Annotated in this window: 114 protein-coding genes (1 of these 114 cut by a window edge); 66 read left to right on the forward strand and 48 right to left on the reverse strand. The window is 54.7% G+C overall.

Translation table 11 applies throughout. From position 1 onward, the window contains the following. Positions 1-60: 60 nt before the first annotated feature. The gene (locus ACMTNU_RS07630; RefSeq protein ID WP_413934636.1) at positions 61-765 is read right to left on the reverse strand and encodes a site-2 protease family protein; all 705 of its coding nucleotides are present in this window, start codon (positions 763-765) and stop codon (positions 61-63) included. A 10-nt stretch (positions 766-775) separates the two neighbouring features. Then, on the reverse strand, positions 776-1,633 hold the full coding sequence (locus ACMTNU_RS07635) for a DUF2167 domain-containing protein (protein WP_413934637.1): 858 nt from the start codon (positions 1,631-1,633) through the stop codon (positions 776-778). 928 nt (positions 1,634-2,561) lie between these two features. Here ACMTNU_RS07635 and ACMTNU_RS07640 point away from each other — a divergent pair. Together ACMTNU_RS07640 and ACMTNU_RS07645 are read left to right on the forward strand one after the other, a co-directional pair. Next, on the forward strand, positions 2,562-3,848 hold the full coding sequence (locus tag ACMTNU_RS07640; RefSeq protein ID WP_413934638.1) for an OmpA family protein: 1,287 nt from the start codon (positions 2,562-2,564) through the stop codon (positions 3,846-3,848). A gap of 324 nt (positions 3,849-4,172) precedes the next feature. Next, positions 4,173-4,655 (forward strand): hypothetical protein, encoded by a 483-nt coding sequence (locus ACMTNU_RS07645; protein WP_413934639.1) that lies wholly within the window; start codon positions 4,173-4,175, stop codon positions 4,653-4,655. A gap of 72 nt (positions 4,656-4,727) precedes the next feature. Here the strand turns inward: ACMTNU_RS07645 and ACMTNU_RS07650 are convergent, their stop codons facing one another. Beyond that, positions 4,728-5,333, reverse strand: a complete 606-nt coding sequence (locus ACMTNU_RS07650) for a 2,3-bisphosphoglycerate-dependent phosphoglycerate mutase (RefSeq protein ID WP_413934640.1) — start codon at positions 5,331-5,333, stop codon at positions 4,728-4,730. Positions 5,334-5,387: 54 nt separating this feature from the next. After that, positions 5,388-6,044 (reverse strand): zinc-ribbon domain-containing protein, encoded by a 657-nt coding sequence (locus tag ACMTNU_RS07655; RefSeq protein ID WP_413934641.1) that lies wholly within the window; start codon positions 6,042-6,044, stop codon positions 5,388-5,390. A gap of 177 nt (positions 6,045-6,221) precedes the next feature. Here ACMTNU_RS07655 and ACMTNU_RS07660 point away from each other — a divergent pair, with 177 nt between their 5' ends. The 8 genes from ACMTNU_RS07660 (at position 6,222) to fsa (ending at position 16,513) form a co-directional block, all read left to right on the forward strand. Further along, entirely contained in the window at positions 6,222-7,439 is a 1,218-nt protein-coding gene (locus tag ACMTNU_RS07660; RefSeq protein ID WP_413934642.1) for an acetylornithine transaminase, read from the forward strand. Continuing rightward, positions 7,439-8,416, forward strand: a complete 978-nt coding sequence (argF, locus tag ACMTNU_RS07665) for an ornithine carbamoyltransferase (protein WP_413934643.1) — start codon at positions 7,439-7,441, stop codon at positions 8,414-8,416. Before ACMTNU_RS07660 ends, argF begins: the two co-directional genes overlap by 1 nt. Before the next feature lie 9 nt (positions 8,417-8,425). Further along, the gene (locus ACMTNU_RS07670) at positions 8,426-9,640 is read left to right on the forward strand and encodes an argininosuccinate synthase (RefSeq protein WP_413934644.1); all 1,215 of its coding nucleotides are present in this window, start codon (positions 8,426-8,428) and stop codon (positions 9,638-9,640) included. Then, positions 9,640-11,052, forward strand: coding sequence for an argininosuccinate lyase (gene argH / locus ACMTNU_RS07675; RefSeq protein ID WP_413934645.1), 1,413 nt, complete (start codon positions 9,640-9,642; stop codon positions 11,050-11,052). The genes ACMTNU_RS07670 and argH overlap by 1 nt, the downstream gene beginning before the upstream one ends. A 265-nt stretch (positions 11,053-11,317) precedes the next feature. Continuing rightward, a complete protein-coding gene (gene lysA / locus ACMTNU_RS07680; protein ID WP_413934646.1) occupies positions 11,318-12,589 on the forward strand; it encodes a diaminopimelate decarboxylase in 1,272 nt (423 codons plus the stop codon). A gap of 2 nt (positions 12,590-12,591) precedes the next feature. Further along, the gene (gene dapA / locus ACMTNU_RS07685) at positions 12,592-13,470 is read left to right on the forward strand and encodes a 4-hydroxy-tetrahydrodipicolinate synthase (RefSeq protein ID WP_413934647.1); all 879 of its coding nucleotides are present in this window, start codon (positions 12,592-12,594) and stop codon (positions 13,468-13,470) included. Positions 13,471-13,492: 22 nt separating this feature from the next. Beyond that, positions 13,493-14,296 carry a 4-hydroxy-tetrahydrodipicolinate reductase gene (dapB, locus tag ACMTNU_RS07690; protein WP_413934648.1) on the forward strand — a complete coding sequence of 268 codons (804 nt, stop codon included), beginning with the start codon at positions 13,493-13,495 and terminating at the stop codon, positions 14,294-14,296. 1,569 nt (positions 14,297-15,865) lie between these two features. Beyond that, positions 15,866-16,513, forward strand: a complete 648-nt coding sequence (gene fsa, locus ACMTNU_RS07695; RefSeq protein ID WP_413934649.1) for a fructose-6-phosphate aldolase — start codon at positions 15,866-15,868, stop codon at positions 16,511-16,513. A gap of 134 nt (positions 16,514-16,647) precedes the next feature. Here the strand turns inward: fsa and ACMTNU_RS07700 are convergent, their stop codons facing one another. Further along, positions 16,648-17,334, reverse strand: a complete 687-nt coding sequence (locus ACMTNU_RS07700) for a uracil-DNA glycosylase (RefSeq protein ID WP_413934650.1) — start codon at positions 17,332-17,334, stop codon at positions 16,648-16,650. Positions 17,335-17,456: 122 nt separating this feature from the next. On the opposite strand from ACMTNU_RS07700, the gene ACMTNU_RS07705 reads away from it, so the two are divergent. The 7 genes from ACMTNU_RS07705 (at position 17,457) to ACMTNU_RS07735 (ending at position 27,376) form a co-directional block, all read left to right on the forward strand. Continuing rightward, positions 17,457-18,506 (forward strand): lytic transglycosylase domain-containing protein, encoded by a 1,050-nt coding sequence (locus tag ACMTNU_RS07705; protein ID WP_413934651.1) that lies wholly within the window; start codon positions 17,457-17,459, stop codon positions 18,504-18,506. Next, positions 18,467-19,855, forward strand: a complete 1,389-nt coding sequence (locus ACMTNU_RS07710; protein WP_413934652.1) for a glycerate kinase — start codon at positions 18,467-18,469, stop codon at positions 19,853-19,855. The genes ACMTNU_RS07705 and ACMTNU_RS07710 overlap by 40 nt, the downstream gene beginning before the upstream one ends. A 15-nt stretch (positions 19,856-19,870) precedes the next feature. Continuing rightward, on the forward strand, positions 19,871-22,510 hold the full coding sequence (locus ACMTNU_RS07715; RefSeq protein ID WP_413934653.1) for a PEP/pyruvate-binding domain-containing protein: 2,640 nt from the start codon (positions 19,871-19,873) through the stop codon (positions 22,508-22,510). Between the two features lie 126 nt (positions 22,511-22,636). Further along, on the forward strand, positions 22,637-24,010 hold the full coding sequence (gene rmuC / locus ACMTNU_RS07720) for a DNA recombination protein RmuC (RefSeq protein ID WP_413934654.1): 1,374 nt from the start codon (positions 22,637-22,639) through the stop codon (positions 24,008-24,010). 9 nt (positions 24,011-24,019) lie between these two features. Further along, positions 24,020-24,454: a MazG nucleotide pyrophosphohydrolase domain-containing protein gene (locus tag ACMTNU_RS07725; protein ID WP_413934655.1), complete on the forward strand. Its 435-nt coding sequence runs from the start codon at positions 24,020-24,022 to the stop codon at positions 24,452-24,454. Beyond that, positions 24,451-24,963: a PilZ domain-containing protein gene (locus ACMTNU_RS07730; RefSeq protein ID WP_413934656.1), complete on the forward strand. Its 513-nt coding sequence runs from the start codon at positions 24,451-24,453 to the stop codon at positions 24,961-24,963. Before ACMTNU_RS07725 ends, ACMTNU_RS07730 begins: the two co-directional genes overlap by 4 nt. A gap of 532 nt (positions 24,964-25,495) precedes the next feature. Then, positions 25,496-27,376, forward strand: coding sequence for a TonB-dependent receptor plug domain-containing protein (locus ACMTNU_RS07735; RefSeq protein WP_413934657.1), 1,881 nt, complete (start codon positions 25,496-25,498; stop codon positions 27,374-27,376). Positions 27,377-27,460: 84 nt separating this feature from the next. Here the strand turns inward: ACMTNU_RS07735 and panC are convergent, their stop codons facing one another. The 4 genes from panC to ACMTNU_RS07755 all read right to left on the reverse strand — a co-directional run bounded on the left by panC (position 27,461) and on the right by ACMTNU_RS07755 (position 30,963). Further along, a complete protein-coding gene (panC, locus tag ACMTNU_RS07740) occupies positions 27,461-28,327 on the reverse strand; it encodes a pantoate--beta-alanine ligase (protein ID WP_413934658.1) in 867 nt (288 codons plus the stop codon). Then, positions 28,324-28,875, reverse strand: coding sequence for a 2-amino-4-hydroxy-6-hydroxymethyldihydropteridine diphosphokinase (gene folK / locus ACMTNU_RS07745; RefSeq protein ID WP_413934659.1), 552 nt, complete (start codon positions 28,873-28,875; stop codon positions 28,324-28,326). The genes panC and folK overlap by 4 nt, the downstream gene beginning before the upstream one ends. A 101-nt stretch (positions 28,876-28,976) precedes the next feature. After that, on the reverse strand, positions 28,977-30,152 hold the full coding sequence (locus ACMTNU_RS07750; protein ID WP_413934660.1) for an LL-diaminopimelate aminotransferase: 1,176 nt from the start codon (positions 30,150-30,152) through the stop codon (positions 28,977-28,979). Positions 30,153-30,279: 127 nt separating this feature from the next. Beyond that, entirely contained in the window at positions 30,280-30,963 is a 684-nt protein-coding gene (locus ACMTNU_RS07755) for a type 1 glutamine amidotransferase (protein ID WP_413934661.1), read from the reverse strand. Between the two features lie 196 nt (positions 30,964-31,159). On the opposite strand from ACMTNU_RS07755, the gene ACMTNU_RS07760 reads away from it, so the two are divergent. The 3 genes from ACMTNU_RS07760 to ACMTNU_RS07770 all read left to right on the forward strand — a co-directional run bounded on the left by ACMTNU_RS07760 (position 31,160) and on the right by ACMTNU_RS07770 (position 34,011). Further along, positions 31,160-32,095, forward strand: coding sequence for a hypothetical protein (locus ACMTNU_RS07760; RefSeq protein ID WP_413934662.1), 936 nt, complete (start codon positions 31,160-31,162; stop codon positions 32,093-32,095). Between the two features lie 207 nt (positions 32,096-32,302). Continuing rightward, on the forward strand, positions 32,303-33,160 hold the full coding sequence (locus ACMTNU_RS07765) for a hypothetical protein (protein WP_413934663.1): 858 nt from the start codon (positions 32,303-32,305) through the stop codon (positions 33,158-33,160). A 32-nt stretch (positions 33,161-33,192) separates the two neighbouring features. Further along, the gene (locus ACMTNU_RS07770; protein WP_413934664.1) at positions 33,193-34,011 is read left to right on the forward strand and encodes a hypothetical protein; all 819 of its coding nucleotides are present in this window, start codon (positions 33,193-33,195) and stop codon (positions 34,009-34,011) included. Between the two features lie 17 nt (positions 34,012-34,028). On the opposite strand, the gene ACMTNU_RS07775 is transcribed toward ACMTNU_RS07770, so the two are convergent. Then, entirely contained in the window at positions 34,029-34,760 is a 732-nt protein-coding gene (locus ACMTNU_RS07775; protein ID WP_413934665.1) for a class I SAM-dependent methyltransferase, read from the reverse strand. 290 nt (positions 34,761-35,050) lie between these two features. On the opposite strand from ACMTNU_RS07775, the gene ACMTNU_RS07780 reads away from it, so the two are divergent. Then, entirely contained in the window at positions 35,051-35,668 is a 618-nt protein-coding gene (locus ACMTNU_RS07780) for a hypothetical protein (RefSeq protein ID WP_413934666.1), read from the forward strand. A 20-nt stretch (positions 35,669-35,688) separates the two neighbouring features. Here ACMTNU_RS07780 and ACMTNU_RS07785 read toward each other — a convergent pair whose 3' ends face one another. Continuing rightward, positions 35,689-36,033, reverse strand: coding sequence for a hypothetical protein (locus ACMTNU_RS07785; protein ID WP_413934667.1), 345 nt, complete (start codon positions 36,031-36,033; stop codon positions 35,689-35,691). Between the two features lie 61 nt (positions 36,034-36,094). On the opposite strand from ACMTNU_RS07785, the gene ACMTNU_RS07790 reads away from it, so the two are divergent. After that, positions 36,095-36,580: a hypothetical protein gene (locus ACMTNU_RS07790; protein ID WP_413934668.1), complete on the forward strand. Its 486-nt coding sequence runs from the start codon at positions 36,095-36,097 to the stop codon at positions 36,578-36,580. 57 nt (positions 36,581-36,637) lie between these two features. Here the strand turns inward: ACMTNU_RS07790 and ACMTNU_RS07795 are convergent, their stop codons facing one another. Then, complete coding sequence (locus tag ACMTNU_RS07795; RefSeq protein WP_413934669.1) at positions 36,638-37,672, reverse strand: WD40/YVTN/BNR-like repeat-containing protein; 1,035 nt, start codon at positions 37,670-37,672, stop codon at positions 36,638-36,640. Positions 37,673-37,756: 84 nt separating this feature from the next. Continuing rightward, positions 37,757-38,116, reverse strand: coding sequence for a helix-turn-helix domain-containing protein (locus tag ACMTNU_RS07800; RefSeq protein WP_413934670.1), 360 nt, complete (start codon positions 38,114-38,116; stop codon positions 37,757-37,759). Positions 38,117-38,350: 234 nt separating this feature from the next. On the opposite strand from ACMTNU_RS07800, the gene ACMTNU_RS07805 reads away from it, so the two are divergent. From ACMTNU_RS07805 to ACMTNU_RS07820, 4 genes are all read left to right on the forward strand, one after another. Continuing rightward, the gene (locus tag ACMTNU_RS07805) at positions 38,351-38,647 is read left to right on the forward strand and encodes a DUF6516 family protein (protein WP_413934671.1); all 297 of its coding nucleotides are present in this window, start codon (positions 38,351-38,353) and stop codon (positions 38,645-38,647) included. Then, positions 38,628-38,975 (forward strand): DNA-binding protein, encoded by a 348-nt coding sequence (locus ACMTNU_RS07810; RefSeq protein ID WP_413934672.1) that lies wholly within the window; start codon positions 38,628-38,630, stop codon positions 38,973-38,975. The genes ACMTNU_RS07805 and ACMTNU_RS07810 overlap by 20 nt, the downstream gene beginning before the upstream one ends. 19 nt (positions 38,976-38,994) lie before the next feature. After that, positions 38,995-39,729 carry an AbiV family abortive infection protein gene (locus tag ACMTNU_RS07815; protein WP_413934673.1) on the forward strand — a complete coding sequence of 245 codons (735 nt, stop codon included), beginning with the start codon at positions 38,995-38,997 and terminating at the stop codon, positions 39,727-39,729. A gap of 134 nt (positions 39,730-39,863) precedes the next feature. Further along, a complete protein-coding gene (locus ACMTNU_RS07820) occupies positions 39,864-40,727 on the forward strand; it encodes a DNA alkylation repair protein (RefSeq protein WP_413934674.1) in 864 nt (287 codons plus the stop codon). A gap of 180 nt (positions 40,728-40,907) precedes the next feature. On the opposite strand, the gene ACMTNU_RS07825 is transcribed toward ACMTNU_RS07820, so the two are convergent. From ACMTNU_RS07825 to ACMTNU_RS07835, 3 genes are all read right to left on the reverse strand, one after another. Continuing rightward, complete coding sequence (locus tag ACMTNU_RS07825; RefSeq protein ID WP_413934675.1) at positions 40,908-41,222, reverse strand: type II toxin-antitoxin system RelE/ParE family toxin; 315 nt, start codon at positions 41,220-41,222, stop codon at positions 40,908-40,910. Further along, positions 41,209-41,481 (reverse strand): type II toxin-antitoxin system Phd/YefM family antitoxin, encoded by a 273-nt coding sequence (locus tag ACMTNU_RS07830; protein WP_413934676.1) that lies wholly within the window; start codon positions 41,479-41,481, stop codon positions 41,209-41,211. The genes ACMTNU_RS07825 and ACMTNU_RS07830 overlap by 14 nt, the downstream gene beginning before the upstream one ends. Positions 41,482-41,603: 122 nt before the next feature. Continuing rightward, entirely contained in the window at positions 41,604-42,725 is a 1,122-nt protein-coding gene (locus ACMTNU_RS07835; protein WP_413934677.1) for a lipocalin-like domain-containing protein, read from the reverse strand. A gap of 189 nt (positions 42,726-42,914) precedes the next feature. On the opposite strand from ACMTNU_RS07835, the gene ACMTNU_RS07840 reads away from it, so the two are divergent. The 4 genes from ACMTNU_RS07840 to ACMTNU_RS07855 all read left to right on the forward strand — a co-directional run bounded on the left by ACMTNU_RS07840 (position 42,915) and on the right by ACMTNU_RS07855 (position 46,710). Then, positions 42,915-43,604, forward strand: a complete 690-nt coding sequence (locus ACMTNU_RS07840) for an LON peptidase substrate-binding domain-containing protein (RefSeq protein WP_413934678.1) — start codon at positions 42,915-42,917, stop codon at positions 43,602-43,604. Positions 43,605-43,782: 178 nt separating this feature from the next. Then, positions 43,783-44,754: an ATP-binding cassette domain-containing protein gene (locus tag ACMTNU_RS07845; protein WP_413934679.1), complete on the forward strand. Its 972-nt coding sequence runs from the start codon at positions 43,783-43,785 to the stop codon at positions 44,752-44,754. A gap of 213 nt (positions 44,755-44,967) precedes the next feature. Then, positions 44,968-45,747, forward strand: coding sequence for an ABC transporter permease (locus ACMTNU_RS07850; RefSeq protein WP_413934680.1), 780 nt, complete (start codon positions 44,968-44,970; stop codon positions 45,745-45,747). 102 nt (positions 45,748-45,849) lie between these two features. Continuing rightward, complete coding sequence (locus ACMTNU_RS07855; protein ID WP_413934681.1) at positions 45,850-46,710, forward strand: SirB1 family protein; 861 nt, start codon at positions 45,850-45,852, stop codon at positions 46,708-46,710. 115 nt (positions 46,711-46,825) lie between these two features. Here the strand turns inward: ACMTNU_RS07855 and ACMTNU_RS07860 are convergent, their stop codons facing one another. Together ACMTNU_RS07860 and ACMTNU_RS07865 are read right to left on the reverse strand one after the other, a co-directional pair. After that, positions 46,826-47,581 carry an MBL fold metallo-hydrolase gene (locus tag ACMTNU_RS07860; protein WP_413934682.1) on the reverse strand — a complete coding sequence of 252 codons (756 nt, stop codon included), beginning with the start codon at positions 47,579-47,581 and terminating at the stop codon, positions 46,826-46,828. Between the two features lie 16 nt (positions 47,582-47,597). Further along, positions 47,598-50,993, reverse strand: coding sequence for an adenylate/guanylate cyclase domain-containing protein (locus ACMTNU_RS07865; RefSeq protein WP_413934683.1), 3,396 nt, complete (start codon positions 50,991-50,993; stop codon positions 47,598-47,600). Positions 50,994-51,468: 475 nt separating this feature from the next. On the opposite strand from ACMTNU_RS07865, the gene ACMTNU_RS07870 reads away from it, so the two are divergent. Further along, positions 51,469-52,104 carry a HEAT repeat domain-containing protein gene (locus ACMTNU_RS07870; protein WP_413934684.1) on the forward strand — a complete coding sequence of 212 codons (636 nt, stop codon included), beginning with the start codon at positions 51,469-51,471 and terminating at the stop codon, positions 52,102-52,104. A 62-nt stretch (positions 52,105-52,166) separates the two neighbouring features. Here ACMTNU_RS07870 and ACMTNU_RS07875 read toward each other — a convergent pair whose 3' ends face one another. After that, a complete protein-coding gene (locus tag ACMTNU_RS07875; RefSeq protein WP_413934685.1) occupies positions 52,167-53,000 on the reverse strand; it encodes a metallophosphoesterase in 834 nt (277 codons plus the stop codon). An 82-nt stretch (positions 53,001-53,082) separates the two neighbouring features. On the opposite strand from ACMTNU_RS07875, the gene truD reads away from it, so the two are divergent. From truD to ACMTNU_RS07890, 3 genes are all read left to right on the forward strand, one after another. After that, positions 53,083-54,135: a tRNA pseudouridine(13) synthase TruD gene (truD, locus tag ACMTNU_RS07880; protein ID WP_413934686.1), complete on the forward strand. Its 1,053-nt coding sequence runs from the start codon at positions 53,083-53,085 to the stop codon at positions 54,133-54,135. A gap of 65 nt (positions 54,136-54,200) precedes the next feature. After that, entirely contained in the window at positions 54,201-55,445 is a 1,245-nt protein-coding gene (locus ACMTNU_RS07885; RefSeq protein WP_413934687.1) for a TIGR00300 family protein, read from the forward strand. After that, a complete protein-coding gene (locus ACMTNU_RS07890; protein ID WP_413934688.1) occupies positions 55,442-56,242 on the forward strand; it encodes a dimethylarginine dimethylaminohydrolase family protein in 801 nt (266 codons plus the stop codon). Before ACMTNU_RS07885 ends, ACMTNU_RS07890 begins: the two co-directional genes overlap by 4 nt. 77 nt (positions 56,243-56,319) lie before the next feature. Here ACMTNU_RS07890 and ACMTNU_RS07895 read toward each other — a convergent pair whose 3' ends face one another. Beyond that, positions 56,320-56,676 (reverse strand): hypothetical protein, encoded by a 357-nt coding sequence (locus ACMTNU_RS07895; protein WP_413934689.1) that lies wholly within the window; start codon positions 56,674-56,676, stop codon positions 56,320-56,322. Between the two features lie 68 nt (positions 56,677-56,744). Next, positions 56,745-57,512, reverse strand: coding sequence for an outer membrane beta-barrel protein (locus tag ACMTNU_RS07900; RefSeq protein ID WP_413934690.1), 768 nt, complete (start codon positions 57,510-57,512; stop codon positions 56,745-56,747). Positions 57,513-57,774: 262 nt separating this feature from the next. On the opposite strand from ACMTNU_RS07900, the gene ACMTNU_RS07905 reads away from it, so the two are divergent. Both ACMTNU_RS07905 and larB read left to right on the forward strand, forming a co-directional pair. Then, a complete protein-coding gene (locus ACMTNU_RS07905) occupies positions 57,775-58,791 on the forward strand; it encodes an NAD(P)H-dependent glycerol-3-phosphate dehydrogenase (RefSeq protein WP_413934691.1) in 1,017 nt (338 codons plus the stop codon). Positions 58,792-58,793: 2 nt separating this feature from the next. Then, positions 58,794-59,558 carry a nickel pincer cofactor biosynthesis protein LarB gene (gene larB, locus ACMTNU_RS07910; protein WP_413934838.1) on the forward strand — a complete coding sequence of 255 codons (765 nt, stop codon included), beginning with the start codon at positions 58,794-58,796 and terminating at the stop codon, positions 59,556-59,558. A 14-nt stretch (positions 59,559-59,572) separates the two neighbouring features. Here the strand turns inward: larB and ACMTNU_RS07915 are convergent, their stop codons facing one another. Then, positions 59,573-60,019, reverse strand: a complete 447-nt coding sequence (locus ACMTNU_RS07915; RefSeq protein WP_413934692.1) for a hypothetical protein — start codon at positions 60,017-60,019, stop codon at positions 59,573-59,575. A 281-nt stretch (positions 60,020-60,300) separates the two neighbouring features. On the opposite strand from ACMTNU_RS07915, the gene larC reads away from it, so the two are divergent. Genes larC through rsmA form a run of 5 tightly spaced genes read left to right on the forward strand, consistent with a single transcriptional unit; the run spans position 60,301 to position 64,674 of the window. After that, entirely contained in the window at positions 60,301-61,506 is a 1,206-nt protein-coding gene (gene larC, locus ACMTNU_RS07920) for a nickel pincer cofactor biosynthesis protein LarC (RefSeq protein ID WP_413934693.1), read from the forward strand. Beyond that, entirely contained in the window at positions 61,503-62,504 is a 1,002-nt protein-coding gene (locus ACMTNU_RS07925) for a sodium:calcium antiporter (protein ID WP_413934694.1), read from the forward strand. Before larC ends, ACMTNU_RS07925 begins: the two co-directional genes overlap by 4 nt. Positions 62,505-62,562: 58 nt before the next feature. Continuing rightward, positions 62,563-63,561, forward strand: a complete 999-nt coding sequence (gene pdxA / locus ACMTNU_RS07930; RefSeq protein ID WP_413934695.1) for a 4-hydroxythreonine-4-phosphate dehydrogenase PdxA — start codon at positions 62,563-62,565, stop codon at positions 63,559-63,561. Continuing rightward, a complete protein-coding gene (locus ACMTNU_RS07935) occupies positions 63,551-63,868 on the forward strand; it encodes a hypothetical protein (protein WP_413934696.1) in 318 nt (105 codons plus the stop codon). Before pdxA ends, ACMTNU_RS07935 begins: the two co-directional genes overlap by 11 nt. 2 nt (positions 63,869-63,870) lie before the next feature. Beyond that, entirely contained in the window at positions 63,871-64,674 is an 804-nt protein-coding gene (gene rsmA / locus ACMTNU_RS07940) for a 16S rRNA (adenine(1518)-N(6)/adenine(1519)-N(6))-dimethyltransferase RsmA (protein WP_413934697.1), read from the forward strand. Between the two features lie 184 nt (positions 64,675-64,858). Here rsmA and ACMTNU_RS07945 read toward each other — a convergent pair whose 3' ends face one another. Both ACMTNU_RS07945 and ACMTNU_RS07950 read right to left on the reverse strand, forming a co-directional pair. Continuing rightward, on the reverse strand, positions 64,859-65,500 hold the full coding sequence (locus ACMTNU_RS07945; RefSeq protein WP_413934698.1) for an OmpA family protein: 642 nt from the start codon (positions 65,498-65,500) through the stop codon (positions 64,859-64,861). A gap of 15 nt (positions 65,501-65,515) precedes the next feature. Then, the gene (locus ACMTNU_RS07950; RefSeq protein ID WP_413934699.1) at positions 65,516-66,733 is read right to left on the reverse strand and encodes a hypothetical protein; all 1,218 of its coding nucleotides are present in this window, start codon (positions 66,731-66,733) and stop codon (positions 65,516-65,518) included. Between the two features lie 266 nt (positions 66,734-66,999). Between ACMTNU_RS07950 and ACMTNU_RS07955 the strand changes: the two genes are divergently transcribed. The 3 genes from ACMTNU_RS07955 (at position 67,000) to ybgF (ending at position 69,985) form a co-directional block, all read left to right on the forward strand. After that, complete coding sequence (locus ACMTNU_RS07955) at positions 67,000-67,197, forward strand: hypothetical protein (protein ID WP_413934700.1); 198 nt, start codon at positions 67,000-67,002, stop codon at positions 67,195-67,197. A gap of 892 nt (positions 67,198-68,089) precedes the next feature. After that, the gene (locus ACMTNU_RS07960) at positions 68,090-69,013 is read left to right on the forward strand and encodes a diguanylate cyclase domain-containing protein (RefSeq protein ID WP_413934701.1); all 924 of its coding nucleotides are present in this window, start codon (positions 68,090-68,092) and stop codon (positions 69,011-69,013) included. Between the two features lie 450 nt (positions 69,014-69,463). Then, positions 69,464-69,985: a tol-pal system protein YbgF gene (gene ybgF, locus ACMTNU_RS07965; RefSeq protein ID WP_413934702.1), complete on the forward strand. Its 522-nt coding sequence runs from the start codon at positions 69,464-69,466 to the stop codon at positions 69,983-69,985. 121 nt (positions 69,986-70,106) lie between these two features. Here the strand turns inward: ybgF and ACMTNU_RS07970 are convergent, their stop codons facing one another. Together ACMTNU_RS07970 and ACMTNU_RS07975 are read right to left on the reverse strand one after the other, a co-directional pair. Next, positions 70,107-70,616, reverse strand: a complete 510-nt coding sequence (locus ACMTNU_RS07970; RefSeq protein WP_413934703.1) for a DUF2726 domain-containing protein — start codon at positions 70,614-70,616, stop codon at positions 70,107-70,109. Positions 70,617-70,622: 6 nt separating this feature from the next. Continuing rightward, positions 70,623-71,813 (reverse strand): anhydro-N-acetylmuramic acid kinase, encoded by a 1,191-nt coding sequence (locus ACMTNU_RS07975; RefSeq protein WP_413934704.1) that lies wholly within the window; start codon positions 71,811-71,813, stop codon positions 70,623-70,625. A gap of 262 nt (positions 71,814-72,075) precedes the next feature. Between ACMTNU_RS07975 and ACMTNU_RS07980 the strand changes: the two genes are divergently transcribed. From ACMTNU_RS07980 to ACMTNU_RS08000, 5 genes are all read left to right on the forward strand, one after another. Then, on the forward strand, positions 72,076-73,017 hold the full coding sequence (locus ACMTNU_RS07980) for a metal ABC transporter substrate-binding protein (protein WP_413934705.1): 942 nt from the start codon (positions 72,076-72,078) through the stop codon (positions 73,015-73,017). Between the two features lie 22 nt (positions 73,018-73,039). Beyond that, positions 73,040-73,858 carry a metal ABC transporter ATP-binding protein gene (locus ACMTNU_RS07985; protein WP_413934706.1) on the forward strand — a complete coding sequence of 273 codons (819 nt, stop codon included), beginning with the start codon at positions 73,040-73,042 and terminating at the stop codon, positions 73,856-73,858. A 103-nt stretch (positions 73,859-73,961) separates the two neighbouring features. Next, positions 73,962-76,562 (forward strand): Ig-like domain-containing protein, encoded by a 2,601-nt coding sequence (locus ACMTNU_RS07990; RefSeq protein WP_413934707.1) that lies wholly within the window; start codon positions 73,962-73,964, stop codon positions 76,560-76,562. 32 nt (positions 76,563-76,594) lie between these two features. Next, entirely contained in the window at positions 76,595-77,398 is an 804-nt protein-coding gene (locus ACMTNU_RS07995) for a metal ABC transporter permease (RefSeq protein ID WP_413934708.1), read from the forward strand. A 171-nt stretch (positions 77,399-77,569) separates the two neighbouring features. Beyond that, on the forward strand, positions 77,570-78,199 hold the full coding sequence (locus tag ACMTNU_RS08000; RefSeq protein WP_413934709.1) for an outer membrane beta-barrel protein: 630 nt from the start codon (positions 77,570-77,572) through the stop codon (positions 78,197-78,199). A gap of 79 nt (positions 78,200-78,278) precedes the next feature. On the opposite strand, the gene ACMTNU_RS08005 is transcribed toward ACMTNU_RS08000, so the two are convergent. Then, positions 78,279-78,710: a GNAT family N-acetyltransferase gene (locus ACMTNU_RS08005; RefSeq protein ID WP_413934710.1), complete on the reverse strand. Its 432-nt coding sequence runs from the start codon at positions 78,708-78,710 to the stop codon at positions 78,279-78,281. Positions 78,711-78,759: 49 nt separating this feature from the next. On the opposite strand from ACMTNU_RS08005, the gene ACMTNU_RS08010 reads away from it, so the two are divergent. Then, positions 78,760-78,939, forward strand: coding sequence for a hypothetical protein (locus ACMTNU_RS08010; protein ID WP_413934711.1), 180 nt, complete (start codon positions 78,760-78,762; stop codon positions 78,937-78,939). 94 nt (positions 78,940-79,033) lie between these two features. Here the strand turns inward: ACMTNU_RS08010 and ACMTNU_RS08015 are convergent, their stop codons facing one another. The 7 genes from ACMTNU_RS08015 to atpH all read right to left on the reverse strand — a co-directional run bounded on the left by ACMTNU_RS08015 (position 79,034) and on the right by atpH (position 85,684). Next, entirely contained in the window at positions 79,034-79,456 is a 423-nt protein-coding gene (locus tag ACMTNU_RS08015) for a hypothetical protein (protein ID WP_413934712.1), read from the reverse strand. After that, positions 79,450-80,454 (reverse strand): RluA family pseudouridine synthase, encoded by a 1,005-nt coding sequence (locus ACMTNU_RS08020; protein WP_413934713.1) that lies wholly within the window; start codon positions 80,452-80,454, stop codon positions 79,450-79,452. Before ACMTNU_RS08020 ends, ACMTNU_RS08015 begins: the two co-directional genes overlap by 7 nt. Before the next feature lie 135 nt (positions 80,455-80,589). Then, on the reverse strand, positions 80,590-81,012 hold the full coding sequence (locus tag ACMTNU_RS08025; protein WP_413934714.1) for a F0F1 ATP synthase subunit epsilon: 423 nt from the start codon (positions 81,010-81,012) through the stop codon (positions 80,590-80,592). A 95-nt stretch (positions 81,013-81,107) separates the two neighbouring features. After that, positions 81,108-82,550: a F0F1 ATP synthase subunit beta gene (gene atpD / locus ACMTNU_RS08030; RefSeq protein WP_413934715.1), complete on the reverse strand. Its 1,443-nt coding sequence runs from the start codon at positions 82,548-82,550 to the stop codon at positions 81,108-81,110. A gap of 104 nt (positions 82,551-82,654) precedes the next feature. After that, entirely contained in the window at positions 82,655-83,533 is an 879-nt protein-coding gene (gene atpG, locus ACMTNU_RS08035; protein WP_413934716.1) for an ATP synthase F1 subunit gamma, read from the reverse strand. 82 nt (positions 83,534-83,615) lie between these two features. After that, positions 83,616-85,133: a F0F1 ATP synthase subunit alpha gene (gene atpA, locus ACMTNU_RS08040; protein WP_413934717.1), complete on the reverse strand. Its 1,518-nt coding sequence runs from the start codon at positions 85,131-85,133 to the stop codon at positions 83,616-83,618. Positions 85,134-85,144: 11 nt separating this feature from the next. Further along, positions 85,145-85,684, reverse strand: coding sequence for an ATP synthase F1 subunit delta (atpH, locus tag ACMTNU_RS08045; protein ID WP_413934718.1), 540 nt, complete (start codon positions 85,682-85,684; stop codon positions 85,145-85,147). 250 nt (positions 85,685-85,934) lie between these two features. Between atpH and ACMTNU_RS08050 the strand changes: the two genes are divergently transcribed. From ACMTNU_RS08050 to ACMTNU_RS08115, 14 genes are all read left to right on the forward strand, one after another. Beyond that, positions 85,935-87,026 carry a HEAT repeat domain-containing protein gene (locus ACMTNU_RS08050; protein ID WP_413934719.1) on the forward strand — a complete coding sequence of 364 codons (1,092 nt, stop codon included), beginning with the start codon at positions 85,935-85,937 and terminating at the stop codon, positions 87,024-87,026. Positions 87,027-87,135: 109 nt separating this feature from the next. Next, positions 87,136-87,351 (forward strand): DUF2442 domain-containing protein, encoded by a 216-nt coding sequence (locus tag ACMTNU_RS08055; protein ID WP_413934720.1) that lies wholly within the window; start codon positions 87,136-87,138, stop codon positions 87,349-87,351. Positions 87,352-88,041: 690 nt separating this feature from the next. Further along, positions 88,042-89,328 carry a DUF2130 domain-containing protein gene (locus ACMTNU_RS08060; RefSeq protein WP_413934721.1) on the forward strand — a complete coding sequence of 429 codons (1,287 nt, stop codon included), beginning with the start codon at positions 88,042-88,044 and terminating at the stop codon, positions 89,326-89,328. 69 nt (positions 89,329-89,397) lie between these two features. Then, positions 89,398-89,583, forward strand: coding sequence for a hypothetical protein (locus ACMTNU_RS08065; protein WP_413934722.1), 186 nt, complete (start codon positions 89,398-89,400; stop codon positions 89,581-89,583). A 168-nt stretch (positions 89,584-89,751) separates the two neighbouring features. Then, on the forward strand, positions 89,752-90,063 hold the full coding sequence (locus tag ACMTNU_RS08070; RefSeq protein WP_413934723.1) for a DUF2442 domain-containing protein: 312 nt from the start codon (positions 89,752-89,754) through the stop codon (positions 90,061-90,063). A 308-nt stretch (positions 90,064-90,371) separates the two neighbouring features. Beyond that, on the forward strand, positions 90,372-92,696 hold the full coding sequence (locus tag ACMTNU_RS08075; protein ID WP_413934724.1) for a P-loop ATPase, Sll1717 family: 2,325 nt from the start codon (positions 90,372-90,374) through the stop codon (positions 92,694-92,696). A gap of 112 nt (positions 92,697-92,808) precedes the next feature. Then, entirely contained in the window at positions 92,809-93,204 is a 396-nt protein-coding gene (locus ACMTNU_RS08080) for a DUF1810 domain-containing protein (protein WP_413934725.1), read from the forward strand. Positions 93,205-93,304: 100 nt separating this feature from the next. After that, on the forward strand, positions 93,305-93,526 hold the full coding sequence (locus tag ACMTNU_RS08085) for a type II toxin-antitoxin system HicB family antitoxin (RefSeq protein ID WP_413934726.1): 222 nt from the start codon (positions 93,305-93,307) through the stop codon (positions 93,524-93,526). Next, positions 93,523-93,735, forward strand: coding sequence for a type II toxin-antitoxin system HicA family toxin (locus ACMTNU_RS08090; RefSeq protein WP_413934727.1), 213 nt, complete (start codon positions 93,523-93,525; stop codon positions 93,733-93,735). Before ACMTNU_RS08085 ends, ACMTNU_RS08090 begins: the two co-directional genes overlap by 4 nt. A 144-nt stretch (positions 93,736-93,879) precedes the next feature. Next, positions 93,880-95,457, forward strand: coding sequence for a sigma 54-interacting transcriptional regulator (locus ACMTNU_RS08095; protein ID WP_413934728.1), 1,578 nt, complete (start codon positions 93,880-93,882; stop codon positions 95,455-95,457). Positions 95,458-95,711: 254 nt separating this feature from the next. After that, the gene (locus ACMTNU_RS08100; RefSeq protein WP_413934729.1) at positions 95,712-96,086 is read left to right on the forward strand and encodes a DsrE family protein; all 375 of its coding nucleotides are present in this window, start codon (positions 95,712-95,714) and stop codon (positions 96,084-96,086) included. 73 nt (positions 96,087-96,159) lie between these two features. Beyond that, positions 96,160-96,759, forward strand: a complete 600-nt coding sequence (locus ACMTNU_RS08105; RefSeq protein ID WP_413934730.1) for a pyridoxamine 5'-phosphate oxidase family protein — start codon at positions 96,160-96,162, stop codon at positions 96,757-96,759. 61 nt (positions 96,760-96,820) lie between these two features. Beyond that, positions 96,821-97,180, forward strand: coding sequence for a hypothetical protein (locus ACMTNU_RS08110; RefSeq protein ID WP_413934731.1), 360 nt, complete (start codon positions 96,821-96,823; stop codon positions 97,178-97,180). Positions 97,181-97,260: 80 nt separating this feature from the next. After that, positions 97,261-97,740, forward strand: a complete 480-nt coding sequence (locus ACMTNU_RS08115) for a DUF1348 family protein (protein WP_413934732.1) — start codon at positions 97,261-97,263, stop codon at positions 97,738-97,740. Between the two features lie 126 nt (positions 97,741-97,866). On the opposite strand, the gene ACMTNU_RS08120 is transcribed toward ACMTNU_RS08115, so the two are convergent. The 14 genes from ACMTNU_RS08120 to ACMTNU_RS08185 all read right to left on the reverse strand — a co-directional run bounded on the left by ACMTNU_RS08120 (position 97,867) and on the right by ACMTNU_RS08185 (position 111,946). Then, positions 97,867-98,124 carry a hypothetical protein gene (locus tag ACMTNU_RS08120; protein WP_413934733.1) on the reverse strand — a complete coding sequence of 86 codons (258 nt, stop codon included), beginning with the start codon at positions 98,122-98,124 and terminating at the stop codon, positions 97,867-97,869. 74 nt (positions 98,125-98,198) lie between these two features. Next, positions 98,199-99,200, reverse strand: coding sequence for an OmpA family protein (locus ACMTNU_RS08125; RefSeq protein ID WP_413934734.1), 1,002 nt, complete (start codon positions 99,198-99,200; stop codon positions 98,199-98,201). 71 nt (positions 99,201-99,271) lie between these two features. Then, the gene (gene mscL / locus ACMTNU_RS08130; protein ID WP_413934735.1) at positions 99,272-99,694 is read right to left on the reverse strand and encodes a large-conductance mechanosensitive channel protein MscL; all 423 of its coding nucleotides are present in this window, start codon (positions 99,692-99,694) and stop codon (positions 99,272-99,274) included. 49 nt (positions 99,695-99,743) lie between these two features. Further along, entirely contained in the window at positions 99,744-100,862 is a 1,119-nt protein-coding gene (locus tag ACMTNU_RS08135) for a YdiY family protein (protein ID WP_413934736.1), read from the reverse strand. 231 nt (positions 100,863-101,093) lie between these two features. Further along, on the reverse strand, positions 101,094-101,798 hold the full coding sequence (locus tag ACMTNU_RS08140) for a response regulator (RefSeq protein ID WP_413934737.1): 705 nt from the start codon (positions 101,796-101,798) through the stop codon (positions 101,094-101,096). A gap of 45 nt (positions 101,799-101,843) precedes the next feature. Then, positions 101,844-102,152: a hypothetical protein gene (locus ACMTNU_RS08145; RefSeq protein ID WP_413934738.1), complete on the reverse strand. Its 309-nt coding sequence runs from the start codon at positions 102,150-102,152 to the stop codon at positions 101,844-101,846. A gap of 356 nt (positions 102,153-102,508) precedes the next feature. Then, positions 102,509-104,302: a sigma-54 interaction domain-containing protein gene (locus ACMTNU_RS08150; protein ID WP_413934739.1), complete on the reverse strand. Its 1,794-nt coding sequence runs from the start codon at positions 104,300-104,302 to the stop codon at positions 102,509-102,511. Beyond that, positions 104,299-104,820 carry a Rab family GTPase gene (locus ACMTNU_RS08155; protein WP_413934740.1) on the reverse strand — a complete coding sequence of 174 codons (522 nt, stop codon included), beginning with the start codon at positions 104,818-104,820 and terminating at the stop codon, positions 104,299-104,301. Before ACMTNU_RS08155 ends, ACMTNU_RS08150 begins: the two co-directional genes overlap by 4 nt. Beyond that, positions 104,817-106,589, reverse strand: coding sequence for a hypothetical protein (locus ACMTNU_RS08160; RefSeq protein WP_413934741.1), 1,773 nt, complete (start codon positions 106,587-106,589; stop codon positions 104,817-104,819). The genes ACMTNU_RS08155 and ACMTNU_RS08160 overlap by 4 nt, the downstream gene beginning before the upstream one ends. Positions 106,590-106,699: 110 nt before the next feature. Continuing rightward, positions 106,700-107,317, reverse strand: a complete 618-nt coding sequence (locus ACMTNU_RS08165) for a hypothetical protein (RefSeq protein WP_413934742.1) — start codon at positions 107,315-107,317, stop codon at positions 106,700-106,702. A 225-nt stretch (positions 107,318-107,542) separates the two neighbouring features. Beyond that, positions 107,543-108,340 (reverse strand): mechanosensitive ion channel family protein, encoded by a 798-nt coding sequence (locus ACMTNU_RS08170; RefSeq protein WP_413934743.1) that lies wholly within the window; start codon positions 108,338-108,340, stop codon positions 107,543-107,545. 13 nt (positions 108,341-108,353) lie between these two features. Next, on the reverse strand, positions 108,354-110,003 hold the full coding sequence (locus tag ACMTNU_RS08175) for an AsmA family protein (RefSeq protein ID WP_413934744.1): 1,650 nt from the start codon (positions 110,001-110,003) through the stop codon (positions 108,354-108,356). Between the two features lie 222 nt (positions 110,004-110,225). Next, positions 110,226-110,432 (reverse strand): hypothetical protein, encoded by a 207-nt coding sequence (locus tag ACMTNU_RS08180; protein ID WP_413934745.1) that lies wholly within the window; start codon positions 110,430-110,432, stop codon positions 110,226-110,228. Between the two features lie 77 nt (positions 110,433-110,509). Further along, a complete protein-coding gene (locus ACMTNU_RS08185) occupies positions 110,510-111,946 on the reverse strand; it encodes an SAM-dependent methyltransferase (RefSeq protein ID WP_413934746.1) in 1,437 nt (478 codons plus the stop codon). A gap of 144 nt (positions 111,947-112,090) precedes the next feature. Between ACMTNU_RS08185 and ACMTNU_RS08190 the strand changes: the two genes are divergently transcribed. Beyond that, positions 112,091-112,663 carry a hypothetical protein gene (locus tag ACMTNU_RS08190; RefSeq protein ID WP_413934747.1) on the forward strand — a complete coding sequence of 191 codons (573 nt, stop codon included), beginning with the start codon at positions 112,091-112,093 and terminating at the stop codon, positions 112,661-112,663. Between the two features lie 111 nt (positions 112,664-112,774). Next, on the forward strand, positions 112,775-113,380 hold the 5' portion of the coding sequence (locus ACMTNU_RS08195) for a glycosyltransferase family 2 protein (RefSeq protein ID WP_413934748.1). 207 nt of this gene lie beyond the right edge of the window; the window shows 606 of its 813 coding nt (coding positions 1-606); its start codon is at positions 112,775-112,777; its stop codon lies beyond the right edge, outside the window.

The following is a 113,380-nucleotide window of genomic DNA, read 5'->3' on the forward strand; positions in this document are numbered from 1 at the left end:
ATTCTGGCCAGCGTCGCCCGATTTTGTCAGCGAACTTCAGAGACAGGACACTAGTTTCTGCTAGAGACCCACAGCACGATGCGTTTCGTACGTCATCACGCCTAGAAATCCTGCAAGCAAGAGATAATAGGTGGCGTAACTCCAGCGCGTGGACGGCGACACGTCGTAATACCGTTCTGACATCACCGAACCGGTCTGCCTGAATGTGGAAAGGAGGTGAGGAATCGACAGGAGTGCGAGAAGCAACAGCATCGGACTGTGGTTCCAAAGAAAGAGCACCACAATCAAGGGGGCTCCGATCCACCAGGTTTTCGGTGAAATAATCGACGTAATACGTCCGCCATCAAGTGGAGCCAGCGGGATCAGATTAAAGAGGTTCAGCATGAACCCTGCATAGGCCAACGCCCGAAGCAACGGACTCTGAAGGAAGTCGGCGGCGTAGAAGCAGCCCATAGCAGCGATGGTCCCGACAACCGGTCCAGCCATGGCCACATAGGCTTCCGTTTCCACATCCATCGGTTGTTCTTTCAACTGAATCCAAGCCCCGACGAACGGAATGAACGTCGGCGCCCCGACATCCAATCCACGCTGTCGAGCCGCCACAAAGTGCCCCATCTCATGGCAGAAAATCAGACCGACGAAACCCGCCGCATATCGCCACCCATAGATAAAACTATAGGTGATGACCGATAACAGCATTGTGCCGGAGGTCAGCAGCACCTTGCCAAATTTTGCTCCGGCGAGCAGGGTAAGTAGCGTTTTCATCTCATCCTCATCAGGCTGACGGCGGCGGCGTGGAGCGCCCCTTGACGATCTTCCACACCCAACCCACTACAGCCACTCCCGCGAGAAGAATGACCTTCTTGAAGGCAATGATCAATAGGAGCAGCTTCGCGAAGAGTCCTGACTTAAAGGCCGCGCCCGCAACCAGTGCTGCCAGCCCGACTGCTGCGACCTTGTCGGTCGTACTATCGAAATCCACATACCGTTTGCCCTGCACAAAGTTCAGATTCGATAACAGGCTCGCCGCATGGGGTTTCAGCGTAGGCAACTGAGCCAGGTCGGCTACGAGATTCATACTCATATATCCATGTCGACCAAGTGCGAGGGTATTGTAATTGACCGTCGTCCCATGGCTGGTCTCGGCGGAAATTGCCCAGACCACCTTGTTCGTGGCCTTATCGTAATGTGGCTTCTCCTCCCACCCTTTGATATTGAGCGCCTCCATCCCCATCTCACGCCGCTTGGCATTGGCTTCTTCCGTTCCTTCTTTAATAGAGTCCAGCATTTCATCCGCGTTCCAGGCAGACGCATCATCATCCTCCACATAGCCGGCATCGATGAACCGAATCACTACAAACCAATCACTGTCCCCTGAGCCACTCGTGACCAACCCAAGTTCCGCTCCGGAAGGGAAATTGCCCATCTCCCGCAAGAGACGTTCAGTGTCCTTTGGCCCCAAAAATCGATACCCTGAGGACAACGTTAGCGTGGCTTGATCCCCAAGTGGCGCGTCTAACGGCCCCTGTTGCCAGGCATAGGTCGGTTCGGTCGACTGCGCGTGGACCTCCCCCCACATGCTCAGGACGGCAACCACACCGACGAAATAGATACGAAAACTCATGGATGTCATAAGTCCTCCCAGATACGAGGTTGTAACACGAGACGCGGGAATACCCATCCTAAATCCTGTACGGGACAGAACTAGTCCGGTTAGTTCATGAAAGCTGCGCGTTCGTTCAGGACCATCAGCCAGCAGGCTCGTTGCCCGCTGGCTGACTTCGACACGGTGCTTCACACCTGCTCAGGGCTACCCCTGAGCGGAGGCCTGCTCTGACGGGGCTGACGTCGAAGCCAGAAGGGTGCCTTGTTCAGGACTCGTGAATAATGCGGGCTAGCAATTCGCCACGCCATCTCCCAGCAAAGGACGAATCGTAAGGACTCCGCACCGCTGACTCATCGCGCCACGCTACTCTATCCAATTGTATCCTGTGAGCCTATTCATTGATTCAATGCGAAGAGGGGATGCGCGCAATCTTGAACTGATGTTCCCGCCAAACAGGCCATTGAAATCGCCCTGTAGAACGCCGACGTATCAAGACGTCATTGAAACAGTATGTTGAGCGCGCGAGGGACGAGCCTACCACTTTCCACCTTGTTACCCTCTTCCCAATCCCCTACATGTAGTGTGATTGACCATAGATATGTACTATTACTTTTTAGGTACTGCTCCTACCGTATGCCTCACGCCCTCCATTCCCCCCGTCACCCCTGCAATCCTTTCTGAAAGCGCACTCAACGCACATACACCAGTTGCAAACGGACGCAAGAGAGCGTATAGGACATAGTAGCGTTTTCTCGTACCACCCAAATTTCAAGAGCCTGTATCCGTAGCAGATCCTGTGCTGTGGCTGGATCGCTTTCTTCTGTTTCGGTGTCGGCATGAGGCCGTGAGAACAGGACAAGGGGATGCCTCAGCCATTGGGTGTTCATATATTGAAACTGAGTTTTGTCGGAGTACCGACTTTTACCATTTTGTGAGGTGGGTCATGATTAGAACGATGAAACTTCTCGCTTGTGCCTTTCTCGTCACCCTCGTGGTGAATGGGTCTGAATCGAGCCTGGCTGCCGCTGCTCAGTCAGGGGCCTCTGAGGACGCTGCGCTGGTTTCGGCCATTACTCCCATGACGTCGATCACTATTGATGTACCCCAGAGCCAGGCGGGGGAAACCGAGGCAGCAGAGGGAGCAAAAGAGAAAGAAAAGGCGGATGCAGACATTGAGCAGGAAAAGGCACGACTCGAACTGCTCCTGCAACAGCTGACGGCCAAGGAAAAGGAACTGGCGCTCTTGCGAGAAAAGACTACTGCGGCTGCCACTCAGTTGAACGCAGAAAAAACTCGTGCTGAAGCATTGGAAGCACAACTCAATCAAAAAGAGCAAGAACTCGCGGGGATCTGCACAGCGCGGGACAACCACCAACAAATGTCGCAGGAGCTGAACCGGACCAAGAGCAGTCTCGAGTTGGCGAAGCAGCAGGTCTCTGACATTGAGCGGCAATATACGATCAGCAGTGACCAGCTCGATGTCGCCATGCAGCGGATCGCGGATCTGGACCTGCAGCTGGTGGCGAAAGATCAAGAGTTAACGATGGAACTCGCCAGCCGAGACTCACAGCTTGCACAGGCAAAGCGTATCCTGGCGAGTGTGGGGAAGACATTGCCAAAGCCGGTCAAGCTGACGCCCTCTATGAAGAATGCGTTTCCGCAACAGGCTGTTGCGCGTGTCTCCCCTGATATAACCAAGGTCAATGAGAAGTTGATGGCTGCACTCAAGGATGATCTAAAACGAGGCACCGTGGTGATGGAGCAACGCGGTGACAAGCTCACACTTGCATTGGCATCAGGCGAACTGTTCGGTGCAGGACGAGTGACCATGACACCGGTAGGGGCCGCCTTGGTCAAACGAATTGGCGTCGCCTTACGGAAATTCCGTCCTGAGAGCATCGAAGTCGCCGGCCATACCGACAGCATCCCGGTGAAGTACAATCCCAAGCGGCCGTTTAAGGACAATGCAGAGCTATCTCAGGCTCGTGCCGAGAACGCAAGCAAGGCATTAATCAAGGGAGGACTGGGCGCCGATCGAGTCCGAGCCGTCGGCTATGCAGACTCTCGACCCGTCGCGACTAACGATACGGAAGAAGGCCGGACCAAGAACCGGCGCGTTGAGATTATTGTGACCCAATCGACCCAACCGATCGCCTTCTCAGGTGAAAAGGACGGGCAGACCTCTGGGACCCGCACCGCTGCTCCATACGGAGCCGTGGTTCAAAAAGTCGCCACTCGCTGATTCTGCTGGATATCGCCCCTCCCGTCCTAGAACAAGCCGGGAGGGGCGATTTATCCTCCCTACATCTCGCTTCATTGCCCCTCATATCCCTCGAGACCGGTGATCGGATCACATGGCCACTTCTTCATTTCGTAAAGCGTCGAGCGGGAAATGTATTGCGTAACCGGGATCCTGAAGCTTCACGCTTCACAAACGACGAGCGACGACTCTTGTTGCAGCGACATCTCGATGGTGGCACTAGACATGTTCCGGAATGCTACGAAACGGCGCCGCAAGCCACCGCTTGAGGGGGAAACAGCCAGTGCAGTATGCTAGCACATAACCATGACACCAGCCGAAGCCGCGACAGCACTGTTCAGAACGATGCCTCATCCCATTACTTCTTCGCAGCTTGGGGAATACGGCATCGAGGCCGCTGAAGCTCAGGTCCCTGCCATCGCGCGAGAGATTCTCTCGCTGAACCTCTACTGGGCCCTTGCGGCCATCGACGCGCATATCCCTTCCAAGTACAGAGCCCTCATCAAGGAAGACCTGTTCGAGTCCGTACAAACCGAGTGGTGGCCTTCTGGGCAACTGGGGACAAGCACGTGGGTGGAGTATCAACCGGAGTTGAGTGAACGGCGTGAACACTATGCCCACCTGGTGGATCAGGAAGGGCTTAATCCCACAGGCATCTGTGCCGAAACAGCAGGCCGCATGGAAGACCTGGGCCTGATTGAACCAGGCAACCGCGAGAAGCTGCTCGTGCTGTTAATCGACTATGCGCCTGCTGCGGAATATGGTCGGCTGCTGGAGAATATCGGGTGAGCACCTTCCAACCCGCCGCAGCTCCGAGACAGCGCTGAGATCCGAGAAACACTCAACATTTCCATGAAGCAATCACAGATACCGATGCGACAAGACCTTCCCGCGCTCATCGAATTCGTAGAGTAGCGGCACTCCAGTCGGAATATTCAGCTCCAAGACCGCTTCTTTTGAGAGCTGATCCAACTCCATCACCAACGCGCGCAGACTATTGCCATGGGCGGCAATGATGATAGTTTCGCCCTTCAGCAGATGGGGCTTGATCATCTTCTCATAGTAGGGAAGCGTCCGCTCTGCCGTATCTTTTAAGCTCTCTCCACCCGGCGGCCTGACGTCATAACTGCGCCGCCAGATTTTCACCTGTGCATCACCGTACTTTTGGGCAGTTTCTGCCTTATTCAATCCCTGCAATTCCCCATACATCCGTTCGTTCAGAGCCTTGTCCTTTTCGATGGGGATCCCTGTCTGACCGATCACTTCCAAGACAATCCTCAGCGTCTCATTCGCTCTCATGAGCACCGAGGAAAAGGCGCGATGAAATTTCACCTCACGCAGTTTCTCCCCCGCACTTTTTGCCTCCTCAATCCCTTTGGGTGAGAGCGGCACATCCACCCAACCCGTAAAACGATTTTCCAAATTCCATTGCGATTCCCCATGCCGAAGTAAGACTAATCGAGCCATCCTCATTCCTCTCTTCCATCAAGATGATCACTGGGTGCCCACTGTCGCGACAGATCACGCCTGAGGCAGCATCGCTGCCTGCTTGGCCGGCCGACCTGGCTGCTGATCAACATCCGGCGGACCTTCCTGGACCATTTTGACCAATGTCGCCAGGAAAATGAGATAGAACACGACACCAACCCAAATGACGTACGGTTGCACACCACCGGACTCTTTCAGCACGGTATCTTGAGCAGCTGGGTCCATCCGATTGCTTCGCTTCATTTCTCCGATATGCTCCCAGCAATGCCAATAATAGAGATAATTAGCTGTCGCCCCCGCCATGACACTCCAGATGATCCCGGCAGACACATCTCCCGTAAGATAGGTGGAGACCATCGGACCAACGGCATAGACGAACGCATGGAGATACATCTTCCGGTATAGGAACCAGAGAAATGAGATATAGAGAAAGGCCGGCCAGTTCCATGAGAGGGCAAACCGCGGTTGCCCGTTCGCTGAAAACTTCTTGAACACCCGCAAATAATAGTCTGCATTCGGCCCGATAAATTGACGCCAGCGTGTCTCTTCGTCCTGAATCGGTTGGGCTGTCGTGTTCCCGGCGGTGGGCTCATCGGTAGATGCCTTCACTTCCATCAACTTTGCCCCACACTGATGGCAGAAGTTGGCATCCTCGGGATTCTGCTGCTGACACTGCCCACACATCGTCATGGCGAGGCAGCTTACCACACTCCGAAATGGAAGAGAGGATCATTTAAAACGATGATGGGCTTCCGGTTTGAGCACCGATCCGACCTCTCTTTTTGAGCTTGACACTCCCCTCCGCACTTGTTGCTCTTCCTACTGTCCCTGTGCTAGCGTTCCTTTCTTTCTAAGGGGATACGTCATATGCCGACTGAAGAATTGAAGGACGACGCGGCCAAGTACCTGATGCAGACTTACACCCGCCAACCGCTCTCGATCGTGCGGGGGCGGGGTGCGAAAGTCTACGATCTGGAGGGTCGCGAGTACCTGGATTTTGTGGCGGGGATCGCGGTAAATATTTTAGGGTATGGGCATCCGGACCTTGTCCAGGCGATCCAACGCCAAGCGGCTCAACTCATCCATACCTCCAATCTGTATTACACCGAACCCCAGGTGAAGCTGGCCCGTTTGCTGGTCAACCATTCGTTCGCCGACCGAGCGTTCTTTTGTAACAGCGGCGCCGAAGCAAACGAAGCCGCGATCAAGCTGGCACGACGCTACGGGCATGAGCGCTATGGAGCGACTCGTTTTGAAATTATCACGATGAAGAATTCGTTCCATGGCCGAACCCTGGCCATGGTCACGGCGACCGGTCAAGAAAAGGTTCAAAAGGGCTTCGAGCCGCTGATGCCCGGATTCGTCTATGCTCCGTTTAATGACTTCACAGCCATCGAGTCGCTCGTGACTGAGCGGACCGCAGCCATCATGCTGGAGCCGATCCAGGCGGAAGGTGGGGTGCATGTCGCTGATCGGGAGTATCTAAAGAACCTCAGGCAGCTCTGTACACAAAAAGACATCCTCCTGATTTTTGATGAGATTCAAACCGGCATGGGCCGAACCGGGACCCTCTTCGCCTATGAACAGCTGGGGGTTCAGCCCGACATCATGACCTTGGCGAAAGGCCTGGCCGGAGGCGTCCCAATCGGCGCCTGCCTCGCCAAAGAATCAGTGGCAGCGGCATTTACCCCTGGCTCCCATGCCTCAACATTCGGCGGAAATCCGCTCGCCTGTGCGGCTGCCCTGGCAGTCTGCCACGTCCTGCTTGAGGGGCCTGTGCTGGAGAACGCGAAGCGCATGGGGGAGTATTTGGCGAAAGGCTTAACTGACTGCAAGAGCCGCTATCGCGTTGTCCAGGAGGTCCGCGGGCTTGGTCTGTTACAGGGAATGGAATTGACGATCGATGCCAGAACGATGGTTGCCGATGCGCTGGCGCGCGGGGTGCTGTTGAATGCCGCGAACGAGCATGTGCTGCGCATGGTGCCACCCTTGATCATTACACAGCCGGAGATCGATCGACTCATGGATCTCCTCGGAGCACTCTTTACTCAACGCCAGGGGTCGGAAAAAGAATCTCACCACTGATGACCGCACGACCCAGACATCCACGAGGCACCGAGCGATACGCCAAGGACCTACTTGACGTGGCCACCATGCCAGGGACCCAAGTCCTTGCGCTCCTACGGCTGGCAAGGACTCTCAAGAAGAAGCAGCAACGGGGTGTCTCTCACCGGTTGCTTCGCGGAAAGACACTGGGACTTCTCTTTCAAAAGCCGTCGACGAGAACTCGCGTGTCCTTTGAGGCAGGCATGAACCAACTCGGTGGCCACGCCCTGGTGCTGCCGATGAGTGATATTCAACTCTCTCGCGGTGAGACCGTTGCGGACACAGCCCGCGTCTTATCCCGGTATCTCGACGGCATTGTCATCCGTACCTATGACCATGCGATCGTTGAGGAGTGGTCTGCAGAAGCCACCATGCCGGTCATCAATGGGCTTACTGATCACAGTCACCCCTGTCAGGCCTTGTCCGATCTTCTGACGATTCAGGAATTGAAAGGCCGGCTCAAGGGACTCAGTCTGGCCTACATCGGAGACGGGAATAACGTCGCCAACTCACTCATTGAAGCTGGCGCAAAGGTGGGGATGCGCGTGGTCATCGGGTGTCCTTCCGGCTATCAACCGGATCAACGAGTCATCGACCGCGCCAGAATCGATGGACACGCCAGTGGTGCTTCGATTGAGGTGGTGGAGAATCCCCTGGTGGCCGTGAAGGAAGCGGATGTCGTCTATACCGACGTGTGGATCAGTATGGGCCGTGAGCGGGAACAAGCCAGACGGTTACGCATCCTGTCCCCCTACCAACTCAATCACCGGCTCCTGCAACGAGCAAAGCCCGACGCGATCGTCATGCACTGCTTGCCGGCCCATCGGGGAGAAGAAATTAGCGCCGATGTGTTGGATGGCTCGCAGTCTGTCGTGATCCATCAGGCGGAGAATCGGCTTCATATGCAAAAGGCCATTTTGACTCAACTTCTTAGCCTCAAGAAAGGTGCGCGATAGGATTTGACTATGAAACCCACATCACTCAAGAAAATCGTCCTGGCTTACTCCGGAGGGCTCGATACCTCGGTCATCCTTAAGTGGCTGCAGGAAACCTATCACGCTGAAATTATTGCCTTTTGTGCTGATCTTGGGCAGGGGGAAGATCTGAAAGCGGTCAAGGCCAAGGCCCAAGCGCTCGGCGTCAAGAAAGTCTACGTGGAAGATCTGCGAGAGACCTTCGTCAAAGATTATGTGTTCCCGATGTTGCGTGGAAATGCGCTGTATGAAGGATGCTACCTCCTCGGGACATCAATCGCTCGTCCGTTAATTGCCCGCCGACAAGCCGAAATCGCGTTGAAGGAAGGTGCCGAAGCGGTGTCGCACGGAGCCACAGGAAAAGGCAATGACCAGGTACGCTTTGAGCTCACCTACATGGCCCTTGCCCCGCAGCTCAAAATCATCGCCCCTTGGCGAGAATGGACCATGCGGTCTCGCCGTGAACTCATTGAGTATGCCGAGCGGCACGGTATCCCTGTGACCGCGACCAAGGCCAAGCCGTACAGTACAGACCCCAATTTGTTCCACATCAGCTACGAAGGCGGTATTCTCGAAGACCCTTGGGAATCGCCGCCCGATGAAATCTTCCAGTTGACCGTCTCTCCGGAGAAAGCACCGAATAAGGCGCAGGAAGTCGAGATCGAATACCAGGCAGGCAACCCGGTCGCCGTTGACGGAAAGAAGATGCGTCCGGCCGCTTTACTGGCTCATCTCAACGAAATAGGCGGTGCACATGGGGTCGGACGGGTTGATCTGGTAGAGAACCGTTATGTCGGGATGAAATCGCGCGGGGTGTACGAAACACCCGGAGGCACGATTCTCCATGTGGCGCATCGGGGGATTGAGTCCTTGACCATGGACCGTGAGGTCCTACATTTCCGTGACAGCTTGATCCCACGGTTTGCCGGCTTGATCTACAACGGCTATTGGTTCAGCCCGGAACGTGACATGCTGCAGGCCGCGATCGATGACGCTCAGAAAGACGTCAGCGGCATTGCTCGCGTCAAACTGTATAAGGGGAGTTGTACGCTGGCGGGGCGCAAATCGAAGCGATCACTGTATCGGTTGGACATCGCCACCTTCGAAGAAGATGAAGTCTATAACCAGAAAGATGCGGAAGGGTTCATCCGGTTGAACGCATTGCGGCTCAAGATCCGCGCGCAACGAAAGAAAGCTTCGTCCTGATGGCCAAACGCAAACAGCACCAGAAGACCGCCGACCATGTACGAAAGGCATGGGATGGCCGGTTTCGGGAGAAGACTCATCGATTAGTGGAAACGTTTACGCGCTCCGTGATGGTCGATGGCCGGCTGTATGCCGAAGATATCGCCGGGAGCATCGCCCACTGTAAGACCCTTGCAAAGGCAAAGATCCTGACGGAAACAGAAACTCGGACCATCATTCATGGGTTGGACACAGTGAAAAGAGAGCTGGATCGCGGTCAGTTCACCTTTACGCCGCAAGACGAAGATATCCACATGGCGATCGAGCGGCGATTAACAGAGATCATCGGCCCTTTGGGCGGGAAGTTACACACCGGTCGAAGCCGAAATGATCAGGTTGCGTTGGATATTCGGCTGTATGTACGCTCCTATTTAGACAACCTCCATGCGCGCATACTCGATCTGCAACGTGCGTTGGTTACAAAGGCCGCTGAGAACCGCACAGTGATGATGCCGGGTTATACCCATCTCCAGCGAGCTCAACCGGTTTTGTTCGCTCATCACCTGTTAGCCTATGTCGAGATGCTCGAACGGGACAAGGGTCGACTGCGTGACGCAAGAAACCGACTCAACGTCATGCCGCTGGGATCCGGTGCCCTCGCCGGTACAAACTATCCGATCAATCGGCGATATACAGCTGAGTTGTTGGATTTTCCTGCCGTCACCGCCAATAGTATGGATGCGGTGTCTGATCGTGATTTCATGATTGAAGTGGCCTCGGCCCTTTCGGTTGTGATGATGCACTTGTCACGGCTCAGTGAAGAGTTGATCCTGTGGGCCACGCAGGAGTTCCAATTCGTCGACTTGCCCGATGCCTTCTGTACGGGAAGCAGTATGATGCCGCAGAAAAAGAACCCCGATATCCCGGAGTTGGTACGGGGGAAAACAGGTCGCGTATATGGGCACCTATTCAACCTGTTGGCACTGCTAAAAGCTCTGCCCCTCACTTATAATCGCGATTTGCAGGAAGACAAACCGGCACTCTTCGATGCGCTTGATACCGTGGACTCCTCGCTTGAGGTGATGACCGAACTGATGCGCCACGTACAAGTCAACCGAGAGAGACTCACGAGCGCACTGCAAGGAGGTGGGCTGTTGGCCACCGAGCTGGCCGACTACTTGGTTATGAAGGGTGTGCCGTTTCGTGAGGCGCACGGTATTACTGGACGGATCGTTCGAGCAGCCCTTGATCGTGGCTGTGAAGTGACCGATCTTTCGCTCGAAGAGTTGCGTAGGTTTTCTGGGCGGATTACACAGGACGTGCTCACACGATTGACTACCGTGGCTGCCATTGATCACAAAGGACAAGTCGGTGGTACCGCTCGAGCTCGAGTAGAGCAGCGAATCAAGGAACTGGAGAAACACCTCTCATGAGAACACTACCGGTTCTGATCTCGACAGGGTTACTGGTTGCTTGTGGCGTCGTGGGATCTCCTGTTCCCCCTGAGTATGTAGGCGTCGCCCCTATCGTTGAAAAGCAAAAGAAACAGCATGCACTCCAGACAGAGCGCGAGGCAGTAGACCCAGGAGCTTCTGACCTGTCTCTGGACGGACATGATATAGGTCTTCCACCTTCACAGCCGGTGGGGACTCGGTGACCCTCAGCGGACGAATCTACTTTTGATTAAGGATTGAGACGATGCATAGCTTTGAGTACCAACAGGGCGAATTATACTGCGAGCAAGTCCCCGTCAGCCGGATCGCGAAAGAACTAGGCACTCCTTGTTATATCTACAGCCACGAGACTCTCATCCGTCACTTTCATGCCTATGACAACGCGTTCAAGGATATCCCGCATGTCATCGCTTTTGCGATGAAGGCCAACTCCAATCTCGCCATTCTGCGGCTGATGGCACGAGAAGGGAGCGGAGTGGATATTGTGTCAGGTGGTGAACTGTTCAGGGCCATGAAGGCCGGCGTACCTGCATCAAAAATCGTCTTTGCCGGTGTCGGCAAGTCACCGGACGAAATTCGTGACGCGCTCAAGGCGAATATTCTTATGTTCAATGTCGAGTCTGCCGCCGAAATTCGCGCGATCAATGATGTCGCCGCTTCGGTCGGCATGAAGGCTCGGATTGCCTTGCGAATCAATCCCGATGTGGACCCCAAAACACATCCGTACATTTCGACAGGGATGAAGAAAAGTAAGTTCGGGATTGCAGCCGATCGTGCATTGGAAGAATACAAAATGGCATCCTCGATGAGCCACATCGACGTTGTAGGAGTTCATGCCCATATCGGCTCACAGTTGACGGATGTGACGCCGTTCGTAGATTCGTTAAAGAAAGTCGTGGCTCTGATTGACACGCTAAAAACCCATGGCATCAACATTCGCTATCTGAATATCGGCGGTGGACTCGGTATCACCTATTCCGATGAGAAGCCGCCGTTGCCTCAGGATCTGGCTCATGCGATTTCACCTCTCGTCAAGGGGCTGGGGCTGACACTGGTCATGGAACCAGGCCGTGTCATCGTCGGGAACGCCGGCATCCTCGTAACTAAGGCGTTGTACGAGAAAGCTGGTGAGACAAAGCACTTCGTCATTGTCGACGCGGCCATGAACGACCTCATTCGCCCCAGTTTGTACGGGGCGTACCATGAGATTCGACCAGTGAACGAAGCGGCAGTCCATCGCCCTAAACAAATGGTGGATATCGTTGGGCCCGTGTGCGAATCAGGAGATTTTCTAGCCAAAGAGCGCTCGTTGCCGAACATACAACCTGATGACTTGCTGGCGGTCATGAGTGCCGGAGCCTACGGTTTTGTGATGGCGTCAAACTACAACTCTCGACCACGGGTTCCAGAAGTCCTCGTGAAGGGTGGTGAATTTCATGTCATTCGTGAACGAGAAACGTATGATGACCTCATCAAAGGAGAGACGATCCCGTCGTTCCTGAACAAAACGGAGTGAGCATGTTTACTGGATCTCTTGTCGCAATCGTCACACCATTTCGCAAGGGCAAGGTTGATGAACGGGCCCTGGCTGACCTGATTGAATGGCAAATTGCAAATGGGACAAACGGCATCGTCCCATGCGGAACGACCGGGGAGTCAGCCACTCTTTCTCACGATGAGCATAATCGGGTCATCGAACTGACGGTGGAAGTCGTCCGTCGTCGCGTTCCAGTGGTTGCCGGAACCGGCTCAAATAGCACGGACGAAGCGATTGCCCTTACCAAACATGCGAAGCAGGCCGGCGCCGATGCGGCATTATTGATCACACCCTATTACAACAAACCCACACAAGAAGGCCTGTACCGCCACTACCGAGCCGTTGCCGAGGCTGTCGACCTTCCCTTGGTTCTGTATAATATTCCTGGTCGTACCGGAGTGAACATGCTCCCGGCCACGATTGCCCGTCTCACCACCCTTCCGACGATTGTTGGAGTCAAGGAAGGGAGTGGATCCGTCCAACAAGCCTCGGACCTCGTCCTGATGTGCGGCAACCGCCTCACTGTGTTGGCCGGTGATGATGCTCTGACTCTTCCAATGATGGCGGTTGGCGGGAAAGGGGTCATTACGGTGACGGCAAATATTGTGCCGGCAGAAATGGCCAGGCTTGTCGCATCGTTTGCCGAAGGAAAGATCGAGGAAGCTCGACGTATCCATTTCAAACTCTCTCCTCTCTTTGCTGCACTGTTCTTTGAAACGAATCCAATTCCGGTGAAGGAAGCCTTGAGCTTGATGGGCAAGATCGACTCTGAGCTGCGCCTACCCCTCTGCTCAATGGCACAAGACACACGCGAGAAGTTGGTTCAGGCCCTTAAGGATGCCTCATTGATCACACGTTAATGATGCCGATGGTGAGAAGAAGATGATCAAGGTCGTTGTAGCCGGCGCTGCCGGACGAATGGGATGCAGGTTGGTGTCACTGGTCAGGGATTCCACCGCGTTGATGCTGGTAGGAGCGCTGGAGGGGAAAGGCCACCCGGTATTGGGAGAAGATGCGGGTGAATTCGCCGGGTCAGGACGAGCCGGTGTCCCGATCACGGAGGATCTATCGGCCTTGATGGAGCGAGGGGAGGTCGTGATTGATTTTTCTTCTCCCGAGGCAACCCTTGATCACATGCGAACAGTCGTTTGCTCACGACGTGCAGCGGTCATTGGGACGACCGGATTTTCAACCGCCCAGCTCGATGAACTTAAGACGCTCACCCAACACATTCCTTGTGTGTTTTCTCCCAACATGAGCGTCGGCATCAATCTTCTCTACAAAGTCATCAGCGAGATGGCCAAAACCCTTGGGGACGACTACGATATCGAAGTGATTGAGGCCCACCATCGGTTGAAGAAGGACGCTCCAAGCGGCACAGCCCTCAAGATTGCTGAAGTTCTCGCACGATCCGTAAGCCGTGATTTGAATCAAGTGGGTGTCTATGCTCGTAAGGGATTGATCGGGGAACGGACCAAAGGTGAAATTGGGATCCAAACCATTCGTGCCGGTGATATCGTCGGTGACCATACCGTTCTGTTCGGTGGCATGGGCGAACGCATAGAGGTGACGCACCGAGCCAGTAGCCGCGATACCTTTGCCCGCGGAGCTCTCCGTGCTGCACGATGGGTCGTCCGCCAACCGCCAGGTCTGTACGATATGATGGATGTCTTGAGTCTTCGCTAGCAAGTTGTTACACGGGGTATTGCTCTTGACCGAGTTCTGGCGAGGATCCTTTTTCTGATCTCACAAGATGCCCAAAGGTCTCTCACTTTCCGCATTGGACAAGCCAGATCACGCTACCCCCCACCAGACCGCGTCGACAAATCACGTGCGCGCTCGAAGCTCGCTCCTGATTAGCCAAGAGATACACCTTCCCTATTGCTTCTTGATCTTGAGGCCGTTTTCTTGCCACCAGCTGTGTGAACTGGCAGCAAGTTGACCTCAGATTAGAGGAGTCGCTGAGCGTGAACGGGGAAAACACTCGGGCCGACCCATTGCCTCCCGATATGTTCCCCCATCAACGTGTAGTAGTTTGGAGACAGGAAGGATTAGTGTCGCGCCGTGATCGGCCGAGGTTCCTGATCCGCTGCTTTCCGACGGCCACAGTTTAAACACGCAAATACTGTGATCGCCAGCCCAGCATCCAAATCCACTGCTCGTTCTGGAAGCATCGCTCCATGGCATTTATCGCAGGTCTTCATAGGTGCGCACTCTAGCATCATGAGATAGGGAAAACCAGTCCTCCTGAAGTACTGTATGACACCGAGAGATGAGTCCCAATAAGACCTATTCAAATGGGCCAAATGAACTTGCTCGACGAACAGTGGTATACAATCGACGGACGGCAGCGATCAACTTGACAGGTACCGATAGCTCTCATAGGATTGTGGACAAGCTAGCAGTAGACCACTATGTATAGACTCATTCTTGTCAGTTTGCTCCTCACCATCCTGTACTACCTACTCCGACACATGTTTCACGGCTTCAAAACTCCACTTCAAAATAGCCAGGGAGATTCTTCCGCACAGAGTCCGGGTGACGAACTGGATCAGATGATCCAGGACCCAGTCTGTCACATATTCGTCCCGAGGCGAATAGCCCTAATCGAATTGATCGGAGGACGGGAATATTGCTTCTGCAGCAAGGAGTGCGCAGGAAAGTTCCGAGATGAGCACCCTATCTAGACGTCGAGTCTGGCCCTAGATCATTCCAACTCTGTGCAGATTCAGGACAGGGCATCCTACATAGAATTCTGGCTAGCAGCCTGAGGAGTAACTATAGTCGGAAAGTTTTTCATTTTTATCGAACTTGAGAGTAATTTGACATTCATTGGGCTTAAAGTTGAATAGTGGCGGACCTGATTTTCCTCCGGCAATACTGTAATAGGTCCAAGTCTCTCCTCCAAAAAACCGGGACGCTTTGCCGGTTGGGGCCCCCCAATTTTTCTCAAACCAGGCTTTCTCCTTCCCCTGAAGCTCAGCAGGCTTAAGCGACGCTTCCAGGTAAGGATTACTCCCTCCGCAGGCGGTGACCACGCTACAGATACACAACAGATACACCATTCGTCGTATCACATTTTCTCCGTTATGAAATGGAGTGAATCTAAATTCAAAAAATTCTAACGTTCAGCGTACCGTCTGTCAAACTTTTGAACTGATTAAGTTGCACTACGATCGAGTTCCTCATAGAATGACCAATGAGTAAGTAGAATCGATATCCGTCCACTGTTTCTTGGTGAGGAAAGGGACAATCATGAAGATTTATCTCGATACCGCCAACGTGAAGGAAATCCAGGAAGCCGCCAGCTTCGGACTGCTCGACGGCGTGACAACCAATCCCTCCTTGGTCGTGAAGGAAGGTCGAAGTTTTCGAGAAATGCTGCAAGAGGTGTGCAAGATCGTCGACGGGCCAATCAGTGCCGAGGTCGTAAGCATCGAAGCAGACGCCATGGTCAAGGAAGGCAAAGAGCTGGCCAAGATTCATCAGAATATTGTAGTGAAATGTCCCTTGATCCCAGAAGGGTTGAAGGCTACAAAGCGGTTAGCCGCCGAAGGCATCAAGGTAAACGTCACCCTCTGCTTTTCTCCGACTCAGGCCATGTTGGCCGCCAAAGCCGGGGCCTGGTGCGTGTCACCTTTCATCGGACGCCTCGATGACATCAGTTCGAACGGGATGGAGCTTATCCGACAGATCCTGACGATCTATAAGAACTATGATTATAAGACGCTGGTATTGGTGGCAAGCGTCCGTCATCCACAGCACGTCGTAGAAGCAGCCTTAGCAGGTGGCCATATCTGCACAATGCCCTACAGTATATTCCAGGCCCTCTTTAAACACCCACTCACTGATTCAGGCCTCAAAAAGTTCCTCGACGACTGGAAAGCAAAAGGGCAGCAATAGGGCCCCTGTGGTAACTGCCTGGGTACGGGCACAAGACATGAGTGGGTGAAATTATGTGGTACTGAGGCTGAACGGTTGAAACGGGCTCTAGCAGTCTGCTGAAAAACTTGCACGAATGGTTTTTCAGCAGACTGCTAGAGCCCGTCTATTTCTTTCCTAGCCCGCTGAAAAACTGCGTGGAACATCGGTCTGGTCAATTTTCCTGTAAACGTGTTTTGTTGGCTGGGGTGATAGGAGCCTACCAGAGTTACCCCCCGGGAAAGTCGGTAGACAGCTCCGTGTCCAAACTTAGGAGCTGGTACGGCAATCGTATGGCCTTGTGAACGATAAGTCTTGAGATAGTGATCGAATGCAATTTTCCCTAACGCAACCACGACACGATGATTCTTCAGCAGACGAATTTCTTCCTCCAAGTACCGGCTACAACACTCAAACTCATCCGGCGTAGGCTTATTCCCTGGTGGCGCACACCGCACGGTTGCTCCAATATAACAGTCCCTCAGAGCCAGACCATCTCCTATGGACCGCGATTCGGCTTGATTGGCGAATCCATGGCGATACAACGCCTCATACAGCCAATCTCCACTCCGATCACCGGTAAAGACTCGTCCCGTCCGATTTCCACCATGGGCCGCAGGCGCCAACCCCAGGATATAGAGTCGAGCTTGAGGATCTCCAAATCCGGGAACCGGTCGTCCCCAGTAGACCCAATCTCGATATTGCTTCCGTTTCTGTTCTGCAATCGCCTGTCGATACACGACTAAACGAGGACAGGCTGTGCAATCGGTGATAGTCTTGTTCAGACCGGTCAGAGTTCGCATGGAAGACGGCAGTGTAGCATGAATGAGAAACCCATTCTGCTTGCCGGCAATTTAGGGAGCTGATAGCTTCACTGCCTGCGCACTTTTAACCTATTCGCAATATGATTTAGAGGAGTCTGTGAATGATGATCCATTGGGTACGGTCCTTCATGTGGGCGACTTATGTCATACTTCCTCTTATCTCGCTACCTATCCCTTTGTTGGCCTCGACAGATCCAGGGGCAAATAGCGGGCAAAAACTGGAGACGGAGAAGGATCTGCTTACGCCCGACTTGTTGGATGGACAACCAGAACCGGAAGACCGTCTGGTCATTCTGCCGGAAATTAAGCGCGAGGGAGAGCGATTCTTTCTGAGCTCGTTCAAGCTGCCGGACAAGATCACCTTTGCCGGGGTGCAGGTTCCCCTGGATAACTGGCAAGTGAGAGAACGGATCGAGTATGAGTTCTATCAATTCTTAGAAGATCAAGGAGAGAGCATCATCCTTGCCAAACGTACCGGGCGCTGTTTCCCTCCAGCTGAAAGGCAGTTGGCGGAAAACGGTTTACCGGACGATCTCAAGTATATGTTGCTGGTCGAGAGTAAATGCATTTCTGCCGCCTACTCGAAAGCGAAAGCTTCAGGGCCCTGGCAATTCATCCCCTCTACGGGGCGACGCTACCGACTCAAGAGTGATGCCGTCCGAGATGAACGTCGCAATCTCGAAATGTCGACTGAAGCGGCGGTAAAGTACCTCAAGTACCTCAAAGACTTTCAGGACAATGATTGGTTCTTGGCGATGGCATCCTACAACGCCGGCGAAGAACGGATTCGTAAGCTGCTTAAGGAACAAAAAATTACCGACTATTGGAAGATGCACGGGCCTCGTGAGACTATGCGCTACGTCCCTCGCATCATCGCGGCGAAGGAAATCTACTCCCAGCCGGAAAAGTATCTCGGACTGACCAAGAAAGATCTCTACATGCCATTGGAGACGGAAACTATCACCGTGCACGTGAAGGAATCTCAACGAGCGTTGGCATCCGTTGCTGAGGAGTTCGGTACGTACCTCCTTGAGATCAAAATGCTGAATCCGGAGTTCAAGAAAGATATGCTCCCTCGGGGATCGTACCAAATCCGAGTTCCTCGCCAGACATGTCCCAATCGCTGTTTCAAACAGGATCCTACCCCCTGACATTCGTCTCCATGCTGCTTCGTCTTCCCCCCTCTCCCATACGACCGTTTCTTCACAAGCTACTGACCGCAGGACTTGCGGCCGCAGATCCCCATCAGGCCCTGCTCAAGACAGTCGTCCTCAACGGAGCATCCCTGCGAATAGGACGACGATCATTTGACCTGTCCCATACCAAACGGGTCATCGCCGTCGGGGCCGGCAAGGCATCAGCAAGAATGGCGCAGGCCTTAGAGATCGTGCTTGGAGAACGGCTGGATGACGGACTTGTCATCGTGAAGACGGGACATTCACTTCCCACAAGACGAACGGCTGTCCTCGAGGCCGGCCATCCAATCCCTGATCGCGCAGGACTTGTGGCGACTCAACGCCTACTGCGCTTGACACAGACCCTATCACCGAGAGATCTGCTGATCGTTCTCTTGTCCGGAGGGGCATCCAGCCTGTTACCGGCTCCGGTCTCAGACGTGACCCTTGCCGACAAACAGCGTACGACGCAGCTCCTGCTTCGATGCGGCGCCACAATTAATGAGGTCAATGTCGTCCGAAAACATCTCTCCCTGATCAAGGGAGGCGGACTAGCCGCCTCTACAAGTGCGAGGATCATCACCCTTGTCCTATCCGATGTTATCGGTGATGATCTTGGCTCAATCGGATCCGGCCCCACAGCTGCTGATCCTTCTACGTTTACCGAGGCTGTCGAGGTCTTGCAGCGTTACCAGATCTGGTCTGCAGTCCCATCAGCAGTCCGTCGCTACTTGCAGCGGGGACAAAAAGGAGCGGTACCAGAAACCTTAAAGCCTGGTACGCCTCGTGGACGATCAGTCCACCACCACATTGTCGGCAGTAATCACATCATGCTGGAAGCTGTGGAACGTGTCGCACGGGACGCCGGCCTCTTCACCAAGCTTTTATCCTCACCGCTCACAGGGGAGGCACGTGTCGCAGCCAAGCAGCTGGTCGAACTGGGGAAAGCACTCAGAACCAGGCGTAGCCGCGTAAGACGCCCCTACTGTGTGGTGGCAGGAGGGGAAACTACGGTAACGGTCACAGGTCATGGAAAAGGAGGACGTGCCCAGGAATTTGCAGCGGCAGCCGCATTCGAACTCTCAGGTCTTTCCAATGCATGGATCGTCGCGCTAGGGAGCGATGGCACCGACGGACCAACCAAGGCAGCAGGAGCTCTCGTGAGTAGCGAAACCGTCTCACGTGCAAAACGACTCAAGGTTGACCTCCAGAGTGCATTGAACAGGCACAACACCTACCCAGCCTTGAAGAAGCTTGGATGCCATATTCACACCGGCCCGACCGGTACCAACGTGAATGACCTTTACCTCTTCCTCCAACTCTAGATACTATGCGGCCGTATGGTGTCTTCCTTCATCATCCCACTCTCGCACTGTCATGATCTGAGTCTCGTGGGTGGGAAAGCCCTTGGACTTTGCCGACTGATTGAGGCTGGATTCCCAGTCCCGCCCGGACTCTGTGTGACAACCGACGCCTATACCCACCATCTCCACGGTTCGGGTTTCCGAGACCAGGACGAGTGGCACCGGATCATTGGATTGTCGGAATCTGACCGACCTTCGGCATTGGCTGGTTATCAGTCCCAAATCACCCGAACCGAGATTTCCCATCTCATCACGGACTGCCTGACCGCGTTACAAGCTCTGGGACACCCCCCTGCCATTTGCTGGGCGGTCCGCTCTTCGTCCACGACCGAGGACACCGCTCATGCGAGTGCTGCCGGTCTCTATCGCACTCACCTTGGCCGCACACTTGCGGAAGTGGAGTGCGCAATCAAAGATCTCTGGGCCTCGCTGTGGGAGCTCCGGGTTATCAGCTACCTAGCCAGGCAAGGCCGAAAAACGGCGCCGAGGATGGCCGTCGTCATCCAACCAATGGTCGATGCGCAGGCAGCAGGCGTCGCGTACTCCGTTCACCCTGTCACGAGACGACGCTCGCAGGTCATGATCAATGCCATCCCTGGTCTCGCTGCGCCGCTGGTCGACGGGACGGTTACCCCAGACGAATATGTGGTGGAGGTACCCGCTGAAACAGGGAAACCATTCCAGATTCTTACCCGTCTCTTAGCCAGAAAGACTGACTGTTTGCGCGTCTCGAATACAGGCTTGCAACAAGCTTCACTCGAAGAAGACGCACAAACCCGATCGTCTCTCACGGATAATCAGCTTGTTGTTCTCGCCCAGATTGCCAAGGAGATTGAGCGGACCTTTGGACAACCCGCCGATATCGAATGGGCCTTTGATACGGAGCAACTCTGGATCCTACAGGCTCGCCCGATCACCACCATTCGACCAACTCCCGACCTGACAAACGACGACTGCGAATGGTCACGAACCAACTTTAAGGAAACGCTCCCTGAACTTCCCAGTCCATTGAGCCTTTCATTCCTAGAGCAGTTTATGGACCGCTACATCCTCGAGCATTACCGCCGGCTCGGGTGCCGAATTCCCGAAGGACTTACCTCGGTCCGACTCTTACAGGGACGCCCATACCTGAACGTCACCCTCTTTCACCTGTTGGTTGCGCAGCTCGGCGGCGATCCTGCATTGAATGCGGAACAGATGGGTGGTGAACCGCTGCAAAGGCCGCCGCAGGTTCAAGCGCTCGGGAAAATGACGTCCCTTCGTGCCGCATGGCTGATGCTGAAGGAAATGCGCCGCGTCGAGCGAGTGGGGCCACGTGTTTTTGCCGAGATGAAGGGGCTGGCCCGTACCTATCAACGCGAATCTGTGCTGAACCTCTCCCCTAACGAGCTCATGTCGGAGCTCGACAAGCTTGGTCCGTGGCTTGAGAGCCGGGAAGTCACATTCGGCATTGCGGGGGGAGTCGGACAGTGCCTTCAAATTTTAAGCAAGGTACTGCCCGGATGGTTGGGCCCTGACTGGCGAATGCTGCTGAACGCCGCGCTGCAAGGACAGGGGACCGTCATCAGCGCGCAACAGATTCTTCGTCTGGCAGGACTCACCGATATCGCCAAAAGAGACCGCCATACCCATACGATCCTTACATCAGCATCATGGAATCCAATAACATTCCGAACGACTCTGGCCGGCACAGAATTTCTGCACGCCTTCAACAAATACCTTGACGATTATGGGCATCGCGGCGTTGGCGAATCGGACGTGATGTCGCCACGCCTCGCTGACAACCCTACGGCAATCCTGTCGATTCTACGCGCTCAAGTGATCTCCGATGCTCCCTCACAGGACACCGTTCTATTGCGTCAAGGCAACAAGCAGGTCTCCTCGCTCGCTGAGATCAGGCAACGCCTAGGCTGGCGGTTGGACCGGTGGGCCATCTTCCTCTGGTGTTATCGACGCTTGTGCCGATTCTTTTCGTTGCGAGAAGCCAATCGGCACCATTTGATGTATTACTCAGCAGCTATCCGAGCCCTCCTGATCCGGCTTGGAGAACGCCTCGTCGAACAGGGGTTACTCCGGCAGAAAGATGACATTTTTTTCTTAACCATTGCCGATCGGACGGACTTGATGAACGGAAACACCCAAGACTGGAATGCGGTAATCGCCGCCCGGAGAGCCGAACGCGAGCAGCGTATCGCGATCAATGTACCAGACACCGTTCACGACTGGACAGCTGTGAGGCACCGAACCGTAACACAAGATCACGCTGGGGAAGACGGCGCCTTATCAGGCATACCAATCAGCATTGGAACCGTAACTGGTTCAGTTCGCCTCATTCGATCAGCAGCAGACTGGAGTAAGGTGATACCAGGAGAAATCCTGGTGGTCCCGGTGATCGACCCAGGCTTGGCCCCCCTCTTCGGCCTCGCAGGAGGGTTGATCGCAGAAATGGGCGGCACCCTTTCTCATGGAGCGATCATTGCTCGAGAATATGGATTGCCGGCGATCGCAAACGTGGAGTCAGCCATGGTACGACTTTCCGATGGGGTGCCGGTCACCCTCGATGCCGGATCCGGGACCATTCGTATAGGGCCGTCTCAATCGGCAAAGTCTATCTAGGGCTAATTGATCCCGAGCCGTCTGCGCCTTGACCTTTCCCAATACCTTGCGTAATCTTCGAACGATTCTCTATTGAATACGCTATATGTAGCGGCTCAGTCTTATGGACAAATTGGCATGTGAGATATGGATCAATTTCTAATCAGTCTGGCGCCGAGTAGCCTGGTAGGGTTTGTGGCTGGGCTGTTGCTTGGCGGTGTGTTGGTAGGACTATGGGTCACGAGTCGCCTACGACCTCACGCGCAACGTGCTGAAGCGACCGCGGACGAGCTACGAAAACAGGTGGACCAAGAACGAACAGTGACCGGCTCGCTCCGTAACGAGTTGGCAGCAGTTCAACAGGCTCGGGTCGCCGCTGAAACCAGAATGGAAGACGCCGCGCGACAGCTGGAGGAACAGAAAGCCCTGATCGACCATACACGTCATGAACTCATCGGATCATTTCAAGCACTGTCCGGTGAGGCGTTGAAGCAAAACAACGAAGCGTTCTTGAAACTCGCCGCCGTGTCCTTCGAAAGCCTGCATGTCAAAGCCGAGGGCGATCTTGCTCAACGACAACAGGCCATTGATGGCTTGGTTCGCCCCCTGCAGGATTCTCTTCACCGCTACAATGAAGAGCTGCGGCTGCTTGAACAATCTCGCCAATCGGCTTACGGTGGATTGGATCAGCACCTGAAATCACTGGCTGACTCCCAGCACCGGTTGCAACAAGAGACGGGCAACTTGGTCAAGGCCTTGCGGGCTCCGGCGATCCGAGGCCAGTGGGGTGAGCTCACATTGAAGCGTGTCGCCGAACTCGCCGGCATGGTGGACCATTGCGATTTTGTGGAACAACTCTCCGTCACCGGCGACGAGGGGCGCCTCCGTCCGGACATGGTGGTCCAGCTGCCGGGAGGACGGCAAATCATCGTTGATGCAAAAGCAGTTCTTTCAGCCTATCTCGACGCCCATGAGGCGCAAAATGAGGCGCAACAGGCCGACGCCTTGCGCCGCCACGCCGCCCAGGTCAAGAGCCGCATGGATGAATTGTCGTTGAAGGCCTATTGGACACAGTTTGACCGCACCCCTGAATTCGTCGTGCTCTTCCTGCCCGGCGAACAATTTCTCGGCGCCGCGTTGGATCAGAACCCCAGACTGATTGAAGAAGGATTCGCCAATGGGATCGTCTTGGCTACCCCCTCGACCCTCATTGCCTTGCTCCGTGCGGTTGCCTACGGCTGGCGACAAGAACGAATGACCGCCCATGCTGAAGAAGCAGGTCGCCTGGGGAAGGAGCTGTACGAACGAATGGCGGTCTTAGCCGGGCATATGAACGATGTCGGCCAATCACTCGGGAAAAGCGTCTCGTCTTACAATCGTGCCATTGGCTCCTTGGAGACGCGCATTCTCCCGGCAGCACGCAGATTTAAAGAGTTGGGTATCTCCTCCGATCGCGAGATTCCCGTCCTTGAACCGACGGAGATGGTGCCACGGAAAACGTTACCGCTAGAGATGGAATGAAGGAGCACAATGACCAGCGAACAAGCCATGGTGGAAGCCTTTCACAACAAATTTGAGATTTTGATACAGACCGCCCCGACGGATATGAATGAGGACACGAAGCGCCTTCGAGTCCGACTGATTCAGGAAGAATTCGACGAATTGAAAGAGGCCATGGCGACCGGAGATTTGACTGCCGTTGCGAAAGAAATGGCGGACCTGCTCTATGTGACCTACGGCACCGCTGTTTCATATGGAATTGACATGGAACCGATTTTCCAGGAAGTGCATCGGTCGAATCTGAGTAAAGTCGGTGGATACAAGCGGGCGGATGGGAAATGGGTGAAGCCCCCTACCTACTCGCCCGCTGATATCGGCTCAATTCTGGAGGCACAGCAGGAGCACGCGTTGGCGGAGCAGCCATGTGATCATGCAGCTGCCGCCGGTGTTCCTCGGAGTTCATGAAAGATCTACACTGTCCGAGTTGCGGTACACCCTTCGTTCGAGTGATCCCCGACGAAGGTGCCATAGGGCGGGTCCTCACTCGCTTGAAATACTTTCCATTCCGATGCCAGCTGTGCACGACACGCTTTCGCGTCTTCAGAAATCAGATCAAGCCTGCCACCTCCCCCACCGATCGCCGTCAATATGAACGCCTCCCGGTGTCGCTTCGTGCCAATCTAGTAGCGGACAACGCCGTCCGGATTGACAATCGGGTAACGGATATTTCCATGGGTGGCTGTACCCTCGAAACTACAAAAACCCTCCCGCAGGGTACATTGGTTGAGCTGGTGATCAAACCGGCCTCCGACGAGGAACCGATTAAGATCGGGACAGCCGTGGTCTGCTCATCCCGGCCAGAATCGATGGGCATTCGATTCATGGAGATGGTGACGGACGATAAGAACCGCCTCAGCCAAGTGATCCTCAGCCTGCTGGTAGGACAGAGCCTGCACTCAAATCTCTTCTCCTAAAGTAGCCCAATGTCACTCCTTCCACACCACCCGCTTCTAAAGATCATCAGATAATGTTGCTGGCGCTGCTTTAACTCCTTCAGCCATACTACGAGATACTCGCGTGTTGACTCGTCGCTATATCAGTCCACTCTTTTGTGAGAGCCCCAACAATGGACCGCTTTGCCGCTCAATCTGATCCCGTCGTGGAATCAGAGGGTGACTCAGCGCCCCTATAGTCAGCTGTGGGGAGTAACGTGCATCACGCCTTGATTCTTCCCTCGATGAAGACCAATCTTTTCTGAAGCAATGGATTTTCAGTTCATTTTGACTATTCCAGACCATATCTGCTCGTCGATATAATGGCCACCCAATCATCTGGGCGAGCGGACTTTCTGAAATGTTTGGTCACCACTGCACGGTTTCACTGGTGTTGGCTACGATTCTCGTATCTCTTCTTATTTGGAGTGGCCTTTGCCGGGCATCGGACTCTCCACCAATTCCTCGTACGTCGTCCTTAGCGGATGCGGCCTTGCAAGAAGAAGCGCTCTATATGCGTGAGGAGACTGTGGTAACGGCCATTCGACGGGAACAGCCGATTTCTCAGTCGCCCTCCAATCTCTTCGTTATCACAGAGGAGGACATCCGCTTGTCAGGGGCCACCGATATTCCGACACTGTTGCGGTGGGTGCCGGGCATGGAAGTCATGCAAATGACGGCGGGAGAGTTCAATGTGAGCGTGCGAGGCGACAATCAGCAACGGGCGAATAAGCTTCTCGTGCTGGTCGATGGTCGATCCATTTATATTGATCGCCAAGGCCTTGCCCCTTGGACAGAATTGCCCATTACCCTTCCAGAGATCAAGCGTGTCGAAGTGCTGAAGGGCCCGGCTTCGGCCATCTACGGATTCAACGCGTTTGACGGAGTGGTGAATATTATCACGAAATCAGGCGCTGATATGGCTGGCACTACCATCCAGACTGGATATGGGGAATTCGGGACTCTTCGAAGTGCGGGAGTGCAGGCTGGGGCCGTCGGAAAATTTGATTATCGGATTTCGATCGGGCGCGACCAACAGCAGCAGTGGAGGGATCGAGCCGCGCTCGGGTCTCGCTCCCACCGATTCAATGGGCAAACCACCTATGCCATGACCGATGACTCTTTTCTCAAGCTTGCCGGTGGGATCGTCGATACAAACCGGTTCGACTTTGCATCAGCTGATTTTCTCTATCTCAATACACCATCTACCTATGCGTACAGCGAGATCCTGTACGAGCGGCCCAATTTCTTTTTGCGATTCAATTGGCAAGGAGATGAGACCACGACGGACAGCGAACCAGTGGCACCGCTAACAGGACTTATTGCCATCACCGACAAATTCGGCCGCTCCCGTGGCATGCTTTACAAAGGACAGACCTACAATGCTGAATCGCAATATACCATCGAACTCAACCCCACTCACCGGCTGATCGTCGGAGGAAATTATAGACGCAATACGATTTCTGGAACCCAACTTATGGAAAACGGCCACGAGGACCGGTTTGGCCTTTACCTGCAGGATGACTGGCGCTTCACCGCAAATCTGACGCTGGATGCAGGGATTCGTATGGACTTGCACAATCAGCTGAACCCCACCTACAGCCCGCGCGTCGCCCTGATCTATTCGCCGATCCCAAATCACACTTTCCGGCTTTCCGGGTCTGTCGCCTACCGCAGTCCCACCCTTGTGGAGACCTTCCAAGAAATTCCAACGACGATTACCCTGTTTGGCGTCAGCAATACGGCGACATTGTTTGGCAACAAGAATCTGGGGCCTGAGCAGATCGTGTCCTATGAGGCGGGCTATCAGGGATGGTATTTCGCCCATCGAGTACGGCTCCGGGCGGATGTGTTTTACAATCGTCTGTCTGATCTCATCGCGCCAACGCGAGTTGACCCCAACGGCACCGGCCTCTATTTAAATCAGGGCCAGGCGGATATCTACGGGGGCGAAACCGGTATCGAGGTACTGGCCACTGGCTGGTTGCGCGGGTTTGCCAACTTTGGCTATCAGGAGGTAATCGATCAAACGGCTCTCGAACCTCGGGGGCGACGTGGGGCCCCGCGTATCAAAATCAACGCAGGGCTGCAAGGCAATTGGGCCAACGGCCTCAATGCCGAAGTAGCGCTTCACCATGTGGGATCAACGATTTATCCGGTGGATCCGAGTTTTCAGACCTTCGCCGGCCTCGGTCTGATTCCCGCTAGTGCTGTCCCCACTAGCAGAGTACATCACTACACACTACTCAACCTGCGTTGTGGTTACCGATTCTGGCGCGACCACGTCGAGGTGGCGATCTCGGTCTTCAATGCCTTGAACAATCGTCACCGAGAGCATCCGTTAGCCGACGTGCTCGGCAGCAGAGTGATGGGGTGGCTCACGCTCAAGCTCTGAGCATGAAGAATCACCGTAGTACTATGCCCTTGGTGCTCGATACGGACTGGGGGAAAAGTGACCTCCGAGCGAGAAACAACTTGCTCAAAAGTTGCGCCGCGCCTGTTTGGCAGAGACCACAATATTATCGATGAGTCGAACAGATCCGATACGGGCGGCCCCGAGCAACACCGCCTTCCCTGTAATGGTTGGGAGTGATTCGAGAGTGGTCAGATCGCAGACTGCCAGGTAGTCAATCGCCATAGCTGGTTCTCCCTTAATCACCTGCGCCATCGCCGACCGGATAATTCTTGCATCTGTCTCCCCTGTCCTGATCATTTTGGCACCGGTTTGGAGGCCCTTGTACAGCACCACCGCTCGCCCTCGCTCATCCGGAGAAAGATAGACGTTGCGTGAGCTCATGGCCAACCCATCCTGCTCACGCACGGTCGGACGGACCACAATATCAACACCGAGATTGAGATCCTTCACCAGCTGTTGAACCAACACCGATTGCTGAAAGTCCTTCTGCCCAAACAGTGCCCGATGTGGGCGGACCATGCCAAAGAGTTTGGTCACCACGGTCGCCACCCCGGCGAAGTGATGTGGGCGGACCTCACCCTCCCACCGCCGTGCAACGGCTGGGACCGTCACAGTCGTTTGAAACCCCTCCGGATACATAGCCTCCGCAGTCGGCTCGAAACAGACATCGACGCCTTCCTGTCGACAGATCGCTCGATCGTGCGAAAGAGGACGGGGATACTTGGTCAGATCCTCCCGAGGACCGAATTGGGTCGGATTCACGAAGATACTCACCACGAGCGCATCACACTGTAACCGGGCTTCACGAATCAGCGATCGATGCCCCTCGTGCAGCGCACCCATCGTCGGGACAAACCCGATCGTGACGCCTTCGCGCCTCAATCGCTCACTCCAAGCGGTCATAGCTGCCGGTGAACGAATGATCTTCATGACTCAGGCTGCGCACGGCAGGCCGGTCGAGAACCATATTTTGTAGAAGGTTGCGGAAAGAGCAAATTCACTTGGGATTGATCTTTGGTGTCGGCCAGCAACTGATCCACCGATTGCTTGAACGTCGGATGGACCCAGAGCGGATCGAGTTCGTTCAAAGGCATGAGAACAAACCGTCGTTGATGCAGTCGAGGATGCGGAACGGTCAGTCCCGGTTCATCGATCCGCCGAGCTCCGTAGAAGAGGATATCCAGGTCCATGGTGCGAGGACCAGACCGCTGATCGTCATCACGCCCAAGTGCCCGTTCAATTTCTTGGAGCATCGCGACGAGGCTATGTGGGGCAATGTCTGTTTCCAGCTGCACCACCCCGTTGAGAAACCATCCCGCACCCGGATCAGTCCGGTCACGAACTGGTTCGGTTTCGTAGAGCAGCGACACGCCCTGGAGCCGAGAATGGGGAAGGAGGCTGAGCAGCGTTACGGCACGATCGCAATAGTCTACCCGATCTCCGACATTCGATCCGAATCCGATGAAAACAGTCTCCATAGCAGCCGGTTAATAGTGAGAAGTGAAACGTGAAAGGTGGTAACGAGATTTCTTCTCTCTCACATTTCACTCCTTACCTTTTACCTTTCACTGTTCACCATTCAGAATCCCACCTTTTTGATCCGCTCGACGGCTTCCGCTAACCGCTCCTTGGTAGTGCAGACTGTCATGCGGACATAGCCTTCGCCCGGTGCACCGAAGCCGTTGCCAGGAGTCGTGACAATCCCTGCCTTTTCCAATAGATGCGCCGTAAAAGAGGTAGAGGTATACCCTTTGGGTACCGTCACCCAGACATAGAACGCAGCAGGAGGAGGATCCACCTCCAGGCCCAGTTGCTTCAGACCAGGGACCAACGTGTCTCGACGTTCCTGATACGTCTTTCTCAGGTCGTCCGTCACGGCATCGTCCAGCCCGAGTGCCGTGATCCCAGCCGCTTGAACAGCCTCAAAACAACCAGAATCCAAATTACTCTTCACCTTGCCAAGTCCGGCCAGAACATCCTTGTTGCCCACCACAAAGCCGAGGCGCCATCCAGTCATGTTATAGGTCTTCGAGAGGGAGTGGAACTCCACGCCGACATCCTTGGCGCCATCGACCTCCATAAAACTCGTCGGCCGTTGGCCGTCATAGTAGATCTCGGAATAGGCTGCATCGTGACACACAATCACCTGATGTTCCTGCGCAAAGTCCACGACCCGCTTGAAATAGTCCTTCGTCATGATGACGGAGGTTGGGTTGTTCGGTGAATTCAGCCACATCAGCTTCGCCTTCTTCGCCACGTCCTTTGGAATCGCCGTGAGATCGGGCAGGAAGCCGTTGGCTTTCGTCAGCGGCATGATGTGCGACTGGCCACCACAAAAACTCGTCCCGACCGGATAGACCGGATACCCTGGGCTAGGCACCAGCACGATATCTCCAGGATCGACAAAGGCGAGGTGGATGTGGCCGATGCCTTCCTTCGAACCGATCAGGGTCAGGACTTCATTAGCTGGATCCAACGTGACATTGAAGCGGCGCTTGTACCACTCGGCAACGGCCTTTCTAAACGAGAGCATGCCCTCATACGAAGGATATTGATGATGCCTGGGATCTTTGGCAGCCTTCGCCAGGCTCTCAATGATGGGCATCGGCGTCGGCAAGTCGGGATCGCCGATCCCGAGGTTGATAATATTGACCCCGCGGGCAATCGCCTCTTGCTTCATCTTATCGATGGCCGCAAAGAGATACGGCGGCAATGTCTTGATACGTGTCGCAACTTCGATCGGAAAACCACCCATGGTCGATCCAGCTCCTTTCATGAATATCGATCAGTCAACAGCAACTGTCCCAGACCTGAATACTGAGAGCTGATTGCTGAGAGCTTACTGTAAGGTTGTGTAGAGTACTTCAGAGCCGCAGCCGCAATCAATGTGTACGAGCCAGTAGATGGCCAATCAACCGATCAGCCAAGTGATGGAGTCGCGGTAGCTGCTGCAAGGCGGTGGTCTTGACCTGTTGCGCGGTGAGCCCCGCTTTCGTCACATCCGATGCACACTCGCGGCATAGAGAATCGATTCCACTTTCTTCCATCTCGAGATGGAAGAGCAGCCCATAGGCTCGCTCACCGTACCGAAATGCTTGTAGCGGAGCGATGTCCGATCCAGCCAATGGCACACACGCTTCCGGCAATTCAAAGATCTCTCCATGCCATTCGAACACATCAAAGGGGTCAGAGCCTGCGTCAAAAACTTGGTCCTTTCTCCCCTCATCGGTCAAACGTATCTGGGTCATGCCGATTTCGAGCGCCTTGCCCGATCGCACCGTGGCGCCAAGCGCTCTAGCCATGAATTGACTCCCGAGACAGACGCCGATGACCGGCTTGTTTGCCTGAAGTACAGATCGGATAAAGGCGGTCTCTTCCGCAATCCATGGATCGGGATCGTTGACCGACATCGGCCCACCCATGACGATCAGGAGATCACCTGCATCTTGAGGGAGTCCATCTTTAGGTACGAGATACGAGTCGAGGCTCACCCCGCGCGTGGCAAGCGCCTTCGCAAAGGCGCCAGGACCTTCAAAGGGAACATGTTGAAGACACACGGCACGCATGAGCCATTTACTGGCACAGCGATCGGACTCACGTCAAGATCTAGAAATAGGCTCATCGCACAGTTGAGATACGATGGCCTCATCATCCATACAGATACCCATCCTGCGAAAGAGATAGATTGATTGGACTCCTCTCTGTCGCATAAAGAGCACAGCTTCCCTTTCTTCTCCTTCTCTCGTAGAGTAACTGACCCATATGACCCTTATGGACCCGCTGATTCGTGGGATTGATCGCATCCTGATCCATACGCAGGATGTGGAGCGGGTGTTTGCGCGATTTCGTCATGAGTTTGGCCTACCCGTTGCCTGGCCGCTCGCCGACTGTGGGCTGCTCGTGTCAGGTGGACTGTACACAGGCAACATGACGATCGAAGTCGGTCGGTTCACTGGCCTTGGACTCCCCGGGACATGGCTCTACGGCCTTGGCTTTGCACCCTGGGAACCGACCTTAAAGATGGTTGAAGGGTTACGGTCGCGGAAAGTACCGCACGCACCGCCGCTGACACTCCACTACGAATCGCCTCTTGTGATGCAGTCCACCCTCACCGCTTTGCGCAACCTCTTGGACGGGCAGCCGAACGCTGCGTTTTGGCTCGGTCGACCAGGGGGAGGCAATACTCGAGTCGGTCGAGCGCTGTCGAGCCTCCGCACCTGGATGGCTGGGACGGAAGTTGGCTCCATGACATTTTCCATGCTGTTGGGTAGCTCCTTGGTCTTTATCTGCGACAACCACAGCAATCCGCATCAAGCACGAATCAACGAGTTACGGGCCACCTGGCGAGAGACGCGCCGGCATGGAGCCTATGGAATCACCGGTGTTGCAGGAATTGATCTTGAGGTCTCGACCAACCTCGCCGGTTGGAAACGACTGCTGGATCGGCCGGACTTGAGCGCAGACTCAGTCCATTCATTCGGCAAGGCGCCATTGCTGCGATTTCATCCCGGCGAAGGGAACCGACTCCTCGGAATCGAGTTTGCCTGCAACGACTTGCTGTCGGTTACGCAGCGGCTTCGCGAACAGCGCTCGCTGATGTCAGTAGATGAGAAGCAAGTCACCCTCCCCCCAGATCGAATGGACGGGTTGACGATTGGATTCAGCCAGTCTCCGACCACGAGCTTGGATAAAACGTAGTCTGACCTGCCGACTGAAGTCCTGCCGGTCAACGCAGTTCCGTCTGGACGACCGTGTTTCAGCCCTTCCACGAGGTAATCGTTTGTTCTCCCTCCCCCACTGACCTGGGCGATACGAACAGTACCTCACCGGATCTGTCGATCAAGCCTCCCACGTTCGTTATTTCTACCTTTAGGCTTAGGCCCAATCGACCGACAAGTACATGTCATGGTTATTCCCGCAACTGACATGGAACAGTCCACACGCTCCGCGCCTCCGACCCGCCAGGGAACAAACGCCCCTCCGCCTTGTTCGTTTCAGGAGAAAGTCCGCTCCGGCTATCACGCCTTCTGGTACCACCTTGGAGAACGAGTCGCCTGGTCACGTGGAATCTATCGGGAACGGCCCGCACAGGAACTCCGTGATCTGAGCGGAGTGCAGTATGAGCGGGTCACATCACTTCAACGCCGATTTCGCGTACGGTTCGAGCAACGCGCGAACCAGATGACGGCACTGCGCCAATACGACTACCTGGACCTGCTCGATCAAGGGTGGTCGACGCTCAGATTGCCCCGTCCAGCCGGTGGTACCGTACAGGATATCGGATCGAGTAACTTTTGGTATGCCCCTGTCTTGCACACCTTCTTTCAACCGACCACGCTCATCGGCGTCGAGGTCGAAGGTCATCGGATGTATATCAATGGCTATAGTCGCCACGACTACGCGAAGGGCTACATCCAAGACCTCCCGAACACGGTGTTCCACGTCCAGGACTATCGCCACTATTGCGCCCCTGCCAATATCATCACAGCATGGTACCCCTTCGTGACACCGGCTCCAGTCCTGGCTTGGCGACTACCGCTTTCTCTCTTTGCTCCGCATCTCCTGTTCTCGCAAGTCGTGGCCAACCTCCAACGACAGGGGTTGTTCCTCATGGTGAACCAAGGGAGGAATGAGGCAGCGATTGCCGCGTCATGGTGCAGCCAGGTCGGAATGATCCGGTACGGATCCTGTGAGTTGAGGTCGAGGCTGCGTCCGAGACTCCCTCCCCCCGTCCTCTCCTGTTGGATGCGCGCGCCAGCCTAGCCCTACATCCTGGCCTGCGCTACAATTGCCCTGTGAACCGCACCATCAAACATGCAGAAGACCTTCGCTGGCTGATCGGCCATACGGGCGGGTTTCGTGCCGGTTACGTGACGGAAGTCCAGATCTTGAAACGTCGCCTCTTCGATGAAGGGTCGACGCGTCATGTTCCAGCCGGCACCACAATTGCCGTGACTATTCATTATGAGATTCGCAGTCTTGCTCGAGTCGCCAAGCTGACAATGACCGGCGTCACGGACTTTTCGGTTTTTGAACAGGATGGAATCGACTGTTCCTCGCTCAGCGTCATTCAGACCGAACTCAATGCGGGAAAACTGCGCTTCTGGTTCGACCCACAGGGCGAGCTCTATGTGGTCTGCGACGAAGCTCACCTGGAAGAACTAACGTTGCCGGTTGTCACGGCTCAACAATCCGCCGAACTCGCCCGATGGACCTTCCAAGGGCTCGAGACCGGCGGTCCCACCATTCAGTGGCTATTGGACGAATTGGATCAGGCCGGCCTGCCCTGCACGTGGCGCCATGCGGAACGGTCTGATGCGATTCATCCGGCGGTGCAATGGGAAGGGAGCCTGAAACCGGCCGATAGTGTTCCGATGGATAAGGACAATCTGGTCCAGGCGATGGCCTATAGCCCGCCGGAAGGGCCGGGTTTCGGGCTGATGCTGAGAGTCTTTGGTGTTCAAGACAGAAGGCTGAGTCGAATCCTGGAGATCCTCGCGGACCGGATCACTCAATGCTTTTCAGGCAACTGCCTGGTCGGCACGACGATCATCCCAGGCCGAGAATGGGAGCGCTGGTTGGTTCGGGAACACCGGTCACGGCGTGAACGGTAGAGAACGTCGACCACTATTTAGTGGGCGTGCTCAGGGGAATAGTGCCCGTTTCCGTTGGAATAGGCAGCGGTGCCGTTCCCTCTCGCATAGCCTGAAGCTGCCTGTGCGGTACCGTTCCCATTCATCTGCTGCCCCTTGCCGTTGATGCATTCCACCAAGGCCCAGAGTCGCAAGGGATTCACCCGCTGATTCCTGGCGATGTGGAGCGACGTGCCTTCCAACACGGTATTGAGGGACAAGTCCGTACGCCAGCCCAAGTGTTTCGTGATGGGAGACAGTGCTTTTTCCACAGCGGCAATCACCTTGTTACCGTTGCTGAAATGATTCAGCATGATGATCCGTCCACCAGGACGGCACACCCGAATCATCTCGTTGACGACCTTTCGATAGTCCGGCACCGCCGTCACGACATAAGCCGCAACGACCGTATCGAAACTGTCATCATGGAACTGCATCGCGCCGGCGTCCATGCGGTGCAGCTCGACGTGATCAAGCTGATGAGCCGCTGCCTTCTCCTTTGCCCTGGCCAACATCCCTTCGGATACATCGATACCGACGATGCGACAATGCCGAGGGTACATGGGAAGGGCTAATCCCGTCCCGACACCGACTTCGAGAATCTGTTCATTCGGCTGGACATTCAAATTTCGAATGGCCGATTCACGGCCTTCATGAAACACTTTTCCAAATACTCTGTCGTAAAACCCCGCATAGGAGGTGTACACACGCTCAATCTTGTCGGGATCCATGTTTGCCTCCACCAATCCGTACGATCCGGTCTCTGCGCACTGCAACCTTGCAGAGGAAGACACCGTCATGATGACGCGGGGGAAATCAATATTGAGGCGGGAAAATCAGGTAGTCCACAGCCCGCCGGAAACATTGCCCGGCGTACTGTAGCCAAACTCCTCCGCGTGAGTCAACAAGCTTTTCGCATGCCGGAGCGGGAGTTCTTATGTGAATCGACTCGTTCCCCATCAGCGCATACCCATCCTACCCGCCTTGATTCGTCGCTCTTCTCTGTGTGATAGCTACACCCATGCTCCTCGCAGGTCTCTTTGCCGGTGCCCTCTTTCTCGGACTGCTGGTCGGAGATTGGGTCTATTTTATCCGCCTCACTCCGGATGCCGTACGGTATGGCTGTCGTGTGGCCTCTCGACCCGACCAGTGGTCTGGCTCAACCGTGGAGAGCATCCGCGATCGTTTTGGTCCTGATGGAGTCTTAATGCTGCCGCATGGAGTGGCTTGGTGGTACTCCGATCTGTCGCAGATCGCCATCCGTCCACAATACCGCCTCTTCTCCAGAAAGTTCAGGACCGCTTGGCCAGTCAAAGGCTTGATTCACGTATCTCCCCATGACGAGGCGCTGGTGACGCACTGCGTCAAACGAATTCCCTGGTCATCAGCCCTCATCACCGCGATCTGGTTCGCCGTTGTCTTGTTGGGATCGCTGACCTTTGTGGTGCAATACGCCCTAGAAGGCGGATTCACGACGCTTGGCGGAGCATTTTTGGGCATCGGCATTACAGGACTTGCCGGCATGGTCGCGTTGTTTGGAATCGTGACGGTCACCCTGTCCTACCGCCTGGAAGATAGTCGTCTCATGCAAGTATACGACGAACTGCATGCAGCCATCACATCGCCTAAGGGTTCCTGAACGAGCTCAATCAGGCCCCATCACCCGCGGAAGAAGTTCAAAAAGTGATCGTACTCGACCGGCAAGTTCACGGCGCTGCGATCACGAACCAGACCGGTAATGATCCCACGATGTTTCTTCGCCAGCCCCGACGCTTCGAACGCGTTGCGGAACTGCTGCCAGTGCAACGCAGGATCGGCTACAATTTTGACTTGTTCGTTCAGAGGAAGTCCGTGCACGATGGTCGTTAAGGTACGAACGGCTTTTTCCACGCTCTCGTACGGGGGCGCCAGATTGAGTCTGGCATAGAACATCTCCAGATGCCGGCGGAATTCCTCCTTCAGCACCTGAGCCGGATCTGAGACAGGGGGACGCGATTCTGCCATACTAGGTTCAGAGATGATACGGTAGGACAAGGGTACGGAACAACTCTCAAGGGAGGACAGCATGAATCGAACAGTATCTGGGTTTTTCGGTGCACTGGCCCTGGTAACCTTGGTCGGATGTTCGTCGCACCACCATCACCACGGCATGATGGGTGGCGGTAACAGCGATGCCTACTGGCAAAAGGGGCAACAGGATATGGAGGGTCTGATCAATCGGACCGTCCAGGACCCCGAGAAGGCGAAGCAAGTGAATATGCTCGCCGGAGAAATCATCAAGGAACTCAAGGAAAGCCGTGAACGGGAGCGGGCCTACCACCGACAACTCTACACCTTGAACGCCAGCTATGACGCAGAGGCATCGGAGTTTTCCAAAATCATCAACGAGGCGAACATTCAACGAATGCAGAGTTCGGCCAGCGTCCTCAGCCTGCGATTCAAGATGAAGAACCTCATGACGGCTGATGAGTGGAAGGCGCTTTCGGATCGGATGATCTCATACAGCAGTCGGTACCAAGGCGGAAGCGCTGGGGCTAAGACTGGATATTAAGCGACCCGTAAATCGTATCTCGTAAAGCGTCGTTCGTAGGCGAGAGCCCAATACAAGTCACGGATTCCGAGTCGGCGCGGCTTTGAGCGGGACAGCCGTCCAGGTCGTGCCGGCATCGGTTGAACGGTAGAGGCCACTGCCGTTGGTGCCGGCGTAGAGGGTGTGAACGTTTTGGGGATCCATCGCCAGGGCTCGAATATTCAACGTCGCGAGCCCGTGGTTCATGGCTTGCCAGGTCTTTCCCCCATCGGAAGTCTTCCAAATCCCGGCCGGGCCGCCGATATACAACTGGGCTGGTTCTTTCGGATGGAGGACCAGGCTGCTGATATAGGGATCGGAGATGGATTGGCCGATACGCTCCCACTGCTCCCCTTTGTTCCCCGTGCGAAAGAGACCTTTCGTCGTACCTGCATAGACGACGTCAGGATTCGTCCGATCGATCTCGAGAGCATTGACCCCGAGAGCCATAGCCGCCATCAGTTCCGTCTCGGGAATCAATCCATTATTGATTTTCTTCCATGTCCCCGCCCCATCATCAGATCGATAGACCCCACCGGTCGTCCCGCCATAGAGCACCGCCGGCTCTTTAGGATTGATGGCAATCGACGTCACAATGTGGACTTCCTTCATCCCGTTCATACGCTCGACCCATTCACGCCCCGCGTCTTTCGTATAAAAGGCCCCGACCGTCGTGGCCGCATAGACTTGCTCACTGGCCGCCGGATGAAAGACGAACTGATTGATGAACGAGACATGCTCTTTCAGTCCGACATTGTGCGGCAGCCAATGTTGGCCTCCATCCGGGCTCTTGTAGACCGCATCCCCCATCGTGCCGGCATAAATCGCCGCCGGCAGGAGCGGATCAATCGCCAGCGTCGTCACCCGACGCGCGCTAAAACTTGGGAACTTCTCCCAAGTTCCTCCCCCATCGCGTGATTTGTAGACCGCGTCGTTCGTGGCGACGTAGAGGATATCGGCATTCTTGGGATGCAAGGCGATTGAGACGACCGATTCGCTCTCCTTCTGACAGGCCAGCGTGAAGAGTATGAGCGAGAATAGGCTGAGGTTAAGGACTGTACGAAGTATCTTCATCGTGGTGGCGGGACCTAACCATAACGATCGAATGGGAGTCAAGCAGGAGAAGCTAGACGCTAACGTTGGTGAGTTGAAGTGATGCTAGGCAGCGGTGCCGATGAGGCTTCCCAGGGGGATATGCAACTTGCGATGGAGGCGACGAATCATCTCAAGAGAAAGAGTTCGCTTCTTCGTCAAGATTTCCGACACACGCCCACGCCCACCCAACAGCGTCTCTAAATCTTTCCGCGTCATGCCGAGTTGATCTATCCGAAACTTAATCGCCTCAATCGGGTCGGGAGCATAGATCGCATGGTGTTTCGCTTCATACACCTCAACAAGCGTCGTAAGGACGTCCAACTCATCACCAGCCTTCGTGCCTGGCTTGGCATCCATCAATCGCTCGATGCGTCGCAGCACTCGGTCATAATCCCGTGCTGTTTTGATCGGAGCAATGGTCATGATATCTCCTCGCCTGCTACACATTCGTCACATCGATTGCATCGTACTCAGCATGCGTCCCGCATAATATCAAAACAGAAGGTTATTGTGTTGGCAGCCTTCAAATGACTTGAGCCGTTTTAAAACTGTGCTATGAGCCCACCCCCCCATATGCTCAGTATTCACTATTACATCACTTGTATGAGTCATGTTGTCTTCATTGACAACAGTCAATAATCACTGGTACCGTTCCTCATGAAAGCAGTCGCGCTCCTGCGGACGCGTATAGCGTACGCGGAAACGGCATTCGCGGAGCTGGCCATATGGAAGGTACCAAATCCTGTAGTTGGTTCGACCCACTCATACAAGTATAGACTGGCATACGTGGTCGAGGGTGTATGCGTCGTACGCTACGACAATGAAGCAGGAAAAGGTGACCACAGACATTTCGGTACGGAGGAGCAAGCGTACATCTTTCAAACGCCGGAGAAGCTCCTCGCCGACTTTGAACGAGACATGAAGAGGTGGAATCATGAAAACCGTCATTCTTGACGTTCGCTCCCCCAAGGAAGCACTGGCTGATTTTACCCGGGTGTGGAAAACCGGAAAGGGAGAGAAGGCTGCGCGCATCAGTTTTGCAGCACCGGAACTTCTCTGGAAATTGTTGACCGCGAAGCGCTGGCAATTACTCAAGACCATGTGTGGAGCCGGCCCTCTGTCGATTCGCGAAGCGGCACGCCGCGTGGGTCGCGATGTGAAGGCTGTACATACAGACGTGACAGCGCTCTTGAACGCCGGAGTGCTCGACCGTAGCAAGGATGGTCGAGTGATTTTCCCGTTCGATTCCGTGAAAGTGGAGTTCCTTCTCCACGCGGCGTAATCACCCGGCTCATCAAGCCATGACCGATGGCAAGTTCAGATTCACTGTTGACCTGCTCCAAGAATACAGCCTCGCTTCTCTCAATAATGCTGCAGAACTCATCGAAGAGGCATCCCTGTTATATGAGAGAGGCCATATCGCAAGAGCATATTTCTTGGCGGTTGCATCAATCGAGGAGACTGGTAAGGCCTGGCTGGCGTTCGATGGGCAAGGCCGAAATCTTACAGACTCTGCAGTAACCTCAAAACTACGGCGAGCGATTGAAGACCATCATCAAAAGATCGCTGCTGCATTTCTCCCCATACTCCTATCGGAACCTGATAGTGGTGAAGCTCTACTGCCCGTCATTGAGCTGATGACCCACCTCACATGCGGACGTGAACCTTCCATGTATGTCGATATTACCTATCCTGAATCAAAAGTACAGTTACCCCGAGGTGTAGTAAGGGATGTCGCCGCAAAAGATTGCATTCGACTATCACGTGATTGTCTGGCCAATGCTCAGAGTCACTTGGCCCGAGAAAAGCCTAGAGCGAGAACACTTGATGAGGATAGGCTCTTTTCCATGAAATCCGAACAACTTAAGAAGATAGTCAATATAGAAGGATTTTGGTGGTACTACATCACACAGTGCAAAGCAGGAAATCGAGATTTCGCTGCTGCTGTCATAGCCTATCAACGAGAATATCTTTCTAAAGGTAAAACTTTCGAGTGTGTCAATACGAACGAATCAGACTCCCTATACCCTACATAGAACTTGTGCTTGCGGTCTGTCATGCATATTAATTTCGTTTCGAACTGACCAAGGACCGTCGTCAGATATGGGACCCAACCTACTGCCCGGCAATCCGGTTGACTTCTTTGTGAGGAGCAGACATACCTCTCCGCATGCCAGCAAAACGCCCCACGACACAGAAGCCACGCCTTCCCTCCGCACCACATTCGATTCAGAAAGGGATGTCTCTGGCCGACTTGCTCGATCGGGAGGCCATCGACTGTCTGGCGCACAATATCAGTCTCGTCTATCCGGCTTTTGACGGAACGGCATTCCAACGTACGGCGCGCAATGGCTTGAAGCCGCTCAGTATTCTTCAACGAGGACATCATTTGGCACGAGCGCTCCGTGAGCACCTTCCCGAATGCTACAACGACGCCGTTCACATCCTAGTCCGATCACTGACTCCACCGCAGACAGATACGGAAGATCTTGGACTCGGCGTGTTCTTCTACCTCCCACATGTGAGTTTTGTCGCGACGTATGGGCTAGACCCCGCTCACAACGGTGGGCAAGATCCGTTTGAAATCTCGATGGTAGCCCAGTACGAACTGACGCGGCGGTTCAGTGCGGAATTTTCCATTCGTCCGTTTCTGATCACATGGCCGGAGCGCACCTTGGCGCAATTGATGAAATGGACCGATGATCCTGATCCCCATGTGCGACGGCTCTGTTCGGAAGGGACGCGCCCGCGTTTGCCTTGGGCCATCCGAATCCCTGCCTTTATGAAAGACCCCCGTCCTGTCCTACCTATTCTGGAGGCACTCAAAGACGATTCGGATCTCTATGTCCGACGAAGTGTGGCCAATCATGTCGGCGATATTGCCAAGGACCATCCCCGTCTCGCCTTTGAGCTGTGCGAACGATGGTTAGAGGATGCCACGAAGGAACGGAAGTGGCTGCTGCGCCATGCCGTACGACATCCGGCTAAGAAGGGCGTGAAGGCGGCACTACGAATACGCAGGCTGGCGAAATGACCCGGGCAACCTAATGCTGCTGAAATACACGAGGGACTGGGCGCGCCTGGTTCACCTGACCCTCACATATGCCATTCATAACTCGGCGCGTCTGCCCCCTATACTTGATTCGTGATCTCCGAGAACGTCGTGTGACCTACCGCCAGCACTCTTCTTTTCTTGCTGATCCGCGCCACATCTCTATTCGTAAAGGAGATGATAGATGTCACGTGCACCGTGGAGTATCCGATACACCAGGAGAGTCGTCCCCTTTACTTTGTAAAAGATCAGATAGTTGTCAATCACCAGCACTCGATAGCCCAGGGCAATCAAGTGAGGATCGCGAGGAACACGGCCAGTGAATGGATGGATTGCGAGGCTCTGTAAACGAGATTCAATGCGTTCGAGCGTTTCAGCAGCGGCGCTTGGATTCTCAGCGGCCAGATAGGAGATCAGCTCCGTCAAATCCTGTTCGGCAATGCTGAGCAGGTGAACGCGATATTTACTTGAAGGCACGGATCCGTCTTCTCAAGTCAGCCATCACTCGATCTAGTGATCGTCCTTTGTTGCCGGCTGTTGCCTGCGCCTCGGCGACGGCTAGTTTCCCATAAAGTTCCAATGCTCGTTCCATCTCTCCATACTTCGCAAGCGACATCAGCACCATATCACCTTCTCCGTTTTTGGTAATAAACACAGGCTCATGGCTCTTATGGACAAGTTCTGAGAGATGATTGGTCTTGTTCCGAAGATCTGAGATAGGCTTGATGATAGGCATGACGAGTCTCCTTCAATTCCATCATATATCATGATTATGACTGTATCATGATAGGCATAACAGCGCCAGTTTTCGATCATGCATACGTGATGGTTGCATAAAATGATTGCCCCACCTTCCCACTACATCTTCAATCGCTCCGCGTACCCGGTCAGCTCCACGTAGCCTTGTCCTTTTATCGGCCTACCCTGCTTCGTGCCTGTGACTGCAACGGCCCCTTCCCAATAGGAGACGCGGCTGCTGCGCGACGTGCGCAACTCCTGGTCGGCGAGCAGCGGGACGACGTCCAGCACAATGCCGAGCGATGGGAATTTTAGCCGCCATGTAGCCGGATACGTCGCCTTGCTCTCATAGCTGGTCCAAGTGCCGGCCGATTCGATCTGAAAGTCCGTCACTTCCAAATGGTGACTCCGTCCATCCGGTGAGACAACTGTGCCGCTTGATGCTAGATCGGATGATCCATCTTTCAATCGCATGCGATACAGCATCAGCTCGCTGTTGTCCTCTAACTGAATGCTGAACCAATCCCAGCCGACTTGATCGGCCCCGAGGTCGCCTGACCCGAATTCATGGTCCATCCAGCTGATGCCGTTGACGTCGAAGGATTCTCCGTCGATCGTCACTGTCCCCTTCGTGATGAGCCTCGTGAACGAGTAGTAGTGCGAGGCTTGGCCGACCTCCTTTCCTTTTCGACTGATACCAGCTGCACCGTGTGTGACCAGCGGCTTGGCCGGCTGCAGGCTGAGGGATAGCGCGTGCGTCCCATCTCGCGCGACCAACGTCTGTACGCCGGACACATCGGTCGCCGCCTCAGCTCGCCAATCATCGATCCAGACACGGAGTTGTGACTCATCGGCTCCCGCCTTCCCAAGGCCCTCGCGGCTGAGCTTCTCTGAGAAATGGAATCGCTTTCCATCAATGTCCGTCACCGCAAAATGGGCTAGATAGAGATCCTTCACCGACCATTTGGACGGAAGCGGGGTCACGTCCTCGGGAGGGATACCCCGTCGAAAGAACGTCAATTCAAAACCGAATGACCGGCCATCTTTGGCATGGAGATGGCCCGTGTAGTACCACCATTCAGTCCGATAGGTGGGATGCGAGCCGTGGTCTCTCGGGAAGATGTACTGGTAGCCAGCCGTCGCTGGTTGGAATGGGGCAGATGCAGGACTTGCAGCGAGTGCAAGCGAAGCACCCGCGCTCAGCCAGATACTGATCACCACAATCCGCCAATAGTCGATCACACCCTACCTCGCCTTATGATCCACAATGACTAGCCCCCCTGTGATGAGAGCCTCCAACCGCTTCGGTTATAGCACGCGTTGAGCCTGCGAACCAATCGGCCCTCTGAGAGCGGTGTTTCGCATTTCATTCTGCGTCCGTGGCCGACAGCCGGCGTTGACAATTTTCACAAGCGTCAGCTATCGTGGCCCATGCAGACTGATCATGAGAGAGGGCCGTCGGGCCGAAGTTCGTCCAAAGCGATTGAACCATTTCCGATTCCCGACCGGCTTCCCGTGTTTCCGTTACCGAATGTGGTCTTCTTCCCGAAAACCTATCTCCCGCTCCACATTTTTGAGCCTCGGTATCGCCAGATGGTGGCCGATGTCACGGTCGGCGGCCAATGTATCGCCATGGCGCTCCTGAAGGAGGGATGGGAACCGGACTACTATGGAAATCCGGCCATCTTCCCCGCGCTCTGTATCGGAAGAATTGTCAGCGTACAGCCATTGCCGGATGGTCGCTCCAACATCTTGCTGCAAGGACTCGAACGGTGCGAGCTGACCAAAGAGCACTTCGACAAACCCTATCGCGAAGCCACGATACGAGTGACGCCCATGCGCACCGAAGAAGGCCTGACCAAGGATGTGCGGAAGGCGCTGATCGACCTGCTCGGGCGATATCTGCAACAGCGAGAAGATAGTGCGGCTTGGCAAGGATTCTTTCGCGAAGAAGTGAGTGATGAAGTATTGGTGAATACCCTCTCAACCTACTTGGACTGTACACCGTTGGAAAAACAATTCCTGCTGGAAGCCGAAGGACTGCACCAGCGTGCTCGTCGGTTGAACGATCTCGTTCAATTCATGTTGCACGAACATCAAGGCCTAACGGGTTGGGACTAAAGGGATCGCACGATGGCTCTCAACGTCAACCATCTCTGTAAAGGCTATTCGGCCTCCCCCTCGCTGGAAAAACAATTCCTGCAGGAGACCGAGGGGCTACATCGGCGCTCTCATCGCTTGTAACGATCTCGTTCAATTCATGTTGCACGAACATCAAGGCATAAAAGGTTGGGACTAAATGGATCGTACGATCGCTATCAACGTCAACCGTCTCTGTAAAACCTATGACAGCCATAAAGCTGTCGATGACCTCTCGTTCTCGGTCTACGCCGGAGAGATTTTCGGCTTGCTGGGACCGAACGGCGCGGGAAAGAGCACGACTCTGCGCACCCTGATCACGCTGTTGCACCCCACTTCGGGAACGGCCACCGTCATGGGGCACGACACGGTGCGGGATGCGGACACGGTCCGGACCCTCATCGGATATGTCCCGCAAGAACGGGCGATCGATCGGTTTCTGACCGGGCGTGAACACCTGCAGCTCCTCGGTGCGCTTTATCATTTGACAACAGACGAGGCCACCAAACGGATCAACGAACTCCTGAAATTAGTGGACTTGGAAGACCACGCCGACAGACCGGCCAAAACCTATTCCGGCGGCATGAAGCGCAAACTCGACATCGCCTGTGGCCTGTTGCCGAATCCAAAGATTTTGTTTCTCGACGAACCGACCTTGGGCCTCGACGTCCAGAGCCGTCTCCGCATTTGGGAATATGTCCGGATGCTCAAAGCCCGCGGCATGACGGTCGTCATGACGACGAACTATCTGGATGAAGCCGATCAACTGTGTGATCGGCTCGCGATTATCGACGGCGGCAAGATCAAAACACTCGGCTCTCCGGTCGAGCTCAAGATCGCGCTTGGAGGGGACATCGTGTCCCTGACTCTCAAGGAATTGGATCGGATCCCCTCGCTTGAAACTGAATTGAACGGCCGCCCGGCGATCAAGTCCGTCCGGACGACGACCAAGGGTTTGGATATCAGGGTGGAGTCGCCCGAGAAGGCGCTGCCCGCAATTCTCGACGCAGCCAATCGATTGGGCTGCAGTATCGAATTCATTCAATACAACCGACCACGCTTGGACGATGTGTTCATCGCCCATACAGGCCGGGCCATTACTGAATCGATCCCCGAGACCGAGTCGGCGTGATAGCAGGTTGTGGGAAAAATTTAACACCAACAAGATGACTGAACTGTTCTGTACGGTTTGAATGCGAACATAACGTCAGGATGCTCAAAAAGGCTGTCCGGCAAGGCCGCAGCGAGCGAAGGGGCGAGGCGTACGCTTCGGTACGTTGAGCTTCTGAGTGACGCGAGAACGTAGCTGGCGGCCTTTTTCAGCATCCTGCTAGTAAGGAGTCACGTGGAGCACTATTGGCAAGAAATCAGCGCATTGACCATGCGATGGGTCCGTCGGCTCAGCCGGGAAAAATTCAGCATGCTGTTCACCCTGGTGCAGCCGATGTTATTTTGGCTCATCTTCTTCGGCAATCTGTTTCAACGGGCCGCAGACACCCAGGTCATGCAGGCGCCCAACTACATCAGCTTCCTCGCAGCCGGGGTCGTCATCATGACGGTCCTGAACAACGGCTTGGCCGGTGGGGTTGATCTGCTGTTCGATAAGGAAAACGGATTCCTGGAACGATTGATGTCGACGCCGATCCACCGCACCTCCGTCATTCTCAGCCGCTTCATCTTCGTCATGGCGATTACATCCATGCAAGTCCTCGTCATTCTCGGTGTGTCGTACCTCTTCGGCGTCCATCCGGCAACCGGGATCCTTGGCGTCGCAACCATTCTGTTGATCGGCATGATGTTCGGCGTCGGCTTGACGGCCATTTCCATGGCCATGGCCTTCTCCGTGAAGAGTCACGGCGATTTCTTTTCCGTCCTGGGATTTCTATCCCTGCCCATGATTTTCCTGAGCTCCGCGTTAGTGCCGCTCACCGCAATGCCGGGCTGGATGAGCTTTCTTGCGCAATTCAACCCGATGACCTGGGCGATCGATGCCGTACGCCCATTGATATTGTCAGGCTGGACCGAAGCCTTGCCGCACGTCGGCATGGTGATCCTGGTCATGCTCGTGTTCGATGCCCTCTGTCTCTATGGCGGAGCCAAGGCGTTCCGGCGAGCCATGGGATAATCCCATCCATGATGCCCTGATCCCTTGACTGACACTGTAATCCGTCGGATGATAACGGTATGGGTGTCAGTCGGCAGGTCTGTGAGCAACAACAAGCGTGACATGATGATCCCGGAAAGTCAGATACGTGCCCTCATCCGCCTCCTCTCCGATGAAGACGACCGTATCGTCCGCACCATCAGCGGAAGACTGATTGATATCGGCCCTTCAGCCGTCCCACTGCTCCAAGAGGCGGAAATTGAACAGCCCGAAATGGCCAACCGCATTGCCTCCGTGCTCGAAGAGATCCGAGGAGGCAAGCTGGAGGACGAGCTGACGGAGCTGGCTGCGTTGCCGGATGATGCGATGAGCCTGGAAACCGGGGCGTTTCTGATCGCGCGCTACGCCTATCCGGCGCTGGATGTGGCTCGCTATCATGACCAATTGGATACGATGGCTGCCGAAGTTCGAGCCCGTATCGGCCAACGGGCGTCCGGGGAAGAGGCCGTCAACGCCCTCAACCGCTATCTGTTCACAGAGCAAGGATTTAAAGGCAACACCAAGAACTATTACGAGGTGGAGAACAGCTATCTCAACTGCGTCATGGACCGACGAGTCGGGATCCCGATCAGTCTGTCGGTTGTGTACCTTCTCATCGGACAACGGCTTGCCTTTCCGCTCTTCGGCATCGGGATGCCGGGACATTTCTTGGTGAAGTACGAGTCCGACCGGTACAACATCTTCATCGACTGTTTCAATGGAGGAGCCCTGCTGACGGAAAAAAACTGCGCTCGGTTCCTCACCGAGGCGGGCTACGGGTTTGAAGAGAAATATCTCGAAAAAAGTCAGGTTCGGGCGATTTTGTCACGCATGCTCAAGAACCTCTTGGCCATCTACGCCAAGGCCGACGACTCCGTGAAGATTGCTCGTGTGACCAAGTTCATTGAGATTCTAGGTGGAGCTCCCCGCGAGGAAGGCTTGTAATAGCCCACCGCAGCGAACAGGCTGAAGTCGAGGATACGGCTGAGTAGAAGTGAGACCTCGTCAACCTTAGCCGTAACCTTCATGAAGCCGGCCAACTTTCCAATGGCCTGCTCAGCTAGACTCGAATCGTGAGCAGATCCTTCCCCTTCCAGATCTTGCCGTAGTACTCCTCACCAGCCTGAGCTTTGACGTCATAGCGATCGGCAATCGGATAAAAATGCGAGAGCACGAGCTGCCCCACCCCAGCCTCCTTCGCAATCTGCCCGCATTGGCCCGCATGCAGATGGGCGGGGCCTGGACGATTGGCAGGGAAGGAGCAATCGAGCACAACCACATCCGCCCCTCGACACAGGGAGACGATCGCCTCGCAGTATTGCGTGTCGCCTGAATACACAACCGCCTTGCCTCGATATTCAATTCGATAGCCGACGCTGGAGAGATCGGGCACATGGACTACAGGTTTGGGGATGATGCGCGTGTCGCCGATTGAGAAAGGCTTGCCCGACACCTCCTTGAACGTGACTTTGAACGGCGCCGGAGAGAAGCTGGGGAAGCTCTGCATGATCGACCGCAAGAGTCGAATGGTTCCTTTGGGGCCGATCAGCGTCATCCCCGGGCGAGAGCCACCTCCATATTTGGCGTAGATCACTGCATCGAAAAAAAAGGTGATGAAGTCGGAAAAGTGATCGGCGTGAAAATGCGAGAACAAGAGATGCGTGATCTTGTGCCGGTTCACACCAGTTTTGATCAGGTTCATTAACGTGCGTGGGCCGAAATCGAGCAGAATCTGTTGGTCGGTACGCACCAGATACCCGGCCGCGGCACGCACGGGATGGACGTTGGTTCCGGAACCGAGAATAGTTAGGCGCATGGCTTCTTCATCCTTCTCATCCATCAAGGTCCGAAAGGATGGCTTCCGCTTCGAGCAACTCAGGATTGGAAGTCCGTACGGTAATCTTCGAGCAAGCCGCTTGCAACACACTCCTTGCGGCATCCGATCGGTTCAGTTTTTTCAAAAGTCTCCCCATGCTCATGGCGGCTCGAAGTTCAAACATCGTCGCATGCTGTTCCTGCGCGATCTTCACGGCTCCTGCAAAGCACTGCTCCGCGTCGGAAACGGATGGCTCAGATTGTTCCAGCAGGAGCTCACCTTGCAGACGAAGCAATTCCGCCTGCCAGCAACGTTCTCCCTCAACGCGAACAAGCTTCTGGGCCGCTGACAGTGCAGCCAAGCCTTCATCGATACGTTTCTTCCGCAAGTAGACTTCTGCGAGCATCGCCAACGTAAACGCGTTGTTGAGTCTGACGCCTGCTGCTTGTGCAGCGGAGAGACCGTTCACTAACTGATCCAGCCCTTCGTCACGCCCCTTCTCAGCCAGAGCCCATCCGTGCAGGGAAGTCGCCCACGCCAATGTGACTTCGAACGAGTATTTGGTGGAAATGGCGATGGCTTCTGCGGAAAGAACCAGAGTTTTGTCCACATCCCGGATAGTGGAATAGACCCAAGAAGCCGTCGCCAATGCAAACGCCAGAGTGAAGGGATGCTCTAGCTCCCGTGCCATGTGAATGGCCTCTTTCGCCAGCCCCTCGACCTCATCGACCTCGCCCAATATCCAGAGTGTTCGGGCCAACATAATTCTGGCTGTGATGCCGGGGTCTTGAGTATACGGTTGGGGCTGTGATTGGTGTCTCTGAGGGTTATACAGAGACTTGGCCGCGAGGAGATGGGTTTTAGCTTCGTCGAACCGGCCAAGGAGAGTATAGGCTGAGCCGATGCTTTCGTGGGCTCGAATGAGCAAGTCCGGATTCTGCTTGCGGCTCGCGAAGGCCAGAAGGTGTTCGGCCAGGTCGCACGCTGTTGCGAGCGAGCCTCCGACCAAATGAAACACCCACAACCCCCACACCGCTAGAAAGTAATACTCGGAATCGCCGTGGCCTTGAGAAAGCTCGCGCGCCCGAAGATAATTCCGCTCAATCTCCGCCGATGCATATCCCTTCACCGTGACGAGTGGGGCTCCACGCGCAATGAGCAGGTCCAACTCCAACCCATCACGCTCAGGCCCTGCCGGCAATTCGTTCAGCAACGCCAAGGCACTCTTGAAATAGTTCAGTGCTTCGACATTGGCCGATCGTGCGACATCTCTGTACGCGGCAAGGCGCCAATACTCAACAGCAGGCCCGTTCAATCCCGCCTGTTCATAGTGATATCCCAGCAACTCAGGTTCTGTTTTGACCCGTTCCTCGAACCGACTCTCCAATGTTTTCCCAATGCGGGCATGGAGCACCCGGCGTGCTTTTTTGGGCAATGTGCTATAGGCAGCATCTTGAATGAGCGCATGCTTGAACATGAATTTGGCCGTCGGGATCTCACCCTCCTGAAAGATGAGCCCCGATGCACCAAGCGAGTGAAGGGCCTGCTTCAACTCACCCTCCGGGACATCGACGGTCTCCCGCAACAATTCATAGCTAAACTCCCGTCCGATTGCAGATCCAATCTGGACGATCTCTTTCGCTGGCCCCAACCGGTCGATCCGCTCCATGAGCAAGGCTTGCAAGCTATCCGGAATAGACAACTCCTTCAATGGCTCCTTCAGGCTGAAGATGCTGTTCCCTTCCGTGAGCAGACCGGATTCCAGGAGATTTTCTGTCAACTCTTCGAGATAAAGAGGCACCCCATCAGTCTTCGCAAGGATCGCCTGTTGGACCTCCGGCGGAAGAGCTCTCCCGCCGGTCATCGAGGCAACAAGCTCGGCGCTTTGCCGGCGTGGAAGCCGATTCAAGGTTAACCCTGTGACATGGCCATACTGCGTCCATGCCGGCATAAAATCAGGTCGAAACGTGATCAGCAACAACACGCGCATCCGCTGAATATGGTCGATGATTCGTGTCACAAGGTCTATCGTGGTCGGATCAAGCCAATGGGCATCTTCCAGAATGAGGAGTGTCGGCCGATGATCGGCCAGCCGCTGAAGCTGCCGCACGAACGCGTCAAGCGTCATGTCCTTCCGTTTATCCGGCGACATCGTGAGCAGCGAGTGCTGGACCTCCCCAGGAATTGACAAGAGCTCTGCCGACAAAGACACCGTGGTCTGGTCGTCGATGCCGATGCTGCGAACAAAGGTGTGAAGCTTTGTTCGTTGCGTACGGGGATCGTCTTCACTGGTCAGCGCCGCTGCCTGCCGGAGGCAATGGATCACGGGATAGAGCGCCGTGTTCGTGTGATACGGTGAACATTGCAATTCGATCGTCTGGTGAGGCTCATCTACCAGCCGGTCTCGCACGCTGCGGCACAGTCGTGACTTGCCGATGCCGGCTTCTCCGCACAGGAGCACAACCTGTCCATCCCCACCGACTGCTTCGCGCCAGCGCCCCAAGAGCAGTGCCGATTCGTGCTCCCTGCCGATAAAACTGGCCAATCGTGCGGCTCGGTACGACTCGAATCGACTGGTTGATGCCTTTGTACCAAGAACCCGCCAGACCTGGATCGGCTCGTCGAACCCCTTGAGGGACACGCTTCCATGGTCCGTGAATTCAAACTCATTGCCGACGAGCCGCTTCGTCGCTGAGTCCACAACCAACTGATTGGGTTCAGCTATCCCTTGAAGACGAGAGGCCAGATTCGGAGTTTCACCGAAAACGGACCGTTCTTTGGCCGTTTCTTGCCCGATAATTTCTCCAACAATCACCTTCCCGGTTGCTATTCCGATTCGTACCGCAATTCCAGATTCTGGAGATGAAAGATGCTCTCGTGAAGAGGTTTTCACCAAATCAAGGATGGCCAGGCCGGCATGGACCGCACGTTCAGCATCATGTTCGTGCGCATACGGATATCCGAAATACACCAAGAGTCCGTCACCCATATATTTTGCGATATAGCCGTTGAATCGACCAACCGCTTGGCTACAGGCCTCCAAGAACCGCCGGATAATGTCTTGAAGGTCTTCAGGATCCAGCCGGCGAGCCAGCGCCGTCGAGCCCACAAGATCACAAAACATGACGGTCAATTGCCGTCGTTCTGCTTGATCGCGACTGGAGAAGGATGGTGGTATTTCTTGTGCAACGGTTACGGCGGAAGAGGCCGCATGATCTCTCTCACCGCTTTGGGACAATTGCGCGATAGCACGCAGGAGCCTTTTCCGATGACCCAACAATACGCCCAGGGACGTCAAGTCCTCGTCCTTCAGATCGGACAAGACATCCCAGGTAATAGCATTCTGCAGAAACACTTCGCGGTAGCGATCCAGCCCTAGGCTCTCCAGCCATGCGGACACACGATCATCCATGATCAATACCGTCTCAGATAGCTATTCAAACGCTGAGCACCGAAAGGGAAAAGACGGGTGATGCCGCTCTTGCAGAACGCAATGGTTTCATCGAGAGTAGCCATATGCCAAACGACTCGACAAAGATTCTCCTTCAACCCCTTATGCAAGAAAGAGAGTATCGGTTGATCCCCATCGGATGTCCATGATCGCCTACCAACTCGAACGAGTGATTCTGTAGTCAATCAATCACAAGGCAACCGGACCACATGCCACGTCGCCTGGCACATTCTGAGGCAGATCGTTCACATTTGTTGATCTTTTTGAGTCTCACAGGTCAGGATTTCGATTAAGTATGGCTTCTGCGACAATTGCAAGTCAATTATTCACGGCGCAGACGAACGGATCTTCACTCGATCATCACTCTCTTCGGAAAAAACCGTCTCGAACGCGATTCGTTGACGGCCAATCAACTTCGCCCGTATGATTTCTCCCCATGGCGAAACAACCTCAACAGGGCCAGATAATCCCCGTCTTGTTTGTCGCCCTGATCATCCTGATCATCGTGGTGATGTGGATCTGGAAGCGGCTTTCGGCCGAATCACAGGACTATATCGTCGATCAGGCAGTGCCGATGACCATCATCGGCCTTATCTCTACCCTTCTCCTGTTCATTCCCATCAGAATGCTTCGGCGCCGCCAGCTACGATCACGAGAACGAACCAGGCTGTTGGCGTTATTTCATCGAGAAACCAGCCAAGAGAAGCGGCTGGATCTGGTTTTTGCTCTACTAGAAAACAACGAGTATCACATCAATGGACTTGAATCCGTGGCCCCAGCCTTGAAAGAGCTGTTGGCAACAACCCTCCAACGGGCATTAGGCGACAAACAACATCGCATCCGTGGCATGGCAGCCAGTCATCTCGGTGCGTTACAAGATTTGTCAGCGGTCCCGCTGCTAGTGAAGACTCTGGACGATGACCATGCCTACGTCCGTGCCTGCGCTGCTTTGGGACTCGGGCGACTCCGGGCAACGGAAGCGCGTGAGCGTCTAAAAGCAGCGATGGAGCATGATTGGGATCAAACTGTCAGAAGCCGAGCGAGGGAAGCACTGGAACGGATGCGGTCCTAACATCACGCCAATAGACATTCACGACGCTGAATCGGCAATGTTGCTTGGAAATCTGTCTATTCCTATACCCACTCGATTACCGCGATTTCTGGTCGGCAGTTCCATCGAAAGGGAAGAAAGGACCACCCCACTCCACGGTTGACGTACAGTCGGTGCACACCTGACCGATGCCAACCTGCTATCCGGCCACCACATCCGGGTGGGAGCCAGAAGGTCGGAATCCCCGGCACACGCCACTGCCCCCCGTGACTGTGCCCACACAAGATCAAATCGATGGCGTGGTGCGGTTCCACCTGATCAAGAATATTGGGCGCATGGGCCAGCAGCAGTGTAAAGCGATGGTCCGCCCGAGCCGGAAGACAGCGCAGATCAGCGCGGTGGAGTGATGGATCATCGACGCCGACGATCATCAGCTCTCCCCCTGTCACTGAGACGACAGCACTCTGGTTCACCAACAAGGAGATCTTGTGCCGATCGGCCAGTTCGGCATACTCTGCCACCGAGACACCGCTGTAATGATCGTGATTACCCAGGGTCATGTAGATTGGCGCAATAGCGCGAAGACGGCCAAGAAACCGGAACAGATGCGGCAGCCCTTCTGGTACATTGAGCAGGTCGCCGGTGATCACGATCCAGTCCGGCTGGAGGTCGCCGACGATCTGGACCATACGATCATGCCGCGAACCATATCGATCGATATGCAGGTCGGTGAGGTGGACCGCACGGCGACCGGCAAGTAACCTGTGCATATGGGTATGGTGAGTCACTTCATAGTCGGAAAGGCCATATTCCCAGTTTGGGACAAGGCTGAACAGCCGGTAGAGCGGATGGCCCAGCGCATGGCCGATGGAAGCCCGTGCGAGATCAGGCCATGACGACGCGTGTCGCGCGCTCATTCTCTATCCCTCGATCCTTTCTTCACGCGGATAGGAAAAAGTATAGCAGGCGGTCGTTGAGCCCAAATCATACAAAGGACCGATGGAACGACTGAACGAGCCATTTCTGACAAGCGACCTTCCTGGAATCGGCGGACGAATCCGTTCTGTACCGGAGGACTTCCAAGTTGAAGAGCGACCACTCTACCTACCCTGCGGGGAAGGGGAACACCTCTACATCACCATCACGAAACGCGGGCTGTCCACGCCCGACCTCGTCCGACGACTCTCCTCAATATTAGGCATCAAGGCACAGGCTATTGGTGTCGCAGGACTGAAAGACGCACGAGCCGTTACGACACAGATGATTTCCCTCCAAAGCGTGTCGCCCGAACAGGTCGCTGGCCTCTCCCTCGATCACACCATCCTGAATGTGACCATCCTAGGGCGACATCGCAATCGGCTCCGGACCGGTCACCATGCCGGCAATCGTTTCCGTCTGACCATTCGTGAGGTTGCCGGCCACGCCAAGGACACCGTCCCGGCGGTTCTTGAACGACTCGCCAGACGCGGAATCCCGAACTACTTCGGGCCCCAACGGCAAGGGAAGGATGGGGCCAACTACCAAACCGGCGCGGCCTTACTCCATGATGCCCGCCGACGCGAGAAAATGAATCGCAACCAGCGCATCTGGTATCTCAATACCTATCAGTCGTTTTTGTTTAATCGGATTCTTGCCAGCCGGATCGATCAGATCGATCGTCTGTTCATCGGCGACTGGGCGATGAAGCAGGACAACGGCGCCTGCTTCCAGGTTGACGATGCGGAGAAAGAGCAGCCGCGCGCGGATCGCTTTGAGATCAGCCCGACCGGAATTCTTTTCGGCTCACGTGTCTCCTGGGCCGGCGGCGAACCCGGGGCCATTGAAGAAGCCGTCATCACCGAAACGGGCGCCACCAAAGACTCCCTCATTAGCGCTGCCAAGGCCTGTGGCTTTCGAGGAGAACGTCGTGCACTTCGTGTTCCTCTCACTGAACTGGACTGGTCGCTGAACGGAAACGTCGTGACGCTGTCTTTCGGCCTGCCGCCTGGCGCCTATGCGACGAGTGTGCTTCGTGAATTGATGAAAACCCCTTCGATACACTCCTCGTCCTGAACTGTCATTTTCTTCTCCCTGCTTCACTGAGTGATAGAATACCAATAGAGGCGGTGAGTAAAGCGATGAGCACCTACCACGAAACTGTCGTCCTGCAGGGACACATCATCGACTCGCTCATACTGGCGAAGGTCCTGGACCGTATCGTGATGATGGGTGGTACCTTCGACCTTCAGGACGTCAACATCGGAAAGACACGGGAACAACCATCCAGCGCCCGCATTGTGATCAGAGCCGCCTCCAAAGCGTTCTTAGACGAGATTCTCAACGCGATTCAACCCCATGGCGCCTTGATCGAGCGTGGGACAGACTGTCGGACTGAACTAGTGCCTGACGATGGGATCCTTCCCGATACCTTCTATGCCACCACCCATTTGCCCACTCAGATCCGAATAGCTGGTCGCTGGCTTGACGTCGATCGAATCGAGATGGATCTTGCGATCGTGGTCAATGAGGAAGGCTCTGCGGCCCATGCTATTCCGATGGGAGACGTTCGTCGCGGAGATCGTGTCATTGTCGGACGAGAGGGGATTCGGGTCATCCCGCTGCAACGCCCACATGAACGTGATGTCTTTGGCTTCATGGAGTCTCAGGTGTCCGCTGAGCGGCCCCATGGTCATATCATCGCCGACATTGCAACACGAATGCGTCAATTGCGAGAACGGCATCGGCAGGGACAGACAGATGCCAAGGTTTTATTGGCCGGTGGACCGGCCATTATTCACGCCGGTGGGCGCGATGCACTCACCTGGCTAATCGAACAGGGGTTTATTCACATCCTTTTTTGCGGCAATGCCCTCGCGGCCCACGATATGGAAGCAGATCTGTACGGCACTTCTCTCGGTTACAAACTGACCGGGGGACAGCCCCTTCCGCATGGGCATGAACATCATTTGCGAACCATCAATCGCATCCGTACGATTGGCAGCATTGAGGCTGCGGTGCATTCAGGAGTAGTCAAACAGGGAATTATGGCAGCTTGTGTCCGCCAGACAGTGCCGGTAGTTATGGCCGGCACGATTCGCGACGACGGCCCCCTCCCCGGCGTGATCACGGATTCGGTTCATGCCCAGCAAGCCATGCGCGCGTTGATTCCTGGTGTCGGCTTGGCGCTCCTGGTCGCTTCCACCTTGCACTCCATCGCAACAGGCAATCTGCTGCCGGCCACCATCCCGACGGTCTGTGTGGATATCAATCCTTCCGTCCCAACCAAGCTGGCTGATCGTGGCAGCTTTCAAGCAGTCGGTCTCGTCATGGATGCAGGGTCATTTCTGACCGAGGTGGGCAGAACTTTAGGAAGGCTAGTATGAGCCGTCTTCTCGTCTGCCCACCGGATTTTTTCGGTATCGAGTATGAGATTAATCCTTGGATGCGCCTCAGCAACCGAGTCGACCACGAGCGAGCCGCCTCACAGTGGCAGACCTTGATGAAGATTTTTGAACAGGACTTGGGAATCGTCCTGGAACGAATGGTCCCGATTCCTGGACTGCCTGATCTTGTCTTTACGGCCAATGCCGGGCTGGTCGTCGGGCACACAGCCGTCGTCAGTCACTTCCGATATCCTGAACGCCAGCGAGAAGAGGCTCATTTCGAGCATTGGTTTCGCCAGCAGGGATATGAGGTCATGACGGTGGAGGCTGGTCTTCACTTTGAAGGCGCAGGCGACCTTCTTGGGTTTTCAGATACCTGGTTCGGTGGCTATCGGCAGCGATCCGATATCGGCATGTACCCGATCCTCAGCGAGCGTTTTCATCGGGAAATTATTCCGCTTGAACTCATCGACGGTCGTTTCTACCATTTGGACACCTGTCTCTGTCCGTTAAGCGGTGGCGAGCTGCTGTATTTTCCTGCCGCATTCGATCACGATGGTCGAGAAGTGCTCGCGGCGCGCATCCCCACCGAGCGTCATCTGGTCGTCCCTGAGCACGAAGCGCTGAAGTTTGCCTGTAACGCAGTCTGTGTGGAGAAGCATGTGGTTCTTCCTGCCGGATGTCCCACGACGGAAGGCTTACTGCAGGAACGGGGATATGACACCCATGCGGTTCAGCTCGATGAGTTCATGAAATCGGGCGGGTCAGCCAAATGCTTGACGCTGGCGCTGGATTGAGCAAAGTCATCGGTCATTAGCCAATCAATGGACAGACACGAATCTATTCTGACCAATGACGAATGACCGCTGACCACTCACTTTGTTCTGAACAGAAACGCCCCATACATTCCGGCAATCGCAATGGTCACCAGCTCAATGGTCAGGAGCATGCGGCTCACCACCGCCTCCGCGGCTGGCGGAGAGAGGATGAAATGCATGCCAAGAAATTCCGGGGTCTGATTCGGTGGCGTTTCCCATGGCGGAAACAGCAGCGCCAGAATCAGCGCCGCGACCATGCCGTAGAGGATGGACAGGTTGAGCTGATCGGGAGGGATCGCACGAGGTTCAGCGCTCGATGTACGCTCCGCAGTCCTATCAAGCCGCCGACCGCACTGAACACAAAACCGGTTAATTTCTGGTTGCGATCGACTACAAGTGGGACAGAGTTGCATGGATAGGCGTTCCCAGTAGATCACCTACATACATGGGAATGCCCCCGAGATGCTAGCCCGCTGAGTCGTTAGAAATGATAGCCCACCCCAAAGGAAAAGATGATCGGATTATACGTTGCCGTAAAGCCAAAGCCTCCGGCTTCAGTTGCGTCAAAGTCGAACCGCGTGTAATTGTACCGTACCTCGCCATATCCTGAGATATGCTCCGTAAAGAAGTATTCGCCACCCAGTTTTACGTTGAGCCCAACCTTCGTTGAACTCTGTGTCCCCTGAAATCCAACCTCTGTCGTCTCGATTCGAGACAAGAATATCGCTGGCCCCACGCCGACATACGGCTGAAATCGTGCCTTGTTATAACGCAACATGAGATTAAACGGTGCTATAGTGATCACTCGAAAATAGTCGCCCGGAAAGACGTTCGTCACACTCCCACTCGTGACTGAACCTCCGACGACGACGGTTCCGGGAAGAATACTGACTCTCGTTGGTCCCTGCTCAATGTGGGGGGTGCTGTAGTAGGCTTCCAGTTCCAGCCCAAACCAGTTCACCTTTGGAAAGTAGTACCCAATCTTCCCACCCCACACGGGAGAACTAGCCAGATCACGCCCTGACATTGACCCCCGTGGAGTGAGAAAGGATCCGGGGGGCGCACTGAGATCGGTGATCTCAACTCTCGTGAGCTTGTTGTTGTCGCCAAAGAACGTCGTTCCAACTTGTCCACCAATGTACATTTCTGAATAGGCGCTGGAGACGTTCAAAGACATCAGAAGAACTGTAAGCCACAGCGCTCGCCTCCCGATTCCTGATCCAATTTCCCTCACAATCCCTGGTTTCATCACCACTTCCTCCTGATCACCGCGTTCGTCGCAATGCCCGATCCGCTGGTTTGATTCGGTCGCGTCAACCCATGCACCAAATCCTCACGAAGCAGCCCGGCAGATTTCATGCCACGTCACAAGAGATTGATTCCACTGCCTCCCTAGCGAATTTTGAGAACGGAAACCCCTATCCCATTCGTTGACAGGTTCTTGAGGCCGTTCCTATAATCGGCCCCCACAAGTGTTCTTGGTGATCATGTGGAGATCAGACTGAGTTCTTATGCCTGGTTCCATCAGCAAGATGAGTGTGATCGGTGCAGGGGCTTGGGGTACCGCCCTGGCCAAACATCTGGCCGAGAAGGGAATTGAGATACGTCTCTGGGCCTATGAACGGGACGTCGTTCACGCCATCAACACCTCTCAGGAAAACCCGATTTTTCTCAAGGGTGTCGCTCTCCCGCGCGCGTTGATCGCCACCTCATCTTTGGAAGAAGCAGCGCGTTCGTGTGACGGACTGGTGTTTGCCGTGCCTTCCCATGCCACGCGATCCGTGCTTCAAAAGCTAAGACTTTTCCTATCCAGTCCCATTCCCTTGATCTGTGCGACCAAGGGCATCGAAGAAGACACGGCCAAGTTGATGACACAGGTGATGGAGGACGAATTACCACCCTCCATGCACGACACCCTGATGGTGCTCTCAGGACCCAGCTTTGCCGCTGAGCTGAGCGCGGGTCTCCCTACCGCCGTGTGCCTCGCAGGCAGGGACTCGCAGCTCGTTCGGCGGTTTCAGAACGCGTTGATGACCCCGGTATTGCGCGTGTATGCCGACAGCGATCTCCTGGGCGTCCAGCTGGGAGGGGCCTTGAAGAATGTGATGGCGCTGGCCGCCGGCGTCATCGATGGTCTGGAGCTCGGACTGAATGCTCGTGCTGCCCTCATCACCCGTGGGTTGGCAGAAACCATTCGGCTCGGTGTCGCGATGGGAGCGGATCCTCGTACATTCTATGGACTCTCCGGCGTTGGTGATTTGGTCTTGACCTGCACCGGGACGCTGAGTCGCAATCATTCCGTGGGTGTACGCCTCGCCAAAGGTGAACGACTCGAGACAATCATCAACGGGATGCAGGCCGTCGCCGAGGGCGTCAGAACCGCTCGCGCCGCGTTCACCCTGGCCTTGCGCCACCAGGTTGAGATGCCCATCATTCGAGAGATCAACGCCGTCCTCTATGAGAATAAGTCCTGTCGCCAGGCGGTCAGTGATCTGATGGAGCGGGATGCCAAATTGGAAAAGGGATGAACATGATTGCAGAAGGGCTTGAACAGTTACTTCGACAGATTCACGCGGGGCAGCTGACCGTAGAACAGGGACTCCAGCGCCTGCGATCTCTCCCGTTTGAAGATCTCGGTTTTGCGTCCCTTGATCACCATCGGTCGCTCCGGCAGGGATTTCCCGAAGTCGTGCTCTGCGAAGGGAAAACCACCCAACAGGTCGCGGTGATTGCACGGGCCTTGATCAAAAAAGGAGGCCCGTTCCTCGCCACCCGTGCGGAGCCCACAATCGCCCGGGCGATTCGCCGCCTCGATCGTCGGGCGCGGTACTATCCGGACGCACGTCTTGTCGCGATCCATCCGGCACGGCAAAAGGCGCAAGGCCACATCCTAGTGGTGACCGCCGGCACAGCCGATGTCCCGGTCGCGGAAGAGGCCCGCATCACCGCTGAAGTGATGGGGAGTCATGTTGAACGCCTCTACGACGTTGGCGTTGCGGGCATCCATCGTCTCCTTGGGAAGAAAGACCGCCTGTTTGATGCCCGGGTCATTGTCGTGGTTGCCGGAATGGACGGCGTCTTGCCCAGTGTCGTAGGGGGACTTGTTCACTGTCCGGTTATCGCCGTCCCGACGAGCCGAGGGTATGGAGCTAGTTTCGGCGGAGTGGCTGCATTGTTGACGATGCTCAACTCCTGCGCGGCAGGTGTGGGGGTCATGAATATCGACAACGGCTTCGGCGCCGCCTGTCTCGCACATCGGATCAACATGCTCGGAGTGAAGAGCGGCCGGCCATGAGCTGATCGGAGAGATCAGTTGACTTCGAGGGTGCCCCGTTTCGGCCAAGCGACCGTCAACGTCCGAAGCCCCTTTTCACCGTTGGCTAGCAATTTTGTCCGCACTTCATACGCATAGGTCCCTGCCCCGGCAACCTGCTTACGATGGTCCTGGCCATCCCACTGAAGTTCGACCACTACCTTAGGGCGCTCCTGCTCTCCATTCCTCGTCGACGTGATTGGAATAGGCTGTCGATGCGTCAGAAACCGAAGTGAGGTTTTGGATGGAGAACTGATGAGGGAGGTGACTTCCAGAATCAGAGCTCGATCGATTTCCCTCGGAAGCTGAACCGTTACTGAGAACTGAACCGGCCCATTGCCCTGCGTATAGGGCATCGGAGCAATATTGAGATCGATGATCTTGAGCTCAGGTTCTGGCCTTGGAGCACGGGATGGCTTGTCCTTTGCAAAACTCTCAGTCAAAGGAAAGCCGGCCACAACACTGTACAAACAGAGTAGCCCGAGCGTCAGTCCTCTACATCGTTGTCGGTGTGATCTTGTGAACAACAGAACACCTGCCTTCGGCAAAAATATGTGATGGATCCACAGTGACTCACAGTCACCACAAGCAACTCATCGTTTAATGGGGGATAACATAGCCTCCAGGAGCTGTCAACGAAGCATCAACAATGAACCAGTGATTGCCGTTCGGCCAGACCTTCGGTAAGATGTGCGGTCTTTTTCATTGTTGACTAAGGAGAGGCGTGGGCCGACATCTGCATTTCGATTGTTTTTCTGGCGTGAGCGGGGACATGGTCTTGGGCGCATTGGTCAGCGCAGGGCTGCCATGGGCCGACCTCGTGAACGGCCTTAATCGGCTGAAGCTATCCGGCTACACATTGCGGAAACGGGCGGTCCATCGTGGCGCGCTTCATGCCGTGAAGGTCGACGTGTTGATCCAACAGGGGTTTCATCGGCCTCTGACGCTCTCCCGTATTCGAAGTATTATTATGCGCAGCACACTCCCAAGTCCGGTCAAAGCACGCAGCCTCTCCGTCTTCGACCGATTGGCTGACGCAGAAGGACTGGCCCATCAGGTCCCGGCGAAAGACGTGCACTTTCATGAAGTGGGAGTCGTCGATTCATTCATCGACGTGGTGGGAGGCGTACTCGGCTGCTACCTCCTGAATGTGACCCGTGCGACCTCCTCCCCGATCAATGTGGGAGCCGGTTCGATTCAAACGTCCCATGGTCGACTACCTGTGCCAGGGCCAGCTGTAACGGCATTAGCCGAAGGCATTCCCGTCTATTCCGATGGCCCATCGCACGAACTTGCCACACCCACCGGCGTGGCATTGGTGCGGACGTTGGCGTCGGAGTTCGGCCCCCTGCCGGTCATGCGCAGTGTCGCAGTTGGATATGGGGCCGGAGACCGTGATCCACAAGACTGGCCAAATGTGCTGCGCGTATTTCTGCAAGATGACTCGGCACCTGAGACCTATCACACTGAGCGCATCATGCAAATTGAGACGAATCTCGACGACCTGAATCCGCAGATTTACGAGCACGTCATGGAGCAACTTTTTGAACTTGGAGCCGTCGACGTGGCCCTGATTCCCGTTGTTATGAAAAAAAGTCGCCCTGGAGTGTTACTGACCTGCCTCACTCCGAAGGAACGGACAAACGCGGTGCTTGAGATTCTCTTCCAGGAAACACCCACGCTCGGCGTGCGACTACAGGAAGTCACTCGCCAGATCCTCCCGCGTCGTATTGTTCCAGTCTCAATACGGGGAGGAACCGTTCGCATGAAGGTGGCCGATCTGGGTGCGGGCTGGGACAAGGCGGCACCGGAATATGTCGACTGTCAATCTATTGCGAGACGATCCGGTCGTCCGCTCAAGACCGTCATGGAGGAAGCTTTGCACGCCTATCAACAAGCGAGCCAGAAGAAATTGCGGGGCCGCGCATGAGCACCTTGTACTACATTCTCCTGTTCCTGGTCTCTGTTGTAGTGACACTGGGTGGATGTGCACTGTTCACAAATGCAATCGAATGGCTGGGTAAACGCCTCGGCATTTCCGAAGGGGCGGTTGGGAGTATCTTCGCAGCCATCGGCACCACCCTGCCTGAAACCTCGATTCCGATCATTGCCATTTTCTTCGGCGAAAGCCCCGAGGAGATCGATGTCGGATTAGGCGCCATCCTCGGTGCACCGTTTATGCTCAGCACACTGGTGCTGCCGATCCTGGCGCTGTTAGTAGTGCTGTACGCACGCGCAGGCAAACGGACCGGACAATTTCATCTTAACTACCGCGATGTCCTCACGGACCTGACCTTCTTTATGATCGGCTACCTGGTGGCACTGGGGTGCGCCTTTGAACGATCGAGACTGATCCATCTGATCGCCGCAGGGGGATTGATCTGTTTGTACATCTACTACATGAAACTGAAGTTTGCACCGGCCGAAGCAGGGGAAGGTGGTGAGCTGGACCCTCTCATCTTTGATAAAACGGCAACAACCCCCTCCCATCTGATGATCGCATTTCAAGCCTTGTTAGGGTTGGGAGGCTTGATCTTGGGCGCTCATTTGTTCGTGATGGCAGCGGAATCGATGGCAGGATTGTTCTCTATGTCGCCGCTGATTTTGACGCTCCTCATCGCGCCATTGGCCACTGAACTCCCGGAAATGTCCAATAGCTTTCTGTGGCTGTATCGGAAGAAAGACAAGCTCGCCGTGGCCAATGTGACGGGTGCCATGGTGTTTCAAGGCACACTCCCCGTCTCACTCGGGCTGATCGGAACTGAATGGGTCATCGCTCCCTCGGCGTTGACAACCATGGTCTTGGCGGTACAGGCAGTAGGGCTCTGCCTCCTTCAGATTCTGCTTGGAGGGCGTTGGCGACCGTGGTTGCTGGGGGCTGGCGCTCTCTTCTATATCGGCTATACCATCTACCTCTATGCCAGCTAGAACCAACCCAATTCGAAGAGTCTCGACCTCCTCATCACTCCCATTGCTTGGAATCACGATGGGAGACCCGGCAGGCATTGGCCCAGAAGTGATCGCTAAAGCTCTGTCCGGAGGACGGCTGCACAAAATTTGCCGACCCCTGGTGATCGGGTCGCTTTCTGTCATGATTCGTACCGTTAAGACGCTGCGACTCAAACTGACTGTCCTCCCCATCGATGGCCATGAAACGCCAGCGCCCCGCCCAGGCACCGTGGCCCTCCTGGACCCACTGAGCACCCCATTGGGCCGATTTACACCGGGCCTTGCCGCGGCTGAAACCGGTGCGGCGTCAGTCACCTTCATTAAGAAAGCCGTAGAACTCGCCCAATTGGGCTGCCTCGATGGGATCGTGACCGCGCCGATCAATAAAGAAGCCATCAACATGGCGGGCTGCCGATACCCTGGACACACCGAATTATTGGCCGACCTGACCCGGGCGAAGGAATCCGGCATGATGATCGTAGGCGGCCCATTGCGGATCATGTTCGTCACGACACATGTCGCAATTAAAGAGCTTCCGACGTTGCTGACTCAAGCGAGGATTGAAAAAACGATCCGGTTGGCTCACATGGCACTCACCACGTTATTTGGAGTCAAACGACCGAAGATCGGAGTGGCCGCACTGAATCCGCATGCGGGCGAACATGGCCTATTCGGAAATGAGGAAGCTCGCGTCATTCTTCCGGCAGCCCGGACAGCCCAAGCGCAGGGCATTCTTGCTAGTGATCCATTGCCCGCCGACACGCTGTTTGGAAAGGCCGCAAAGGGACAGTATGACGGGATTGTGGCCTTGTACCATGACCAGGGCTTGATTCCGCTGAAGCTCGTGGCGTTCGGCACCTGCGTGAATCTCACCGTCGGCTTGCCCATCATTCGCACGTCCGTCGACCATGGAACCGCCTTCGACATTGTGGGGAAAAGAGTGGCCGACCCGGGAAGCCTAATCGAAGCGGTCACCTTGGCGGCACGAATCGCTCAGCGACGTGTCAAGAAAGGGCGTGCTCACCATGCCACTTGATCGCGCGACGCAGTTGACCACCATTCGACAACAGATCGCGGAACTGGATGCGCTTGCGCAACAAACCTGTCAGGACCTGAATACCGTGGCGGGAACAGAACGAGTCGCAAAGTGGAAATCACGCACCATCGCACTGCTCACCGCGACGGTCGGCGAGGTAGACGGGCACACGTTCGCCCGTATCCAACCAGGACCATCCTTCACCAACGACTTGCTTGAAGAGTTTACTGATCTCGTGGAGTGTTACCGTACGCCGCTGGTTCGCCTCCTCGACAAACTCGCTCGTTCATCTTCGCCCGGGAGTTGAGGGTGGATTCAGCATCTCCTCCCGCGGCGATCAGGCGGCTTGGACAAAATTTTCTTGTGGACCCGAACATCGTTCGCAAGATCGTCGCACTCGCGGAACTTTCATCCGCTGATACCGTCCTCGAGATCGGCCCGGGCCGGGGCTTCCTGACGGAAGCCCTGTGCCGAGCCGCCGGCCACATCACCGCCATTGAGGTTGATCCTCGTCTCCACACGTTTCTAGCTGAACGAACCGCGCATCTTGCGAATTTAACCCTCCTGCTCGGCGATGCCCTGACCTGTTCGATCGAACACTTACCGATCGGGACCATCGTCGTCGCCAATCTCCCCTACTATATTTCCACTCCGCTCTTATTTCGGCTCCTGTCTCAAGGCAATCGTTTCGCCCGCATGGTCCTAATGCTTCAAAACGAAGTCGCGGACCGTCTTATTGCAAAACCTGGGAGTTCAGATTACGGTGTCCTCTCTGTGATGGCCCAATACTCCGCAAATATTTCAAAGGCATTCAAAGTTTCTCCGCAGTGCTTCCGCCCTCGACCCGAAGTTGATTCAGCTGTTGTGCTGCTGCATGCACTCGAACCGCGAGTGCGCCATCCTGAAGCGGAGCGACGGTTCACCACGCTTGTACGAGCCGCGTTCGCTCACCGACGGAAGACACTCGTGAACTCACTTCGGAACGAAGGGTATGATTCGAAGCTTGTCGAAACAGCCCTGGCAACACTTCACCTCCCACCCTCGCTTCGCGCTGAAACCCTTCCTTTGGAACAGTTTCTCGAGTTAGCCCGTTGCATGGAGGATGTGACGTAACCGGTATCCTGTACCTCAAAGTGAGACGATACTGATGACGGCATCATTCCCAAGCACCGTACAAACTCACTCACCCGCAAAAGGAATGTCCTGAAGGTATGGCAGGCTGTCGAAGCCCATTCCAAAGCGCACCCCATCTCCACCACGTGGCAGCCATGAGCGACGTTCAATTGGTTCGCGGCGTTTACTGAGGGCGCAAGTGTATTTTGAACATCACCCGGCGGCTCCGCTCCCGATCCAGGCCTCCTGCATCGTCCCGTAGAAGATTCTGTCTCCCACGACCATTCGCCGTCGCCTTTTGTAGAAAACATTCGTAGGCCCAGGGAAGCTTCTCTCGGACGATCTCCACGCTCTTGGCCAGTACGGCGAACGATCGCTCCTGGCTTAATCGCAAATTGCGGAGGTCGTCTCCGAGATCATCGGTGTATCCCTCTATGACAAAAGCTTCCACTTCTTTGCCTCCTTGGGCACATACCATAGCGGCATAGTGTGGCATCGTCTCCGACAAGAAGGCCTCCGCAGGCGGAAGTAACCTGCTCTCCCCAAAGTCAAAGCTGAGCGCAACGTCCGGTATACTGACAGACAAAACATCTGGTTTGTGGGCTTCATGCTGGAGAAACGGACGGTCAAGGTTCTGTCGTTCTTCCCTTGGAGATGAAAGACCCTCTGCATGACTTTCCTGGCTCTCGTGAACCCGGCTCACATAGGCGGCGAACAGAAGGATGAAGATCACGGCGAGCGAGGTCATGAGATCGGTCACCCCACTAAACACAACCGACGGCGAGACGGAAGATTCCCGTGCCAGTGACAGTTTGCGATGTCTCATTTATCCACTCTCGCGTTACTCCTGATGAGGCGTGCTGTTCCCACTGCTCCCCCTCTTGACAGAGGAAGTATCAGGTACTGCCACTCCATGGGTCTTCAGCTCCTGAAATATGGTTTCCATTTCTGTTTTTGAGAGCTGGACCGGAAGCGCCTGACCTTTCATGGTTCGGTTGAGATCCTGGATCGCATCTACCAGAGGCTGAGTCACCCGCTTCAATGCTTTTTGAACCTCATGACCAATCTCTCCTGGAAGATCGTCGACCGTTGAACTACGTTGAGTCGCACTCATCGCGGTGAGAGACTCTGACACCTTCGTCAAGGCGGCTACTGCCGTACCGAGTCGATGGTGTACGACTTCAGCCAATTGTTTGTCACCGTCGCTCCGAGTAGGACCGACGATGGGTGACACATGCCCGGTCTGCACCGCTAAAGACTGGGCATGTTGACCCACGATCCGTTGAGGAAACACTTCATCGAGCAGCGAGAGACACCGTCGATGTCGGTTGCTCAGGCGATACCAAACGGAGTTTTCCAAAAGAGTGAACGCATTCGCACAAGCCAAACCGGCAATGGATGTGACAAACTTTCCCGAGAGCCCGTTAATGAGACCCGTGATGCCTTCAACCTGCGAGCCGTTTGCATGAAGTTTGCTCAGACCGATAAGAATCGCCAGAAACGTGAACGTCAGTCCAATACCGGTCAGGAATGACGGGAGTTGCCGATAGAACCCGACGTTGAGGTATTCCGCCATGGAGGCCTCAAAGGAGAAGTATTCTGCCGCCGATTTTTGCGCAGAGACCGTCGGATCGAGAAACCAGGCCGACTGTTCGATGGCGAAGGTCTTTCGGTAGGAAAGCCACTCTGCAGCAAATGCCGGTTCCGCACGCATGGCCCGATCCAACACGTGGAGATCATCGAGATCGCGTTGTGACTGTGGCGACTCGTCTGAACGCGGCCTTGTTCTCCCCAACGTCAGTGTGACAATCCACTCCTTTGACCATTGCCGGCGTGCGACGAGAAGGCTCGACACCTGTGATTGCACTCGACACAATGCCTGTCGAATCCGCCAGGCTCCACGAAGGAGGACGGCTCCATGCCAGCCGCACATGGCAAGAATCCCCGCCATGCCGATCCAGCTCAGTACTGGACTGGACAATCCGCCGATGATGGCTACATCCTGAGTGACGAATTCCCATAAGCCGTTTGCCGTCTTCCACCCATTTGTCGCATCCATTTGGCCGCACCCCTATCCAGACACGGAACCCAGGGATAACCAGACCAGTCAGCTCAACTTTCGTGCCAGCGGAGAACCACGGTTTATTGGGCATTCTCCACATGACCTGACAACACAGTCGGCACTTCCTGCCGAGCAGCTCGGCACGTTCTTCCAGGTTTAGGCATCGGTTTGAACATCGGGAAGGAGAAGAGTCCGTTACTTCCAGGCAGAGAGACCTTCGTGTATGATTGTCCCGTCGCCTCTGAGGTGATGGGAGATCAGCCATGCATTTTGTCCGTATCGGAAACCGCGCCATCAACCTGGACTTGGTTTCTCATTGTGAAGTTCAAGCCTGGCACGATACGGTGTCGGTCAAGGTGTTTATGACCGGCACCGCGAATAATACCCCGGTGGTGCTGAACGAAGAGGAAGCGAAGCTGTTCTGGAAGTACATGGAGTATGTCGCGGAGAAGCCGGTTTAACCTATCGTACCGTTCGAGTCGTTACTCCCTCTCTTTTCCTCCCGTCAGCGATCATACAGAAGTAGTTGTCCCGTCTCTTTCATGGTCGTTGATGAGGAATTGCCCATAAAACAGGAGGATTCTTAACCTTTTGGATAGAGACCGATCGCGGCACATATCGAGTTGATTCACAGCTCCACATTCACCAGGATGACGATTCCACCGGCTTGCACGTGATAGATCTATCCGGTCGCTTGGTCCATTGCTTTCGTGGTATGGTTAAGCATGAGTAGTGATTCGACCTTCTGCAGGGCGTTCAGAGACGGCGAGTCTCATCTCCCGACGGCTTCGAGAAAAGGGCTCATTCGCCTCACCGGTCTTCTCTGCCTCTTCTTTGGCCTCACTGGGTGTATCAACGAATATTCTGTGCTCAGTGGCTCCGGTGTTCCCTTGCTGATTTCACGCCGTGGCTACTCCGCAGAGGATTGTACTGAAAAGGTGAAGGACGAGGCGGCTCGCATGGGTATGACATTGCGATATATTCACATCCGAGGGAATGACGTAGGCCGTTCACTTCTCTGGCCCTTTCAACCAGGGTATGCCTGTGAAGCGGCGTTTGGTCCTGAGCAACCCCCGATCGGAACATACCCAGGCCCGTTGCCTATCGGTTCTCGTGGATCGTGATCACGCGACTAAGCCTTGCTCCCCTCTCTCTCTAATCCATAGTCCCTTACTGCAGCTGCTCACGTTGATGTAGCGCTCTCGTCGGCCTGAGATTTGGTCCTCCTCCAATACCGTGTTGGCTGTCACCACTTCAACCATTTGCTTGTTGTATCAGAGCCTTACGCTATACTTGATACAGATCCACAGAATAAGTTGTAGGCAGTAAGCGGCTGGGCCACCCGGACTGGGCATGATCAAGATTCTCTTAGTTGAAGATAATGATGTCGATGCTCGTCTGACGCAGGATATCCTTGCAGAGTGGCATCTGGAAGAATTCAATATCACCCATGTGACACGCCTGAGTGAGGCCTTCCGCTATCTCGCTCGAGCTCGATTTGATGCTGTGCTCTTGGACCTTTCGCTCCCGGATGGGTCCGGGCTCTCAACGGTTCGGCAGATTCATGCGGCGAATCCGACCATCGCACTGATTGTACTCAGCGGGCTCAACGATCAAACGCTGGCCTTGCAAGCGGTCCAGAATGGCGCACAAGATTATCTCGTGAAGGGAGAAGGTCCGTCGGAACTCTTGGCCCGCTCAATCCATTACGCAATCGAACGGAAGCGTGCGGAAGCACGACTCACGTACCTTGCCCAGTACGATCAGCTGACCGGACTCGTGAACCGCAGCTTGTTCCGGGACCGACTCGTGCAAGCCATGGCACGAAGTAAGCGCCTCCAGCAGCCGCTGGGACTGATGCTGCTTGACCTGGATCGATTCAAGCCCGTGAACGATACGCTCGGCCACAGTGTCGGTGATCAACTGTTGAAAGTTGTGGCTGAACGACTCCATGAATGTGTTCGTGAAGTGGACACCGTCGCGCGCATGGGGGGAGATGAGTTTACCATCATCCTAGAAGGCTTGATGTGCGAGGAGGATATCTCATTGGTGGCCCAACGCATCACCACATCCCTCTCCGAACCGTTCGTCCTTGGCGAACACCAGGCCGTGATCAGCGTCAGTATCGGCATCACCATCTATCCGACCGACGACCATGATATCGATGAACTATTAGCACATGCGGATGCCGCAATGTACCGCGCGAAACAACAAGGCGGCAACTCGTTTCAGTTTCACATTCCTAACGATTCACCATCCTCGACATGTCAAGATTGATGGGTCGTCGTCTGTCACTGGCGCTCAGCCGTGCCTGTTCGCGAGCGCTCTCTTGGAAAAGACGCGGGGAGCTGAGCGGCCAATGACGGGCGAGTGAGGCGTTGACATCAATCGGGGTCCTAATGCGGCGGTTTGTCCATTGGATAACATCAGGACCAATGCATTGGACCAGCACGTGACAGGATACCGTTCGACATAGTGCACTCCCGGGAGAAGACCCTCTCCGGTCTTTGCACTGGTGATTACATCGTGGTGATCTGAGTAGGTAAACCATCTTGTACAATTCTGTGTCCTGCATACTCCGTTACCGACAATGTCCTTGTTTTCTCATGCAGAGGCTCACGCAAGGCCCTGTTTTTTCAGCGCTTCCCTCCCCCACTTCTCCATATGCTGGGCATACCGATTGCTTTACAACCCACTCGACTTTGGTTGAACCGATGGAGGCCTGATATGGCTGCGAGACAAGGTATTGGAATCCTCCTCATGCTCGTTATTGTTTTCTCAGCAGGTCAGCCATTTGCCGCCCCTGCGCAGCGTCAGGATGCACCCCGTCATCTCTATGATCGCATCATGGAGGAATTCAAACACCGCGACTACGAAGCGGCGATGGCCGGTTTTCGCCTGTTCATTGAGCTCCACGGTCAATCCGCACTGGCAGCCAACGCACAATACTGGATTGGAGAATGCCAGTTTCGTACTCGGCGATATCGAGACGCCCTACAGTCCTTCTACGACGTCGTGTCCAATTACCCGCTCAGCCCAAAGTTGGCCGCCTCGACTCTCAAGCTGGGCCAGACCTATATCAAACTGAGAGATCAAGAGAAGGCCCGTCTGATGTTCGATCGTGTTATCGATCAATATCCGGAAAGTCCCGAAGCAGAAGTTGCGCGCAAGGCGGTCGAAGCGCTGTCCCCCAGCGAAGAGCCCTCCACATCGTCACCGCAGCTCCAATCTGAGCGATCAAACGATTGACGGTTCCGAAGGAAGAGGCACTCGAAGCGCGAGCGAGGCAAGAGATCCCGGCAAAGATACCTCCCCACCATCATTGCCATTCCAACACCCGCCCCGTTGGACAACTCGATTGATACAGATCTTAATCCTCTGCAGTAAGTTCCAATCGAGTGGCGAGATGTGCGAGAGGGTACGTCCTCTTGGCCTGAAGCTTCCTCAGCTTGATCCCGGCCGTATCAAGCAAGGACTCGATGATTTGTTGTGATTCCACCTGATGAAGTTCATGGGATTGAGGTTCAATCTGCACCACCTGCTCAACTTGACGGGACCCTGGGTGCACCAACGCAAAGTCAACCCGCTTCAGAGCAAGATGACGGAGGACCTGGACTCGTTCCTTCCCCCCCGCATCGACCGTGAGAAATGAGCCGAGCGGCACCTTGGCAAAGACAAGATAGCGTTCTTGGACGACCATTCGCAGGAGGTTATAGAGCGCGACTTCGTCTTCAGCCAAGAGCGGAGTCGGGCTGAGGGTGACATCAGAAGGCATCATACTGCGGGACACCGCTTTCTTGCTTCGGCGCGTTTGTCTTCGATACCACCAGATACCGAAGATGATCAAGGTGAGAACCGTCACAAGCAGTAGAAGCTTCATCGTCGTTTACTTTCTCCGTCGACCCGGATGTAATCGCTCATACCATCCCGGCCCACTTGGAACAATACAACCCAACAGCCTGGGAGACGCGGCGCCTGTCACCGCCGGAACGTTCCCGCACTGCTCCATCACCGTTTGATAGGCCAAAATCGCAAAGGCCACCGACTCCAGCGCCTTACTATCCCAGCCGTGCGCCTCAAAGGTGGTGACCGGAACCGGAGCAAACACAGCCTTCAGATGCTCCATAATTGCCCGGTTTCTCACTCCGCCTCCGCCGACGATCACTTCATCGATCCCACCCTTGACCCAGCGCCGTGCCGTGCCAACGGCCTCAGCAGTCCATCGTGTACAGGTGGCCAACAGATCCTCGACCGATAGCTTGCGCGCCTGCGGCCAGCTGAGTAACTCCGTCTGCATGGCCTCCCCAAACATTTCCCGACCAGTCGATTTGGGAGGCGCCTGAGAGAGATAGGGATAGGCCAACAGTTTGGCCAACAATCGTGAATCGACTCGCCCCTTGGCCGCGAGGCGTCCATCACGGTCCATGGTGAAACGGCCATTCGTGCTCCGGAACATAATGCCATCCAGGACCATATTGGCCGGACCCGTGTCAAACGCCATCAACCCGTCTCCTCCGGCTCCACGCGGCAGGTAGGTGACATTGCTGATCCCCCCAAGGTTGACAATGAGTCGCCCCCGGCGGTGATGTTGAAACAGCAAGGCATGGATACCCGGCGTCAGCGGCGCTCCCTGTCCACCAGCGGCAATATCGCGGGGGCGAAAATTGGCGACCGTGGTAATTCCAGTCCTCTCAGCAATCACCGCAGGCTCGCCAATTTGGAGGGTAGACCGAATCGCCCCAACCCGCGTATCCTTAATTCCATTCGGCAGATGGTGCACAGTCTGGCCATGAGACCCGATAAGATCAACCTCTTCGGTTGTTAACTGAGCGGCTCGAATCGCTCCCAGCGCAGCATCAGCGAACCATTCCCCCAGCAGCGCATTCAGATGGCACAGATCGGCGACCGTCCCTGATACCGATGCGGAGAGCAGTCGCTGCTGGAGCGAGCGCGGATAGGGAAGCGAATAGAATGCTCCCATCTCCACCTCAAGTCGAGTTGCTTTCCGAACAATTGATACTAATGCGGCATCAACGCCATCGGCAGACGTTCCCGACATGAGCCCAACGACCTTCATGCGCGACATCCTTTCCTGACCATACCACGTCTCATGGGCTATGTGCGCTACGCTAATCGAACTCACGGAGATGGTCAAGGAGACGAATGGCCAGGGCCAATCAAGAGATTGCAAAAACCCATGAGTGTGGTTCCGGATTTGCTCGGCTCTCGACCATATGATCAAGTTGCCGCCTCATCCCGACACGGACTGTGCCCTGCTTGATGGACGCGCTTAAGATGGCGTTGACAGAGCGAAAACCTGGATGCTACGGTCGCCGCCGATGTTTCGTCTCACCTACAAATGCATGCGGGGTATTGGGTTTGCTCTCCTCACGCTTGTTATATGGTCTGCCTTCTTCATCCCAATAGTAAACGCTCGTGACCCAATTCCTATCGTCGTCACTATTCCCGTCTTAAGGGACCTGACCGAACAGGTCGGTGGCCCGTTTGTACAGGTGAAGTCTTTGCTGAGTGGCTATGAAAACGAACATACCTACTCCCCCAAACCCAGTGATTTGGTCGCGGTCCGCAAGGCTCACCTCCTGTTCGAGGTCGGCCTTGGGCTTGAAGTTTGGGTCACCTCGTTGGTGAAAAATGCCGGAAGTACCAGATTACGCGTCATCACAACATCCCAGGGCGTTGAGCTTCTTCCTGACGATGGAGAGGCCCACGAAGAGAGCCATCCGGGAACGCATGGCGCCGAATCTGGAGGGAATCCACATATTTGGTTGGATCCCGTGAATGTCAGCATCATGTTGCACCACATCACCCGGGCCCTCATCGACGTTGATCCGGTTCATGCAGCCGATTTTCAAGCAAATCAGGACGCCTATCTGCAACGACTTGCACACGTCCAACAGGAGCTGATGAAGCGCACTGAACGCCTCCCGGACCGGCGTTTCATCGCACATCATCCGGCTTGGCCCTACCTTGCCAAGCGATTTAGCTTTCAGATCGTCGACACGATCCATACCCAGTCCGGGACAGAACCCTCCGCCCTACACCTTCAGCAGTTGATTACGAAGATTAACAGCCATCATATTCGGGTCATCGCCTCAGAAGTTCAGCTGAGCCAACGGCTTCCGGAACTGCTGTCACGAGATACTAAAGCTCGTGTTGTTGTGCTGACCACGATGCCGGGTGGAATTCCGGGAACTGACAGTTACCTCGACATGCTTCGTTACAATGTGCTCCAATTAGTTGGCGCGTTGGAGTCCACCTAGCAGCCGCTCAGGAAATCCATTCATGTCTTCGGATAGAACAGAGGGATCCGTGTCTACCGGCCGCAGTCCGATTATCCATTTCGATCATGCATCCTTCGGTTTTCCTGGGCTGATTGCGCTCAAGGATATTTCCCTGCCCATTTACGACGGCGAGTTTGTTGGCGTGATCGGCCCAAACGGATCGGGTAAAACAACACTTTGCCGCGCCGTGTTAGGACTGCTTCCGCCGATGGAAGGCCACCTGCATATCTTTGATTGTGCCTGCAGCGAACTCCGCTGCCACCACCGGGCCCAGATCGGGTACCTTCCACAAAAGGGAGTGGTTGATCGCAACTTTCCTGTGACCGTTCTTGAGACCGTCATGATGGGACGTTATGGTGCCCTTGGACTGCTGAAGAGACCCGGGAAGAAGGATCGTCAGATCGCAATGGACGCCCTTGCGCAAGTTGACATGGCATCTCATAAAGATACGGCGCTCGGCCATCTATCCGGCGGGCAGCAGCAGCGAGTCTTTATTGCGAGGGCATTGGCACAGCAACCCAAAGTACTCATCCTTGATGAGCCCACAACCGGATTGGATATCACCATGCAGCACAACGTCATTGAGCTCGTCCAGCATCTTCATGACGAGCTCAAGCTGACCGTGCTGCTCATCACGCATGATATTAATATGATCCGGTCGAGAGTGGATCGACTCGTGCTCCTCAAAACCAGGCTCTACGCCGCCGGTCCCCCAGCCGAAGTCCTCAAGCCGGAGATCCTCCACCAAGTCTACGGGAAAGAACTTGTGATTACCGAGAAAGATCTCGTCATCGTCGAAGACTACCATCATCACCACTAGCCTAATTGGTGGTATCTCCCTACTTCTGAAGGCTGCTGTTCTATTGGCATAAGCTTAGGTACGAACCCTACAATAGCCTCCTTCATTCATGGGGGAGCCAATCATGAACCATGCTGTCCGTAGTCTACTCTTCTTCAGCTGCATAGCGTGTCTCGTAGCTTCTCTTTCAAGCTGCAGTAGTGGCGGCGGAGAGGGAGCACCTCCTCCTGCTTCGAACACACCACAGACCGTAGTTTCCGGAACGGTTCAGGCCCCAGGTGGACAAGTCGCCTTTTTCAAGAAGAACAACTTGGGAGATCTCTTTGTGTCAAAAGCCCATGCAGCATTGACTGGCCTCGTCGATGTTCCAGACAGCACCATCGTTCAACTGGCTAGACTTAATGCCAATGCGACGAACTTTAGCGTGCTCACGACAACGACGACCTCTGGAGGACGGTACTCCTTTAATCTCACTGCTCTAGGGTTGGAGCCCGCAAGTGATCTGATGGTGCGTGTGGCTGGCCCCGGCGGGAAAGAGATGCGATCTTTTGTTGTCGGCACTGTGACCGATATTAACCCAGCATCCGAAGCAGCCTATCAACTGGCAGTTCAATCGCTCAACGGTGGACCTATGAGCAATCTTACCCTTCAGGAGGCATCCGATATCAGCGGTGCAGTTGGATTGATCGGCGCCCTACAGAACCTTGGGACAGCAACATCAATTGACCAGGCTGTAGACCTCGTCAAGACCACAGTTGGAACTAATGCTCAGCTAACAGGATTTCTTGCTGCAGCTGCTACGAATGGACAAACGCCTCAAGGAACAGGAGACATCGGAAACTTTTTCCCTTTCGAACACGGGAACATTTGGCGATACCAGGGAGCAAGATCTATTTCAGGGTCACCCTCGGTAAACTATGAGACTAATATTCTTATCTCAGGACAGGGCCCTGCTCCCAACCATGGAGTGAATAGCACGATCTTTTCTGAAACCAACGACGAAGGAGAGAACAGAGCAGAAAAGAGCTACAGCGTAAAGGGAGTGACCGGTATCACTTCATACGGAAATGACGATCCTAACGACGATGTCACGCGACAATTAGCTCCGTACCAAGCCGTGCATTTCCCATTGGCAACCGGCACGACTACACTACTTTCTGAACGCACTGGCCTCGACTGGGGTAATGACGAAGATGGGGATGGGGCAAACGAGAGCTATACGCTCAAGCTTTCTCAAACAGGGCTCGGCATAGAAAGTATAACGGTTCCAGCTGGTACGTTTCCCCAAAGCCTACGCATGGAATTAAAGGCCGTGTTTATCGTGAGTTTCACAAAAGGTGGAGCCGCAACAGTCACACAAACCAACACCACGTGGCTCGTACCGGGGGTTGGCCAAGTTAAGGAGATCGTGGAAGCTCAGATTGAGGATGGGCCAGTTATTGCCTCCATCACAGAACAGTTACTTGGATATGTTGTCAATGGACAAGGAAGTGGTTTGCGAATTGAAATCACCCCCTCATCCGTCTCGCTTCCTGAGGGCCAAACGCTACAGCTACGCGCCACTGCGTTTGATCAAAGCAATAACCCCATTCCTGGAATTCAGTTTTTCTGGAAATCCGCTGACCCATCTGTTGCGAGTGTGTCAGAAACGGGTCTGGTTACAGCTGCTCAAATGGGCACAACCAATATTTCAGTTTTTGGCGGCAGCAATCTGGTCCCCGTGACCGTTAGCAATGTTCACACCCTGTCCATTGCCACCAATGATCTTGGCTACGACAGGATCTCTGGGAAGCTATACGCCTCCACCCCTGGAAGTCAGGGCAGCATCATTACGATAGACCCCGTAACTCGAGCACGAGGAACATCGGTCGTAGTCGGCAATGAGCCGAATAAGATTGCCATTTCTGATAACGGACAGTTCTTATATGTGAGTCTTGATAACGAAAGTACGATTCGAAGACTGAGCTTGCCTTCCTTGACGTCTAATTTAGTTATCCCATTAGGGACTCCGCCTTCTACAACTCCCCAGGAGTATCTATGCGGTAAGGACATTGATGTTCTACCGAGTAACGCTCGTGGTATTGTCGTGGCTCGGGCCAGGCACCTTGCATCCGGCTCATGCAATTTCAACGAAGCGTATGAGGCTGTCGTCTTTCAAGATGGGACTGAGCTCCCAAATACATCTGGTGCACAAGGGCCAGTATCCGTGCACTTTGTCGAATTTGGCGATTCTAGTGCTCTTTTATATGCCTTGGGAACATTCAGCCCCGGCTCACTTTCACGGATTTCGGTTACGCCTTCTGGGCTCTCGCTTATAGACTTCAGCCGGTTAGACAATTGGCCAGGTCGTGATTTTAAATACAGTAATGGTCGTATTTATACGGCAAGTGGATATGTACTCGATTCATTAACCTATAATGTTGTAGGCTCCTTTACTCGCGATGGGAATCCCTCCGGAGGAGGTTCTAGTGTCACAGTCGATCCTGTTTCTCACAAGGTGTTTTTCGTGACAGGAGGAGCCAATGATTCTACGGCATCTGTTCAGGTATATGATATGAGTTCTCTTGCGTTCCTCGGGTCCGTCGACATTCCTAATTTGGGTGTTCCGACCGTACCACAATTTACAAGGTACACTGGCCTCGTGCGATGGGGATCGAATGGGCTTGCCTTTCGAACATCATCACATACGGTGGTACTTCTCAAGTCTCCACTCGTTGGGCCTTAAGAGCAATGCTTGACCTCCTCGCCTATGACTTCATGCAACGCTCTCTCCTCGCTGCGGCAATGGTCGGTGGGCTCTGTTCGATCATCGGTGTGTTTGTTGTCCTACGGGGACTCGCCTTCGTCGGTGCCGGAACATCCCACGCTGCCTTTGCAGGGGTGGCACTAGGCTATTTGATGGGCTGGCCACCACTGCTCCTAGCGATTGTATTTGGTTTGGCGACAGTCTGGATCACCGGCTGGGTTGAGGAACGAGGCCGGATGAAACTCGATGTCTCCATCGGGATTCTCTATACGATGACCATGGCACTAGGCATCCTCTTTATCGGACTGATGAAGAGCTACAATGCCGAGGTCTATGGATATCTCTTCGGCAGCGTGCTCTCCGTCACACCCGAAGAGCTGCGTATCATCGGTGCGTTGAGCGTGCTGGTGTTGAGCGTGCTGCTCCTGTTTGCCAAAGAACTTTATTTCATTGCGTTCGATCAGGAAATGGCCGAAGCTTCCGGCGTTCCGGCTCGGCAGATGTTTTTTCTGTTGCTGACGCTCGTTGCGCTCACCGTCGTGGTGTCGCTCAAGACAGTGGGGGCCATTCTCGTCTTTGCCATGATTCTGATTCCGGCTTCGACGGCCTATCAACTCACACATAGCCTGAGGACCTTAACCCTGTATTCTGCAGGCTTCGGAATCACAACCTCGGTCCTAGGAGTCTTGATTTCCGCCATCTGGGACGTTCCCTCAGGGCCGGCGATTGTGCTGCTGGCGACCGCCATATTCTTTGCGGCGGTTCTCTTCTCACCTAAGCGAGTAAGACGCACCGAAATCGTTCACTCTCATTAGCCACCGTGTTAAGCTCTATGAAGTACTGCCATCATCACTGGATGGTATGCCGAGTTGTCCAAAGCATTGGATCGTAGTCGTCTCGACAGTGTCATCAACACCAGGAGTGACGGGCCTTCTCGGCTTGGCAGCTCAAGGGGTTTCCTTACACCAGGGATACGGAGGTGTGGTATGCGTGGGCAATGGGTCAAAGAGCTCGTGGCTGCCGTGCTGTTCATTGTGTTGTTCTCACTGTTTCCCTTTTCCACGACCGCTTCCGCACAAGAGTTTGGAGGAATTGAGGCCGGCAGGGTGGTACTTGGCGTTCGTGCCGGATTCGCACCACTGACTCAACAGCTGTCGCAAGAGACCTCTACTTCAATTGGTCCGCTGGTGAACTTCCAAGCGATGTACAGCCTCAATACCTGGTTCTTGGTGGGCATGATGCTCGAATGGGAGCGCCATGGAGTGAGCGTGGAACAGCCGGACGTGGACCTTGGGCACCAGGACACGGTTTCAGTTCTACCGACTATTGAAATACGCCCAGCCAGATCAGGTTCGCTCAGCCCCTATGTGAATATGAGCTTCGGCGTCAACGTGAACAGCTTTGGCGAGGAGACCGCAGTTCGGATTAGCCCAAGTAATACCTTCGCCTGGCGATTGGGATGGGGCACTGATTACAAACTCAACGAACGGTTCGCCCTTAACGTGGAATGGGCCTACAAACGCAACGATGGGCATACAACTGGCACCGGTGGCCGGAACAACGACTGGAACGCCTCTTCGTTTGGGTTCTTGTTTGGCGGGAAGATGTTCTTCTAAGCGTGAAACAAGACCGAAGCTGACGGCAGGATCTTCACTCATCACCGAGTAAGAGACCGCACATTGTTATCGGTGGTTCTTACTCAGATCGGCTGTTCTTGCTTCGGCTCCAGACCATACCAGTCTGCTCTTTGGAACTGAAGCCGAGTCGCTCATAGAAACCTGGGCGTCTGGTACAAAGCCAAACCAGTTCAACCCGTTGCAGTTGAGGGTGATGAAGAATCCGTTTGACGATCTCTGTGCCAATCCCCTGCCCTTGATAGGCCCGATCGACAATCACATCCCAAATCGTCGCCCGATAGACAAAATCCGTGAGGACGCGTCCAAATCCAATCAGTCGCTCGCTATCCCGGGCACAAATCGCGAGATCCGTATGCTCAAGCATTTCCTTGGCGTCAGCCAGGGTCCGATCCTTCGCCCATGGAGCCTGACGAAAGAGTCCTAGAAGCTGAGACACTTCAGGAAGTTCATGATGAGAATAGGTAACAGCAGGCTTGAGGGTTGGAGGCATCTTATACTACAGTATCCCTCGGATTGATCTGGAGTGTACGAGGAAACCAATGTCAACGCAAGTCCGTACCTGTTCCAAATGCTTCCAACTCATGTGGTTACGAGCGGAAGAGTACGAGATACTCGACGCTGAAACGGTTCGCGCGAAGTGTCCTCACTGCGGGACCCTTGCGCGATTCAAGCTGGTCACGACCGGATCCAATGCGTTAGGACCAAAGATGGGGCACTAGCCACGTCTACGAGTGTTGAGTCGCGAGTGTTGAGGGATGAGCTGAGCTTCTCGGAAGAACGAAGAACTCAGTACCCATCACTCACCACTGTCCCCTACGAGCCTCTACCCGTTTCTGCTAATTCCGGCTGATTCCCGGGAAGCACTTTCCGGAGGGCAACGCGGTATTCCGTGAGTCGCTTCTCGTCCACTCGTCCGACTTCAATCTCTGTATCCCGTTGCATGCGTTCGAGCTGGTCGATGACGGTCAGGAGCGCTTGGACGGTGCCGATCAGATTGCCTTGCTCGAAGGCTTCCAAAGAACAGACCAAGGATTCATTGAGGCCCTTGTAGGGAGTGCCCGCACTTTGACGTTGTGTTCGTGTGACGATCACCTCATAACTGTCCATCGCCTCCGCAGAAGGTTTTACGCCGGACGGTACGGCCTTCAGATGCACGATGGAGGGTAGCGTCGCGGCATAAGCTTTGACATGGGCGGTGAGACCACCGATGGCATCCAATACCTCTGCCGTCAGCATGGCTCCTCATCGGCTGTTCCTACAGGCATGGCACCAGCAGGCATTTGATCCCCCGGTGCAATCAGCTGCTCGAACGCATGAACCACGCGCTCCATATCGGCAGGGAACGGTCTCGTGAATTCCTCTCTGGTGGCTGCAGTGGGATGGGCAAAGCCCAGCGTCCTGGCATGAAGCATCACCCGTGGGATCTCAATGTCCGCCAGGGCCATCACTTTGTTGCCGCCATAGGTGCGATCGCCCAGAATGGGATGACCCAGTGAGGTCAGATGCACCCGCAACTGGTGCGTCCTTCCGGTTTGCGGATAGAGCAAGACATGTGCGGCCATCTTACCATACCGTCGGGTCACCACATATTCGGTGACAGAATCCTTGGGACTCGTCGTTCGTGATGAGAACTTCTTTCGGTCTTTACTATCTCGCCCAATGGCCAGATCAATCACTCCTCGTCCCTTTTTGGGAACCCCCCAGACCAGCGCTTCATAGACTCTGGTAATCGTGTGGAGTTTGAACTGAGCTGCAAGGGCCCGATGGGCAGTATCAGTCTTCGTGATTACCATGACGCCAGAGGTTTCCTTGTCCAGACGATGCACCAGCCCGGGGCGTTCCTTTCCACCGATTGTTGAAATCGTCCCACCCGAGGTTTGGAAGTGGTGCAACAGCGCATTCACCAGCGTCCCGCTCCAATTCCCCGGCGCGGGATGGACCACGATACCGGGCGGCTTATTCAGGACCAGAAGGGACTCATCCTCGAACATGACCTCAAGTGGAATGGCCTCTCCTTTGATGGCAAGCGGTTCCGGTTTCGGGACATCCATGGTGATCCTGTCCCCGGGTTTGATCTTGTGGCTCGGCTTCACAGCCTGGTCATTGACCCGTATCCGACCCAATTCAATCAACCGCTGCAACGCCGACCGGGAGGTGTCCCGCTCGCGGCCGACGAGGAAAACATCCAGCCGCTTCGGCTGTTCTCCTGCCGTAATGAGAAATTCCGTGATCATATCGCTTGCCAGCTTATGGGATGCGACATGTTTTCAGCTGAAGCCTCGCTCAGCAAGATGGGTAACGCTGGCCCTGCCCCGTGGTCAGAGGATAAGAAGAATGGATAGAAGAAGGCGTAGGGTGAAACCGTGAGATTAGGCGTGGCTTGCTTTTCTGGCACGCTCGGCAATTTTTTTGCGCAGGCGAGCCTTTTCAAGACTCACCTGGGCTTCTTTGACCTCGGAAGGCAAGCCGCCGGCCTGAAGTCGACGCTCGGCTTCAGCCACCTTGGCGGCGGCCCGCTCCACATCAATATCTTCGGCTTTCTCAGCAACCTCCGCCATGATGGTGACTTTGGTCGGGGTGACTTCCGCAAATCCCCACAGCACCGCCATCGAATGCGTCTCATGATCGACCCGATAGCGAAGCTCACCGATCTTGAGGGTCGAGAGGAAATGACAGTGGCCCGGCAGCACCCCAAATTCTCCCTCTGAACCAGGCGCAATCACTTCGTCCACCTGCTGACTCAACAGGAGCTTTTCCGGCGTCACAACTTCTAATAAGAACTTCCCTGGCATGTATTCCTCGTGAAATGTGAAAAGTTAGAGGTAAAAGGTGACTTCCCGAAACCTCTGCTACTTCGTTTCACCTTTCACTGTTTACTTTTCACTCCCTATACCTTCACTCCCATCTTTTCCGCTTTCGCAATGGCTTCCTCGATAGGCCCGACCATGTAAAATGCCTGCTCCGGCAGGTGGTCGTACTTGCCGTCAAGGATCTCCTTAAAGCTTCGAACCGTATCCTTGAGCTTCACGTACTTACCAGGCGCGCCGGTGAAGGCTTCGGCCACGTGGAAGGGTTGCGAGAGGAAGCGTTGGATCTTTCTCGCACGCGCCACGGCCATCTTGTCGTCTTCCGACAACTCATCCATCCCGAGGATCGCAATGATATCCTGAAGATCCTTATAACGCTGTAGGACGGATTGAACACCGCGGGCGACCTTGTAATGTTCCTCGCCGATGACCTGAGGATCAAGAATACGCGACGTGGAGTCCAAGGGGTCAACCGCCGGGTAGATGCCCAACTCAGCCAACTGTCTGGACAACACCGTGGTCGCGTCCAAGTGGGCAAAGGCCGTGGCCGGAGCCGGGTCGGTGAGGTCGTCGGCCGGCACATAGACGGCCTGAACGGAGGTAATCGAACCTCGCTTGGTGGAGGTAATCCGTTCTTGCAGCGCACCCATCTCGGTGGAGAGGGTCGGTTGATACCCGACCGCTGAGGGCATACGACCGAGCAATGCGGACACTTCAGACCCAGCCTGCGTGAACCGGAAAATGTTGTCGACAAAGAGCAGCACGTCTTGATTCTCTTCATCACGGAAAAACTCGGCGACGGCCAAACCGGTCAAGGCCACGCGCAACCGAGCTCCCGGAGGCTCGTTCATCTGTCCATAGACCAGCGCCGCTTTGGACTTGGTGAAATCGTCAGGATCGATGACCTTCGACTCTTGCATTTCGTGCCAGAGATCGTTCCCTTCACGGGTCCGCTCACCGACGCCGGCGAACACGGAAAACCCGCCGTGATGCAAAGCGATGTTATTGATGAGCTCCATGATGATGACGGTCTTTCCGACACCGGCACCACCGAAGAGTCCGACTTTTCCACCCTTGCTGTACGGCTCGAGAAGATCCACCACCTTGATACCCGTTTCCAGTACCTCAGTCTTTGTCTCTTGATCTTCAAGCTTAGGAGCAGGACGGTGGATCGGGTACATCTTCTTCGACTTGATCGGACCCTTTTCATCGACCGGTTCACCGAGCACGTTGATGAGGCGACCGAGCGTTTCACGACCGACTGGGACTGAGATCGGAGCCCCTGTGTCCTGAACCTCCATCCCACGCGTGAGACCGTCGGTGGAGGACATCGCCACCCCGCGCACCCGATTTTCACCGAGATGCTGAGCCACTTCGAGGGTAATCTTGACCGCCGGCTTGCCCGCCGCTTTATTCTCGTCTTGCGTGACGTTGATCGCATTGTAAATGTTGGGCAGTTGGCCGGGAGGAAACTCCACGTCCACGACCGGTCCGATGACTTGAATCACTTTTCCTGTACTCACGAGTTCACCCCTTTTGCTCAAGTGCTGAGCCCTGAGTGTGCAGTGCTGAGAGAAGATGATTGATGCGACTCAGCACTCGATACCCAACACTCAGAACTAGTTTCTTACTTCAATGCTTCGGCACCGCCGACAATATCCATCAACTCTTTCGTAATCGCCGCTTGCCTGGTTTTGTTGTAATACAATGTGACTTTCTTGATGAGTTGCCCCGCGTTGCGCGTAGCCCCGTCCATCGCGGCCATGCGCGCCCCATGCTCGGCTGCTGCAGACTCCAACAAAATCCGGTAGGCCTGTATCTGAAAATGCTTCGGGATCAAGGCAGCCAACAACTCCGCCTCTTCCGGCTCGTAGAGATAGCTCCCGCTCAGAGGGCCTTCAGTGGACGCCGCGCTGAATTCCTCTTGGGCGTCGATCGGGAAGAGCTTTTCGACAATCACCCGCTGCTGAATGGCCGACTTGAATTCATTGTACACGACGTAGAGTTCGTCGTAGGTGCCTTTGACAAAATTATCCGTAAGGTCGCCGCCGATATCGATGGCATGCTCGAACGTTAACTTATCGAAGACACCGGTCCATTCTTGTCGAATCGGCCATGCACGGCGACGAAAGTAGTCGCGTCCCTTGCGACCGATGATGCTCAAGTTCACTTGCAGCCCTCGGGCTTCACACTGCCGAACGAATTCGGAACTCTTGCGTGCGATATTGCCGTTGAAGCCGCCACAGAGCCCTCGGTCGCTCGTCACCACAAGCACTTCGACCTTCTTCCCTTCACGCTTCTGCAAAAGAGGATGAGAAGAGCGGTTCACACGCTGACTCAGGTTACTCAGCACTCCACGCATTTTATGCGCATAGGGGCGCGCGGCTAAAATGCGGTCCTGAGACCGTTTCAGCTTGGCCGCAGCCACCATCTTCATGGCTTTGGTAATCTTCTGGGTATTCTTAAAGGCTGAAATCTTACGGCGTAAACTTTGTAAACTTGGCATGTTCTTCGTATCTCGTCGTTCGTCGTTCGTATCTCGCGTTCGGACGCTTCACGCGTCACGAGAAACGACCATACGTGCGTAGCTACTTGGCTCCGTATCCCATCTTTTGCTTGAAGGTCGAGATAATCTCTTTCAACCGGCCACCGACCTTGTCGTCGATCTTGCTGATCGTTGTCACTTCCTTCTTCAGATCCGGATGATTCTGTTGAATGTAATGCAAGAGATCCGCCTCAAACTGCTGAACCTTGTCCACCGCCACGTCGTCCAGGAATCCTTGCGTACCGGCGTAGATGGAGAGCACCTGATCCGCGACCGGCATCGGTTTATATTGCCCCTGCTTGAGCAACTCCACCATGCGTACGCCACGAGCCAACTGCAGCTGCGTTGCCTTGTCGAGCTCGCTTCCAAACTGGGCAAACGCCGCCATTTCACGATATTGAGCCAAGTCCAACCGGAGCGTACCGGCCACCTGTTTCATCGTTTTAATCTGAGCGGATCCGCCGACGCGGGAGACCGAGAGTCCGACGTTGATCGCCGGGCGGATACCGGAATAGAACAGATCGCTTCCAAGGTAGATCTGCCCGTCCGTGATCGAGATGACGTTCGTGGGAATATAGGCCGACACGTCACCGGCTTGCGTTTCAATGATCGGCAAGGCAGTAAGGCTTCCTCCCCCGAGTTTTTCGCTGAGTTTCGCTGCCCGTTCAAGCAAGCGTGAGTGGAGATAAAACACATCGCCCGGATAGGCTTCGCGTCCCGGAGGCCGGCGAAGCAAGAGCGAGAGCTGGCGATAGGCCACGGCATGCTTCGACAAATCGTCGTAGACGATCAACGCATGCTTGCCGTTATCGCGGAAGTATTCTCCGATGGCCGCACCGGCGAACGGGGCCAGAAACTGCATCGGGGCCGGGTCGCTGGCGCTCGCCGACACGACCATGCTGTACTCCATCGCATGGTTTTCTTCCAGCGTCTTCACCACGCGGGCCACTGTTGATCGCTTCTGACCGACGGCCACGTAAATACAGAAAACGCCCAGACCCTTTTGATTGATAATCGTATCCACCGCAATCGCCGTCTTGCCGGTCTGGCGGTCACCGATGATTAACTCACGCTGACCACGGCCGATCGGAATCATGGCGTCGATGGCCTTGATGCCGGTCTGCAGAGGCTCTCGGACGGATTGCCGCGTATTCACACCGGGGGCCACCACCTCGATCCGGGAATGATGCGGGGATTGGATCGGCCCCTTGCCGTCGATCGGCTGACCGATGGCATTGACGACACGACCGACGAGCGCTTCGCCGACCGGAATTTCCGCGATGCGACCGGTGCGCTTGACCGGGTCGCCTTCCTTGATGCCGACGTCGTCACCCATCAACACGGCCCCGACATTGTCTTCTTCCAGGTTGAGCGCGATGCCATAGAGTCCACCAGGGAACTCCAGCATCTCTCCGGCCATGGCCCCATCCAGACCGTAGACCTTGGCAATACCGTCGCCGACCTGAATGACCGAGCCCGTTTCCTTGACATCGACCTGCTTGTCGAAGCCTTTGATTTTTTCCTTGATGATCGCACTGATTTCTTCGGCCCTGATCTGCATGACGACTCCTTTTATTCTCGTGTCAACGCCACGTGCAGGTCGCGCAGGCGACCCTGGACGGTGCTGTCGACCACCGTGCTGCCGATGCGGATCTGCAGCCCGGCAAGATGACTCGCGTCGGTCTGAAACGTGACATCCACTTCGCGTTTGAGTGTGTCCCGCAGCCGCGCTTTAATCCGATCCTGTTCCGTACTGGGCAGTGCCATTGCGGACGACACCGTCACCGCCTGAGTACCCTTTGCCTGATCCACTAATTTTCCAAACGCCACGGCAATCTCAGGCAAGAACCCGATCCGGCTCTTCTTCACCAATTGTCCAAGAAATGCCTGACCGGCCTGTGGACATCCTAATTTTTCAGCCAGCCCCTGCAACACCGAGATCTTTTCCTCCACACTGAACGCGGGTGACGCCACGACATGTCGAAGCTGGTCAGACTCCTTTAGAGCCTGCCCCAGGCTATCGAGAGCATTCCGCGTCACTTCGATGCTGGATTGGTCAAGAAGTTCGAAGAGGGCCTGTGCGTAACGTCGCGCAACTGTTGTTTTAATCACCGTTCTCGACTCACTTACATTATGTAGACGGACCTGAAAGTTTCGTGAAAGTCACGAAGCAGAGCTCGCGAAGGTAGCATTGGGAATGACGGACTGTCAATATCACTTTCTCCGCAATGAATATCGACAGACACCGTCGGAGGAGCTTGCGGGTGTATACTACAATTCAGTCGACAAAAAGTTCCGGCGCGCCCTGTCAGCGCCTCATACCACCTGAACTAGGTGGCACGAGCGGGAGTGGAGTGAAGAGATGCGTTATCCATTCCGTATGGTTGTCGTACCAATACTCTTCTCCATTTTTGCATTGAGTCTGCTTGCGTCTCCCGGGTTGGCCTACCGTGAGTACTTTACACCGGAACAACGGGTTCAACTGGAGAAAATCCAGACCGTCTTCGTCGACGTGCTGGCCCTCACGGACAAGGGCACGACGGACTCCGCCCCCCTCGTCGACACCGTCGCGCAACGGCTGGCCGAAGCCGGATACAAGGCCGTTCGAAGTTCTGAGCAAGCTCATGACGTCGTCCTTCGCGTGAAATGCGAACAACGCAAGACCTGGGAAGGCACGGCCGTGACAGGGGGAGATGCCGACCTGCCCGATGCCCCATCTCGGCTCTGGAAAGGCCCCGCCTGTCAGCTGACCTACCTGCTCGGAGGCATGAAGATTAAGTGGCAAAAGGAAGTGCGCACGGAGTTCCAGGATGCCGTGGCTGCCGCCCAAGCGGCACAAGCCCCGGATGCCGGCCGGCACGCAATGACGAAGCTCCAGGAAGCCTTGGAGAAGTATGAGTTCCCCCTGTTGCTGGCGGCGGAATGGGGTCACTCGGATCGGCTACTCAAGTTGCTCGACTCGTCAGATACTACTCAAGCCAGGAAGCTGAAAATTATCGCGCTTCTGGGAGACATGCAGGCCGATGAAGCGATGCCGAAGCTGAAGGAAGCGCTCAAAGACCGCGATCTGGCCAGGCAAGCGCTCTCCGCAATTGGCAACCTCGGCAGAGACGGCATCCCGCTGCTCGTTGAGCTGATGAACACCTCTCCCCAGCTGGAGGTGCAGACCGCGGCAGCAAAATCCTTAGGCCAACTCGGAGGCCTCCATGGGGACGCATCGGTCGTCCTGCCGTTACTAGCGAAGCTGCAAGACCCCAAGACGGACTGGACTGTCTTGACCGAAGTCGCTTGGGCCCTCGGCAAGATCCCCGACAAGCGGTCGATCCAACCTCTCTATGATCTGGACAAGAAACTACAGGCCATTCGAGATCCGGACAATATGACGCTGAAGAAGCTCAAAGAAGCGGTGTTCTGGTCGATCAAGCAATGCGACACGTGGGATCAGTACAGCTGAGCCTACATGCCTTGCGTCCCTGACTGGCAACAAGTAGATTTGCCGGTACTGGGAATCTCACGGCGGAACATGCGCTGTACCAGTACGAAGTGAGGCCATGGTGCGCCGGATGAACATTTCGGGAGCTGAGGTCACCAACATCTCGAAGCATGGCTTCTGGGTCTTACTGACCGACCAAGAGCTCTTTGTCGCCTTCAAGGCCTTTCCCTGGTTCAAAGGCGCTTCGGTAGAAGAGATCATCAACGTCGAATGGCCGCAACTACATCACCTCTTATTGGCCCACTCTCGATATCGACCTTGCTGTGGCGTCCATTCAATCCCCTGAAAAGTTCCCCCTCGTCTCCAAAGTCTCCCGGAAGACAAAGGCCTCAAGTCGGCGAACAAAGCTGACACGCGTCTAACCAGGAAGGCGAGTGCGATATGTGGGATCAGTATAGCTGAGCTTACCTGTTGCAATTTCTCCAATGGCAACGACTAGATCCAGCAAACGAGTGACGGTTCGATAAGCCGAAGATCTGGGGCACGCGCTGGGTTTGTCCGCGGCGGATAACGCTGAAATGGAATTTCGGTCGGAACTCACCGTCGCCTGGCCAAAATCATTCAAGCCGGTCGGCTGATCCATCTAGCGATTGCAAACGGGAATACCCACGGGGTCTCGACCGATGTGCTGATTCGGGTCCTGGCCGCGACCGGTCATCGGGCAGAAGTCCGGGTCAAAAAGGCAGCAGCCTAATCCGATAATCTGCCGATGGAAGGACGCAACAAGCTCGCCGTCATTCCGGTGGAGCGGACCGAAGAAGTCCTACTGGCGGCCTCAAGCAGGACATCCCCACCGCCTCACCGACTGAACGGGATAAACTGTGAGCGACTGAGACGCCTCGCAGCCGTACTGGCCTAACTGAAAATTTATCGTAGCGACACTCCCCTTGAGCTTCCCTCTTTGTGTAATCTTGCTTTCTACTCCCCAGAGGGGTAGGACAGTGGCCATCCAAGCTACTAGCCGGAGCAGGACTTCATGACAGAACCAACGATCATCTGCCCAAACTGCAAAACAGAGATCAAGCTGACCGAATCCCTTGCCGCGCCCTTGATCGAATCAACGCGTCGCGACTACGAAAAGCGACTCGCGCTCAAGGATTCAGACATAGCCAAAAAGGAAGAAGTGCTGCGCGAGCGAGAAGAAGCGGTCACGAAGGCTAAGCAGGCCATCGACGATCAGGTTGCCGAGAAGCTCGTAGTGGAACGGACAAGAATTGCCAGCGAGGAATCCAAGAAGGCGAAACTGGCCCTGCAATCAGATATCGATCAAAAGGCACGAGAATTGACCGAACTCCAAGAGGTCCTTACCCAGCGCGATATCAAACTCGCCGAGGCTCAGAAAGCACAGGCCGATCTGATCCGACAAAAACGCGAGTTGGATGATGCCAAACGCGAGCTGGAACTCACGGTCGAAAAGCGGGTGCAGGATGGATTGCTGGCTACCCGCGAACAGGCGAAAAAAGAGGCAGAAGAGAGCCTGAAGCTCAAGGTGCTGGAGAAGGAACAAACTATCGCCTCCATGCAGACCCAGATCGAAGAACTCAAACGCAGGGCGGAACAGGGATCGCAGCAACTCCAAGGCGAGGTCCAGGAACTCGAGCTGGAAGCTGTGCTCAGGACCAAGTTTCCGAGAGACACGGTCGAGCCTGTCCCCAAAGGTGAATTCGGCGGCGATGCCCTCCAGCGGGTCATGGGTCCTCTCGGTCAGCTCTGTGGAACCATCTTATGGGAATCCAAGCGAACCAAGAATTGGAGTGATGGCTGGTTGGTCAAGCTCCGGGACGACCAGCGAACGGCGAAAGCAGACATTGCTATTATCGTCAGCCAGACTCTTCCCAAGGACGTCGAGTCTTTTGACTTGGTCGATGGAATCTGGGTCACGAATGCAAAGTCCGTGTTCTCCCTGGCAGTCGCTCTCCGCCATTCCTTAATCGAACTCGCCTCAGCCCGGCAGGCACTTGATGGCCAACAGACCAAGACCGAAATGGTCTACCAGTATCTCACCGGACCACGGTTCCGCCATCGAGTCGAAGCCATCGTTGAGGCGTTCTCGTCCATGCAGGAAGATCTGGATAGAGAGAAAAAGGCCATCACGAAACAATGGGCCAAACGAGAGGAACAGATCGAACGGGTCATGCAAGCGACTGTTGGCATGTATGGGGACTTACAAGCGATTGCCGGAAAATCGCTCCAAGAAATAGAAGGGCTCGAACTCACAGCATTGGAGTCCAAAAACCCAGCTCAACAAATGTTCCCTGAGTAAAGCATCAACAGCGATGCGTCTGGGGTCCTACCGCTGCTCGCAAAGCTTCAAAATTCAAAGACCGACTGGATGATCTTGACGGAGATTGCGTCGGCGTTCGGCAAGATTCCCGATAAGCGCTCGATCCAACCACTCTACGACCTGGACAAAAAACTCCAGGCCATTCGCGATCCCGACAACATGACACTCAAGAAACTGAAAGAGGCCGTCTTCTGGTCCATCAAGCAGTGCGACACCTGGGATCAGTACAGCTGAGCTTGCATGCCTTGCGTCCCTAACTGGCAACAGGTAGACTTGCTACTGCTGAGAATCTAACTGCGGAACATGTGCCGTACCGGTACGAAATGAGGCCATGATACGCGGGCTTCGGAATGTCTACCACACAGCTCCGTTCGGCCAAGGCCATCATCGAGGAGCGCAAAGGTGAAATCTGCAACGCTTGGGAAGAACATTTCGGGAGCTGAGGTCACCAACATCTCGAAGCATGGCTTCTGGGTCTTACTGACCGACCAAGAGCTCTTTGTCGCATTCAAGGCCTTTCCCTGGTTCAAAGGCGCTTCGGTAGAAGAAATCATCAACGTCGAATGGCCACAACCACATCACCTCTATTGGCCCGCTCTCGATATCGATCTTGCTGTCGCGTCTATTCAATCCCCTGAGAAGTTCCCCCTCGTCTCCAAAGTCTCACGAAAGACAAAGTTATCCAGTCGGCGAACAAAGCTGACACGCGTCTAACCAGGAAGGCGACCAGCTCGATATGACGTGGTATTGAGGCCTTCGATGACACCCTGGAATGGCTTGACGATCACAGATTGACAGTGAGACGCAGGAAACCAGAAATGGTGTCAAGATCCCTTACGCTCTTTAGGAAGCTCAAGAAAACGGTGTTCTGGGCGATCAAACAGTGCGGTACGTGGGATCAGCATAGCTGAGCGCGGTGATCATTTATTCAGCCTGTCCCCTTTTATTTCCCGCCTAGTAAAGAAGGGTCCTGTTGTTGATGATATAAGTCCTTTAAGTTACTATCCTTTGCAGAAGGTCTTATGGACAAACCCGTCGGCTTATTCGCCTACCCTTCCAATCCTGTTACTGTCGGACAAGCTATCCAGACAACTCTAAGTCAAACCGAAACGTCCATTTCTTCTTGGGAAGAAAATGATATCGCTGGAAGATTCCTACTGAGCCCTATTCTCACCAGAATTGAAGATGGCAACTGCTTACTCGCAGACATCACTTATCTCAATTTCAACGTTGTATTCGAAATTGGCTATGCGATAGGCAGAAACAAACGTGTCATCCTGCTTAGAAATACATCGTTGATAGGAAACGATGACCTAAGAAGAGAGGTGGGAATTTTTGACACTTTGGGCTATCAGAGCTATGCAAACTCTGTAGAACTCTCAAGAATTATCACTTCCATTGATGACCTTGACCCATTGATCATCGACAGAACAACTCTGAATCGCCCGGTGCCAATTTACTTAGTCCTACCAAAGGTAAAAGCGGATTCTGAAATCAGAGTGATTTCTTGCCTAGCAAAGGCACGTCTGGAAAAGCGCACCTATGACCCGCAAGAGCATGGTCGGCTTGGAGCCGCAGACGCCATAGACGAAGTGGCTCAGTCTCTTGGAGTTGTTACATTGTTACTACCATCCAGCAGAGTTGATGCTGAAGTTCATAACATTCGCGCAGCGTTTATTGCTGGATTATCGATGGGTCTTGATAAACCACTGTTACTTATTCAGCTAGGAAATGAACCTGTTCCACTAGACTGTCGCGACCTTGTTTATTCTGTCAGTTTCCCTAATCAGATTGATGAGCATATTGCAGAATTCTCCCCCAAAGTGATGGCACTCTACCAACTGATTGCGCCACCCCTCCCAATTCAGCCGAAAACTTTCGTTGCTAAACTCAATTTAGGTTCGTCTTCCGCAGAGAATGAGGTGCCAGACTTAGCCGGATATTACCTGGAGACAGACGAATTTCGGCGTACAAGCCGGGGCGAGGTAAGAATAGTTTCTGGGCGGAAAGGCACTGGAAAAACTGCGCTCTTTTTCCAGCTGCGAAATCGACTGCGTGACTTTGGCAAATTGGTCGTGCTCGACTTACGCCCCGAAGGTTTCCAATTATTAAAATTCAAGGAGCGAGTTCTTGACTATCTGGAAGAAGGATCAAGAAACCACACCATTACAATATTGTGGGAATACCTTCTCCTTCTAGAGACATGCCACAAGATCCTTAAAACTGACGAAGCTGCACACATGCGAGACCAACGCCTCTATCTACCGTATAGAGAACTCGTTGATGCCTACGGTAAGGATCAATATGTCTCAGAGGGTGACTTTGCTGAAAGAATGCTAATGCTGACTCAGCGGATGGGAGATGCATTTGAAGCACATAATCACGCTCATACTCCCAATAAACAGCTTACATCAGGAGAAATATCCGAAATAATATACAGTCATGACGTAACAGCTTTGCGGAATAGACTCGTAACCTACCTCAAGCACAAAGAAGGTCTCTGGATTCTATTTGATAACCTTGACAAGGGCTGGCCACCTTTCGGAGTTACAGCTCATGACGTGATTACTTTACGCTGCCTAATAGAAGCACTTACTAAGATTGAGCAGCAGCTCGGGAAACGTCACATTTTGTGCCACGGCGTTGTTTTCATTCGAAACGACGTCTATGAAATGCTCATTGATTCTTCCCCTGACCGCGGGAAAGCAGCTCAGATCACATTGGATTGGACAGATCAGGATCTACTCAGAGAACTGCTTCGTAGGCGGTTTACCTATAATCTCCAAGATGACACGCTAAAGTTTGAAGATTTGTGGTTGCAGGCTTGTGTTTCACATATCAAAGGATCTGAAACTTCTCAATACATTATAGACCGTAGCCTTATGCGGCCACGGTCACTGATAGATCTACTTCGACTCTGTAGGAGCCATGCAGTTAATTTAGGTCATGACAAAATTCAAGTGGCAGACATTGAGGCCGGTGAGACCACGTTCTCCAATGTACTGCTCAATGAGATGTCACTTGAAATACGAGACGTGTTCCCAGGAGCGCAAAATATTCTTTACGAATTCCTTGAATGCGAAAATGAATTAACAGAGACACAGGTATTACTCTTTCTAAGAAGAAAGATAGAAGAAAGTAACTTACAGAAGGTCTTTGATCTACTCATTTGGTACGGCTTTTTAGGACTTATTCGCGGGACAGGTGAAGTGACATTCATTTATCACGTACTGTATGACTTTAAGAAATTAAAGGGGTTGATTGAAAACAAAAGAGCAGCAGGAGGTGCAAAGTTTCTAATAAACTCTGCTTTCTGGAAAGCATTGGAGACTAAGCGGCTTTCATAAGCTAACACATCGAAACTCGCCGAAATCCCGCCGAATGGAAGCACACCCCTTTCCCGCACTAAACTCTGCTCGTCAAACCTTCATTACTGTGACATATAGGAACGAGTAGCGCGTGTACGACACAGTCCTCGCTGAGCTCCGAGCCGGGAGAAAGTCCAGTCACTGGATCTGGTTTATCTTTCCGCAAACCGCCGGTCTTGGCCACAGCAGCATGGCACAACAATTCGCCATCGCCTCGCTTGAAGAGGCCAAAGCCTATCTGCAACACCCAGTCCTGGGTCAGAGACTCCGAGAGTGTACCCAGCTTGTTCTGAATGTGGAGGGTCGCAGCGCCGAGGAGATCTTCGGCTATCCCGACTATCTCAAATTCCGGTCCTGCATGACCTTGTTTTCAGCCGCCACCACTGACAACACCCTCTTCAAGAACGCGCTGGAGAAATACTTCGACGGGCAACCCGACCAATCGACGCTCGACATCCTGGCACAGCAATGTCTTAGGGCAATATAGAGGGACACCTGGCCGCGTCCTAACCCCCTTCAGAGAGTTACTTGATTTTTAGCCGAGTGGGGCTTAGCCTAGCACTAGTTGAACGACTTAGAGGATACTCATGGCAAAGGTTACTCAATTTAAAATCGAGTTAGAACAAGAGGAAGATGGCCGCTGGATCGGCGAGGTGCCATCACTGCCCGGCGTGATGGCCTATGGGCAAACGAAAGGTGCTGCCCTCGCGGCTGTCCAAGCCTTGGCTCTTCGTGCAATGGCCGATCGCCTCGAACATGACGAGGCGGTACCTGAGGAGCTGCTGAACGTCTCGTTTATTGCGGCATGAGCCGTTGGCCGTCGACTCACGCTTCTCGTGTTCTCTCCAGACTCCTCCGCATCGGTTGGCAGATCAAACGAACGACCGGTTCTCATAAAATTCTACAACGGACTGGATGGCCCGATGTCGTCTTTGCGTTTCACGATCGCGACGAGATTGGTCCACGTATGTTGGCCCGCCTAGCCAAGGTGACAGGTCTTAAACCAGAAGACCTGTGAAAACAGAGGCCGGTTCTCAGCACCACCTCTCTCATCAGCAGCGCATTTCCATCCCGCAACCAGCCTCCTCCTACAGATTGACAATCCTCGGTCCGGGACTTATCGTCCTCCACGCTGGACCTCGTCCACATCGGAGACCACCAGATGGAGAGTCCTTCCTCGTCAACCCCATCCTCCCCTGCTCAGAAGGCGCTTGATCGCATCGCGCTGCAGATGGCGTCGAGCCTGGACCTCCATGTCGTGCTCACCACCATCACACAAGGTCTCGTCGATGACCTGGACGCCGCCTTTGCCCGCATCTGGCTGCTCGGTCCAGGCGATCTCTGTACCGGCTGTTACAAGGCCTCTGCCTGCAGAGACCAGACCCAGTGTTTACATCTCAGGGCGAGCGCGGGACTCTATTCAACTCTCGATGGGGAATACCGCCGTATTCCGTTGGGGTCGCTGAAGATCGGCAAGATCGCCCAAGGTTCGGGGCCGATGCAGACCAACGACGTGCTCGGCGACGATCGACTCCCGAACAAGCAATGGATGAAAGACAACGGGCTCCAGTCCTTTGCCGGGTACCCCCTCGTCTTTCGCGGGGACGTGCTTGGCGTCATCGCGATGTTCGGGCGACGCCCCTTGGCGGATGAGGAATGTGAACGGCTCGCCACGTTTGCCCATCAAGCAGCCACCGCAATCAAGAACGCCCAGCTCTTCGCCGAAGTCGAGCAACTCACCAATCGGCTTCAGGCTGAAAATGTGTACCTCCGGGAAGAGATCAAACTCGACCATCATTTCGATGAAATCATCGGTGAGAGCCAGGCGATGAAGGCTGTGTTGAAGAAAGTCGAACAAGTCGCACCGACCGATTCAACCGTCTTACTCTTGGGCGAAACCGGCACCGGCAAGGAGCTCATCGCTCGAGCCGTACACGACCTCAGCCCCCGCAGCGCGAGACCGCTTGTACGCGTCAATTGCGGCGCGATCCCCGCCAATCTCGTCGAGAGCGAATTGTTCGGCCACGAGAAGGGTGCCTTCACCGGCGCGCTCGCCAAGCGAATCGGACGCTTTGAACTGGCCGATGGCGGAACCATCTTTCTGGACGAGGTGGGTGAATTGCCGTTGGATGCACAGGTGAAACTCTTGCGTGTGCTCCAAGAACGGGAGTTCGAACGGATCGGCAGCGGCCGTTCCACAAAGGTGAATATCCGAGTGATCGCAGCGACGAATCGAGACCTCCCTGCCGCGGTGAAGGCCGGTTCATTCCGCTCCGATCTCCTCTACCGGCTCAACGTCTTCCCGATCGACCTGCCACCCTTGCGCAATCGGACATCGGATATTCCGCTCTTCGTGCGTACCTTTGCCGGACGATTGTCCAAGAAGTTTGGGAAACGACTCGATCAGATCTCGCAACAGACCATGGATCGCCTCATGCGCTACACCTGGCCCGGCAACGTCCGCGAACTGGAGAATGTCATCGAACGGGCCGCGATCCTCTCACCAGGACCTGTCCTCCAGGTTGATGAGGTGCTCTTCCAATCGGATCAAGCAGCAGCCCCTGACACGTCATGCACGCTCGAAGAAGTTGAGCGGGCCCATATCACCCTCGTACTACAAGAAGTTGATTGGGTGGTCGAAGGGAAGCAGGGCGCGGCGACGAGACTGGGCCTTCATCCCAATACGTTGCGATCCCGCATGCAGAAACTTGGCATCAAGAAACCACGTCCCTCCTCCTGATCACACATCCGACAGACTTCCTCCGATATATCGTAGAGCCACGAGATATCGTGGAACTGTCCGTCTGCCTTCTCACATCATGTTGAACCATTCTTTCATCTAACTCCTGACCTGTTCAGCAGTTTCTTCGCTTTCGTCGATGACGACAAGTCATGGCATCCGCCTTGCCATATCAGCTCAGCACGATGGCGATTCACATGCAACAACCCATCACAAACCGTTTATCAAGACCGCTTAACCATCAAGGAGGATCCATGAAAACAGCAATCATTGTGATGTCAGACCCGAAGAATGGTTCAGAAGAAGCCATAGGGCGGGTCTTTAATGCGCTAGCGTTGGCTGCGGAGTGCAAGCAGAAGGGTGATGAAGTCGCTGTCGTCTTCAACGGCACTGGGACCCGTTGGCCGGCGGAGCTCACCAAACTCTCGCATCCCGCCAACGGACTCTACAACGCCGTACGGGATGTTGTGCAAGGCGCATCTTGCGGTTGCGCGGATGTCTTTGGCGCGAAAGAAAGCGTTGAATCGTGCGGCGTCCCGCTCAAGAAGGACCATGCGCTGGCTGGCACATCAGGTCTGCTGAGCTTACGCCGGTATGTCAGTGAAGGTTGGAACACGGTCGTATTCTGACAGCACGAATAGGGAAGAGATCAGCCTGGTAACGGTTATCCGTTGCCAGGCTGACTCGATGGAGGGTGAGCCGATGGCGATGAAATATCTCGAGACGATGATGACCGAGTCGGTGCTTCGCGCCCAGCAGCAGTACTATGGGCATGCGGCGAATATCAGGGGTGCTCCTGATCGCGATCTCCTGGGGGAAGGAGAGGCTGAGTTTCTCGCAGCTAGAGATAGTTTCTACCTGGGCACGGTGAGCGAAACCGGCTGGCCCTATGTCCAGCATCGCGGAGGGCCGAAAGGGTTCCTACGCCTACTCAACCCCTCAACCTTGGTCTTTGCGGACTATCAAGGGAACCGACAACTCTTGAGCACGGGCAATCTGTCTGTGGACGATCGGGTGTCCCTCTTTCTCATGGACTACCCGAATCGGACCAGGCTGAAAATCCTCGGCCATGCGAGGGTGGAAGATGCCCGGTTGCATCAAGACCTTGCGGCACAACTCGCCAACCCCGGCATGAAAGCACGAGTGGAACGCATCGTCTTCATCGACGTGGTGTCGTTCGACTGGAATTGTCCGAAGTACATCACACCACGCTACTCGCTCGAAGAGGTCGAAGAGCTGGTGGGCCCGTTGAAAGCCAGAATCGCCGAACTCGAGGCTCAGCTGCCTCTGCAAAAATCATAGAGACTTCGGCCATTCAGTAGTAGCACCATTTAATGCCCTCAGGCATAAAGGAGCAATCATCATGAGCAAGTCCGTGAAGGACACGTTGGAGGAAATGTTGGGCATCCTGAAGGAAGGGCAGATGACGGATGGGCAGAAGCGGTACTTTGCCGATGACGTCGTGACACAGGAAGGCAACCAGGCACCGGTCGTGGGCAAACAAGCCGCCATTGAGCGACTGGACAAATTTAGAGAGACGATCGGGGTGGCCGCCTTTGTCAGCTATACCATCGGCACCGTGGCTGTTTCTGGGAATACCAGCTTCTACGACTCTGTGCTGACCGTAAAATTGAAGAATGGGCAAACGATCAGCCTAGAACAAGTCGTCAAAACGGACTGGCTGGACGGTTTGATCATTAAAGAACGGTATTATCATAGCTAAAGATCTGCATTGAGAGGGCGGGAGCCAACGGCGATTCCATTCGCGCCCGCCCTCAATCCCAACGGAGAGGGTCCACCATCATGAATAGTCTCGAACAGCCTCGGGCTCCGTTACCCCCATTCACCATGGAATCTGCGATCCAGAAAGTACGAATGGCTGAAGACGCATGGAATACGCGAGACCCCGAGCGAGTCTCGCTGGCCTACAGCGCCGATAGTCAATGGCGAAATCGTTCAGAGTTCCTAACGGGTCGAGACGCTATCGTTCAGTTCTTAACGCAAAAGTGGAACAAGGAGTTGGATTATCGGCTCATCAAGGAACTGTGGGCCTGGCAAGATAACCGCATCGCTGTGCGATTTGCGTATGAGTGGCATGATGACTCAGGAAACTGGTTTCGCTCGTATGGCAATGAAAACTGGGAGTTCGACGACCATGGCCTGATGCGACGGCGTTTCTCGAGTATCAACGATCTCTCCATCATGGAATCCGAGCGGAAGTACCGCTGGCCGCTGGGCCGGCGTCCTGATAGCCATCCCTCGCTTAGCGAGTTGGGCTTCTGATGATCTCTTGAGAAAGAAGGATTGCGCGAGAGCTGCTTTCACAGGAGAGTATGGGGGCTGCCAGGCTGTTAAGCCTGGCGCGTCCGTACCGCGCCAGCCTTAACAGGAAGAAACAGCTTTCACACACTACTTGCCAGTGACAGCGTCTTTGAGCTTCTTCCCTTCATCTTTCATTTCTCCCGCATTCTTCATGGCATCCTGAGCTTTGAGATCCTTCGCGCTTTGTGCGGTTTCTCCACCCTCTTTCTTCACCTTCTCCGCTTGACCTTTCACCGTCTCAACCTGTTGCTTCATCGAGCCCATATCAACAGCCCAGGTCGATGTGGTGAACCCGATTAGGGAAACTGCCACAACTACGTACGTGAGAGCCGTTCTTGTTTTCATGGTATGTCTCCTAAAGATGAAAAGGCCGGTAGAAGCCAAACAATTTCCGCTGCCTCTACCGGCGTATTAGACTGCTACTTGATGACCACTTCAACCCGTCGATTCTTGGCACGCCCAGCAGCTGTATTATTGCTGGCCACAGGATCGCTCTCTCCATGGCCGGCTGCCGTCAGGCTACCCACACCGCCGTCCCGAAGAGCCTGTGCTGCGCTGTCTGCCCGAGCATCCGACAGTTCCTTATTGGAGGGAAACTTCTTGGCAAGCGCACCCTTGATGGCCACATTGTCCGTATACCCGGCAACATGCACCGACTTTTCAGGAAAGTCCTTCAGCACATTCCCGACGCGTCTCAACGCATCAGCTCCACCAGCCTTCAGTTGATCTTGTCCTGAGTCAAATAAGAGACTCGATGCCAGATTGATGGTGAGCGCATCGCCGGCTTGATTGACCGACACCGTCCCTTTTGAGATTTCAGGCCGCAACGCTTTCAAGAGATCTCTCTCAGCCTGTGCCAGGCTCCCCTTGCTTGCCCCCAATTGCCCTTCAAGGTCTGCAATCCGCTTCCTTGCTGCCGCTAATTGGGCTTCCAACTCTTCGGCCTGTCGATCATGATCTGCCTCGTGTTGCTTCAGCGCAGCCAATTCCGCTGCCAGCCGATCTCTTTCACTCTGTAATTGGCCCAGGTCACCTCTGGCCGACGACAGCTGGCTCGATAGCGCATCATGATCACCGGCACCGGAACGAAGGTGCGCAATCTCATGATCGCGATCGGCCAGCTGCCGTTCTAACTCACTCACACGGCTGCTCAGTGCTCCATTTTGTCTTCGCGCCGCGTCCAGTTCGTCCGCCAGCCGTTGACGTTCTCGTTCAAGAGCCGCAAGGCGGTCAGCCATCGGATCAGAGGCCACTGCCTTCGCAGTTGACGGACACCCGCTGCCTTGGTGATAGCCATACCATTTCTTGTCGATACAGACGGTCGGTTGTTTGATATAAGACGAGGGATGGTTAGGCATCGTTGAACAACCAACGAGGGCAACCAAACCAGTCAATACGGTCGCGGTTTTGAGGGCTCCCATAGTAGTCTCCTTATTCTCAGATCTGCGAGACAACTGCCTCACAGGATCGAGCGTTGACGGTTAAATTGATCTTACTGACGATTCTTGAGCAAATCACGGATCTCCATCAACAACTTCTCCTCGTTGGTCGGTTCCGGCGGCGCAGGCGGTGGAGGTGGGGGAGCCTCTTTCTTAAATCGGTTGACTTGCTTGACCAACATGAAAATAACGAAGGCGATAATGATGAAGTCAAACACGCTCTGCAGAAACACTCCGTAGTTCAGCGTCGGAGCCCCCGCAGCTTTCGCTGCGGCCAAGGATGGCGGCGATGTTCTCGATAGATCGATGAACAAGCTGGAGAAATCCACTTTGCCCATCAGTAAGCCAAGAGGGGGCATGAGGACGTCACTCACCAGTGACGACACGATCTTCCCGAATGCCCCGCCGATGATCACACCGATTGCCATGTCGAGGACATTGCCCTTCATGGCGAATTCTTTGAATTCCTTTAACATGATGTCTTCCTCCTCAACGAACCCATTGATCTACACCCCCACAGGGACGCTAGCGTTTGCGAGTGGTGTCGAATGCATAGCCTAACGTGAGCAAATATAAGTTATCGGTATCGCCCGTTCCTGCGGGCGGTCGATTATTGTATCGAGTCGTCACTTGGAACCCGCTGGCCAGACCGGCAAAAATCTTCATGCGAACGCCGTTATCCATTGTGAAGAAGAAATCCGACGCGTTTTGCACTGATGGGAAGATCTCATTGTAGTGGTACAGCGTGATACGTCCATCAAACAGCGGCCAGTCCCATTTCATCGCAACCCGTGCGCGAAAGCTCGCCCGATCGTCGGTGAGGCGATTGTCGCGGTAGTCCTCATTGAAATAGGTCGGACCGGCTTCGGCGTAAAACGTCATGTCTTTAAAGATTCCATTAAAGTCTCCGCGCTCGATGAATTGATAGCCCGGTCCGCTGGCGATGGCTGTTCTGAGCTTGAGGTTTTGGAGGAAGTCGTTTTCGACATAGGCCGACGCAAACCAGAACAGCCGCTTGGTGATGAAGAAGTCCAATTTAATGGTTCCCCGGGCATTCCTGACTTGTAAACTCCCGCTGTTGTCTCCATAGACGTAACGGCCCAACAAGGTCAACCGCAATTGTTCACTCCGAGCCACCAAATCTCCCAGTACGCTGACGTTCCGCAGATGGCTGTTTCCCGTTGACTGCGAGTAGCCAGCATTGATGCTCCCCGTATAGATGACCGGCGATTGGATAACCGGATTGACTTGAGTGACCGCGTCCATCGGAACCGTCAGAGCATCTCCGGTCGGGCCCGCCTTCACCTTCATCATCCCCGGGTCCCCCTCTTCCACCGTCCCGTTAAGAATGGTCCCTTCCTTTAAATGAAATGGAATGGGATGTGAGACGGCAATCTTACTCACCTCCGACCACTTGACCTTGATGAGATCTGCAGCCAGGGCGCTTTTGATCACCAGGAGTCCACCGGTCATTTCGATCACTTCGCCGTGTATCACACTGCCATCTTTCAGAGTGACCACATCCAGAACCGGTGCGGCCTGTGACACGATTGCTGCGTCATCAGCAGATAAGGCGGGACTCCCCATTGTTGTTGTCAGACACCACACCATGATCAACCCAGCCGTGACTATCGATGGCCTCATTGGTCCTCCTTCTTAATGATACGTAATTTCATAGCGCTAGTCGGACTTACGGATATACCGTGTTTACAAGAACACTTCAAGGAATCCTTTCGGCCTCGGCACGCAGAGCCTTCCATATTGCTCGTCCGCAATCCCCCATTCATCCATGGCTTCCACACGATGTCGGACATCGACTTCCTCTTTGCCATAGGAGGATGGGCGTGAATCAGCACTCCTTCAAAAGAGATCCGGTCAATTCCGCCGCTTCTTTTCGAGATCAATGTAGTACCGAGCCGCTTCAGAGCGCCTGGAAATTCTAAGACGCTTATAGATCTTTTGCAGGCGAGAGGCGACCACCGTGTGCGCGACATTCAGCTCTCGTCCGATCTCTTTGTTGGTTTTCCCGGAGGCCACTAAAGAAAGGAGGTCCTGCTCCTCCCTTGAGCACGTCTCCTTCCATTGCTCGTGCCCTGACGTACTGCCCTCGCGGAGCCATTGGATTACCTGCTCGGTTAAATGCTGATCCATAATGGCACCTCCGTTCGCCACGACCTCAAGGCTCTTCGCTATGGAGTTGGCCGTGGCACTCTTCAATAAGTATCCATGCGCTCCGGCCATAATCGCCGCACGCAAGATGTCCTTATCATCCTGCGTGGTAAAGAAGAGGACTCCGACTTGTGGATGAAGCTGCCGAATGGTCTTACAGAGATCAATCCCGCTGTCCTGTCCCACTCGAACTTCTACCAGGACCAGGTCCGGCTGTTCGGCCTGAATGGTCTGGAGCGCCTCCTGTCGAGTGCCGGCCATACCAATAACTTCGATTTCATGGCTTCCGGAGAAAAAGTCTTTGATTCCCTGAAGCGTCAGGATGGAACGATCAATGATCAGCACACGAATTGGCTGCCGAACTCCAGCTGATTGTTCCATACGACACTCCCGATTCTGCGCGAGGCTCATGACATGACTCCTTGGCTCTTTGTGTTGGCTCTTCGGTAGCAACGTTCATTTCCCGGCATGCGCTCGGCGTGCGTCCATCCGAACTCTTATGGACGGCTTTATAGGAATACCCTCGGATGCCTGTTGATAATCAGAGGAATTCAGCACTCTGCACAGATCAACGAAAAAGTCGACGAAGGCGCCGATCAACCTCTCACGGCACGCCAGCTCTTCAGTCCCCTCTACCGATTTCCACCGGTCATTCACTTTTTTCAGCACCACCAGCCGATGGGTGTGCGTCCCACGATTGGGTTCTGTCGTCAGCAGGTAATTTTCACCATCTGTCCCTTTGACAAGGAGCCCTTGAGTCGTCATAGGGATATCCCCTCCTCGGTTCGTATCTGACCTGGTCGCGAACAACGTTTCGCGAGCGAGATAGCGCTCTCCTGCCATGATGCCACTACCAATCCTCGTGCCAGGATTCTGATGCACCAACCAGTGCTGATTATCGAGTAATTCCGGCAGGTCTCTGAATCACGGATTCCGTGAAGGTGTCTCAACTGATCCAACGCGGTGTCTCATGAGACAGCCGGACGGGAGAATGAGCCCGTCATCCGTTCTTCTGGATTGCGACTCGTGTTCGGCAGGTAGAACATGCCCCCGCGCCACCAAGGCAGACCCCACCGTCAGGTTGGCCCAAGGCGACAGACGTGGGTGACGATTTCGGAACGTTAGTTCGGCTGGATGTCGAGTTCGACAAGGCGGCGATAAAACGTCGCTCTGCTGATCCCGAGCCGCTTGGCTGCCTCAGTCCGGTTGCCGTTCGCTTCTGAAAGGGCTGTCAAGAATCGAGCCTTCTCGTCTCGAGTCGACAACGGGATGAAGACGGACGGGCTGGATACCGCAGTGGCACCGGTAATCTCCGGAGGAAGATCCGTGGGGCAGATCTCGCTTCCTTTACAACTGATCACGGCGAATTCTACCGCACTCTTCAATTCACGAACATTTCCAGGCCAGGGATGACGCATCAACAAGCGGATCGTGTCCGGATGCAGCCGCTCGACCGTCTTCCCGGTTGCAGCGCAGATTTCCTTTAGCAGCGATTGTGCCAGTAGAGGGATATCTTCACGCCGCTCTCGAAGAGGAGGAAGTTGGACTCGCGCGATTCGTATTCGGTAAAGCAGATCTGCCCGAAACGATCCTCGAAGTACGTCTTTGCTGAGGTTGTGATGGGTGGCCGCAACCACACGCACATTGACCGTACGAGGCTTCGCCTCTCCCAGACGTGTGATTTCCTTCTCCTGTAAGACCCGCAACAGGGCTGTCTGAACATTGGGCGGGATGTCGCCGATTTCATCCAGGAACAACGTGCCCCCCTCTGCCGCTTCGAACAGGCCCTGTTGATCCTGGATAGCTCCGGTAAACGCTCCCCGCCTATGTCCGAAGAGTTGGCTGGTCAGAATTGAATCGGTGAGACCGGCACAATTCGCCGCGAGAAACGGTTTGTTCTTTCTCCCGCTGGATGAATGAATGGCTCGTGCAATGAGTTCCTTTCCTGTCCCTGTCTCCCCTTCAATTAACACCGTGGTATCAACCTGCGCCACATCACGCACCAATTGATAGACGCGAAGCATGGCGGAACTCTTCCCCACCAGATCGTGAAACGACGCCTGTTCGTTGAGGGCTTGGCGAAGTGCATGAACTTCTGTACGATCGTGAAGGACCAAAATACGTCGGGGTGAATGACCCAAGTCCCTGTGGATCTCCAACTCAATCCATTTGGAACAAAGCCTCCCCAGACAGAATGGTCCGACGGAACGAGTCTGCGTGGAGCCCTCAAGGAGGTGTTGAACCAACAGATGATCTTCTTTGCGAAGTGACAAAATCTGGTCCCAAGACTGACCAATAGCCTCCTCGTCGGCAATACCGAGCATCTCAAGCGTGCGATCAGTCGCGAATGTGATCCGTCCACGCTCATCCAAGACCATCGCGGTAAGTCCTAGCTGCTGGAGCAACGCCAGTGCATCGTCCTTTGTGCGTTCACTCGCTTCTAATCGGCCGATCAAGTGTATCTCCGTATGCCGATACAATTTGGCAGTGACGTCTTCGGCCAGCATTCGTTCCCGAGCCCGCTGAACGATGGACCGCATGTTCTCAAAGTCCGAGCCAAGACGCTCGATCAGCACGAGCTTGCGTGGCCCAAGCGATAACGCTCGTGCCTCCAGCGTCATCGTGCCGCCCTGCCGGTCGGACTCTGTCCACGGGCCGGACTTTTCAATCGGGCCTGGAGCGCCCTGCCAGACTGAGTGAATGCCGCTCAAATAATCCTGTAAGAACGGCGAGCATCGGCTCAGGTCTAGTGAGCTGCGGCTCGTTGGGCCAAAACACCGGCTCCACCACTCAGGCGGAACGCCTTGCAGTTGAAACGTGCCTGACTCCTCATTCCACTCCAAGACGGTGATATCCAGCGCGGCCAAGACATGATCGGACAGCGACCTGTCGGGAAGATGGGATTGGTCCGTCATCGGCTCACCCTTGGCGGAGGCGCGGCACTCAAAAGCATCTCGGCAAGCCGAGCGAACAGCTCATCGACCCCCTGACCGAGCTTGGCGCTACCGAGGAAGACCGGCCAGCCTTGTTCCCGTAGCTGGTCGATGACCGGTTGATCGATCTCCCACTCCGACTGGAGATCGGACTTGTTGATGATCGCGACAAATGGTAGGGGTCCGACCGTCCGCACAACCGTTTGCTGGAGCAGACGAGCCGTGTCGAGTGTGGCCTTCCTTGTGCCGTCCAGCACCAGGATATAGCCGGAAGACCCGCGCAAATAGGATTCCCGGACATGCTGGAACTCATCCTCACCATAGAGATCCCACAGCATGAGCATCATGTCTTGACTATCGACAGTGACCATCTTCTTTTCGACCGTCACCCCTATCGTCGTCTGATAGTGCTCAGAGAACACGTTGGTCACATATCGTCGAACGAGACTGGTCTTCCCGACGGCAAACCCCCCTAACATGCACACTTTCTTCTGCATCATGGCCGAGCAGGCCCAGATTGAAGATCGAGAGGCTCGATCGTGGCCCGAAACGTCACGATTCGTTGGGCAGGATATTTTGTGAGCGCCACACGTTTGTCGAGAACTTCTCCGATCCCTGACGGAAGCATAGTGGAGGCACTCAGGTGTTCGCCTCTGAGTATCTCGAGGACAGCCTCGGCCCGCTGTTTGCTGAGCTGAAGATTCAGCGTCGCCGATCCGGTCCCATCAGCCGACCCCAGCACCTCCAATCTCAGACGCTGTCCGGATTGCGCAACAGCTTGGTCTAGATCACGCAACGCCACCAAGACCGCATTCAGGCTTGAATGTTCCGATGGTTCGACCGTAGCCGAGCCAAGGCTGAAATGAATGGCGGCATGGTTGATCTGATTGAGAAGATCGGGGACGGAGACCGTGACGAGGCCCTCGCCGTTGTAGTGCACAACTCCCGGTACAAAAGACGCCAGCCGCCTCGTCTCAGTGACCCATTCACTCGATGCCGACCCAGTGGCCACCAGTGTATCTCCATCTATGTGAAACTGGACGGTACTTGGAGGTTTCAGCATCGCCTGCGCTCGTCTCCTAATCAGTTGAGGATCGAGTGCATAAAAGGGAGACCACAAGGCTGTCACCGTTGACGGATCAATCCCGGCCTCGCTGATCAAGGATGACGGCTCTTTGGCCAGAGGATCTCGCAACCCTTCGAGATGGTGGTCGCCCCACGTCGAGCGTTCATTCGTCACCACAATCCCAGGCTCACTCTTGAGCTGTGTCAGGAGATGAGACCATCGGGCATGGGCTTGATACGTGGTCCATCCCCACCAAGAGCAGGCAAGCAGGATCATGCCTCCAAGTATCCAGAGCTTCAATGCGTTGCGAGACTGACCTGATTCATAATGAGCCTGTAGACAGCCTTCGAGGTACGGTCGCAACGTTTGAAACGGGGCTGCATCTCCGTCAAAAGACCGCAAGGCATCAGCCTGTTCCGCATGGATACGATCCAGAACATCTCGGAACTTTTCTCTCAAGCTGACCGGAGGGGCTCCTCGGATCACACCGGCCAGATAGGCGCGGGACCCTTGCTCGATCCAGACCGTCCACTCTCCGACTTGAAACTGGTTGAGGGTCTGGTCTTGTGCCGCTCCGAATGAATCACGAACATAATCTTGAATCGCCGTCAGCATGCCGGACAAAACATGTTGGTCCTGAACGACCACTCCGTCTGCTGCAACATGATGGAGTAACAGCCCCGTATCGCGCTGGATGAGAAATACTTGGTCCACCCGGTAGCGCAGTCGATGGAGGAGGACCACTTCTGCAAACGGGCGGCCGGTTCGCCACGCTTCCAGTCGCCACTGCAAACCTCGGATGGAGAGACTTTCATCCAACGAGTGGTTGAAGGCCTCCGTCATACTCTGCAAGGCACGTATAATCGCCTGCCGAATAGCCGGGCCCATGATGGGTGCGATCGCATCCACGATCGTTTGCGGCGACTTCCGCACCGTCGAGATAAAGCCGTTCTCGACATAGGGAGTCAGGACGGTCGACATCTGCTGGTCCCCTCCTCCACGTATGGCAAAGGCTTCAGGAAGGACCCGGCTGATGTCACGAGGTTCTACTGATCGATTGTCGAGCCGCTCACGGAGTTCGTCGAGTTGCGTCTGCTCCGGAGCCAGCAACAGCGTCCGGAGCTGCGTCCAATCTTCGTCGACGGGCACGCGTGCCTGTGAGGATTGAGAATGCTGGAGAGGTCTGTGTGGGTCAGTCGGCATACCGTGACATTACCGTCTCGCCTGAAACTCCGGTGAAGAAGCAACCGTGACACCGACTCTTACGATCCGCACGGCGCACACCTTCAACGTGGTCGGGAGCCTGAGCCGCCTCAACCTCGGCTGGAAGGTGCCTCAGCCTTGGAGAGTCGCTGAGCTGCCTCCATCAAGATGCCCGCGAGCGCCGCACGATCCGTCTTTTCGGCACGCAGGTCCCGAACGGCTCCTTCCATGGCCGATGTCGTTTCTGCATGACGAACGCGAGCCTCCTCCGCCAGCTCGTTGGTACGCTCCGTCAACTGCTGCAGGACATGAGACTGGGCATGGGTCGCCTGTTGTTCGAGTCGACGAGCCTTCTCTTCCAAGGTCGCAGCCAGGTGCGTGAGGTCCTGCGTCAGCCTCGTCACAGACTCTCCTCGGAGGTCCTGTTCCTTCGACAACCTGTTTGTCAAAGACTCAACTTCCTTCTTGATATAGAGTTCGAGGCTCTCAAAGCGTCGTTTGAGATCATTCCGGAGATCGGTGGCTTCCCGCAGTAAGTGCTGTTCGAGTTGTGCAAACCGGCGGTCGTGCTCCCGGGCCTGTGCACCGAAGAGAATGTCCCGGATCTTGTCGAGATTGCCGCTGGCCGATGGATCGTCAGGATGAGTGACTTCACTTTTTTGAGGAGTACGCTCCGTTTGACCTTGGTGAGCCTCAACAGATTGGTCCGTGGTGGTTGATCGACTCATGGCCTCACCTCACGAGATGGTGATGAATGAAACAACATCAAAGCACATGTCTGGTTATCGGATCAGCGTTCACCCTACATTCTTGCATGTAGTTCGCCTTCCTTCCTGCCTATAATTTAAGGGAGATTATCCTAGCATCGGCACGCTGGATCCAACAAGATCGAATGTATCGTGCTTTCCGTACACAGGACAGACAGAGCGCCTGCCGTGGATAACTGGAAGCGTTTACGCGTTCACCAAGTGAACCGTGTGATGGGAAGACGGCAACTCAATCCCACGCGCTCGGAATCGTTCCAAAATCAGCTTGTTCAATTCCCCCTGGACCGAGCCATAATCTCCCACCGCTGTCCATGGAGCCACAGAGATCCCGATTGACGATTCCCCCAGCGACGACACGCCTGCACCGGGAGCAGGCTCCTTCAGGACCTTCGGATGCTGCTGGAGAATATCCTTGACCTGTGCCAGTGCCTCATCAATATTGGTTCGGTGGGAGACTGGAATGGTCAGATTCACCTGACGGATGGTACCGAAGTTATGCAGAATCTCTCCGACAATTTTGCGGTTGGGAATGATGACGCGGGAATGGTCCGCATGCTTCAGTGTCGTCGTAAAGATATCGATGACCTCAACATCTCCATGAACACCCAACAGCGAAATATGTTCACCGACCTTGTAGGGCTTGCTAAAGATAATCGAGAGCCCAGCCATCACATTGCTTAAGACGCCTTGCAACGCCAACCCGATGCCCACGCCGGCCACTCCGAGACCTGCGATCAACGGAGCAATGGGAACACCCACCGTTTGGAGTGCGATCATCGCCGTAAACAGCATGACAACGATCTTGACGATCCGCACCAGGAGCAGACGAACCGGTGGTTCCATCGTCTGCTTTTCAAGGGCTTGTTGGGAAAAATTCCCGGCCCAGCGCGACGCCATGCTTCCGATGACGACGATCCCTAGCGCGACCGCTACTTGCAGCCCATACTGCACGGCATATTGAGTGAGCATATCTACAGTATTCATTGATGGCATCTGCTTATCTCCCGAAGAGACCTTTGAGGAGCTCTTGTCCTTCCCTCTTCAAGTCGTCTGGTTTTGTCGTGCCCTTGAGCAATCCACCGACGGCTTCTTCCACCTTCTTCTTCACCTGTTCCTGTACTTTCCCCGTTAGGCCCTTCACATCAACCCCGTACGACGGAGCTTGAGCCGTTCCAGTAATCGTGAGGGGAAGACTGAGCCGGCCCTCTTTCATGGCGATCTTGACGACGGGCGACGCAGCTGAAAGTTTTTGACTCACATCTTGTGACAAATTGAGGTTCACGATCAAGTTCAGCTTTTGATCGAAGCCGATGGTGCCTCCGCCGGTCGCCTGAAAATCATGACTATCCATCAAGAGTCGCTGCACATTGATCACCCCTTGCTTGATCGCCAGATCGGTCTCGATCGTCGAAAAGGCCGTGGCCTTTGCGTCTCCCATTGAAATGCCGGAAACCTTGAGTGCATCGGCCACTTCCTGGAGAATATTCACCCCTTCAATCTTTCCATCCTTCACAGCCAGATGACCGGTCCCCTCCAAAGCCTTGGTGAGATCCGGCATAGAGAACCCCTTGCCCTGTACCGAAAGGTCGGCACCGGCAGTGCCACTGATCGAGACAGGGGTCTCTGCGACAGCTTTGAGTGCCGGGCCAAGCTGGAGCCCTTGCAGTGCAACAGACCCTTTAAAGGGCGGTGCCTCTGCTCCTGCGATCATTTTCCCCTGCCCGTTTACCTCGCCGTCGAATAAACGGAATGACAGGGAATTGAGTTTCGCCTCTTGTCCTTTGATCTCCGTGATGATTTTGAGATCTCTGATCTCCACTGATTGTTTGAGCGGAAAACTCATCGGGAGGTTCGTCGTATTGATCGCCGGTGAGCTGATATTCACCGTCGCATCATTCCCGGCAGCCTTTCCAGTAATGGTGAACTCCGTCTTTCCCATGCCGAGTTGGAAGTTGATGGCATCAATGTCCATCGTCTCTCTCAATGGGCCGAAGGTCCCGTCGAGTTTCACCGGCATGTTGAATGGCTGCACAAGTGTCGCGACATGAAGATTTGGTGTCTGACCGAGGCGAACGTCACGCAGGAGCAGCTCCAGATCCTGCAACACATACTCAGCGGGTGTGGCTGATGACAGGTCGCGGTAGGTCAGCTTGCCTCCGTTGACAGACACACGATCCACGGCCAGCAACGCCAGAAGTTTCAGCGGCCCTTCCGTCGAGGGAATCGGAGCGCGTGACGGCTTCTCCGGAACCGGCACCCCTTTTCGCCCGATCGTCGACGCATTGAGCACCCCATTCTTATTCTTGATGACCGTAATGACCGGACCGTGGAGCGTGATCTCCTCAACCTCCACCTTGCCGCTCAGTAACGGCATCAGCTTTACACCCACGTCCAACGACGACAACGACGCAAATGGGTCGGAACTAAACGCCGGATCATCCAATACTGAAAACCCCGCCACGCGCGCGCCGATCCTTGGCCAGACCGTGAGGCGAATCTCTTGCAGCTGAATCTTACGATTCAACGCCTCTTCGATTTGCGGTTTGTACTGATCTTGATATTTGCCGAGATCGACCAGGAAAGGAAGCGCAAGCACCCCGCCGACGAGAAGCACGACGAGGACGAGCAAGCCGATGGCTATTTTCATATCAATCGCCTCCGGGTGATCCGTAAGTATATAAATGGGTTGCTAGTGAGTCAACGCGGGAATAAGCAGAAAGCGATTGTGCCTCTTCAGGGAACCAGCCCTCTGGCAGCTATTATGAATGAGGTGACGTGCTGCATGCGATGCAGCCTAGAGATTGCTTCTGGGAATGTGTTTCAAGAGCCCACCTGGCTTACGACGGAAGAAGCGACGCCGTGGTAGAGGTTACCCGCGTGTGGATCGTACCGTGGTTGGTTCTTCTGAGGGATGGGATCCCGGCTTGTCGAGGAACGTCAAGAGACCGATCAGGAACACGCCCGAGATCAGCCATGCGCAACCAACAAGCCATCGTCGTTGGCAAAAGGACAACATGCCCATCAGGAACACCACGGTCCCCACAAGTCCGGCTATGCCTGTACCGAAGGAACTCATCGCCTTCTCCTTTTATAGTTCATATTCTGAATACATCAGTATTCAGAATATAACCGAGTCTTAACCGGCGCTACTCGTTACCGACAGGCAAAGTGGCAATATTCGATCGGAGCGGGAGGAGCACTCAGGGCTACTGCGATCACATCAGGATCGTAACCGATTCCCTCTAGATCCCTATACGCACGCGTGAGTTCCTCCTCGCTCAGATAGGCCACGGTGTCAGGAATGCCGTTGTCCTTCAATGACCGCAAGATCGCACTCGACGTATCGCGTTCCTCAGGAGGCATATTGGGGCCTAACGGAAACTCAAGCCGATGGCGATAAGCGCTCTCAAACGTTTCATTCAGTGCCTTGATGGTTTTCAGCACCAGCCGATCTTGTTCCCAGGCTTGGAGCTTTGGCCCTGCCGACGGATGGGTTGCCAAGAGATCCATCAGGGTAATGACATTCGTGTTTAATGATCGTCCCACAAATTCCCGCTGGGGCTCCAGGCTTGTCTGCTTGAAGCCCAGGTGTTTGGCCACCGCCTCAACCAACGCAAAGTTGATCATGAAGCTGTATTGCCCACCGAACTGGCCGTAGCAGGGCTTCTCAGGATCATTGAGTATTTTCATGTCGCCCGTCCCAGCATCAAACACGCTGAGTCCGACTGCATCCTGAGCCAGCAACCGTTTGGCTTCCTTCAGTGTCGCGAAGGCGCCGAGATTGACCGGCACCAGCACTTCCTGATCAATGGCCTGAAGAAATTCCACAATTGTCTTCCGATAGGGCACATCCTTCCACTCGACCTTTCGATACTCCTTTTCCCAGACCAGTTCATCCAAAAACGGCGGGAAAGTCTTGAGCACCGAGAGATCTTTCTCCTGAAACGCCCGAACGAACCCTGACCAATCTTCAATCTTGGCATGAAGAAACTCACTCACGTTGGGACGGATATACTCTTCTTCGATGTCCCCTCCGTGTTTGGCGAACAATTTCGTCGGCAGATCGTTCCACAACTCATTGCAGAAGATACGATCCACACTCCTGTCGACCAGGCCCGTGAGATGCTCAATTGAACCGCAATGGCTGTCGACACGATCCCGATGGGCGACTAAATCCGGATGGGCTAACGCGCTATCCAACACCGGCTGCTCCCAATCCACCATGACATACCGCACGCGAGGATAGATCGCGCCTTGTCTGTCGAGCATTTTGAGATGACTGAGAAAACAAGCGGCGAGATTCCCATTGCCCGGACCCAACTCTACTACGGTGAGGGGTGACTCCGATGCATTCTCGTTTGATGCCTGACGCCCGGCACCTGACGCTTTCTCACGCTTCGTGACACGGTCGTAGTAATCGGCGGCTAGAGCATGTGCCAGACGGAAATCCGCTGAGGCAAAGGTTTGATAGTACGATCGCAGTTGGTTCCCCCGTAACCTATAAAAGATCTGGTTGAGATGCGTCTGCCACTGGTCGAGTGGCTTGTATTCACCAATCAGTTGCGGAAGGGCATCAGCGTCTTGCAACATATCGTTCCATCACCACCTTGAAGGTTATCGCGCAATCGGACGAAGAGTGGCGGAAATCCTAACAGATGCTTGGAAAACGCCGCAATGGGCTGCTTGCTCCACACTTCCTTGACAGCACAACATCGGCGGGTGTAGCAGACGGATATGAGGCCGAACCGATCAACCGTTGCCGTCATCGTGATGCTGGCGTCCTTCCCTTGGGGAACGGTCGTGAGAGGCGAAGAGCTCCCGCTCATGGAAAACCTGCCGATCTCCGAGTTCCAGAACCGCACAGAAGACGTCCGGACCTACGACTTTAATGCTCCTCCACAAGGTCTCTTTCGTTCGATCACCTTGGCGGAGGACTTTGAGGAGCAGGTGGGTTTCCACCGCACCCATGAGATCGTGCCGATCAACCCGACGGACCGATTTCCTGCGAATGTCACCGCCATTGTGATTGTCTTTGCACTGCATCAACACTATCAGGCCTTCACGGTATTTGGCCGTTGCATGCCCGAACGAGTAACAGGACTCTCGCCGGCGACCATTGTGAGCGAAGATGCCATGCATATCGCCTTAGAGGATGAAAGCGGTTATCTCAAATTGTCGCCGCCCAATGAAGGGTGGACGCCTGGTCGATACAAAGTCGAAATTCATACGGGTGAACAAATCAATGAGATGAGCCTCATGGGCACCATGCGGTTTACCATTGTCGCAGCCGGTACAGGATCTGATTAGCGCTCCGCTGCGAACCTCTTTTCGGTACGCGTTTGACCCTCTCTCTTCCTTCCGTTAGAATGCCGCATTTCCTAGCGTCACCTCAGACAGCCGCGCGAGTCTTTGCTGAATATGACAACGCCATCAAGCCCCTGGGCCTCGGTTATCGTCCCGATCAAGGACGAGCGGGACAACCTGCCCCCTCTCGTCGCCAGTCTGACGAAAGTCATGGATTCGTACGAGCGCTCACAGTCCCGTCCGTACGAAATTATTTTCGTCGACGACGGCAGCAGCGACGGTAGCAGCGAAGAGTTAGACCGATTGGCTAAAGCAGACCAACGGGTTCGAGTCTTTCACTTCGACCGTAATTACGGCAAGACCTGCGCGCTGGAAGCCGGCTTTCATCAGTCGTCCGGCGAGATCATCGTTCAGATCGACGGCGATCTCCAGCAGGACAGCGAAGATATCCTCAAATTGCTTCCGCATACCGCGACGCACGACGTGGTGTGTGGTTGGCGACAACAGCGACAGGATGGTCTCGTCAAGAAACTCTCGTCGTTGATCGCCAATCGATTCCGAAACCACTTCACACACGACGGGGTCCATGATACCGGATGTCCGCTCAAGGTGTTCCGACGTCCGGTGTTGGAGCGAATCCGGCTTTTCGAGGGCATGCATCGATTTTTCCCCGCCCTCGCGTTGATGCATGGATTCACGGTCACGGAAGTGCCCGTCCGA

Source organism: Nitrospira sp. BLG_1, assembly GCF_047338595.1.
Taxonomy (GTDB): Bacteria; Nitrospirota; Nitrospiria; order Nitrospirales; family Nitrospiraceae; genus Nitrospira_D.

Excerpts from the sequence above, each read along its gene's own strand:
- ACMTNU_RS08180 (WP_413934745.1), bottom strand. The coding sequence starts at position 110,432 with ATGAGTTCCTTCGGTACAGGCATAGCCGGACTTGTGGGGACCGTGGTG.
- larB (WP_413934838.1), top strand. The coding sequence starts at position 58,794 with ATGATTGCAGAAGGGCTTGAACAGTTACTTCGACAGATTCACGCGGGG.
- ACMTNU_RS07855 (WP_413934681.1), top strand. The coding sequence starts at position 45,850 with ATGATGATCCCGGAAAGTCAGATACGTGCCCTCATCCGCCTCCTCTCC.
- ACMTNU_RS07780 (WP_413934666.1), top strand. The coding sequence starts at position 35,051 with ATGCTCCTCGCAGGTCTCTTTGCCGGTGCCCTCTTTCTCGGACTGCTG.
- ACMTNU_RS07650 (WP_413934640.1), bottom strand. The coding sequence starts at position 5,333 with ATGGCTCGATTAGTCTTACTTCGGCATGGGGAATCGCAATGGAATTTG.
- truD (WP_413934686.1), top strand. The coding sequence starts at position 53,083 with ATGGAACGACTGAACGAGCCATTTCTGACAAGCGACCTTCCTGGAATC.
- ACMTNU_RS07790 (WP_413934668.1), top strand. The coding sequence starts at position 36,095 with ATGAATCGAACAGTATCTGGGTTTTTCGGTGCACTGGCCCTGGTAACC.
- ACMTNU_RS07760 (WP_413934662.1), top strand. The coding sequence starts at position 31,160 with ATGACCCTTATGGACCCGCTGATTCGTGGGATTGATCGCATCCTGATC.
- lysA (WP_413934646.1), top strand. The coding sequence starts at position 11,318 with ATGCATAGCTTTGAGTACCAACAGGGCGAATTATACTGCGAGCAAGTC.
- ACMTNU_RS07870 (WP_413934684.1), top strand. The coding sequence starts at position 51,469 with ATGGCGAAACAACCTCAACAGGGCCAGATAATCCCCGTCTTGTTTGTC.
- ACMTNU_RS08145 (WP_413934738.1), bottom strand. The coding sequence starts at position 102,152 with ATGACGACTCAAGGGCTCCTTGTCAAAGGGACAGATGGTGAAAATTAC.
- ACMTNU_RS08120 (WP_413934733.1), bottom strand. The coding sequence starts at position 98,124 with ATGAAAACAAGAACGGCTCTCACGTACGTAGTTGTGGCAGTTTCCCTA.
- ACMTNU_RS07935 (WP_413934696.1), top strand. The coding sequence starts at position 63,551 with ATGCCACTTGATCGCGCGACGCAGTTGACCACCATTCGACAACAGATC.
- ACMTNU_RS07725 (WP_413934655.1), top strand. The coding sequence starts at position 24,020 with ATGACCAGCGAACAAGCCATGGTGGAAGCCTTTCACAACAAATTTGAG.
- ACMTNU_RS07885 (WP_413934687.1), top strand. The coding sequence starts at position 54,201 with ATGAGCACCTACCACGAAACTGTCGTCCTGCAGGGACACATCATCGAC.
- ACMTNU_RS07925 (WP_413934694.1), top strand. The coding sequence starts at position 61,503 with ATGAGCACCTTGTACTACATTCTCCTGTTCCTGGTCTCTGTTGTAGTG.
- ACMTNU_RS08155 (WP_413934740.1), bottom strand. The coding sequence starts at position 104,820 with ATGATGCAGAAGAAAGTGTGCATGTTAGGGGGGTTTGCCGTCGGGAAG.
- folK (WP_413934659.1), bottom strand. The coding sequence starts at position 28,875 with ATGGAGACTGTTTTCATCGGATTCGGATCGAATGTCGGAGATCGGGTA.
- ACMTNU_RS07830 (WP_413934676.1), bottom strand. The coding sequence starts at position 41,481 with ATGCCTATCATCAAGCCTATCTCAGATCTTCGGAACAAGACCAATCAT.
- ACMTNU_RS07815 (WP_413934673.1), top strand. The coding sequence starts at position 38,995 with ATGACCGATGGCAAGTTCAGATTCACTGTTGACCTGCTCCAAGAATAC.
- atpG (WP_413934716.1), bottom strand. The coding sequence starts at position 83,533 with ATGCCAAGTTTACAAAGTTTACGCCGTAAGATTTCAGCCTTTAAGAAT.
- ACMTNU_RS07865 (WP_413934683.1), bottom strand. The coding sequence starts at position 50,993 with ATGGATGATCGTGTGTCCGCATGGCTGGAGAGCCTAGGGCTGGATCGC.
- ACMTNU_RS08185 (WP_413934746.1), bottom strand. The coding sequence starts at position 111,946 with ATGTTGCAAGACGCTGATGCCCTTCCGCAACTGATTGGTGAATACAAG.
- ACMTNU_RS08170 (WP_413934743.1), bottom strand. The coding sequence starts at position 108,340 with ATGAATACTGTAGATATGCTCACTCAATATGCCGTGCAGTATGGGCTG.
- ACMTNU_RS07980 (WP_413934705.1), top strand. The coding sequence starts at position 72,076 with ATGTTTCGTCTCACCTACAAATGCATGCGGGGTATTGGGTTTGCTCTC.
- ACMTNU_RS07985 (WP_413934706.1), top strand. The coding sequence starts at position 73,040 with ATGTCTTCGGATAGAACAGAGGGATCCGTGTCTACCGGCCGCAGTCCG.
- ybgF (WP_413934702.1), top strand. The coding sequence starts at position 69,464 with ATGGCTGCGAGACAAGGTATTGGAATCCTCCTCATGCTCGTTATTGTT.
- ACMTNU_RS07705 (WP_413934651.1), top strand. The coding sequence starts at position 17,457 with ATGATGATCCATTGGGTACGGTCCTTCATGTGGGCGACTTATGTCATA.
- ACMTNU_RS08095 (WP_413934728.1), top strand. The coding sequence starts at position 93,880 with ATGGAGAGTCCTTCCTCGTCAACCCCATCCTCCCCTGCTCAGAAGGCG.
- ACMTNU_RS08105 (WP_413934730.1), top strand. The coding sequence starts at position 96,160 with ATGGCGATGAAATATCTCGAGACGATGATGACCGAGTCGGTGCTTCGC.
- ACMTNU_RS08140 (WP_413934737.1), bottom strand. The coding sequence starts at position 101,798 with ATGAGCCTCGCGCAGAATCGGGAGTGTCGTATGGAACAATCAGCTGGA.
- mscL (WP_413934735.1), bottom strand. The coding sequence starts at position 99,694 with ATGTTAAAGGAATTCAAAGAATTCGCCATGAAGGGCAATGTCCTCGAC.
- ACMTNU_RS07900 (WP_413934690.1), bottom strand. The coding sequence starts at position 57,512 with ATGAAACCAGGGATTGTGAGGGAAATTGGATCAGGAATCGGGAGGCGA.
- ACMTNU_RS07975 (WP_413934704.1), bottom strand. The coding sequence starts at position 71,813 with ATGAAGGTCGTTGGGCTCATGTCGGGAACGTCTGCCGATGGCGTTGAT.
- dapB (WP_413934648.1), top strand. The coding sequence starts at position 13,493 with ATGATCAAGGTCGTTGTAGCCGGCGCTGCCGGACGAATGGGATGCAGG.
- ACMTNU_RS08090 (WP_413934727.1), top strand. The coding sequence starts at position 93,523 with ATGAGCCGTTGGCCGTCGACTCACGCTTCTCGTGTTCTCTCCAGACTC.
- ACMTNU_RS08085 (WP_413934726.1), top strand. The coding sequence starts at position 93,305 with ATGGCAAAGGTTACTCAATTTAAAATCGAGTTAGAACAAGAGGAAGAT.
- ACMTNU_RS07785 (WP_413934667.1), bottom strand. The coding sequence starts at position 36,033 with ATGGCAGAATCGCGTCCCCCTGTCTCAGATCCGGCTCAGGTGCTGAAG.
- ACMTNU_RS08005 (WP_413934710.1), bottom strand. The coding sequence starts at position 78,710 with ATGCCTCCAACCCTCAAGCCTGCTGTTACCTATTCTCATCATGAACTT.
- ACMTNU_RS08150 (WP_413934739.1), bottom strand. The coding sequence starts at position 104,302 with ATGACGGACCAATCCCATCTTCCCGACAGGTCGCTGTCCGATCATGTC.
- ACMTNU_RS08000 (WP_413934709.1), top strand. The coding sequence starts at position 77,570 with ATGCGTGGGCAATGGGTCAAAGAGCTCGTGGCTGCCGTGCTGTTCATT.
- ACMTNU_RS07845 (WP_413934679.1), top strand. The coding sequence starts at position 43,783 with ATGGATCGTACGATCGCTATCAACGTCAACCGTCTCTGTAAAACCTAT.
- ACMTNU_RS07960 (WP_413934701.1), top strand. The coding sequence starts at position 68,090 with ATGATCAAGATTCTCTTAGTTGAAGATAATGATGTCGATGCTCGTCTG.
- ACMTNU_RS08100 (WP_413934729.1), top strand. The coding sequence starts at position 95,712 with ATGAAAACAGCAATCATTGTGATGTCAGACCCGAAGAATGGTTCAGAA.
- ACMTNU_RS07840 (WP_413934678.1), top strand. The coding sequence starts at position 42,915 with ATGCAGACTGATCATGAGAGAGGGCCGTCGGGCCGAAGTTCGTCCAAA.
- ACMTNU_RS07795 (WP_413934669.1), bottom strand. The coding sequence starts at position 37,672 with ATGAAGATACTTCGTACAGTCCTTAACCTCAGCCTATTCTCGCTCATA.
- ACMTNU_RS08055 (WP_413934720.1), top strand. The coding sequence starts at position 87,136 with ATGAACATTTCGGGAGCTGAGGTCACCAACATCTCGAAGCATGGCTTC.
- ACMTNU_RS08025 (WP_413934714.1), bottom strand. The coding sequence starts at position 81,012 with ATGCCAGGGAAGTTCTTATTAGAAGTTGTGACGCCGGAAAAGCTCCTG.
- ACMTNU_RS07655 (WP_413934641.1), bottom strand. The coding sequence starts at position 6,044 with ATGACGATGTGTGGGCAGTGTCAGCAGCAGAATCCCGAGGATGCCAAC.
- ACMTNU_RS07895 (WP_413934689.1), bottom strand. The coding sequence starts at position 56,676 with ATGCAACTCTGTCCCACTTGTAGTCGATCGCAACCAGAAATTAACCGG.
- argF (WP_413934643.1), top strand. The coding sequence starts at position 7,439 with ATGACCGCACGACCCAGACATCCACGAGGCACCGAGCGATACGCCAAG.
- ACMTNU_RS08110 (WP_413934731.1), top strand. The coding sequence starts at position 96,821 with ATGAGCAAGTCCGTGAAGGACACGTTGGAGGAAATGTTGGGCATCCTG.
- panC (WP_413934658.1), bottom strand. The coding sequence starts at position 28,327 with ATGAAGATCATTCGTTCACCGGCAGCTATGACCGCTTGGAGTGAGCGA.
- ACMTNU_RS07710 (WP_413934652.1), top strand. The coding sequence starts at position 18,467 with ATGTCCCAATCGCTGTTTCAAACAGGATCCTACCCCCTGACATTCGTC.
- ACMTNU_RS07700 (WP_413934650.1), bottom strand. The coding sequence starts at position 17,334 with ATGCGAACTCTGACCGGTCTGAACAAGACTATCACCGATTGCACAGCC.
- ACMTNU_RS07630 (WP_413934636.1), bottom strand. The coding sequence starts at position 765 with ATGAAAACGCTACTTACCCTGCTCGCCGGAGCAAAATTTGGCAAGGTG.
- dapA (WP_413934647.1), top strand. The coding sequence starts at position 12,592 with ATGTTTACTGGATCTCTTGTCGCAATCGTCACACCATTTCGCAAGGGC.
- ACMTNU_RS08015 (WP_413934712.1), bottom strand. The coding sequence starts at position 79,456 with ATGCTGACGGCAGAGGTATTGGATGCCATCGGTGGTCTCACCGCCCAT.
- pdxA (WP_413934695.1), top strand. The coding sequence starts at position 62,563 with ATGGGAGACCCGGCAGGCATTGGCCCAGAAGTGATCGCTAAAGCTCTG.
- ACMTNU_RS07715 (WP_413934653.1), top strand. The coding sequence starts at position 19,871 with ATGGTGTCTTCCTTCATCATCCCACTCTCGCACTGTCATGATCTGAGT.
- ACMTNU_RS07905 (WP_413934691.1), top strand. The coding sequence starts at position 57,775 with ATGCCTGGTTCCATCAGCAAGATGAGTGTGATCGGTGCAGGGGCTTGG.
- ACMTNU_RS07765 (WP_413934663.1), top strand. The coding sequence starts at position 32,303 with ATGGTTATTCCCGCAACTGACATGGAACAGTCCACACGCTCCGCGCCT.
- ACMTNU_RS08175 (WP_413934744.1), bottom strand. The coding sequence starts at position 110,003 with ATGAAAATAGCCATCGGCTTGCTCGTCCTCGTCGTGCTTCTCGTCGGC.
- ACMTNU_RS07660 (WP_413934642.1), top strand. The coding sequence starts at position 6,222 with ATGCCGACTGAAGAATTGAAGGACGACGCGGCCAAGTACCTGATGCAG.
- ACMTNU_RS08060 (WP_413934721.1), top strand. The coding sequence starts at position 88,042 with ATGACAGAACCAACGATCATCTGCCCAAACTGCAAAACAGAGATCAAG.
- ACMTNU_RS07805 (WP_413934671.1), top strand. The coding sequence starts at position 38,351 with ATGAAAGCAGTCGCGCTCCTGCGGACGCGTATAGCGTACGCGGAAACG.
- ACMTNU_RS07810 (WP_413934672.1), top strand. The coding sequence starts at position 38,628 with ATGAAAACCGTCATTCTTGACGTTCGCTCCCCCAAGGAAGCACTGGCT.
- ACMTNU_RS07800 (WP_413934670.1), bottom strand. The coding sequence starts at position 38,116 with ATGACCATTGCTCCGATCAAAACAGCACGGGATTATGACCGAGTGCTG.
- ACMTNU_RS08050 (WP_413934719.1), top strand. The coding sequence starts at position 85,935 with ATGCGTTATCCATTCCGTATGGTTGTCGTACCAATACTCTTCTCCATT.
- ACMTNU_RS07645 (WP_413934639.1), top strand. The coding sequence starts at position 4,173 with ATGACACCAGCCGAAGCCGCGACAGCACTGTTCAGAACGATGCCTCAT.
- ACMTNU_RS07875 (WP_413934685.1), bottom strand. The coding sequence starts at position 53,000 with ATGAGCGCGCGACACGCGTCGTCATGGCCTGATCTCGCACGGGCTTCC.
- ACMTNU_RS07730 (WP_413934656.1), top strand. The coding sequence starts at position 24,451 with ATGAAAGATCTACACTGTCCGAGTTGCGGTACACCCTTCGTTCGAGTG.
- ACMTNU_RS08075 (WP_413934724.1), top strand. The coding sequence starts at position 90,372 with ATGGACAAACCCGTCGGCTTATTCGCCTACCCTTCCAATCCTGTTACT.
- ACMTNU_RS07990 (WP_413934707.1), top strand. The coding sequence starts at position 73,962 with ATGAACCATGCTGTCCGTAGTCTACTCTTCTTCAGCTGCATAGCGTGT.
- ACMTNU_RS07750 (WP_413934660.1), bottom strand. The coding sequence starts at position 30,152 with ATGGGTGGTTTTCCGATCGAAGTTGCGACACGTATCAAGACATTGCCG.
- ACMTNU_RS07970 (WP_413934703.1), bottom strand. The coding sequence starts at position 70,616 with ATGAAGCTTCTACTGCTTGTGACGGTTCTCACCTTGATCATCTTCGGT.
- ACMTNU_RS07635 (WP_413934637.1), bottom strand. The coding sequence starts at position 1,633 with ATGACATCCATGAGTTTTCGTATCTATTTCGTCGGTGTGGTTGCCGTC.
- ACMTNU_RS07670 (WP_413934644.1), top strand. The coding sequence starts at position 8,426 with ATGAAACCCACATCACTCAAGAAAATCGTCCTGGCTTACTCCGGAGGG.
- ACMTNU_RS08020 (WP_413934713.1), bottom strand. The coding sequence starts at position 80,454 with ATGATCACGGAATTTCTCATTACGGCAGGAGAACAGCCGAAGCGGCTG.
- fsa (WP_413934649.1), top strand. The coding sequence starts at position 15,866 with ATGAAGATTTATCTCGATACCGCCAACGTGAAGGAAATCCAGGAAGCC.
- ACMTNU_RS07820 (WP_413934674.1), top strand. The coding sequence starts at position 39,864 with ATGCCAGCAAAACGCCCCACGACACAGAAGCCACGCCTTCCCTCCGCA.
- ACMTNU_RS07755 (WP_413934661.1), bottom strand. The coding sequence starts at position 30,963 with ATGCGTGCCGTGTGTCTTCAACATGTTCCCTTTGAAGGTCCTGGCGCC.
- ACMTNU_RS07955 (WP_413934700.1), top strand. The coding sequence starts at position 67,000 with ATGCATTTTGTCCGTATCGGAAACCGCGCCATCAACCTGGACTTGGTT.
- ACMTNU_RS08135 (WP_413934736.1), bottom strand. The coding sequence starts at position 100,862 with ATGAGGCCATCGATAGTCACGGCTGGGTTGATCATGGTGTGGTGTCTG.
- ACMTNU_RS07860 (WP_413934682.1), bottom strand. The coding sequence starts at position 47,581 with ATGCGCCTAACTATTCTCGGTTCCGGAACCAACGTCCATCCCGTGCGT.
- ACMTNU_RS08190 (WP_413934747.1), top strand. The coding sequence starts at position 112,091 with ATGAGGCCGAACCGATCAACCGTTGCCGTCATCGTGATGCTGGCGTCC.
- atpA (WP_413934717.1), bottom strand. The coding sequence starts at position 85,133 with ATGCAGATCAGGGCCGAAGAAATCAGTGCGATCATCAAGGAAAAAATC.
- ACMTNU_RS08065 (WP_413934722.1), top strand. The coding sequence starts at position 89,398 with ATGATCTTGACGGAGATTGCGTCGGCGTTCGGCAAGATTCCCGATAAG.
- ACMTNU_RS07735 (WP_413934657.1), top strand. The coding sequence starts at position 25,496 with ATGCGTGAGGAGACTGTGGTAACGGCCATTCGACGGGAACAGCCGATT.
- ACMTNU_RS07950 (WP_413934699.1), bottom strand. The coding sequence starts at position 66,733 with ATGGATGCGACAAATGGGTGGAAGACGGCAAACGGCTTATGGGAATTC.
- ACMTNU_RS08165 (WP_413934742.1), bottom strand. The coding sequence starts at position 107,317 with ATGAGTCGATCAACCACCACGGACCAATCTGTTGAGGCTCACCAAGGT.
- ACMTNU_RS07775 (WP_413934665.1), bottom strand. The coding sequence starts at position 34,760 with ATGGATCCCGACAAGATTGAGCGTGTGTACACCTCCTATGCGGGGTTT.
- argH (WP_413934645.1), top strand. The coding sequence starts at position 9,640 with ATGGCCAAACGCAAACAGCACCAGAAGACCGCCGACCATGTACGAAAG.
- ACMTNU_RS07945 (WP_413934698.1), bottom strand. The coding sequence starts at position 65,500 with ATGAGACATCGCAAACTGTCACTGGCACGGGAATCTTCCGTCTCGCCG.
- ACMTNU_RS07640 (WP_413934638.1), top strand. The coding sequence starts at position 2,562 with ATGAAACTTCTCGCTTGTGCCTTTCTCGTCACCCTCGTGGTGAATGGG.
- ACMTNU_RS08115 (WP_413934732.1), top strand. The coding sequence starts at position 97,261 with ATGAATAGTCTCGAACAGCCTCGGGCTCCGTTACCCCCATTCACCATG.
- ACMTNU_RS08125 (WP_413934734.1), bottom strand. The coding sequence starts at position 99,200 with ATGGGAGCCCTCAAAACCGCGACCGTATTGACTGGTTTGGTTGCCCTC.
- ACMTNU_RS08010 (WP_413934711.1), top strand. The coding sequence starts at position 78,760 with ATGTCAACGCAAGTCCGTACCTGTTCCAAATGCTTCCAACTCATGTGG.
- ACMTNU_RS07995 (WP_413934708.1), top strand. The coding sequence starts at position 76,595 with ATGCAACGCTCTCTCCTCGCTGCGGCAATGGTCGGTGGGCTCTGTTCG.
- ACMTNU_RS08160 (WP_413934741.1), bottom strand. The coding sequence starts at position 106,589 with ATGCCGACTGACCCACACAGACCTCTCCAGCATTCTCAATCCTCACAG.
- rmuC (WP_413934654.1), top strand. The coding sequence starts at position 22,637 with ATGGATCAATTTCTAATCAGTCTGGCGCCGAGTAGCCTGGTAGGGTTT.
- ACMTNU_RS07890 (WP_413934688.1), top strand. The coding sequence starts at position 55,442 with ATGAGCCGTCTTCTCGTCTGCCCACCGGATTTTTTCGGTATCGAGTAT.